The organism is Kineococcus aridisoli (assembly GCF_050871885.1).
Classification (GTDB): domain Bacteria; phylum Actinomycetota; class Actinomycetes; order Actinomycetales; family Kineococcaceae; genus Kineococcus.
Genome location: NZ_JBJLSF010000009.1, coordinates 1 through 84,184, shown reverse-complemented (window position 1 = coordinate 84,184; position 84,184 = coordinate 1). Strand labels below are relative to the sequence as shown.

At 75.9% G+C, this 84,184-nt stretch carries 85 protein-coding genes, 1 pseudogene and 1 riboswitch; of the genes and pseudogenes, 33 read left to right on the top strand and 53 right to left on the bottom strand.

All coding sequences use genetic code 11. From position 1 onward, the window contains the following. Window positions 1-35 precede the first annotated feature (35 nt). Window positions 36-1,058, bottom strand: coding sequence for a class II fructose-bisphosphate aldolase (gene fbaA, locus ACRYM2_RS04615; RefSeq protein ID WP_432520194.1), 1,023 nt, complete (start codon window positions 1,056-1,058; stop codon window positions 36-38). A gap of 116 nt (window positions 1,059-1,174) precedes the next feature. On the opposite strand from fbaA, the gene ACRYM2_RS04610 reads away from it, so the two are divergent. Both ACRYM2_RS04610 and ACRYM2_RS04605 read left to right on the top strand, forming a co-directional pair. Further along, window positions 1,175-1,753: a type 1 glutamine amidotransferase domain-containing protein gene (locus ACRYM2_RS04610; protein ID WP_432520192.1), complete on the top strand. Its 579-nt coding sequence runs from the start codon at window positions 1,175-1,177 to the stop codon at window positions 1,751-1,753. Between the two features lie 5 nt (window positions 1,754-1,758). After that, a complete protein-coding gene (locus ACRYM2_RS04605; RefSeq protein ID WP_432520209.1) occupies window positions 1,759-2,757 on the top strand; it encodes a TIGR03557 family F420-dependent LLM class oxidoreductase in 999 nt (332 codons plus the stop codon). A 33-nt stretch (window positions 2,758-2,790) separates the two neighbouring features. Here ACRYM2_RS04605 and ACRYM2_RS04600 read toward each other — a convergent pair whose 3' ends face one another. Beyond that, window positions 2,791-3,918 carry an FAD-dependent oxidoreductase gene (locus ACRYM2_RS04600; protein ID WP_432520191.1) on the bottom strand — a complete coding sequence of 376 codons (1,128 nt, stop codon included), beginning with the start codon at window positions 3,916-3,918 and terminating at the stop codon, window positions 2,791-2,793. A 110-nt stretch (window positions 3,919-4,028) separates the two neighbouring features. On the opposite strand from ACRYM2_RS04600, the gene ACRYM2_RS04595 reads away from it, so the two are divergent. After that, window positions 4,029-5,744 carry a diguanylate cyclase domain-containing protein gene (locus ACRYM2_RS04595; RefSeq protein ID WP_432520190.1) on the top strand — a complete coding sequence of 572 codons (1,716 nt, stop codon included), beginning with the start codon at window positions 4,029-4,031 and terminating at the stop codon, window positions 5,742-5,744. Window positions 5,745-5,929: 185 nt separating this feature from the next. Here the strand turns inward: ACRYM2_RS04595 and ACRYM2_RS04590 are convergent, their stop codons facing one another. The 4 genes from ACRYM2_RS04590 to ACRYM2_RS04575 form a co-directional block, all read right to left on the bottom strand. After that, window positions 5,930-8,815: an FAD-binding and (Fe-S)-binding domain-containing protein gene (locus ACRYM2_RS04590; protein WP_432520188.1), complete on the bottom strand. Its 2,886-nt coding sequence runs from the start codon at window positions 8,813-8,815 to the stop codon at window positions 5,930-5,932. Window positions 8,816-8,913: 98 nt separating this feature from the next. After that, window positions 8,914-9,546 carry a maleylpyruvate isomerase N-terminal domain-containing protein gene (locus ACRYM2_RS04585; protein ID WP_432520207.1) on the bottom strand — a complete coding sequence of 211 codons (633 nt, stop codon included), beginning with the start codon at window positions 9,544-9,546 and terminating at the stop codon, window positions 8,914-8,916. 35 nt (window positions 9,547-9,581) lie between these two features. Next, window positions 9,582-10,592, bottom strand: a complete 1,011-nt coding sequence (locus tag ACRYM2_RS04580) for an NAD(P)/FAD-dependent oxidoreductase (protein ID WP_432520187.1) — start codon at window positions 10,590-10,592, stop codon at window positions 9,582-9,584. Next, on the bottom strand, window positions 10,589-11,551 hold the full coding sequence (locus tag ACRYM2_RS04575; RefSeq protein WP_432520185.1) for a class I SAM-dependent methyltransferase: 963 nt from the start codon (window positions 11,549-11,551) through the stop codon (window positions 10,589-10,591). The genes ACRYM2_RS04580 and ACRYM2_RS04575 overlap by 4 nt, the downstream gene beginning before the upstream one ends. A 47-nt stretch (window positions 11,552-11,598) precedes the next feature. Here ACRYM2_RS04575 and ACRYM2_RS04570 point away from each other — a divergent pair, with 47 nt between their 5' ends. Continuing rightward, the gene (locus ACRYM2_RS04570) at window positions 11,599-12,183 is read left to right on the top strand and encodes a helix-turn-helix domain-containing protein (RefSeq protein ID WP_432520183.1); all 585 of its coding nucleotides are present in this window, start codon (window positions 11,599-11,601) and stop codon (window positions 12,181-12,183) included. 58 nt (window positions 12,184-12,241) lie between these two features. On the opposite strand, the gene ACRYM2_RS04565 is transcribed toward ACRYM2_RS04570, so the two are convergent. From ACRYM2_RS04565 to yczE, 4 genes are all read right to left on the bottom strand, one after another. Continuing rightward, entirely contained in the window at window positions 12,242-12,745 is a 504-nt protein-coding gene (locus ACRYM2_RS04565; protein WP_432520181.1) for a DUF4383 domain-containing protein, read from the bottom strand. Window positions 12,746-12,922: 177 nt separating this feature from the next. Further along, window positions 12,923-13,921, bottom strand: a complete 999-nt coding sequence (locus ACRYM2_RS04560) for a PfkB family carbohydrate kinase (protein ID WP_432520179.1) — start codon at window positions 13,919-13,921, stop codon at window positions 12,923-12,925. A 22-nt stretch (window positions 13,922-13,943) separates the two neighbouring features. Beyond that, window positions 13,944-14,168 (bottom strand): YciI family protein, encoded by a 225-nt coding sequence (locus tag ACRYM2_RS04555; RefSeq protein ID WP_432520177.1) that lies wholly within the window; start codon window positions 14,166-14,168, stop codon window positions 13,944-13,946. Beyond that, entirely contained in the window at window positions 14,120-14,845 is a 726-nt protein-coding gene (gene yczE / locus ACRYM2_RS04550) for a membrane protein YczE (protein WP_432520175.1), read from the bottom strand. The genes ACRYM2_RS04555 and yczE overlap by 49 nt, the downstream gene beginning before the upstream one ends. A gap of 61 nt (window positions 14,846-14,906) precedes the next feature. Here yczE and yczR point away from each other — a divergent pair, with 61 nt between their 5' ends. Beyond that, window positions 14,907-16,379 carry a MocR-like transcription factor YczR gene (gene yczR / locus ACRYM2_RS04545; RefSeq protein WP_432520173.1) on the top strand — a complete coding sequence of 491 codons (1,473 nt, stop codon included), beginning with the start codon at window positions 14,907-14,909 and terminating at the stop codon, window positions 16,377-16,379. 21 nt (window positions 16,380-16,400) lie between these two features. Here the strand turns inward: yczR and ACRYM2_RS04540 are convergent, their stop codons facing one another. The 6 genes from ACRYM2_RS04540 to ACRYM2_RS04515 all read right to left on the bottom strand — a co-directional run bounded on the left by ACRYM2_RS04540 (window position 16,401) and on the right by ACRYM2_RS04515 (window position 23,203). Continuing rightward, window positions 16,401-16,538 (bottom strand): MFS transporter small subunit, encoded by a 138-nt coding sequence (locus ACRYM2_RS04540; protein WP_432520172.1) that lies wholly within the window; start codon window positions 16,536-16,538, stop codon window positions 16,401-16,403. Beyond that, entirely contained in the window at window positions 16,535-17,923 is a 1,389-nt protein-coding gene (locus ACRYM2_RS04535) for an OFA family MFS transporter (RefSeq protein WP_432520170.1), read from the bottom strand. Before ACRYM2_RS04535 ends, ACRYM2_RS04540 begins: the two co-directional genes overlap by 4 nt. A gap of 106 nt (window positions 17,924-18,029) precedes the next feature. Beyond that, window positions 18,030-18,962 (bottom strand): carbohydrate ABC transporter permease, encoded by a 933-nt coding sequence (locus tag ACRYM2_RS04530; protein WP_432520169.1) that lies wholly within the window; start codon window positions 18,960-18,962, stop codon window positions 18,030-18,032. A 10-nt stretch (window positions 18,963-18,972) separates the two neighbouring features. Continuing rightward, on the bottom strand, window positions 18,973-19,929 hold the full coding sequence (locus ACRYM2_RS04525; RefSeq protein ID WP_432520167.1) for a carbohydrate ABC transporter permease: 957 nt from the start codon (window positions 19,927-19,929) through the stop codon (window positions 18,973-18,975). Further along, the gene (locus ACRYM2_RS04520; RefSeq protein WP_432520166.1) at window positions 19,926-21,239 is read right to left on the bottom strand and encodes an ABC transporter substrate-binding protein; all 1,314 of its coding nucleotides are present in this window, start codon (window positions 21,237-21,239) and stop codon (window positions 19,926-19,928) included. The genes ACRYM2_RS04525 and ACRYM2_RS04520 overlap by 4 nt, the downstream gene beginning before the upstream one ends. Window positions 21,240-21,271: 32 nt before the next feature. Further along, entirely contained in the window at window positions 21,272-23,203 is a 1,932-nt protein-coding gene (locus tag ACRYM2_RS04515) for a glycoside hydrolase family 127 protein (RefSeq protein ID WP_432520165.1), read from the bottom strand. A 133-nt stretch (window positions 23,204-23,336) separates the two neighbouring features. On the opposite strand from ACRYM2_RS04515, the gene ACRYM2_RS04510 reads away from it, so the two are divergent. After that, window positions 23,337-24,338, top strand: coding sequence for a LacI family DNA-binding transcriptional regulator (locus tag ACRYM2_RS04510; RefSeq protein ID WP_432520164.1), 1,002 nt, complete (start codon window positions 23,337-23,339; stop codon window positions 24,336-24,338). 26 nt (window positions 24,339-24,364) lie between these two features. On the opposite strand, the gene ACRYM2_RS04505 is transcribed toward ACRYM2_RS04510, so the two are convergent. Then, window positions 24,365-26,404 (bottom strand): substrate-binding and GGDEF domain-containing protein, encoded by a 2,040-nt coding sequence (locus ACRYM2_RS04505; RefSeq protein WP_432520163.1) that lies wholly within the window; start codon window positions 26,402-26,404, stop codon window positions 24,365-24,367. Between the two features lie 83 nt (window positions 26,405-26,487). Then, window positions 26,488-27,585 carry a LacI family DNA-binding transcriptional regulator gene (locus ACRYM2_RS04500; RefSeq protein WP_432520162.1) on the bottom strand — a complete coding sequence of 366 codons (1,098 nt, stop codon included), beginning with the start codon at window positions 27,583-27,585 and terminating at the stop codon, window positions 26,488-26,490. A gap of 181 nt (window positions 27,586-27,766) precedes the next feature. On the opposite strand from ACRYM2_RS04500, the gene ACRYM2_RS04495 reads away from it, so the two are divergent. Genes ACRYM2_RS04495 through ACRYM2_RS04480 form a run of 4 tightly spaced genes read left to right on the top strand, consistent with a single transcriptional unit; the run spans window position 27,767 to window position 31,804 of the window. Further along, entirely contained in the window at window positions 27,767-29,008 is a 1,242-nt protein-coding gene (locus ACRYM2_RS04495) for an ABC transporter substrate-binding protein (protein ID WP_432520161.1), read from the top strand. Then, window positions 29,008-30,012: a carbohydrate ABC transporter permease gene (locus ACRYM2_RS04490; RefSeq protein WP_432520159.1), complete on the top strand. Its 1,005-nt coding sequence runs from the start codon at window positions 29,008-29,010 to the stop codon at window positions 30,010-30,012. The genes ACRYM2_RS04495 and ACRYM2_RS04490 overlap by 1 nt, the downstream gene beginning before the upstream one ends. Continuing rightward, window positions 30,009-30,914 (top strand): carbohydrate ABC transporter permease, encoded by a 906-nt coding sequence (locus tag ACRYM2_RS04485; RefSeq protein ID WP_432520158.1) that lies wholly within the window; start codon window positions 30,009-30,011, stop codon window positions 30,912-30,914. Before ACRYM2_RS04490 ends, ACRYM2_RS04485 begins: the two co-directional genes overlap by 4 nt. Window positions 30,915-30,958: 44 nt before the next feature. Continuing rightward, entirely contained in the window at window positions 30,959-31,804 is an 846-nt protein-coding gene (locus ACRYM2_RS04480; RefSeq protein WP_432520157.1) for a PhzF family phenazine biosynthesis protein, read from the top strand. A gap of 4 nt (window positions 31,805-31,808) precedes the next feature. Here ACRYM2_RS04480 and ACRYM2_RS04475 read toward each other — a convergent pair whose 3' ends face one another. Then, window positions 31,809-33,404 (bottom strand): GGDEF domain-containing protein, encoded by a 1,596-nt coding sequence (locus ACRYM2_RS04475; protein WP_432520156.1) that lies wholly within the window; start codon window positions 33,402-33,404, stop codon window positions 31,809-31,811. Between the two features lie 67 nt (window positions 33,405-33,471). Next, window positions 33,472-34,872, bottom strand: coding sequence for a decaprenylphosphoryl-beta-D-ribose oxidase (dprE1, locus tag ACRYM2_RS04470; protein WP_432520205.1), 1,401 nt, complete (start codon window positions 34,870-34,872; stop codon window positions 33,472-33,474). A 97-nt stretch (window positions 34,873-34,969) separates the two neighbouring features. On the opposite strand from dprE1, the gene ACRYM2_RS04465 reads away from it, so the two are divergent. From ACRYM2_RS04465 to ACRYM2_RS04455, 3 genes are read left to right on the top strand one after another with little or no spacing between them, the layout of a single operon-like run. Beyond that, window positions 34,970-36,427, top strand: a complete 1,458-nt coding sequence (locus ACRYM2_RS04465; protein ID WP_432520154.1) for a GGDEF domain-containing protein — start codon at window positions 34,970-34,972, stop codon at window positions 36,425-36,427. Window positions 36,428-36,482: 55 nt separating this feature from the next. After that, on the top strand, window positions 36,483-37,730 hold the full coding sequence (locus ACRYM2_RS04460; RefSeq protein ID WP_432520153.1) for a saccharopine dehydrogenase family protein: 1,248 nt from the start codon (window positions 36,483-36,485) through the stop codon (window positions 37,728-37,730). Between the two features lie 41 nt (window positions 37,731-37,771). Next, window positions 37,772-38,113: a hypothetical protein gene (locus ACRYM2_RS04455; RefSeq protein ID WP_432520152.1), complete on the top strand. Its 342-nt coding sequence runs from the start codon at window positions 37,772-37,774 to the stop codon at window positions 38,111-38,113. Here ACRYM2_RS04455 and ACRYM2_RS04450 read toward each other — a convergent pair. Continuing rightward, window positions 38,110-38,526, bottom strand: coding sequence for an ATP-binding protein (locus ACRYM2_RS04450; protein WP_432520151.1), 417 nt, complete (start codon window positions 38,524-38,526; stop codon window positions 38,110-38,112). The genes ACRYM2_RS04455 and ACRYM2_RS04450 overlap by 4 nt on opposite strands. Before the next feature lie 93 nt (window positions 38,527-38,619). Between ACRYM2_RS04450 and deoC the strand changes: the two genes are divergently transcribed. Next, the gene (gene deoC / locus ACRYM2_RS04445; RefSeq protein ID WP_432520150.1) at window positions 38,620-39,297 is read left to right on the top strand and encodes a deoxyribose-phosphate aldolase; all 678 of its coding nucleotides are present in this window, start codon (window positions 38,620-38,622) and stop codon (window positions 39,295-39,297) included. A gap of 35 nt (window positions 39,298-39,332) precedes the next feature. Next, window positions 39,333-40,073: an HAD-IIA family hydrolase gene (locus ACRYM2_RS04440; RefSeq protein WP_432520203.1), complete on the top strand. Its 741-nt coding sequence runs from the start codon at window positions 39,333-39,335 to the stop codon at window positions 40,071-40,073. Between the two features lie 24 nt (window positions 40,074-40,097). On the opposite strand, the gene ACRYM2_RS04435 is transcribed toward ACRYM2_RS04440, so the two are convergent. From ACRYM2_RS04435 to ACRYM2_RS04415, 5 genes are all read right to left on the bottom strand, one after another. Then, entirely contained in the window at window positions 40,098-40,409 is a 312-nt protein-coding gene (locus ACRYM2_RS04435) for a tetratricopeptide repeat protein (RefSeq protein WP_432520149.1), read from the bottom strand. A gap of 87 nt (window positions 40,410-40,496) precedes the next feature. Then, window positions 40,497-40,844 (bottom strand): metallopeptidase family protein, encoded by a 348-nt coding sequence (locus ACRYM2_RS04430; RefSeq protein WP_432520201.1) that lies wholly within the window; start codon window positions 40,842-40,844, stop codon window positions 40,497-40,499. Then, window positions 40,841-41,122: a hypothetical protein gene (locus ACRYM2_RS04425; RefSeq protein ID WP_432520148.1), complete on the bottom strand. Its 282-nt coding sequence runs from the start codon at window positions 41,120-41,122 to the stop codon at window positions 40,841-40,843. Before ACRYM2_RS04425 ends, ACRYM2_RS04430 begins: the two co-directional genes overlap by 4 nt. Before the next feature lie 99 nt (window positions 41,123-41,221). Further along, the gene (locus ACRYM2_RS04420) at window positions 41,222-41,398 is read right to left on the bottom strand and encodes a CstA-like transporter-associated (seleno)protein (protein ID WP_432520147.1); all 177 of its coding nucleotides are present in this window, start codon (window positions 41,396-41,398) and stop codon (window positions 41,222-41,224) included. After that, window positions 41,395-43,539, bottom strand: a complete 2,145-nt coding sequence (locus tag ACRYM2_RS04415; protein ID WP_432520200.1) for a carbon starvation CstA family protein — start codon at window positions 43,537-43,539, stop codon at window positions 41,395-41,397. The genes ACRYM2_RS04420 and ACRYM2_RS04415 overlap by 4 nt, the downstream gene beginning before the upstream one ends. A gap of 155 nt (window positions 43,540-43,694) precedes the next feature. On the opposite strand from ACRYM2_RS04415, the gene ACRYM2_RS04410 reads away from it, so the two are divergent. The 3 genes from ACRYM2_RS04410 (at window position 43,695) to ACRYM2_RS04400 (ending at window position 47,787) form a co-directional block, all read left to right on the top strand. Next, entirely contained in the window at window positions 43,695-45,989 is a 2,295-nt protein-coding gene (locus ACRYM2_RS04410) for an SDR family oxidoreductase (RefSeq protein WP_432520146.1), read from the top strand. A 76-nt stretch (window positions 45,990-46,065) separates the two neighbouring features. Next, window positions 46,066-46,827, top strand: coding sequence for a lysophospholipid acyltransferase family protein (locus tag ACRYM2_RS04405; RefSeq protein WP_432520145.1), 762 nt, complete (start codon window positions 46,066-46,068; stop codon window positions 46,825-46,827). 109 nt (window positions 46,828-46,936) lie between these two features. Next, window positions 46,937-47,136: riboswitch (cyclic di-AMP (ydaO/yuaA leader) on the top strand. Continuing rightward, complete coding sequence (locus ACRYM2_RS04400) at window positions 47,134-47,787, top strand: transglycosylase family protein (RefSeq protein ID WP_432520144.1); 654 nt, start codon at window positions 47,134-47,136, stop codon at window positions 47,785-47,787. Its footprint overlaps the riboswitch before it by 3 nt. Before the next feature lie 12 nt (window positions 47,788-47,799). On the opposite strand, the gene ACRYM2_RS04395 is transcribed toward ACRYM2_RS04400, so the two are convergent. The 9 genes from ACRYM2_RS04395 to ACRYM2_RS04355 all read right to left on the bottom strand — a co-directional run bounded on the left by ACRYM2_RS04395 (window position 47,800) and on the right by ACRYM2_RS04355 (window position 55,482). After that, window positions 47,800-48,990, bottom strand: coding sequence for a Gfo/Idh/MocA family protein (locus ACRYM2_RS04395; RefSeq protein ID WP_432520143.1), 1,191 nt, complete (start codon window positions 48,988-48,990; stop codon window positions 47,800-47,802). Between the two features lie 67 nt (window positions 48,991-49,057). Next, window positions 49,058-49,684 (bottom strand): TrmH family RNA methyltransferase, encoded by a 627-nt coding sequence (locus tag ACRYM2_RS04390; RefSeq protein ID WP_432520142.1) that lies wholly within the window; start codon window positions 49,682-49,684, stop codon window positions 49,058-49,060. A 30-nt stretch (window positions 49,685-49,714) separates the two neighbouring features. Further along, on the bottom strand, window positions 49,715-50,950 hold the full coding sequence (locus ACRYM2_RS04385; protein WP_432520141.1) for an ABC transporter permease: 1,236 nt from the start codon (window positions 50,948-50,950) through the stop codon (window positions 49,715-49,717). Next, entirely contained in the window at window positions 50,947-51,843 is an 897-nt protein-coding gene (locus tag ACRYM2_RS04380; RefSeq protein ID WP_432520139.1) for an ABC transporter ATP-binding protein, read from the bottom strand. The genes ACRYM2_RS04385 and ACRYM2_RS04380 overlap by 4 nt, the downstream gene beginning before the upstream one ends. 27 nt (window positions 51,844-51,870) lie before the next feature. After that, window positions 51,871-53,004: a sulfate/molybdate ABC transporter ATP-binding protein gene (locus tag ACRYM2_RS04375; protein WP_432520138.1), complete on the bottom strand. Its 1,134-nt coding sequence runs from the start codon at window positions 53,002-53,004 to the stop codon at window positions 51,871-51,873. 7 nt (window positions 53,005-53,011) lie between these two features. Then, entirely contained in the window at window positions 53,012-53,806 is a 795-nt protein-coding gene (locus ACRYM2_RS04370) for an ABC transporter permease (RefSeq protein WP_432520137.1), read from the bottom strand. After that, window positions 53,803-54,600, bottom strand: a complete 798-nt coding sequence (modA, locus tag ACRYM2_RS04365) for a molybdate ABC transporter substrate-binding protein (RefSeq protein WP_432520136.1) — start codon at window positions 54,598-54,600, stop codon at window positions 53,803-53,805. Before modA ends, ACRYM2_RS04370 begins: the two co-directional genes overlap by 4 nt. Further along, window positions 54,597-55,004, bottom strand: coding sequence for a TOBE domain-containing protein (locus ACRYM2_RS04360; RefSeq protein WP_432520135.1), 408 nt, complete (start codon window positions 55,002-55,004; stop codon window positions 54,597-54,599). The genes modA and ACRYM2_RS04360 overlap by 4 nt, the downstream gene beginning before the upstream one ends. Window positions 55,005-55,074: 70 nt before the next feature. Beyond that, on the bottom strand, window positions 55,075-55,482 hold the full coding sequence (locus ACRYM2_RS04355; RefSeq protein WP_432520134.1) for an ankyrin repeat domain-containing protein: 408 nt from the start codon (window positions 55,480-55,482) through the stop codon (window positions 55,075-55,077). Window positions 55,483-55,637: 155 nt separating this feature from the next. Between ACRYM2_RS04355 and ACRYM2_RS04350 the strand changes: the two are divergent. The 6 genes and pseudogenes from ACRYM2_RS04350 to ACRYM2_RS04325 form a co-directional block, all read left to right on the top strand. Beyond that, window positions 55,638-56,228, top strand: a pseudogene (locus tag ACRYM2_RS04350) (sugar phosphate isomerase/epimerase family protein); the annotation flags it as partial. Window positions 56,229-56,523: 295 nt separating this feature from the next. Next, complete coding sequence (locus ACRYM2_RS04345) at window positions 56,524-57,636, top strand: Gfo/Idh/MocA family protein (protein WP_432520133.1); 1,113 nt, start codon at window positions 56,524-56,526, stop codon at window positions 57,634-57,636. 177 nt (window positions 57,637-57,813) lie between these two features. Beyond that, a complete protein-coding gene (locus ACRYM2_RS04340) occupies window positions 57,814-58,551 on the top strand; it encodes a DedA family protein (protein WP_432520198.1) in 738 nt (245 codons plus the stop codon). A gap of 24 nt (window positions 58,552-58,575) precedes the next feature. After that, a complete protein-coding gene (locus ACRYM2_RS04335; protein WP_432520131.1) occupies window positions 58,576-59,001 on the top strand; it encodes an acyl-CoA thioesterase in 426 nt (141 codons plus the stop codon). Between the two features lie 12 nt (window positions 59,002-59,013). Then, window positions 59,014-59,646, top strand: a complete 633-nt coding sequence (locus ACRYM2_RS04330; RefSeq protein WP_432520129.1) for a DedA family protein — start codon at window positions 59,014-59,016, stop codon at window positions 59,644-59,646. After that, the gene (locus tag ACRYM2_RS04325; RefSeq protein WP_432520128.1) at window positions 59,643-60,308 is read left to right on the top strand and encodes a YigZ family protein; all 666 of its coding nucleotides are present in this window, start codon (window positions 59,643-59,645) and stop codon (window positions 60,306-60,308) included. Before ACRYM2_RS04330 ends, ACRYM2_RS04325 begins: the two co-directional genes overlap by 4 nt. Here ACRYM2_RS04325 and ACRYM2_RS04320 read toward each other — a convergent pair. The 4 genes from ACRYM2_RS04320 to ACRYM2_RS04305 are packed head-to-tail and all read right to left on the bottom strand — an operon-like array spanning window position 60,286 to window position 63,078. Further along, on the bottom strand, window positions 60,286-61,062 hold the full coding sequence (locus ACRYM2_RS04320; RefSeq protein ID WP_432520127.1) for a methyltransferase domain-containing protein: 777 nt from the start codon (window positions 61,060-61,062) through the stop codon (window positions 60,286-60,288). The genes ACRYM2_RS04325 and ACRYM2_RS04320 overlap by 23 nt on opposite strands. A gap of 50 nt (window positions 61,063-61,112) precedes the next feature. Beyond that, entirely contained in the window at window positions 61,113-61,481 is a 369-nt protein-coding gene (locus tag ACRYM2_RS04315; protein WP_432520125.1) for a hypothetical protein, read from the bottom strand. Then, window positions 61,481-62,086, bottom strand: a complete 606-nt coding sequence (gene pyrE / locus ACRYM2_RS04310; protein WP_432520124.1) for an orotate phosphoribosyltransferase — start codon at window positions 62,084-62,086, stop codon at window positions 61,481-61,483. Before pyrE ends, ACRYM2_RS04315 begins: the two co-directional genes overlap by 1 nt. A gap of 11 nt (window positions 62,087-62,097) precedes the next feature. Next, window positions 62,098-63,078 carry an acetylxylan esterase gene (locus ACRYM2_RS04305; RefSeq protein WP_432520123.1) on the bottom strand — a complete coding sequence of 327 codons (981 nt, stop codon included), beginning with the start codon at window positions 63,076-63,078 and terminating at the stop codon, window positions 62,098-62,100. A gap of 150 nt (window positions 63,079-63,228) precedes the next feature. On the opposite strand from ACRYM2_RS04305, the gene ACRYM2_RS04300 reads away from it, so the two are divergent. Together ACRYM2_RS04300 and ACRYM2_RS04295 are read left to right on the top strand one after the other, a co-directional pair. Then, window positions 63,229-64,077, top strand: coding sequence for a fumarylacetoacetate hydrolase family protein (locus ACRYM2_RS04300; protein WP_432520121.1), 849 nt, complete (start codon window positions 63,229-63,231; stop codon window positions 64,075-64,077). Continuing rightward, the gene (locus ACRYM2_RS04295; protein ID WP_432520120.1) at window positions 64,074-65,081 is read left to right on the top strand and encodes an aldo/keto reductase; all 1,008 of its coding nucleotides are present in this window, start codon (window positions 64,074-64,076) and stop codon (window positions 65,079-65,081) included. Before ACRYM2_RS04300 ends, ACRYM2_RS04295 begins: the two co-directional genes overlap by 4 nt. A gap of 34 nt (window positions 65,082-65,115) precedes the next feature. On the opposite strand, the gene ACRYM2_RS04290 is transcribed toward ACRYM2_RS04295, so the two are convergent. Genes ACRYM2_RS04290 through ACRYM2_RS04280 form a run of 3 tightly spaced genes read right to left on the bottom strand, consistent with a single transcriptional unit; the run spans window position 65,116 to window position 66,637 of the window. Next, complete coding sequence (locus ACRYM2_RS04290) at window positions 65,116-65,517, bottom strand: ArsR/SmtB family transcription factor (protein WP_432520119.1); 402 nt, start codon at window positions 65,515-65,517, stop codon at window positions 65,116-65,118. Continuing rightward, on the bottom strand, window positions 65,514-65,849 hold the full coding sequence (locus ACRYM2_RS04285; protein ID WP_432520118.1) for an SRPBCC family protein: 336 nt from the start codon (window positions 65,847-65,849) through the stop codon (window positions 65,514-65,516). Before ACRYM2_RS04285 ends, ACRYM2_RS04290 begins: the two co-directional genes overlap by 4 nt. Before the next feature lie 50 nt (window positions 65,850-65,899). Then, on the bottom strand, window positions 65,900-66,637 hold the full coding sequence (locus tag ACRYM2_RS04280; RefSeq protein ID WP_432520117.1) for a FadR/GntR family transcriptional regulator: 738 nt from the start codon (window positions 66,635-66,637) through the stop codon (window positions 65,900-65,902). 89 nt (window positions 66,638-66,726) lie between these two features. Between ACRYM2_RS04280 and ACRYM2_RS04275 the strand changes: the two genes are divergently transcribed. Together ACRYM2_RS04275 and ACRYM2_RS04270 are read left to right on the top strand one after the other, a co-directional pair. Continuing rightward, a complete protein-coding gene (locus ACRYM2_RS04275) occupies window positions 66,727-67,527 on the top strand; it encodes an exodeoxyribonuclease III (protein ID WP_432520116.1) in 801 nt (266 codons plus the stop codon). A 62-nt stretch (window positions 67,528-67,589) separates the two neighbouring features. After that, the gene (locus ACRYM2_RS04270; RefSeq protein ID WP_432520114.1) at window positions 67,590-68,147 is read left to right on the top strand and encodes a tetratricopeptide repeat protein; all 558 of its coding nucleotides are present in this window, start codon (window positions 67,590-67,592) and stop codon (window positions 68,145-68,147) included. 25 nt (window positions 68,148-68,172) lie between these two features. On the opposite strand, the gene ACRYM2_RS04265 is transcribed toward ACRYM2_RS04270, so the two are convergent. From ACRYM2_RS04265 to ACRYM2_RS04255, 3 genes are read right to left on the bottom strand one after another with little or no spacing between them, the layout of a single operon-like run. Further along, entirely contained in the window at window positions 68,173-68,769 is a 597-nt protein-coding gene (locus ACRYM2_RS04265) for a DUF1684 domain-containing protein (protein ID WP_432520113.1), read from the bottom strand. Beyond that, window positions 68,766-69,149 (bottom strand): STAS domain-containing protein, encoded by a 384-nt coding sequence (locus tag ACRYM2_RS04260; protein ID WP_432520112.1) that lies wholly within the window; start codon window positions 69,147-69,149, stop codon window positions 68,766-68,768. The genes ACRYM2_RS04265 and ACRYM2_RS04260 overlap by 4 nt, the downstream gene beginning before the upstream one ends. A 21-nt stretch (window positions 69,150-69,170) precedes the next feature. Further along, window positions 69,171-69,644, bottom strand: a complete 474-nt coding sequence (locus tag ACRYM2_RS04255) for a DUF2000 family protein (protein ID WP_432520111.1) — start codon at window positions 69,642-69,644, stop codon at window positions 69,171-69,173. A 48-nt stretch (window positions 69,645-69,692) separates the two neighbouring features. Between ACRYM2_RS04255 and ACRYM2_RS04250 the strand changes: the two genes are divergently transcribed. Further along, a complete protein-coding gene (locus ACRYM2_RS04250; protein WP_432520110.1) occupies window positions 69,693-70,493 on the top strand; it encodes an AraC family transcriptional regulator in 801 nt (266 codons plus the stop codon). Window positions 70,494-70,566: 73 nt separating this feature from the next. After that, entirely contained in the window at window positions 70,567-71,202 is a 636-nt protein-coding gene (locus ACRYM2_RS04245; RefSeq protein ID WP_432520109.1) for an HD domain-containing protein, read from the top strand. Here the strand turns inward: ACRYM2_RS04245 and ACRYM2_RS04240 are convergent. The 4 genes from ACRYM2_RS04240 to ACRYM2_RS04225 form a co-directional block, all read right to left on the bottom strand. Continuing rightward, a complete protein-coding gene (locus tag ACRYM2_RS04240; RefSeq protein ID WP_432520108.1) occupies window positions 71,199-71,783 on the bottom strand; it encodes a hypothetical protein in 585 nt (194 codons plus the stop codon). The genes ACRYM2_RS04245 and ACRYM2_RS04240 overlap by 4 nt on opposite strands. Before the next feature lie 42 nt (window positions 71,784-71,825). Continuing rightward, window positions 71,826-73,205 (bottom strand): multicopper oxidase family protein, encoded by a 1,380-nt coding sequence (locus tag ACRYM2_RS04235; protein WP_432520107.1) that lies wholly within the window; start codon window positions 73,203-73,205, stop codon window positions 71,826-71,828. Then, window positions 73,198-74,094, bottom strand: a complete 897-nt coding sequence (locus tag ACRYM2_RS04230; RefSeq protein WP_432520106.1) for a cupredoxin domain-containing protein — start codon at window positions 74,092-74,094, stop codon at window positions 73,198-73,200. The genes ACRYM2_RS04235 and ACRYM2_RS04230 overlap by 8 nt, the downstream gene beginning before the upstream one ends. A gap of 108 nt (window positions 74,095-74,202) precedes the next feature. Next, window positions 74,203-75,303, bottom strand: coding sequence for a medium chain dehydrogenase/reductase family protein (locus tag ACRYM2_RS04225; RefSeq protein ID WP_432520104.1), 1,101 nt, complete (start codon window positions 75,301-75,303; stop codon window positions 74,203-74,205). 143 nt (window positions 75,304-75,446) lie between these two features. Here ACRYM2_RS04225 and ACRYM2_RS04220 point away from each other — a divergent pair, with 143 nt between their 5' ends. Further along, the gene (locus ACRYM2_RS04220) at window positions 75,447-75,899 is read left to right on the top strand and encodes an anthrone oxygenase family protein (protein ID WP_432520103.1); all 453 of its coding nucleotides are present in this window, start codon (window positions 75,447-75,449) and stop codon (window positions 75,897-75,899) included. A 16-nt stretch (window positions 75,900-75,915) separates the two neighbouring features. Here ACRYM2_RS04220 and ACRYM2_RS04215 read toward each other — a convergent pair whose 3' ends face one another. Continuing rightward, the gene (locus ACRYM2_RS04215) at window positions 75,916-77,550 is read right to left on the bottom strand and encodes a peptide chain release factor 3 (protein ID WP_432520102.1); all 1,635 of its coding nucleotides are present in this window, start codon (window positions 77,548-77,550) and stop codon (window positions 75,916-75,918) included. 45 nt (window positions 77,551-77,595) lie between these two features. Then, window positions 77,596-78,270, bottom strand: coding sequence for a DUF2848 domain-containing protein (locus ACRYM2_RS04210; RefSeq protein ID WP_432520196.1), 675 nt, complete (start codon window positions 78,268-78,270; stop codon window positions 77,596-77,598). A gap of 187 nt (window positions 78,271-78,457) precedes the next feature. Here ACRYM2_RS04210 and ACRYM2_RS04205 point away from each other — a divergent pair, with 187 nt between their 5' ends. Next, on the top strand, window positions 78,458-79,804 hold the full coding sequence (locus tag ACRYM2_RS04205) for an MFS transporter (protein WP_432520101.1): 1,347 nt from the start codon (window positions 78,458-78,460) through the stop codon (window positions 79,802-79,804). On the opposite strand, the gene ACRYM2_RS04200 is transcribed toward ACRYM2_RS04205, so the two are convergent. Further along, complete coding sequence (locus tag ACRYM2_RS04200) at window positions 79,776-80,432, bottom strand: GntR family transcriptional regulator (protein WP_432520100.1); 657 nt, start codon at window positions 80,430-80,432, stop codon at window positions 79,776-79,778. The genes ACRYM2_RS04205 and ACRYM2_RS04200 overlap by 29 nt on opposite strands. A gap of 49 nt (window positions 80,433-80,481) precedes the next feature. On the opposite strand from ACRYM2_RS04200, the gene ACRYM2_RS04195 reads away from it, so the two are divergent. Next, on the top strand, window positions 80,482-81,270 hold the full coding sequence (locus ACRYM2_RS04195) for a carbon-nitrogen hydrolase family protein (protein WP_432520099.1): 789 nt from the start codon (window positions 80,482-80,484) through the stop codon (window positions 81,268-81,270). A gap of 69 nt (window positions 81,271-81,339) precedes the next feature. Here the strand turns inward: ACRYM2_RS04195 and clpB are convergent, their stop codons facing one another. Continuing rightward, window positions 81,340-83,976 (bottom strand): ATP-dependent chaperone ClpB, encoded by a 2,637-nt coding sequence (gene clpB, locus ACRYM2_RS04190; RefSeq protein WP_432520098.1) that lies wholly within the window; start codon window positions 83,974-83,976, stop codon window positions 81,340-81,342. Window positions 83,977-84,184: the final 208 nt, after the last annotated feature.

The following is an 84,184-nucleotide window of genomic DNA, read 5'->3' as shown; positions in this document are numbered from 1 at the left end:
GCGCGTGGGCGCGGGCGCCTGCCCCCCCCGGGTCCTCAGCCCAGGCGGTGGCGGGCGCTGCGCAGCGCCTTCGCGGCCTCGACGACGCGGGCGGCCATGCCCGTCTCGGCGGCCTTGCCCCACACCCGCGGGTCGTAGGTCTTCTTGTTGCCGACCTCGCCGTCGACCTTGAGCACGCCGTCGTAGTTGCGGAAGACGTGGTCGGCGATCGGGCGGGTGAAGGCGTACTGGGTGTCGGTGTCGACGTTCATCTTCACCACGCCGTAGTCCACGGCGTCGCTGATCTCCTGGTCGGAGGAGCCGGAGCCGCCGTGGAAGACGAGGTCGAAGGGCTTGTCCTTGCCGACCCGCGCGCCGACCTGCTCCTGGATCTCCTTGAGGATCTCCGGGCGCAGCTTGACCCCGCCGGGCTTGTAGACGCCGTGGACGTTGCCGAAGGTCAGCGCGGTCAGGTAGCGGCCCTTCTCGCCGGTGCCGAGCGCGTCCACGGTGGCCAGCGCGTCGTCGACGGTCGTGTAGAGCTTGTCGTTGATCTCGTGGGCGACGCCGTCCTCCTCGCCGCCGACGACGCCGATCTCGACCTCGAGGACGACCTTGGCCGCCGCGGCCTGCGCGAGCAGCTCCTCGGCGATCTGCAGGTTCTCCTCCAGCGGCACCGCCGAGCCGTCCCACATGTGGGACTGGAACAGCGGCTCGCGGCCGGACTTCACGCGCTCGGCGGAGATGGCCAGCAGCGGGCGGACGAAGCCGTCGAGCTTGTCCTTGGGGCAGTGGTCGGTGTGCAGCGCGATGTTCACGCCGTAGCCCTTGGCGACGTGGTGGGCGTACTCGGCCAGCGCCTGCGAGCCCAGCACCATGTCCTTGACGGTGGTGCCGGACAGGAACTCGGCACCGCCGGTGGAGACCTGGACGATGCCGTCGCTCTCGGCCTCGGCGAAGCCGCGGATCGCGGCGTTGAGGGTGAGGCTGGAGGAGATGTTGATGGCGGGGTAGGCGAAGGACCCGGCCTTCGCGCGGTCCAGCATCTCGGCGTAGACGTCCGGGGTGGCGATGGGCATCGAGTGCTCCTCCGTGGTGGCGGCTCTGGCAGGGCGATCCTTCCACGGGGCCCGGTGCGGCGTCAGCGGCCCCGGTCCGGATGCCGAGGCGGCGGGGCGGTGCGAGCGTGGGGGCCATGACGGACAGCCAGACGGACATCCAGCTGACGGGCGAGAAGGTCGCGTTCCTCGTCGCCCTCGAGGGCGTCGAGCAGGTGGAGCTGACCGAGCCGTGGAAGGCCGTGCAGCAGGCCGGGGGCGAACCGGTGCTGCTGTCCACGAAGGAGGGCTCGGTGCAGGCGTTCAACCACCTCGAGGCGGCCGACACCTTCGAGGTGGACGTGGTCGTCGACCACGCCAGCCCCAGCGAGTACGCCGCCCTCGTGCTGCCCGGCGGGGTGGCCAACCCCGACGCGCTGCGCACCAGCCGCTCGGCGGTCTCCTTCGTCGGCCAGTTCGCCGCTTCGGTGCGCCCGGTCGCCGCCATCTGCCACGCGCCGTGGACGCTGGTGGAGGCCGACGCGGTGCGGGGCCGGCGGATGACCTCGTGGCCCTCGCTGCAGACGGACCTGCGCAACGCGGGCGCGGAGTGGGTGGACGAGGAGGTCGTCGTGGACCGCAGCGGTCCCGGCCCGCTCATCACCAGCCGCCAGCCCGACGACCTGCCGGCGTTCTCCCGGACCCTGCTCGAGGTCCTGGCGGAGGCGCGCTCGTGAGCGCCGTGCGGATCGGCTACACGTGCATGGGCGAGCAGTCGGACCCGCGCTGGCTGGTGCGCGACGCGCAGGCCGCCGAGGAGGCCGGCTTCGACAGCATCGCCTTCTCCGACCACATCTCCCCGTGGCTGACGACGCAGGGGCACTCCCCCTACGCGTGGTCGGTGCTGGGGGCGGTGGCGGCGACCACCTCGCGCGTGGAGCTCATGACGTACGTGACGTGCCCGACGCTGCGCTACCACCCGGCGGTCGTGGCGCAGAAGGCCGCGACGGTGCAGATCCTCTCCGAGGGGCGCTTCGTGCTGGGCCTGGGCTCGGGCGAGAACCTCAACGAGCACGTGGTGGGTCACGGCTGGCCGGCCGTGGAGGAGCGCCAGGACATGCTCGTGGAGGCGCTGGAGATCATCGGCACCCTCTTCGACGGTGAGCTGCTCACCTACTCCGGCGACCACTTCCGCGTGGACTCCCACCGGCTGTGGGACCTGCCCGAGCACCGCGTCCCGATGGCGGTCGGCGTCAGCGGGCCGAAGTCGGTCGCCCGGTTCGCACCGCTGGCCGAGCACCTGGTCGCCGTGGAACCGGACGCCGACCTCGTGACGGGCTGGGACGGCGCCCGCGAGGCGGGGCAGCAGCCCGCCCGCAAGATCGGGCAGATGCCGGTCAGCTGGGACCGCGACCGGGACGCGGCGCTCGCCCGCGCGCACGAGCAGTTCCGCTGGTTCGCCGGCGGCTGGAAGGTGAACGCCGACCTGCCGACCACGGCCGGCTTCGCGGGTGCCAGCCGGTTCGTGCGGCCCGAGGACGTCGCCGCGCAGATCCCCTGCGGCGACGACGTGGACGCGGTCGTCGAGGCCGCCCAGGCCTACTTCGAGGCGGGGTTCACCGACCTCGCGCTCGTGCAGGTCGGCGGCGAGCAGCAGCAGCAGTTCCTCGAGGCGGCGACCGCGGAGATCCTGCCCGCGCTGCGCGAGGCCGCCGCGGGCACCGACCCCTCCCCCAGCTGAACCCCCGTCCGCCGGTGGACCCCCGTCCGGGGTTCAGCGGCGGACGCGGAACGCGCTGGGGACCTCGCCGGTCCCCAGCGCGGCGTCCGCGGCCAGCTGCCCGAGCAGCGGCGCGAACTTCGCCCCGTGCCCCGAGCACGGTGACAGCACCGTCACCCCGTCCACCCCGTCGACGACGAAGTCCTCGGTCGGGGTGGACGTGAACAGGCACGTCGTCTCCGCGTACGGCTCGGGCACCAGCCCCGGCAGGTACCGGCGCACGTGCTCGACGACCCGCGCGCGGTTGGCCGGGTCGACGCGGCCGGTGCGGGCGGCCGCGGAGGGCAGGACGCGGCCACCGCCGAAGACGGCCACCTTCTGCCCGCGGAACCCCGCGTCCCGCCCGCCGGGCAGCGCGTACACGCTCGTCCCGGCGGGTTCGTGGATGATCGTCGGCCACCGCGCCGCCGGGGCGGCGTCCTCGCGGTAGGGGAAGTGGAACGCGTTCTCCTCGCGCACCTGCAGCGGCGGGAGCGCGTCGAGGAACGCCTGCGGCAGCCCCAGAGCGCCCAGCAGGTCCGGCAGCCACCCGCCGGCGGCGACGACGACGCGCTGGGCGGTGAGGGTGCGCCCGTCCTCGGCGTGCGCGGTGAACCCGGAGCGTGTGCGCTCCAGCCGCCGCAGCGGCCAGCCGGTGAGCACCTGCGCGCCGCGGGCGCGGGCGGCGGCGAGCATGGCGTGCACGGTGGTCTCCGCGTCGAGCACCCCGCCGGCGGGGTGGAAGAGCACGTCGGAGTCGACCGCGACGCCGGGCCAGCGATCGCGGGCGCGCGGGCGCGGGACGAGCTCGTGCTCGACCCCCGCCGCGGCCAGGACCGCGGCCAGGGCGTGCGGGTCGCGGCCGGCGCCGAGGTCGAGGGCCCCGGTGCGCCGCACGAGCGGAGCGCCGTGCAGCTCCTCCAGCTCGGCCCAGCCCGCCTCGGCGGCCAGCAGCAGGTCGACGTAGGTGCGCTCGGCGTAGGCGTAGCGCAGGATGCGCGCCGACCCGTGCGAGCTGCCCTCGGCGTTCGCCGGCTGGCTGCGCTCAACGAGCACGACCTCGTGCCCGCGCTGCGCCAGCCGCCAGGCCGCCGAGGCGCCCGCCAGGCCGGCACCCACGACGAGGAACTGCGACGAGCTCACCGGCTGCCTCCCTCCCGCGGCGCGGGTCGCCGCCGGGTCCTCCAGTCTCCCGCCCGGCCACCCTCACCCGGGTGGCCGGTCCACCCCGGCCGCCGGGACGCCGATCCCCCGTGCAGGAGCTGGACGGGCGGGAGGTGGGCGGGGTGCTCGACGTGGTGGGGCGGTGGAGCGGTGCGGCGCGCGCGGGCGGTGCGCGGCAGCGCCAGGACGGCGTGACGCGCACGCGGTCGCTGTTCTTCGCCCTCGCCCTCGTGGCGCTGCTCGTGGTGCTCGTGCCGTTCGCGGTGCTGGCCCCGCTCGCGCACGCGCTGGCGGCCCTGCCCGCCGCGGCGCTGCTGGCCGCCTCCTGGTGGTACGGCCACTCCCGGCGCCGGGTGCCGTGGGCCTGCGACGTGCTGGACCCCGCCTGCTTCGCGGCGCTCGTGGTGCTCTCGCCGGTCCCGACCTCGATCCTCAGCATCACCTTCTCCACCGTGTGGTTCCGCTCGATGTACGGCTCGACGCCGCGCGCCTTCGCGCGCCTGGCGCTGCTGCAGGTGGCCGTCGGCACGGGGCTGGCCCTGTGGCCGCTCGTGCACGGCGGGCACCCGGCCCCGCTGGTCGCGGCCGTCTACAGCGCCTTCGCGATGATGGTCGTCAACACCGGCGTCATCCGCGGCCTGGCCGCCGGTCTGCGCGGGCGCGACGAGGCCGCCGCGCGCGAGTCGGTCGTGGCCGCGCTCGGCGCGGACCTGCTCGCGGTCGAGGCCGCGAACCGCGTGGAGGGCATGACGTGGAGCGCGCTGCAGGCCCTGTGCGCGACGACGTCCGGGCTGTCGGTCGCGGTGGCGCACCCGGACGGCGACGAGTTCCGCGTCAGCCGCTCCTGCGGGCCGCACCCCCCGCCGGTCCCGGGCGGTCTCCTGCCCGCCGCGCCGCCCGGCGCCACGTCGCCGGAGCACGTGCAGCTGCCGGGCGGGGACGGCCGCGGCTGGAGCTGCCTGCGCTTCCCGAGCTCCTCGCAGGAGGTCTGGCTGCTCGTCGGCGGTCCGCGCCGCACGGTCGAGCAGGGCCTGCCGGCCGTGCAGGCGGTCGCCCACCACGCCGCGCTCGCGCTGCGCAACGCCGCCTCCCGCGACGCGCTGCGCACCCAGGCGCGCACCGACCCCCTCACCGGCCTGCCCAACCGCGCCGCCTTCCAGGACGCCGTCGACCGGGCGGTGCTGCGCGCGGACGGCGCCGGCAGCGCCCTGCTGTTCATCGACCTCGACGGGTTCAAGGCGGTCAACGACGACCTCGGCCACGCCGCCGGCGACGCGCTGCTGCGCACGGTGGCCGCGCGGTTGCGCGGCACCACCCGCGAGGGCGACCTGTGCGCCCGGCTCGGCGGGGACGAGTTCGCGGTGCTGCTGACGGCGGCCGACGAGCAGGAGGCCACCGCGGTCGGGCGGCGCGTCGTGGCGGTCCTCAGCGAGCCGGTGCGCTTCAGCGGGGTCACCGCGCGCGTCGGCGCGAGCGTGGGCGTGGCGCTGCACGAGCCGGGCGGGGACCACGGCGACGGCGAGGCGCTCGTGCGCGCCGCGGACGCGGCGATGTACGCGGCCAAGGCCGCGGGCAAGGGGTGCGTGCGCCTGCACGGGCGGGCCGGGGAGGCCGGGCAGGCCCCCGGCCCGCGGGCTCAGGGCTCCCGGAACTCCGGGTCGCGCGGGTCCTCGCCGGAGGCGTCCGCGCTCGCGGCGCCCCCGCCCGCGGGCAGCGGGGCGTCGTCGCGCGCGGCGAGCACCGCGGCCGTGGACTCCTCCACGGCCGCGGCCCCGCCCTCGTCGGCGGGGTCGGTGTCGGGGTAGTCCCCCGGGCCCTGCTCGCCCGGTTCCCCCTCGTCGTTGCCGGTCGCCATCGCGCTGTCCAGCTCGGTGTCCGCCGGGGTCCGCTCGCTCTCGTCCACGCTCCGCTCCTACCCGCGCGGGCGCTCCCCCACGCCTGACCGGCCTGCCGCGCCCGCTCCCGCGGGAGGGAGCGGGGCGGCGGGGCCTCAGTCCTCGGGCAGGGCGTCGGCGAGCAGCTCGGCCAGGTGCTTCGGGCGCACCCCGGCCAGGTTGTCCGACTGCGTGCGGCAGGAGTACCCGTCGGCGACGACGAGCGCGTCCCCGCGCTCGCGCAGCGCCGGCAGCAGGGCGTGCTCGGCGACCTTCACCGACACCTCGAAGTGCCCCGCCTCCGCGCCGAAGTTGCCGGCCAGGCCGCAGCAGCCGGAGAGCACCTGCGCGTCGACGCCGGCCTTCTCCAGCAGCCTGGCGTCGAGGCCGAACCCCATCGCGGCGTGCTGGTGGCAGTGCGGCTGCACGACGGCCTTCACCGGACCGTCCGAGTCCAGCCGCGGCGGGACCCACTCCGGGCGCTGCTCGGCGATGAGCTCGGCGAGCGTCTTCACCCGGCGCTCCAGGGCGTGCGCGCGGGGGTCGTCGGGCAGCAGCTCCGCGGCGTCGTCGCGCAGCAGCGCGGTGCACGAGGGTTCCAGCCCCACGACGGGGACCTCGGAGGTGCCGAGGGCGTCCAGCGACGCGCGCAGCTGCCGCTTGGCGCCGTCCAGCTGGCCGGTGGAGACCCAGGTGAGCCCGCAGCAGACCTGCCGCTCCGTCAGCCGCACGGAGAAGCCGAGGTGCTCCAGCAGCTTCACGGCCGCCCTGCCCACCTCGGGCGAGAAGTGCTCGGTGAAGGAGTCCACCCACAGCAGCACCGGCTGCCCGTCCTCGCGCACCGGGCGCTCGCGGAACCAGGCCCGGAAGGTCTGCTCGGCGAACGCGGGCAGCGGCCGGTTCTGGTCGACCCCGCCGACGGCGCGGGCCAGCCGGGCCAGCGCCGGCACGGCGGTGAGGGCGTTGACGAGCCTGGTCTCCAGCCGGTGCAGCGTGGCCAGCCGCGCCCAGCGCGGCAGCCAGCCGAGCAGGTAGTGGTTGGTCGGGCGCAACCGGCCGGCGTAGAACTTGTCGAGGAACTCCGCCTTGTAGGTCGGCATGTCGACACCGGCGGGGCAGTCGACCGTGCAGCCCTTGCAGGACAGGCACAGGTCGAGGACGTCCTTGACCTCCTGGGAGCGCCAGCCGTCGGTGACGAGGGTGCCGTTGGCCATCTCCTGCAGCAGCCGGGCGCGCCCGCGGGTGGAGTCCTTCTCGTCGCCGGTGGCCAGGTAGCTGGGGCACATGACGCCGCCGGAGTCCGCGCGGCACTTGCCGACGCCGACGCAGCGGTGCACGGCGCGCGTCAGGTCGCCCTCGTCCTTGGAGTAGGCGAACTTCAGCGGCATCCCGAGCGCGTGCGCGGGCCGGGCCGCGGGAACGCGCAGGTCGGCGTCGACGGCGGCGGGGCGCACGATGACACCGGGGTTGAGCAGGTCGGCGGGGTCGAAGGCGCGCTTGACGGCCTCGAACGCGGCGATGGCCTCGGCGTCGTACATCAGGGGCAGCAGGCCGCCGCGGGCGCGGCCGTCGCCGTGCTCGCCGGACAGCGACCCGCCGTGGCGGGCCACGAGGCGGGCGGCGTCCTCGAGGAAGGCGCGGGCGCGGGCACCGCCGCCGTCCTCGTAGAGCGGGAAGTCGATGCGCACGTGGATGCAGCCGTCGCCGAAGTGCCCGTAGGCCAGGCCGTCGACGCCGTGGGAGGCCATGAGCGCGTCGAACTCGCGCAGGTACTCCCCCAGCCGCTGCGGCGGCACGGCGGCGTCCTCCCAGCCGGGCCAGGCGGGCTGGCCCTCGGGGGAGCGCCCGGCCAGGCCGGCGCCGTCCTCGCGGATGCGCCACAGGGCGCGCGCCTCGGCGGCGGTGGGGATGACGACGGAGTCCAGCGCGCGGGAGTCGGCGACCATCGCGCGGGCGGCGGCCAGGGACTCCTCGGGGCTCTCCCCGCCCATCTCCACGAACAGCCAGCCGTTGCCGGTGGGCAGGCCCTCGACCGAGCCGCCGCGGCGCACGACGGCGTCGGCGAGGCGGCGGTCGATGCCCTCCACGGCCAGCGGGGCGTGCTCCAGCAGGGCGGGGGTGGCGTCGGCGGCCTCGTGCATGGAGGCGTAGCCCAGGACGACGAACGTCGTGGACGGCGACTGGCGCACCAGCCGCACGCGGGCGCGCAGGATCGTGGCGAGCGTGCCCTCGGAACCGGTGAGCAGCCGGGCCAGCGCGGTGCCGGTGGGCCCGCCGGTCTCGGGCAGCAGGTGCTCCAGGGCGTACCCGGAGACCTGGCGGCCGAAGGTGCCGAACGTCGTGCGGATCAGCCCCAGGTGCCGGGAGGCGACGGCCCGCAGCTCCTCCAGCAGCTCCGCGGGCGGGGCGTCGGTCCAGTACCGCCGGCCCTGCCCGTCGAGGACCTCCAGGGCGAGCACGTTGTGCGAGGTGCGCCCGTAGGCCAGGGCGTGCGAACCGCAGGCGTCGTTGCCGATCATGCCGCCGACGGTGCAGCGGGCGTGGGTGGAGGGGTCCGGGCCGAAGCGCAGCCCGTGCGGGGTGGCCTGCCGCTGCAGGTCGTCGAGGACCACCCCGGGCTCGACGAGCGCGCTCATGCCCTCGGGGTCGATCTCCAGCACCCGGTTCAGGTGGCGGGAGAAGTCCAGGACGACGCCGGAGCCGATGGCGTTGCCGGCCACCGAGGTGCCCGCGCCGCGGGAGGTGAAGGGCACCCCGAGCTCGCGGCAGACCGCCCAGACGGCCTCGACGTCCTCGAGGGTGCGGGGGAAGACGACGACCTGCGGCACGACGCGGTAGTTCGAGGCGTCGGTGGTGTACTCGGCGCGGCGGCGGCTGGAGGCGTCCACCACCCCGTCGGCGGGGCCGGTGCCGAGCGCGGCCTCCAGGCGGGCGATCAGGTCCGCGGGTCCCGCCGGGCCGGCCGCGGTGGCCTGCGCGCGGGTGTCGTCGATCAGGGTCACCCGTTCAGTGTGCCGCCGCCGGGAGGGTGCTCGGCGCGCGCCGGCTCGGCCGCCGGGGGTGAGCTGCCTCACCGCGGCGGGCACCGCCCGTGCCGGGCTCAGAGCACGGTCAGGCCCGGCAGCGTGCGCCCGGTCGCGGCGAGCAGCAGCCGCCCGGCGCGGCCGGTGTCCAGCGCGAGCGCCGCGACGAGCTCCAGGGCGGCGGCGGCCGCGGGCGCCGGTGGTTCGGCGGGCTCGCCCAGCGCGCTCGCGAGGTCGGCGGTGTGGACGACGAGCTCGAAGGTGCGCGTCGGCAGGTAGTCGCGCAGCCGCATCCCGCCCACCACCGTCGTCAGCAGCTCCTCGCCGCTGCGGGCGGCGACCAGCGGCACGACGCGCGCCGCGAGCTGCGCGACGGCCGCCGCCGGGTCCGCGCCCAGCGCCGCCCCGGCGTCGCGCCCGCGCTGGGCGACGCCGGGCCCGGCGGCCAGCGCGCTCGTGGCGCGGTAGTAGCCGGCGGTGGTGGCGACCTCCACGGCCCCGGCGGGAGCGGCCAGGTAGCTCTCGACGGTGCTCAGGCTGCGGCTGGTGTGCCCCACGAGGGCGCGCACGTCCCACTCCCCGAGCCCCGGCTCCTCCCAGCGCCCGCCCACCAGCGCGGTGGTGGCCACGAACCAGTCCGCGGCGGCGGCGAAGGCGCGCACGGCCCCCTCGTGCGCGGCGGTGTCCCCCGGAGCGTCCACGGTCGTGATCGTAGGGGCGGGCGCCGCCGCGCGGGGGGCTCTCGTCACAGCCCGTGGCGCCGGTCCCCCGGCACCAGCGCGCTCACCCGCGCCTCCACCGCCGCCGGGAACGGCGCGCGCCGCTCCCGCACGGCCCGCGCGAGGTCGGCGGCGGCGAGCTCGCCGTGCACCGCGGCGCCCACCTGCACCCCGGAGGCGGTGGAGGCGGCGACCATCGCCGTCAGCTCAGCGGCGTTGCCCGCGACCCGGACACCGGGCACCGCGGTGGCCCCGCGCTCGTCGGCCTCGATCCGCACGCCGAGCGGCGTCGGCGCCGGCCGGCCCCCCAGCGCCTCGTACACCCCGGTGCGCGCCGCGAACCGCGGCGCGACGACGACGGCGTCCACCGCGAAGGCCCGTCCGCCCTCCAGCTCGACCGCCCGCACCTGCGCGCCCTCCACCACCAGGCGCTCGACCCGCGGGGTGACCACGGAGACCCCCAGCGCCGCGAGCTGCTCCCACTGCTCCTCGTCCGGTTCGGGGGCCTCGTGCAGGAAGAGCGTGACGTCGTCGCTGAGCCGGCGGAACAGCAGCACCTGGTGCAGCGCCCGCTCGTCGCGGCCCAGGACGGCGATGCGCTGGCCGCGCACCTCCCAGCCGTGGCAGAACGGGCAGTGCAGGACGCTGCGGCCCCACGCCTCCCGCACGCCGGGCAGCTCGGGCAGCTCGTCCACGAGCCCGGTGGCGAGGACGACGCGGCGGGCGCGCACGTGCAGCGCCCCGCCGTCCACCTCGAGCGCGAAGTCGTCGAGGGTGCCGGAGGCGCCGGTGACGAGCCCGTCCACGACCCGCACGCCGTAGGCCCGCGCCTCGGCGCGACCGCGGGCGAGCAGCTCCAGGGGCGCGATCCCCTCCTGGCCGAGCAGGTTGTGCGCGCCGTCGGCCGGGGCGTTGCGCGGCTGCCCGGCGTCGACGACGACGACCTCGCGGCGCGAGCGGGCCAGCGCGACGGCGGCCGCCAGGCCGGCGGCACCGCCCCCGACCACGACGACCTCGGCCTGCAGCGCGGCGCTCACCGGCCGGCTCCGCGCTCGTCGGCCCCGCGCTCGTCGGGGCGCTCGTCGGCGGGTGGCCGGACGGCGGTCCAGACGGCGCGGACGGAGGTGAGGGTGAGCGGCGAGGTCCCCTCCCGCAGCGCCGCGACGGCGGCGTCGAGCGCGGCGAGGTCGTCGGCGGGCAGGTCCTCGGCCACCCGGGCCCGCTCCCGGGCCAGCTGCAGCGCGAGGTAGCGGGCGCCCTCGTCCGTGCGGGCCGAGGCGGTGAACGCGCTCTCGAGGCGCTGGACCGGGGCGAACCCGGCCGCGGTGAGCGCCGCCGTCCACTCGGCGGTGACGGGGTACCCGTGCGCGGCGAGCGCGCCGGTCAGGCGCGCTCCGAGACCGGCGCGGCCGGTGCCGAGGTCGCCGGGCTCGCGGGTGCCCGCTCCGGTCATCTCGACGACGACGAGCACGCCGCCGGGGCGCAGCGCGCCGAGCGCCTGGCGCAGCACCCGCCCGGGGTCGCTGACGTGGTGCAGGGAGAGCGCGGCCCACGCGAGGTCGGCGGCGCCCGGCAGGACGGCGGGCCAGTCGCCGTCGAGGTCGGCAGGGTGCGTGCGCACGCGGTCGGCGACCCCCGCCCGCGCCGCCGCGGCGCCCAGCCGTTCGAGCATGGCGGGCGAGGCGTCGAGGGCGTGCACCCGCGCGCCGGGGAAGCGGGTGGCCAGCGCGAGGGTGCCGGTGCCCGTGCCGGCGCCGAGGTCGACGGCGCTGCGGGGGTCGGTGCCGAGCGCGGCGGACGCGGCGTCGAGGGCCGCCGCGAGCACCGGGGCGCCGAGCGCGGCGTCGAGGTCGAGCAGCTCGGCGAGGCCGGTGTCGTGCTCGGGCGCGGGCCCGTGGCCGGGGCGGCCGTGCTGCGGGCCGTGCGGGTGCGCGTGCGGGTGCGCGTGCGGGTGCGGGTGGGGGTGGGGGTGCGGGTGGGGGTGGGTCGGCGTCATGCCTCCACGGTAGGCACCCGATTCGCCAGAGGCATACCATCTTGCGCATGACGCAAGAAGTGCTCGACGACGTCGTCCGCCAGCGCATCCGCGGCCTGCGCCTGGCGCGGGGCTGGACGCTCGACGCGCTCGCCGCCCGCTGCTACCTGTCGGCGTCGACGATCAGCCGGATCGAGACGGGGCACCGGCGCATCGCCCTCGACCAGCTGGTGCCGATCGCCGCGGCGCTGGGCACCACGCTCGACCAGCTCGTCCAGCCCGAGGGCGACGACGACGTCGTCATCCGCCCCGAGCCGCAGCGCAGCACCGGCCTGACCCTGTGGCTGCTCTCGCGCGAGCGCGACCGCCGCGGTGTGACGATCGCCAAGATGCGCATCACGCCCGAGCGCGTCGTGGAGGAGCCGCGGGTGCACCCGGGCTACGAGTGGTTCACGGTGCTCAGCGGGACCGTGCGGCTGCGGCTGGGCGAGCGCACGATCCTCGTGCGCGCGGGCCAGGCGGCCGAGTTCTCCACGATGACCCCGCACGCCGTCGAGGCGCACGAGGGGCCCGTGGAACTGCTGACGATCTTCGACCACGACGGCGAGCGGGCCCACCTGCCGGGTCACCGGCACGAGCGAGGCCCCCGGTGACGGCCGGAGCCGTCACCGGGGGCCTCGCCCGGGACTCGGCGGAACGCCGATGCGCGTCTCACTGCATGTCGCCGCCGGCGGTGGGGTTGTGGATGCCCTGCGCGGTGGCGTGCGTGGTCCGGCGCGGCATGACCAGGCCGAGCAGGATCATGCCCAGGCCCAGGACCAGGTGCAGCCAGTCGTCGGCGCTGTTGAGCGGGACGAAGTTGGCGGTGCTGGTGTCGGAGGTGACCAGCCCGTAGACCCACAGGACCAGGTAGGCGGCGCCGCCCACGAGCAGGTAGGTGCGGGCCGCGGCGGGACGGCGGGCCATGAGGACACCCAGCACGCCGAGACCCAGGTGCAGGACGTTGTGCAGGACGGAGACCTGGAAGATGCCCAGCAGCATGGCCATCGACTCGTGGCCGGCTCCGGCCATGGAGCCGTAGTCGGTGGTGATGCCCGGGATGAACCCCATGATGCCGACGAGGATGAAGGCCACGCCCACGACCATGGCCGTGAGGCTGACCGGGGAACGGCTGACGGACAGGCGGGACGAGGTGGACGTCCTGGTGTTGCTCATCGCGACTCCTCACGGACGGGCCGGACGCGGCGGCCCGGCGCTGGGTGGCCGTGATCTCGACCTGCTTCCCACGGTAGGCACTCCGCGCCGAACCGCAACGCGACCGGTTTCCCCCCGGGTCCCTCCGGTTCCCTCCGGTTCCCTCCGGTTCCCGGGGAAGCGGAGGGACCGCCGGGTTCACCCGCCGGCAGCGGGTTCGCGCACCTGCACGCGCCGCGCGACGGCCTCCACGGCCTCGGGGTGGCCGGTGCCGTAGCCCTGGCGGGTCACGTTGAGCGCACCGGCGGCCGCGGCGGTGCGCACCGCGGCCAGGACGTCGTCGCCGCGGGCCAGGCCGGCGGCGACGGCTCCGCTGACGGCGTCGCCGGCTCCGCGGAACTGCACGGCGGAGAAGCGCGGGGCGCTCAGCTCGCTGGTGCGCCCGTCGTCGGTCAGCAGCAGCGGCGGCAGGTCGGAGCGGGTGACGAGGACGTGGCGGGCGCCGCGCTCCTGCAGGGCGCGCGCCCGGCGCAGCACCTCGGGCACGTCCCCGGCCTCGACCTCGTCGGTCCCGTCCCCGCCGGAGCCACCCGCCCCGCCGGGCAGCTCGTCGTGGGCGACCTTGAGCAGGTCGACGCCGCCGGCCAGGGCCGCCTCCAGCTCGGCGCCGGACAGGTCGGCGACCACGAGCACGCCCTGGGCGCGGGCGTCGGCGGCCAGCCGGGTGAACGTCGAGGCGGGCAGCACGTCCTCGTGCTCGGGACCGGTCAGCACGAGGACGGCCGAGCCCAGGCAGTCGGCGATCGTCACGGTGAACAGGTCGTCCAGCTCGTGGCGGGTCAGGGTGGAGGTGGAGGCCGCCACCCGGTCGCCCTCCTCGGCGTCGGGGCTGTCGGCGGAGCCGCGGTGGTCCAGCACGACCGTCGCGGTGGGCCCGGCCGTCGTCACCGGGACGGGGACGATGCCCTCCTCGCGCAGCAGCGCCAGCACCGCGGTGCCGGCCTCGCCGCCGACCGGCAGGCACAGCGCCACCTCCACGCCGAGCCGGGCCGCCATGCGCGCCACCCAGGCGCCCTGACCGCCGGGGTGCAGGTGGATCTCCGGGTGGCCGGCCGTCGTCGGCTCGACGAGCACGCGCAAGACCGGCGAGGGCGCGAAGACCGTGACGCGGGCGGCGGGAGCAGCGCTGGTGGCCATGGCGGCATGCTCCCGGCTCAGCTCACAACGCGCTCGCCAGCCGTCCGAGCACGACGGTCCAGCCGACGACGGAGCGGGCGGCGACGACGCGGCCGTCGGTGACGAAGGGGTCGGCGTCCAGCAGCGCCTCCACGCTCGCGGCGTCGGCGGCCTCGAAGACCAGCACCGCACCGCCGGCGTCGGTCGGCCCGGACAGGATCAGCGTGTCGCCGAGCGAGGCGAGCCACTCGCGGTGGACGGGGCGCACCTCGTCCCGGGCAGCGGTGTCGGAGGTGTACTCGTAGCGGGCGACGAAGTGGGGCACGCCCCGGACGCTACCGCGCGCGCGGGCGCCAGCAGCGGCAGGAACAGGCCCACGAGCGGCCCGATCCCGAGCGCGAAGGCGACGGTGCCGGCGCCGACGTCCCCGCCGAGCGCCCAGCCGGCGGCCAGGACGCTCAGCTCGATGGCGCAGCGCACCACCCAGATCGGCCGGCCGGTGCGCGCGTGCAGGCCGGTCATGAGCCCGTCGCGGGGGCCGGGGCCCAGGCCCGCGCCGATGTAGGTGCCGCTGGCGACGGCGAGCAGCACCAGCCCGGCGGCGAACAGCGGGATCCGCAGCGCCAGGGCGTCCGGAGCGGGCAGCAGGTCGACCGTCGCCTCGATGACCGTCCCCACGAGGGCGACGTTGAGGACGGTGCCGAGGCCGGGGCGCTGGCGCAGCGGGATCCACAGCAGCAGCACGCCGAGCCCGACGAGGTTGGTCACCCAGCCGACGCCGGTCCCGGTGGCGAGGGCCAGCCCCTGGGCCAGCACGGTCCACGGCCCCACCCCGACGGCCGCGAGGACCATGAGCCCCTCGGCGACCCCGTAGAGGACGAGACCGGCGAGGAGGCGGAGGAGGCGGGCCGGGGTGGGCCGCAGCTGCACGACTGGACTGCTCACACCTCCGATTGGACTCCTCTCAGCGGCTGACGGGAAGTGCCAATCCGCCTAGGGTGGCCTGGTGCCGTCGATCAGCGCCGCCTCCCTCACCCAGTTGCTGGGGCAGTGGCGGGGCCAGCGCCCCGCCTTCCGGGCCCTCGCCGACCGCGTCCTGCTGCAGCTCGTCGACGGCCGGGTCGCCGCCGGCACCCGGCTGCCCGCCGAGCGCGAGCTGGCCGAGGCGCTCGGGGTGAGCCGCACGACCGTCGCCTCCGCGTACGCCCACCTGCGCACCGCGGGCTACCTGCGCAGCGTGCGCGGCTCCGGCAGCGTCCTGCGGCTGCCGGAGGGCCCGGACGCCGACACCGCCGGGGCGGCCGCTCCCTCGCAGCGGCGCGCGGGCGCACCGCTGCTGGTGGACCTCACGCGCGCGGCGCTGCCGGGGTCGGCGGAGCACGTCCTGGCCGCGGCCCGCGGCGCGCTGGAGGAGCTGCCGACCCACCTGGAGGGCCCCGGCTACGAGCTGCTGGGGGTGGGCGCGCTGCGCGCGGCCGTCGCCGAGCGCTACACCCGCCGCGGGCTGGCGACCCGTCCCGACCAGGTGCTCGTGACGCTGGGCGCCCAGCACGCCGTGGGGCTGCTGCTGCGCACGCTGACGACGCCGGGCGACCGGGTCCTCGTGGAGTCGCCGGGCTACCCGCACGCGCTGGAGGCCGTGCGCGGCGCCGGGGGGCGGCCCGTCGCCGTGCCCGTCGCCGCGACCACCGCCACCTCCCCGGGCGGCTGGGACGCCGAGGCGCTGGAGGAGGCCTTCGCCCGCACCCGCCCCGCGCTGGGCTACCTCATGCCCGGCTTCCACAACCCGACCGGTGCGGTGATGCCGGCCGCGCTGCGGGCCCGGGTGTGCGAGCTGGCCCGCCGGTGCGGGACGACGCTCGTGGTCGACGAGACGACCAACGACCTGCCCATCGAGGAGCTGCCCGCCGACCAGGGCGCCGGCGCCGTCGTCCCGGCGCCCTTCCCCGCGGACGTCGTGCACGTCGGCTCGGCGAGCAAGAGCCTGTGGGGCGGGCTGCGCATCGGCTGGGTGCGCGCCGACGCGGCCCTGGTGCGCCGGCTCGCCGCGCACCGGGCCCCGTGGGAGCTGGGCACGCCGGTCCTGGACCAGCTCGTCACCGCCGCCGCGCTGCCCCACCTGGACGAGGTGCTGGCGCGGCGGCGCGGGCAGCTGCGGGCCGGGCGGGACGCGCTGCTGGCGGCCCTGGCCGAGCAGCTGCCGGAGTGGGAGCTGCCGGTGGTGCCCGGCGGGCTGACCGCGTGGGTGAACCTGGGCCGGCCGGTCTCCAGCGCGATGGCGCTGGCCGCCCGCCGGCACGGGGTGCGGGTGACGGCCGGGCCCCGCTTCGGCGTCGACGGCGCCTTCGAGCGCTACCTGCGGCTGCCGTTCGGCGCCGGTCCCGACGCGCTGGAGCGCGCCGTGCCGCTGCTGGCGCGAGCGTGGGAGGACGTCCGCTCCACGGCGGCCGCCCTCCCGCTGCTCGACGAGCTGGTCTGAGGCGCTGCTCCCCGCGGGGCCTCAGCCGGTGAAGAGCCGGGAGGCCCGGACCAGGGTCTCCACGACCCCGTAGGCCAGCGGGACGCCGACCAGCGCCCACCCCAGGACCACGCGTCCGCGCGCGTTCGCCGCGGACCCCCCTCGCTCCTGCGCGTTCACCGCGGGCTCCGCTCGCTCGTCGTCACGGGTTCGTGGAAGCGCGAGGCCACCGGCCGCACCAGCAGGTTCGCGACGAACCCGACGGCGAGCACGGCGACCATCGTCAGCAGCGCCGGCCGGTAGGCCTCGGCGGTGAGGGTGCCCGGGTCCCCCTGGGCGTCGAGGAAGCCGTTGACGATGAGCGGGCCGGCGACCCCGGCCGCCGACCACGCGGTGAGCAGCCGGCCGTGGATCGCCCCGACCTGGAAGGTCCCGAACAGGTCGCGCAGGTAGGCCGGGACCGTGGCGAAGCCACCGCCGTAGAAGGAGAGGATCACGGCGGCGAACAGCACGAACAGGGCCGTGCCGACCTGGCCGAAGAGGGCCAGCAGCAGGTACGTCACCAGCCCGACGCCGAGGTAGACCATGTAGATCGGCTTGCGGCCGATGACGTCCGAGGTCGAGGACCACACGAAGCGCCCGGCCATGTTCGCCATCGACAGCAGGCCGACGAAGCCGCCGGCCGCGGCCACGGACACCGTCGAGACGCCGCCCCCGTCGCGGAAGAAGTCCTGGATCATCGGCGAGGCCTGCTCCAGGATCCCGATCCCCGCGGTCACGTTGCAGAACAGGACGATCCACAGCAGGTAGAACTGCGGGGTGCGGATCGCGTTGCGCGCCGAGACGCTCGCGGTCGTCACCAGCGCCTTCTGCTTGAGGGAGGCCGGGTCGAAGCCGTCCGGGCGCCAGCCGTCGGCGGGCACCCGGATCGTCGCCGCGCCGTACGCCATGAACAGGGCGTGCAGCACCGCGAAGGTGACGAACAGCAGCGCGACGGCGGACCCCGCGGGCGCGCTGCCGGTCACGGAGGAGTCGTAGCCGGGGTCGTAGGCGGACAGCAGCCGCGTCGAGAGCGGGCTCGCGATGAGCGCGCCGCCGCCGAAGCCCATGATGGCCATCCCGGTGGCCAGCCCCGGCCGGTCCGGGAACCACTTGATGAGGGTGGAGACGGGCGAGATGTACCCGATCCCCAGGCCGATGCCGCCGATGACGCCGTAACCGAGGTACAGCAGCCACAGCTGCCCGGTCGCGATGCCGAGCGCGCCGACGAGGAAACCGGTCACCCAGCACGCGGCGGAGGCCGCCATGGCCTTGCGCGGGCCGCTGCGGTCGACCCAGGTGCCGCAGACGGCGGCGGACAGGCCCAGCATGACGATCGCGATGGAGAACACGATGCCGATCGCGGTCTGGCTGACCTCGAAGTGCTGGACGAGGGCGGTCTTGTAGACGCTCGTGGCGTACACCTGCCCGATGCACAGGTGCACCGCGAGGGCGGCGGGCGGGACGAGCCACCGGTTGAAACCCGGCGGCGCGACGGTGCGCTGCCGGTCGAGGAGGGAAAGCACGGGACCACGAGCTCCTTCGCTGGGGGACGGCCGCACCACCGTAGACCGGTTCCCGGCGCGGCGCCCGCGCACGCGCCGGGGACCGCGCCGGTGCCCGGCCGCCCGCTCAGCCCTTCACCGCCCCCGAGGCGAGCCCCGCCACGTAGAAGCGCTGCAGCGCGACGTAGAGGATCACGCACGGGATCATCGCGACGACCGCGCCGGCGACGAGGTAGCCGAAGTTCACCGACCCGTAGGCGCCGGACTGCAGGTTCACCAGCGACAGCGGGAGGGTGTACTTGCGGTCGTCGGTGAGGAACGTCAGCGCCCCGAGGAACTCCGTCCAGGACGCCAGGAAGGCGTACAGCGCGCTGGTGGCGATGCCCGGCACGAGCATCGGGCGCAGCACCGAGGTGAGCGTGCGCATCGTCCCCGCGCCGTCCACGTGCGCGGAGTCCTCGATCTCCGCGGGGATCGACTCGAAGGCGTTGCGCATGACGAACACGCCGAACGGCAGGTTGACCGTGGAGTAGAAGAGCACCAGCCCGAGCCTGGAGTCGGTCAGGCCCATGGCGTTCATCTGCAGGTACAGCGGCGTGATGATCGCCTGGAAGGGGACCATCATCGTGACCACGACCAGGCCGAACAGGACGTTCCGGCCCCGGAACCCGAACCGGCCGAACCCGTAACCGGCCAGGGTGGCCAGGAAGGCCGTCAGCAGCGCCGTCGCGATCGAGACGACGAGGCTGTTGCCGACGGCCCGGGCGATCTGGGCGTCGCCGGTGAACAGCGCCGTGAAGTTCTCGAAGCTGAACTGCGTCAGCGCCGACCAGGTGGGCGTGGTGGACACGATGGCGTCGTTGGACTGGAAGGAGCGCAGGACCGACCAGAGCAGCGGGACGAGGAAGACCAGCGACGCCAGGACGCCGCCGACGACGTACATGGTGGTCTTGGTGCGGCTCTCGGCGCGGGCGCGGTCTGCGCCTCGCGGCGGGCGCGCGCGCCGCTGCGGCGCGCTGGCGGGGGCGGTGGCGAGCTCGGTGGGCACGGTGGTGGACACGGTGGGCTCCTCAGTCCTTCTCGCGCAGCAGGCGGAACTGGGCGGCGGTGACGAGGCCGATGACGACCACGAGCACGATCGACAGGGCGGACGCGGCACCGAGCTGCAGCTGCACGAACCCGCGCTGGTAGACGTACATGACGACGGTCTGGGTGTCGGTGCCCGGTCCGCCGCGGGTGAGCACGTAGAACTGCGTGAAGGCCAGCAGCGAGCCGATGACGGAGATGACCAGGCTCATCGCGATCGTGCGGCGGAGCAGGGGGACGGTGATGCTGCGCTCGCGCTGCCACCAGCCGGCGCCGTCCATCTCGGCCGACTCGTAGACGTCGCGGGGGATCCCCTGCATGCCGCCCATGAGCAGCACCATCGTCAGGCCGGAGACGGCCCAGACGATCATGACGATGATCAGTCCGGTGGCCAGCGGGCCGTCGACCAGCCACGCGGTCGTGCCGTCGGTGATGCCCAGCCAGCGCAGGACGATGTTCACCGCCCCCGAGCTGGGCTGCGCCTCCAGGACGAGCAGGAAGCTGAGCGTGGTCAGCCCGATGACGTAGGGCAGGAAGAAGATCGTCCGGAACAGCGTGGAGCCGCGCCGGTTGGAGCGCACCACGAGCGCGAGCACGTAGCCGACCACGAGGATCGGCAGGGTGATGATCGCGGTGTAGAGGACGGTGTACCCCACCGACTTCCAGAACACCGGGTCGCTGGCCACGGCGACGTAGTTGGCCACCCCGATGAAGTCGTAGGAGCCGATGAGCGGCCAGTTCGTCAGCGACATGTAGACCGCGAAGACCAGCGGTGCGAGGACGAAGACGACGACGAAGGCCAGCGCCGGCAGCACGAGCAGCACGCCGGTGCGGGTGGGGTGGGTCAGCGCGTTGCCGCCGGTACCGGACCTCGCGGCGGGGCGGCCGCTGCGGGACGGGCGGGTGCTGCGCGAGGCGGCGCGGTCCGCGAGCGCGCTCACAGCTGCGCCTGCTCGAGGATGCGGTCGAAGTCCCGCTGGCCCTGCTCCAGCGCCCCGTCGAGGTCACCGTCGAACACGGCTCTGCGGAAGGCGACGCCCCACGGGGAGTCCGCCTGGTTGAACAGCAGGTTGTAGGCCAGCGTCGTGGGCGCGTACGCACCCTCGATGCCCTCCAGCGGTGCCACCGCCAGGGGGAACCGCTCGCGGTACTCCTCGGTCGCCGCGTCCGAGCGCACGGGGATGTACCCGCCGGCCGGCAGGTTCGCCTGCTGGGGGAGGTCGAGGGCGAACTTGGCGAACTTCCACGCCCCGGAGGCGTTCGGTGCGCCGCGCGGGATGCAGAGGTTGTCCCCGCCGGCGAAGGTGGCCCGGCCGCCGTCGGGGCCGGGCAGCAGCACCACGCCGGTCCTGGCCTGCATCTCGGGGTCGGCGGAGAGCACCGCCACGGAGTAGTTCGCGGGGATCATGCCCACCCGGCCCTCCCTGAAGTCCGCGCCCCAGCGGGCGCCGTCACCGGAGAAGTTGCCCTGCGGCAGGAGCTCCTCCTCCCACATGGTCTGGTAGAACTCGAACGTCCGGCGCACCGCGTCGTTGCCGGCGACGTCCCCGCGCTGGGAGCCGACCTCGCCGACGATGTTGCGCTCGCCGGCGGCCCAGACGTGCGGCTGGACCACGAAGCCGAGGATGCCCGGGGAGTTCCCCTCGATCGTCCAGCCGTAGGTCTGCTCGTCGAGGCCGCCGATCGCCCGGGCCGCCTCCAGCATCCCCTCGACGTCCTGCGTGGCCTGGAGGGGGTCGATGCCGACCCGCTCGAACAGCTCGGTGTTGTAGAACAGCGCCGAGTTGTCGGCGATGTAGGGGACGCCGTAGTGGCGCCCGTCGCGCGTGGCCAGCCCGAGCTGACCGGGGTTGAGCCGGTCGGCGAAGCCGAGCTGCTGCACGAGCGGGGTGAGGTCGGTGAACGAGTCGCGGTAGATGAACAGCATCGAGTTGATGTCGTCGATGTCCACGATGTCCGGCACGTTGCCGCCGCGGATCGCCGTGGCCAGCTTGGTGACGTACTGCGCGTCCAGCACGGGGGTCACCTCGACGACGACGTCGGACTGCGAGGCGTTGAACGCGTCGACGACCTGGCGCACGCCGGTGACGGTGGCGGCGCGGCACCACAGCCGCACCGTGCCGCTCGCGTCCTCGCCGAAGCCGGCGGCGCTCACGTCGGCCTCGGGCAGGCTCGAGGCGCAGGCGGGCAGCAGCGCACCCAGCGCCGCCAGCCCGCCCACCCCGAGCGCGTTCCTGCGGGAAAGCTCCATCGCTCTTCTCCTCCAGGTTCGGCCGCGAGCGCTCAGGCGCGCGGCAACCAGACCCGCATGGCGCCCAGCTCGCGGTTGGCCCAGGCGTAGTAGGGGACGGCGGGCACGAGCAGGCCCTCCTCCTCGGCCTGCAGGGCGGGCTCGTCGCCGGCCGGGCGGTACAGCGGCACGGTGCCCGCCTGCAGCGCCCGGTGCACCGGCAGCTGCAGGACGGTGACGCCCGCGAGCAGGTCCGGCCGGTGCTCGGCCTGCGCGCCGCGGACCTCCGCCACGCGCACCCGCACGTCGTCGGCGACGAGGCCCTCGGGCAGGTCGGCCTGCTCGAGGGCGTAGACGAGCGGGCCGCGCTCGACGACGACGCAGCCGCGGACGGCGTCGACGCGGGGGTCGGCCTCCACGACGCGCACGGTCATCGGCAGCGTCAGCTCGACGACGTCACCGGCCGCCCAGGTGCGCCGCACCCGCAGGTACTCCCCGGCGGGGGCGTCGAGCCGCTCGCCGGCGACGTCGGCGACGGCGCCCTCGGCCCAGCCGGGCACGCGCAGGGCGAGCTCCCACTCGCCGGCGCCCGGGTCGGTGACCTCGATGCGCACCGCGCCGTCCCACGGGTAGTCGGTGGTCACCGACAGCGCGGCGCCGTCCGCCTCGACCGTCCCGGTGGCGTACTGGTGCAGCTGGATCCCCGCCTCCGAGCTCGTGGCGAGGTAGGCGTCGAGGCTGGAGAGCGTCCGCATGATGTTCGGCGGGCAGCAGGCGCAGTCGAACCAGGGGCGGCGGCCGTGGGCGACGCTGCGCTCCTCCTCGGCGTGCGCGCCGTGCCGCAGCTGCAGGGCGTTGACGTAGAAGTACTCGGTGCCGGCCAGCGAGACGCCGGGCAGGAAGGCGTTGTAGAGGGTGCGCTCGACGAGGTCGGCGTAGCGGGACTCCCCCGTCGCCAGCAGCAGGCGCCAGGTCCACTGCACGCTGCCGATGGCCGCGCACGTCTCGGCGTAGGCCCGGTCCGGGCTCAGCTCGTGGTGGTCGCCGAACTGCTCCCAGTCCCAGCGCGAGCCGATGCCGCCGGTGACGTAGGTCTTGGAGGCGAGCATGCCCTCCCACTGGCGCACCAGCGCCGCCAGCAGGTCCGCGTCGGAGGTCTCGGCGGCGACGTCGGCGGCGCCGGCCGTCAGGTACACCGCGCGCACGGCGTGGCCCTCGGGGCTGGTCTGCTCGCGCACCGGGACGCGGTCGGAGAAGTACGTGGGCTGCTTGCCGTGCAGGCGCTCGATGATCCCGTGGCCGCGGGCGTCGACGAACCAGCGGGCCAGGTCCAGGTAGGCCCGGGTGCCGGTCTCGCGGAACAGCTCCACCAGGCCCATCTCGACGACCGGGTGGCCGTCGACCTCCTCGACCTTCCCCGGCCCGAAGGTGGCCACGAGGTGGTCGGCGAGCCTGACCGCGACGTCGAGCAGCCCGGTCTCGCCGGTGCCGCGGTGCACGGCGACGGCGGCCTGGAACAGGTGGCCCGCGCAGTAGTGCTCGTGGCTCCAGGGCAGGTCGACGTAGCGCTCGCCCTTCCCGCGCACCTGCTGCACGGAGTCCAGGTAGCCGTCCTCGGCCTGGGCGGCGGCGACGACGGCGGTGACCTCGCGGATCCAGCCGAGCAGCTCCTCGTCGGGTTCGCGCCCGTGCTCCCAGCCGGCGGCCTCCAGCCACTTGTAGACGTCGGAGTCCATGAAGATCGGGCCGCGCACCTCGCCCTGCGCCTGCCCGGCGGCGATGCGCAGGTTCTGCAGGTTGCCCGCGCTCTCCAGCTTCTCGTGGCCGGCGCGCAGGGCCTGGCGCCGGTTGGCGCCCTGCCGCTCGGCCCAGAAGCCGCCGGTGATGCGGGCCGAGCGCAGCGGGACCGGGCGCAGGGCGACGGCGGCCGCCGCGGTGGGGGCGGCGGGCGCGCTGGGCGCGGTGGGGGCCGTCGTGGTCGTCATGAGCTCTCCATCGAGACGTCGGAAACGGCGGAACACGTTTTCTGCGCTCGACCGTAGGCCCGCCCGGTGACGTCGTCAAGGCTTGCGGTGAGGCCTGTATCGTGCTGCGGACCACCAGGTCAGGAGGTGCCCTGTGACGGAAAGCGTCGTTCCGGCGCGGATCGTGGACGTGGCCGCGCTCGCGGGCGTCGCCCCCGGCACGGCCTCCAAGGCGCTCAACGGGACCGGCCAGCTGCGCGCGGAGACGCGCGAGCGGGTGCGCCGGGCCGCCGAGCAGCTGGGCTTCACCCCGGACTCCCTGGGCCGCGGGCTGTCCTCCGGCCGCAGCTACACCGTGGGCCTGATCACCACCGACAGCTTCGGCCGCTTCTCCATCCCCGTCATGCTCGGCGCGGAGAACGCCCTGGGCGCCGGGGAGATGAGCGTGCTGCTGTGCGACAGCCGCGACGACCCGGTGCGCGAGCAGCACTACCTGCGCACGCTGCTGTCGCGGCGCGTGGACGGGATCATCGTCACCGGCCGGCGCACCGAACCGCGCCCGCCCGTGGGCGCACCGGCGCACGTGCCGGTCGTCTACGCCTTCACCCCCTCCCAGGACCCGGCCGACACCTCGCTGACCGTCGACCAGGCGGGCGGTGCCGCCGCCGCCGTGCGGCACGTGCTCGACCTCGGCCGGCGGCGGGTCGCGCACGTGACCGGCCCCGAGGACCACCACGCCGCCCAGGTGCGCCGGGCGGCCGCCGAGGCGCAGGCCGGGGACGCCCTCCTCGGGCCGGCCCTGCACGGGGAGTGGAGCGAGCGCTGGGGCCGGCTGGCCGCCGACCTGCTGCTGCGCCGCCACCCCGACGTCGACGCCGTCACGTGCGGCAGCGACCAGATCGCCCGCGGCGTCTGCGACGGGCTGCGCGACGCCGGCCGGCGCGTGCCCGAGGACGTCGCGGTCGTCGGCTTCGACGACTGGGACGTCATCGCGCTCGCCTCCCGCCCTCCGCTGACGACGGTCGCCCTGGGCCTGGAGGCGCTGGGCCGCCGCGCCGGGGAGCTGCTGCTGGCCGCGGTCGCCGGTCAGCCCTCGCCGGGGACCACGACCCTGCCCACCCGCCTCGTCGTGCGCGAGTCCACCGTCCGCGCCTGAGCGCGCCCCGTGGGCCCCGCGCGGCGTCAGCGGGCGGGCCGGGCGACCTCCACGGCATCCCCGACCCCGACCCCGACCGCCTCGGCGCCGACGGCGCGGTCGCGGCCGGTGAGCTTGGCCTCGTAGAGCGCGCGGTCGGCGGCGTCCACGAGGTCCTGCACCGTCCCGCCCCGCGCCGGGCGGGCCACCGCCCAGCCCGCGCTCACGGAGACGCTGGCGCGGGGGGACCCGGCGTGCTCGATGCCCAGGGCGCGCACGCCGGCCAGCAGCAGCCGCGCCACGTGCGCGGTGCCGCGCTCGTCGGTGGCCGGCAGCAGCACCGCGAACTCCTCGCCGCCGTGGCGGGCGCTGACGTCGCCGGGCCGCACGGCGACCGCGGCCAGGGCCGTCGCCACGGCGCGCAGGCACTCGTCACCGGCCGGGTGCCCGTAGCGGTCGTTGTAGCCCTTGAAGTGGTCCACGTCGCAGATCACCAGGCCCAGCGGGTCGTCGCCGCGCGCGGCCCGCTCCCAGCGCTCGGCGAGCGCGGCGTCCAGCGCGCGGCGGTTGGCCAGGCCGGTCAGCGGGTCGCGCATGGCGATGCGCTCCAGCTCGGCGTTGGCCCGCCGCAGCCGGGACTCCGCCTCGCGCCGCACCGCGACCTCCTGCTCGAGCTGGCGGGTGCGCAGCGCCACGACGCGCTCCAGCTCCACGGCGTGCTCCTGCAGGCGCCGCTCGCGGGCCAGCGCGTCCAGCGCACGGGTGAGGTCGACCTGCAGCAGGTCCAGCATCCGGCTGCGGTCGCCGGCGCCCGGTTCGAGCAGCAGGTAGCCGTGCTGGCGCGGGCCGGCCGCCAGGGTGCGGATCACGGCCCGGCGCCCGAGCAGCGCGAGCTGCTCGGGGGGCAGCAGCTCGTCGTTGCCGAAGACCGCGGAGCCCGTGCTCACCGCGCCCCGGGCGTAGGCCAGGGCGACCCGGGCCGCCGGCGCCGCGTCCTCGCGCTCCTCCAGCAGCACCAGGAAGCAGCTGCGCACCCCCAGCCGCGGCACGTGCGCCGCCAGCTCGTCGACGAGCTCCTCGAGCGAGGAGCACCCCGCGAAGGCCCGGGTGATCTCCAGCAGGTGGTCCTGGTCGAGCCGGGCCACCGCGCCGCGCTCGCCGCCCGCGGGCAGCGCGACGGGCGCCGCCCCGCGCCGGGTCGAACCGCGGCGCACCACGACGGCGGGCACCCGCACGTCCTCGGTGCCGCCGGTGCCGGTGGCCTGGGCGCGCAGCGCGCGCACCGCGGCGCGCCCCTGCTCGTGCAGGCCGGGGTCGACCGTCGTCAGCGACAGGCCGCCCTCGCGGGACTCGGGCAGGTCGTCGAACCCGGTCACGAGCACGTCGCCGGGCACCGACAGGCCCGCCATGCGCAGCGCGTCGAGGGCGCCGTGCGCCATGGCGTCGTTCGCCGCGACGACGGCGTCGAGGTCGCGGCGGCGCGCCAGCAGGGCGGTGACGGCGCGGTGGGCGGCCTCGCGGTGGTAGGAGCCGTCGAGGACGAGGTCCTCGTCGACCTCCATCCCGCGCTCGGCCAGGGCCGCGCGGAAGGCCTGCTCGCGCACCGCGGAGTCGGGGCTGTCGTGCACGCCGCGCAGCAGCGCGGGCCGGCGCGCGCCGCACTCGTCGATCAGGTGGGCCATGAGCTCGCGCACGGCGCCGGCGTTGTCCGCGTCGACGTTCGCCGTCCCCGGCGAGCGCCGCGAGATGGTGACGACCGGCACGCCCAGCGCGAGCGCGCGGCTGCACAGGACCTGGCCGAGCTGGTGGTACTGCACGGCGGTGACGACGAGGGCGGCGACGCGGCCCCGCTCCAGCAGCCGGACGAGGAAGTCCTCGTCCTGGCCGGTGCGGGGGTGGTTGACGGTCACCAGCACCGGAGTGCCGGTGTCGGCGAGCTCGTCCTCCACCCCGCGCAGGATGCCGCGCTGGTAGTCGGTGACCTCGTCGACGACCATGGCGACGAAGGGGCCCGCCGAGAACGGCGGTGCGGCGGGGGCCTGCGCGGCGAGGCCCCCACTCCCGCCGGACGGCACGGGTCCAGACATGCCTGGATCGTCGGCGCGTCCGGGCGCCACCTGTACGCCGCGGCGCCCCGGGGGCACCCGAACGGAGCACCGGGCGGGGACGGTCAGCTGGAGCCGCGGGCGAGGAAGTCGTGCCGCACGCGCCGGTGCCCGGGTCCGCCGCCGGCCGGGTCCAGCGCCTGCAGGGCGAGGTCCACGGCCGCCCGGGCCACCCCGGCCATGTCCACGGCCAGCGTGGACAGCTGCGGGGTGACGAAGGTGCCCAGGGTGAGGCCGTCGATGCCCAGCACCCGCACGCGCCCGGGCACCGCCACCCCCGCCTCGTGCAGCACCGACAGCGCCCCGACGGCCACGATGTCGTTCCAGCCGACGACGGCGTCCGGCAGGCCGTCGGCGACCAGGCGCGCGGTCGCCGTGCGCCCGGCGACCACGTCCTGCCCGCCGGCGGGCAGCACCTCCACCCGCAGCCCCGCCGCGGTGAGCACCTGCTCGATCAGCTGCGCCCGGTCCGTCGGGGCGCACCGGCTCCCGTCGAGGACGGCGACCGTGCGGGTGCCGGAGGCCAGCAGGTGCCGCGCGGCGTCGTGCAGGGCGGGCCCGGGGTCCAGCGCGACGGTCGCGGTGCCCGCCGGCGTGCCGCCGTCCGCGGGCGGGTCGACGCTGACGACGGGCATGCCGGCGAGGGCGTCCGCCCACACCTCGCGCCGGCCCACGTAGCCGACGACGGCGTCCACCTGGTGGGCCAGGTCGGCCAGGACCAGCCCGGGGTCGGGGGCGTGCACGGTGTCGACGAGGACGACGTTCCAGCCCAGGCGCCCCGCGTACCGCACCGTCGCGGCGGCGAACTCGGGGTAGTACGGGTTGGTCAGGTCGGAGACCACCAGGCCCAGCGTGTCGTGGGCGGCGCGCGCCAGGCCGCGGCCGAACCGGGACGGGCGGTAGTGCAGGTCCTTGGCGGCGCGCAGCACGCGCTCCTTGGTCACCGCGCTGATGCCGGGCATGTCGTTCATGGCCCGGGTCACCGTCTGCCGGGACACGCCCGCCGCCTGCGCGACGTCCTCGATGGTCGCCGCGCCGTGCGCGGGCCGCCGTGGCCGCCGGCCCGTGCCCGTCCCGTGCTGCTCGGCCGTCACCGCGCCCTCCACCCGCTCGTCCGTGCGGGGACTCTCCCAGACGGCGGCGGGGGCGGCGAGGGGGCGCACCGTCCTTGACAGCCTCCGACCCCGGTGGCACCGTCCCAGGAAGCCGTGAGCGCTCACGGCGCTCGCACCTGGATCTCGACGAAGAGAGTGGGTCGGCCGGATGTCACTGTCGCCATTCCCCGGTACGCGCAGCTCGCACGCCCCGCCCGGCACCCCCTCGCGCACGCCCTCGCGCCGGCGCGTGCTGCAGGCGGGAGCCGCCGCGGGCCTGCTCGCGGGCTGCGGTTCGGGCACCTCCATCTCCAGCGACCCGGACGAGCTGGTCCTGTGGTACTGGAACCGCTCGATCGCCCCCAGCCTGCTGGAGACCGCCGCGCAGCAGATCCCCGGCACGGGACGGCGCCTGCGCGCCGACGTCCTCGGCGGCGCGTTCGACACCAAGCTGCGGACGGGGTTCGCCGCGCAGGCGTACATCCCCGACATCACGGCCGTGAACTCCAACGCCGCGCTGTACTTCCCCAGCGAGGACCAGTTCCTCGACCTCGACGAGCTCGGCGCCCAGCAGCACCGCGGCGACTACTACGGGTGGAAGTGGGACCTGGGCCGCACCCCGTCCGGCCGCTTCCTCTTCTGGCCCATGGACACCGGGCCGACCGGGTTCTTCTACCGCGCGGACCTGCTGGCCGCGGCCGGGCTGCCGTCGGCGCCCGAGGAGGTGTCGGCGGCCGTCCGCGACTGGCCGGACTGGATCGAGCTGGGCCGCGAGCTGCGCCGGAGCAGCGACGTCGCCCTCATCGGCAACGCCGTCATGGTGTTCAACCAGTACCTCAACGCCTCCCCCGAGCGCTTCTTCGACGCCGAGGACCGGCCGCTGTTCCACGAGGACGGCTCGGCCGTCCGCGCGGCCTGGGACACCGCCGTCGCGGCGGTGCAGGCGGGCGCCAGCCTCAACCTGCAGGTCGAGAACGAGCAGAACGCCGCCTGGAACAGCGGCAAGCTCGCCGGCCACATCGAGGGCGCGTGGTGGATGAAGGTCCTCTCCGACACCGCGCCGCAGACGGCCGGGCAGTGGCGGCTGGCCCGCCAGCCCGGCGACCCCGGCAACAGCGGCGGCTCGTTCCTGGCGCTGCCCAAGGACTGCAAGGACCCCGAGGCCGCGTTCGCGTTCGCCCGCTGGCTGACCCTGCCGGAGAACCAGGCGCGCTCCTACACCGAGGTGCAGCTGTTCCCGTCGGCGCCGGCCGCCTTCACCTCCGGCATGGAGGACACCACCGGCTTCTTCGGCGAGCAGGACCCGCTGGCGTTCTTCAGCGACGCCGCGGCGAACGTCCCCACGACGTTCATCTCCACCTACGAGAACCAGATCGGCGCCTTCCGCGACCAGCTGCGGGTCGTGGAGTCCGCCGGCAAGGACCCCGACGCCGCCTGGCAGGACGCGGTCGACGTCATCGACAAGCTGCTGCGGAAGCGAGGCGTGATCTGATGGCCCTCACCCTGCGCACGACGACGACGGGGACGCCGCCGGGCCGGCGCACCCCGCAGGGCGTCGCCGCGGCACGCCGGGGGGTGCGGTCCTGGTGGCCGCAGTACCTCGCCGTCTCCCCCTTCTACGTGCTGTTCCTCGTCTTCGGCCTCTTCCCCATCGCCTTCTCCGTCTACCTGTCCTTCACCGACTGGGACGGCATCGGCGAGATGCGGTTCGTCGGCCTGCAGCAGTACGCCTACCTGCTGCAGGACTCCCGGTTCTGGAACGCCGTGGGCAACACGCTGGTCATCTGGGTGATCTCGACGGTGCCGATGCTCTTCACGGCGCTGGTCCTGGCCTTCCTGCTGCACCAGAACATCCGCTTCAAGGGCTTCTACCGGGTCGCCTTCTTCGTGCCCAACGTCACGAGCATGGTCGCGATGGCCATCGTCTTCGGCTCGATCTTCTCCGACAGCTTCGGCATCGTGAACTCCGCCCTCACCGCGATCGGACTGCCCACCTACGCGTGGCTGTCCACCGAGTGGGGCGTCAAGATCACGATCGCGGCCATGGTGGTCTGGCGCTGGACCGGCTACAACGCGATCCTCTACCTGGCGGCGCTGCAGTCGGTGCCCAGCGAGGTCTACGACGCGGCGAAGGTCGACGGCGCGGGCTTCTGGCGGACGTTCTTCTCGGTGACGATCCCCATGCTGCGCCCGGTCATCCTCTTCACCGTCATCACCTCCACCATCGGCGGCCTGGGGCTGTTCACCGAACCGCAGGTCCTCTTCGGCGCGGCCAACGGCAACGGCACCGTCGGCGGGGTCGACGAGGCCGGCATGACGATCGTCCTCTACCAGTACGACCAGTCCTTCACCCAGCTGGACTTCGGGTACGGCTCGGCCATCGCGTGGGCGCTCTTCGCCATCGCCGCGGTCTTCGCCGTCATCAACTGGCGGCTGCTGCGGGACCGCGACGCGCTCCCGGCCGCCTCCCGCCGCACCAGGAGGGCAGCGCGGTGAGCGCACCGGAACTCGTCCACACCCCCGCCGGCGCCCGGCAGCCGCGCCCGGCCCCCGTGCAGCGCCCGCGCCGCAGCGGCCGCTGGGTGCTGGGCCGCCTGGTCACCCACGGCTGCATCCTGCTCGGCGTCGCGCTTTCGCTGTTCCCGTTCTACTGGCTGCTGGTCATGTCGACGAGCACGACGGCGCAGATCTTCGACTACCCCCCGCGGCTGGTCCCCGGCACCCACCTGCTGGAGAACCTGCGCAACGTCGTGGCCGACGTCGACCTGCTGAGCGCGCTGCTCAACTCGTTCATCGTCTCCGCCTCGCTGGCGCTGGCCGTGGTGCTGCTGGACTCGCTGGCGGCCTTCGCCTTCGCCAAGTACCGCTTCCCCGGCCGCAACGTGCTCTTCGCGGTCCTGCTGGCCACCTTCCTCGTCCCGGGCAACCTGTCGCTGGTGCCGAGCTTCGTGCTCATGTCCGAGCTGGGCTGGATGGGCGAACTGCAGGCGCTCGTCGTGCCGGGCGCCGCCAACGCCTTCGGCATCTTCCTGCTGCGCCAGTTCGCCCAGGCGTCCATCCCGGACGAGCTGGTCGAGTCCGCCACGGTCGACGGTGCCGGGTTCTTCCGCACCTGGTGGTCGATCGCGATCCCGATGCTGCGCGGTGGGCTGGCGTTCCTGGGCATCTTCACCTTCGTCACCGCCTGGAACGACTACATCTGGCCGCTGGTCGTGCTCGTCGACCCCGGCGAGCAGACGCTGCAGACGGCGCTGGCCCAGCTGAACTCCGTCTACACCACCGACTACGGCATGATCATGGCCGGGGCCGTGGTGAGCGTCCTGCCGCTCATCGGCATCTTCCTCATCGGCGCCCGGCACTTCATCGCCAACATCGCCGCCGGTGCGCTCAAGGGCTGAAACCCCCGGCGCCGGGACGGGGCGTCCCGGTAGGGTCCGCGCTCGTGGACGTCCTGCGCTACGCCGCCTTCACCGACCACCCCGACGGCGGGAACCCCGCCGGTGTCGTCCTCGACGCCGGCGGGGCCGCTGACGAGCAGATGCTCGCCGTCGCGGCGGAGGTGGGCTTCGCCGAGACCGCCTTCGTCGTCGGCGGCGGGCGCGAGGACGAGCCCCGCCGGTTCGCGCTGCGCTACTTCTCCCCGCACGCCGAGGTGCCGTTCTGCGGGCACGCCACCGTCGCGACGGCCGTCGCGCTCGCCGAGCGGCGGGGTGCGGGCCCCTTCGCCTTCGACACCCCCGTCGGTCCGGTGGCGATCGACACCGCCCTCGCCGGCGGCCGGGCGACGGCCTCGTTCACCAGCGTCGAGCCGCGCGTGGACCCGCTGGCGCCCGAGGTCGTGGACGCCGTCCTGGACCTGCTGGGCCTGGCCCGCGACGACCTCGACGAGGCGCTGCCGCCGCGCACCGCCTCCGCGGGCAACCCGCACCCGCTGCTCTTCGTGCGCGAGGCGGCCGCCTTCGACGCCTTCACCTTCGACCCGGCCGCCGCCCGCCGCCTCATCGACGCCCAGGGCTGGCCCGCGACCATCGCGCTGGCGCACCGGCGGGGACCGGCCGAGTTCGAGACCCGCAACGTCTTCCCCGTGGGCCCGATCAGCGAGGACCCCGCGACCGGCTCGGCCGCCGCCGCCCTCGGCGGCTACCTGCGCGCGACCGGCGCCGTGGTCCCCCCGGCGCGGGTGCTGGTCCACCAGGGCCGCCACGTGGGGCGCCCGGGGCTGCTGGTGGTGGACGTCCCCGCCGAGGGCGGGATCGTCGTCACCGGCACCGCCGTCGCGATGCGCTGAGCGCTCAGGCGGTCGGGCGCGGCCCGGCGGCCTCGTCCGCCGCGCCCCCGCCCCCGCCCACCACCCGGTTGCGCCCGGCCGCCTTGGCCTCGTAGAGGCGGGCGTCGGCACGCGCCAGCAGCGAGGTCCTGGTGCTGTCCACCGAGGCCGCCGCGACGCCCGCGCTCAGGGTGACGCCCCGGCCGGGGGTGATCGCGGACCAGTCGTGCTCCTCGACCGCGCGGCGCAGGCCCTCCACCACCGCCAGCGCGGCGGGCAGGTCGCCGGTGCACAGCACGAGGAGGAACTCCTCGCCGCCGAGGCGGGCGGCGAAGGACTCCTCGCCCGGCACGAGCGCGAGCGCCTCCTCCAGCAGACCGGCCACCACGCGCAGCACCTCGTCGCCCACCTCGTGGGAGTAGGTGTCGTTGACGGCCTTGAAGTGGTCCAGGTCCACCAGCGCGGTGGCCAGGGTGCGGGGGCCGGAGCGGAAGCGCCCCAGGAGCGCGGGCAGCCGCTCGTCGACGAACAGCCGGTTGCGCAGGCCCGTCAGCGGGTCGCGCCGGGCCTGCTCGCGGTAGCGCGCCGCCTCCTCGCGGGCGACCTCGGTCTCGAACAGCGCCTGCCGGGCCCGGGCCTGGGCCTCGCGCTGGGCCGAGAGCGTCTCCTTGTCCGCGGCGTGGAACGCCTTGTGGGCCTCGAAGGCCCCCCGGTAGTCGCCCAGCGCGGCCAGCACCTCCGCCTCCTCGGCGAGGGTGCGCGCGCGGAAGCCGCCCCAGCCGTCGGTGCCGCAGGCGTCGCGGGCGCGCTGCAGCGTCCCGGCCGCGGTGAGCGGCTCGCCGAGGTGGCGCTGCGCCGCGGCCAGCGTCAGCAGGTACTCCGGCAGGTCGTCGTGCAGCTTGGCGTCCATGTGCGCCGCCGCGTCCACGGCCTCCTGCGCCACCCGCACCGCCCGCTCGGGGTCGCCGGCCAGCAGGTGGACGCGGGCCACGGTGTCCAGCGCGCTGGCGTTGAGGGGCCGCTGGTACTGCTCGCTGAGCTCCTGCATCAGGCGGCACTCGCGCTCGGCCGCCGCGGCGTCGCCGGCCTCCAGCGCGCTGTAGGCGCGGTTGTTGACCACGAGCAGGTGCAGCTGGGCGTCGCCGGCGGCCAGGTCCTCCGCACGGGCGTACCAGCTGCGGGCGTCGTCGGCCGCGCCGAGCTCGTCGAGCAGGTCCGCGACCTTGATGAGCACGCGGGTGCGCAGGCGGCGGGGCACGCGCTCGTCGGAGGCGGCGACGGCGTCCAGGCCGTGCTCGAGCGCCGTGGGGCGGTCCCCGAGGTCGGTGAAGACCCGCGAGAGCACCCAGCAGGCGCGCACGAGGGCCTCGCCGGTCAGCTGACCGCTCTCGCGGGCGCGGGTGACCAGCGCCGCGGCGCCGGCGGCGTCGCCCCGGCGCTGCTCGGCGTCCGCCCGCCACACGAGGGCGGCGGCGGCCGCGCGGGCGCTGCCGAGCTCCTCGGCGCGCCGCTGCAGCAGCCGGGTGCGCTCGACCGCCGCGGCCGGGTCGGAGCCGACGAGGTCGTCCAGGCCGTCCAGCAGGTCGGCGAGGGAGGCGCCGGCGACCACGGTCGCGCTCACCGCCCCACCCCCGTCCCGGTTCCCGGTCCGGGACAGGCATCGGCACGGCGCCGGGGCGCCTGGAGGGTCAGCCGGCGACGAGCTCGAGGCGCCGGGACTGGTCGGAGGCGAACTTGCGCTCGGGGTCGACGGCGTCGCGCACCTTCCGCCAGGCCGGCAGCTGCGGGTACATGCGCGCGAAGCGGTCGGCCGTCGTGCGCGAGTCCTTGGCCAGGTACAGCCGTCCCCCGGCGTCCAGGACCATCTCGTCGAGCAGGTCGCACAGCTGGCCCAGGCCCTTCTTGACCGGCAGGTCCACCGCGAGCGTCCAGCCGCGCGTGGGGAAGGACAGCGGGGCGTCGTTGGCGTCGCCGAAGCGCTTGAGGACGTTCAGCGCCGAGATGTGCCCGGAGTCCACGATGGCCTCCATGCTCGACCTCAGCAGGTCCGTGCGCTCGAACGGCACGACGAACTGGTACTGCAGGAAGCCGTCGGGACCGTAGGCCCGGTTCCAGTCCGCGAACAGGTCGAGCAGGTGGTAGAACTGCGTGATGTTCTGCACCATACCGGACTTGGTCTTCGACTTGCGGTAGTAGAACTCGTTGAGCGCCTTGGCCGACAGCCGGTTCAGCATCCCCGAGGGGAACAGGTCGGGGAAGCGCGCCAGCTGCGGGGCGTCGAACTTCAGCGGGTCCTTGCGCAGCTCCGGCGGCAGGTCCTCCAGCTTCGCCGAGGACCCGCGCAGCAGGAAGCCGCGCCCCATGTGCTCGCCCTTGGTCACCGAGTCGAACCACGTCTTGGAGTACGTGTAGTTCTCGTCGTTCTTCTGCAGCCGCTCGAGCATGTCGTCGAAGTCGGGCGTCTGCTCGACGTCGGCGATGAAGTAGGAGGTCTCCACCCGGTCCAGGCGGATCTTCGCGCGCAGCACGATGCCGGTCAGGCCCATGCCGCCGGTCGTCGCCAGGAACAGCTCGCGGTCCGGGCCGTCGGGGGTGAGCGTGCGGACCTGCCCGTCGGCGGTCAGCAGGTCCATCGACAGCACGTGCCGGGTGAAGGTGCCCTGGGTGTGGTGGTTGCCGCCGTGGATGTCGGCGCCGATGGCGCCGCCGACGGTCACCTGCCGGGTGCCCGGCAGCACCGGCACCCACAGCCCGTGCGGGACGACGGCGCGCAGCAGCTTGTCCAGCGAGCACCCGGCGTCCACGTCGGCGACCGCGGCGTCGACGTCGACGTCGTGGATGCGGTCCAGCGCCGTCATGTCCACCACGAGGCCGCCGGCGTTCTGCGCCGGGTCGCCGTAGGAGCGCCCCAGGCCGCGCGCGATGACCCCGCGCGGGCCGGCGGTGCGCACGGCCTCGGCGATGACGTCGAGGTCCGCGGTCCGCAGGACGGTGGCCGCCGTCGGCGCCGTGCGCCCCCAGCCGGTGAGGCGCCGGGTCGTGCGGCTCGCGCCGTCGGCGTCGGCTGCCGGGGTCGTCCGGGGCTTCAGGACAGGGATGCTCACCACGCGCAGAGCCTAACCGCCGGCCCCGACATCGCCCGGACGGCGGCTGCGCCCACGGCCCGTCGCCGCCGATGGACTCCCCGTGACCACCACCCGCGAGCCGATCCGCCCGACGACGTGGACAGCCGTCGTCGTCGTGCTGACCGTCGTCGCGGCGAGCGTGCCCGAGCCGTCGTCCACCGTCGGCACGCTGAGCTACCCCGTGGCGGTGCTGGTGCTCACGGCCGCGATGGCGCTGGCCGTCGCGCGGGTGCCGCGCGGGCACCGCCAGCCGTGGCTGTGGCTGCTGGCGGGCAACACGACCTTCCTCGTCGGGGAGACGCTGTTCGCGGTCCAGGCCGTGCGCGGCACCGACGCCTTCCCCACCGCCGCGGACCTCTGCTACTGCCTCGCCTACGTGCCGCTCGCCGTCGGGCTGCTGGAGCTCAACCGCCGGCGCGCCACCCACCGCTACCGCGGCAGCCTGCTCGACGCGGGCATCGTCTCGCTGAGCGCGGCCACGCTCTTCGGCGTCTTCGTCGTGCTGCCGATGGCCTCGGACGCCTCGCAGTCGCCGTTCGCGCGCGCCGTCAGCTCGGCCTACCCCGTCTGCGACCTGCTGCTCGTCTTCCTCGTCGCCCGCCTGGTCACCGGGCCCGGCAGCCGTCCCCCGGCCTTCTGGCTGCTCGTCACCGGCTGCCTGTGCACGATCACCGCGGACCTGTTCACCAACGTGCAGCAGCTGACGCTCGGCGAGGCCACCTACCCGCGCTGGGTGAACGCCCTCTGGCTGGTCTGCTACGGCTCGTACTCCGTCGCCGCCGCCGCCTCGGTGCGCCCGTGGGGCCGGGTGGACACCCCCGAGGCGGCCGGGGGCCTGACCGCCTGGCGGCTGCTGCTGCTCGGCGTCGCGGCGGTGCTGCCCTCCGGCGTGCTCGTGGGCGCGTCGCTGGCGGGGCACCAGGTCCCCGTGGCGCTGCTCGCGGCCGGGTCGATCGCCCTCGTCGGGATGGTCGTCGCCCGCATCTGGGACCTGCTGCAGCGGCTGCGCGCGCAGTCGGCCCGGCTGGAGGCGCTGGCGCGCACCGACCCGCTGACGGGCCTGGCCAACCGCCGCACCCTCGACCACGAGCTGGTCCGCACCTGCCGCGCGCTGGGCGAGGCCGACCTGTACGCCGCGCTGGTGGACCTGGACCGCTTTAAGGCCTACAACGACGGCCGCGGGCACCAGGCCGGCGACGAGCTGCTCAAGGCCGCCGCGGCGGCGTGGGCGCAGGCCCTCGGGCCCGGCGGCTTCCTGGCCCGCTGGGGCGGGGAGGAGTTCGTCGCCCTGCTCGTCGAGGACGACCCGGCGCGCGCCGTGCGGCGGCTGGACGCGCTGCGCGCCGCCGTGCCCGACGGGCAGTCCTGCTCGATCGGGGTGGCCCGCTGGGACCGCGCCGAGGACGGCGCGAGCCTGCTGCGCCGCGCCGACGCCGCGCTGTACGCGGCCAAGGAGGGCGGCCGGGACCGGCTCGTGGCGCCCGGCCTGCCCCCGGTGGGCGCGGTCGCCCGCCCCTGAGGCCCGGCGCGGGCGCGCCCGGGCGGCCCCGCGCTCGCGCGCCTAGGCTCCACGCGTGAGCAGGGACGCCCGCAGGGACCTCGACGTCGTCGTGTTCGGCGCCAGCGGCTTCGTCGGGCGCCTGGTCGCCGCGCACCTGGCCGCGCACGCCCCCGCCGGCTTCCGCGCGGCGCTCGCGGGACGCTCCCGCGAGCGGCTGGCCCGGGTCCGCGACGGCCTGGGCCCCGCCGCCGCCGGCTGGCCGCTGCTCGTGGCCGACGCGGCCGACCCGGCAGCGCTGCGCGAGCTCGCCGCCTCCACCCGGGTCGTCGTCTCCACCGTCGGCCCCTACCTGCGCCACGGGCTGCCGCTGGTGCGGGCGTGCGCGCAGGAGGGCACCCACTGCGCCGACCTCACCGGCGAGGTCCTCTTCGTGCGCCGCAGCATCGACACCTGCCACGAGCTCGCCGGCGCCACGGGCGCGCGCATCGTGCACTCCTGCGGCTTCGACTCGGTGCCCTCGGACCTGGCGGTGCTGCTGACCGCCGAGCGCGCCGGCCCGCTCGCCGAGGCGGTCCTGGAGGTCTCCTCGCTGCGCGGCGGGGTCAGCGGCGGCACGCTGGACTCGCTGCGGCTGCAGCACGACACCGCGCACGGCGACCCGGCCGCCCGCGCGCTGCTGGCCGACCCCTACTCGCTCAGCCCCGACCGCGCCGCCGAACCCGACCTCGGCCCCCAGCCGGACCTGCCGCCACCGGCCCGGCTGCCCGACGGGCGCTGGAGCGCGCCCTTCGTCATGGCGCCGTTCAACACGCGCGTCGTGCGGCGCAGCAACGCGCTGCGCGGGCACGCCCACGGGCCGCTGCGCTACCGCGAGGTGCTCACCTTCTCGGGGCCCGCCGCCGCCGCGGAGGCGCACGCGGTCACCGGAGCCCTGGCCGGGCTGTCCCGGGCGCTGGGCGTGCCGGCCGTGCGGCCGCTGCTGGACCGCCTGCTGCCCGGCCCCGGCTCCGGGCCCTCGGAGCGCACCCGCCGCACGGGCCGGTTCGCGACCGTGCTGCGGGCGCGGGCGCTGGACGGCTCGGGCTGGCGCACCGTGGTCTCGGCCGCCGGCGACCCCGGGTACGCCGCGACGTCGGTCATGCTCGGGCAGAGCGCGCTGGCGCTGGCCCTCGACGAGGACCGGCTGCCCGCCGCGGCGGGCGTGCTGACGCCGGCCACCGGCATCGGCCCGCTGCTGGGCGCGCGCCTGCGGGCCGCCGGCTTCACCGTCACCACCGACCGCGTCGCGGCGCACCCCCCGTCCGGGCCCCCGATCGGGTGATCGGTGGGCGCGGCGCTCCGCGATGCCGGACAGTTCGCCCCATGGACCTCTCCGCAGCACAGCCGCCCACCCCCGCAGCGCGGGAGGCGGCCGCCGTGCGGGAGTGGTGGTGGGCCGCCCCGGCGGCGCTGCGCGCGCAGCTGTCGCGCTCGGGCCCGCAGGCCCCGCTCTCCCGCACGGTGTCCTCGCAGCTCTCGCGCCTCGGGGTGACCTGCAGCCTGGTCCTCGTCGCCGAGCACGACCGCCTCGTGCGGCGCGCGCTGCCGCCGGCGGCCCTGCGCCAGCTCATGGCCGAGCACACCGCCGAGCACACGCCCGAGCACACGCCCGCACCCGCCGAGCGCACCGGCGCACCCACCGGCCAGGGCCGGGCGGAGGGCTAGGCGGAGGGCCGGGCGGAGGGCTGCGCCAGGGGCACGCGCGACCAGACGGTCTTGGTCCCGCGCCCGTCGTGCGGGCGCACCCCCCACTCGGAGCTGAGCAGCTGCACCAGGTGCACCCCCCGGCCGCCGACCGCGTCCGGCAGGGCGGCGACCTGCTCGGGCAGGCGCCGGCCGCCGTCGCTGACCGCGAGCACCACGCCGTCGCCGGCGTCGCAGTCGAGCGCCAGCGCGATCGGCGGTCCGCCGTGGCGCACGGCGTTCGTCACGAGCTCGCTGACGACGACCTGCGCGGCGGCCAGCGCCGTGCCGGCGTGGTCGTGGCACCAGTGCTCGTCGAGGAAGCGCCGGGCCAGGCGCGCCGAGGAGGGGTGGACGGGGAGGGGGGTCTGCGCCCGCGGGCTGGAGCTGCACACGCGCACATCCTCGCCGCCGCCGGGCCTCCCGGCCCGCCGGGACGCCGCCACCGAGGGGCGCGCCCGCCCGCCCGCACTGGCACACTCGCCGACGTGACCGCTCCCCTCGCCCCGCGCACCCGTCCAGCCGTGGCCCGGCTCGTCGACCACACCCTGCTCAAGCCGGAGGCCAGCGCGGCCGACGTCGCCGCCCTGTGCGACGAGGCGCGCTCGCTGGGCGTCCTGGCCGTCTGCGTCTCCCCCTCGATGCTCCCCGTCGCCGGCGAGGGCCTGGTGGTGGCGACCGTCTGCGGGTTCCCCTCCGGCAAGCACACCAGCGCCGTCAAGGCCGCCGAGGCCGCCGCCGCCGTGCAGGCCGGCGCCGACGAGGTCGACATGGTCATCGACGTGGGCGCGGCGCTGGCCGGCGAGGTCGACGCGGTGCGCGAGGACATCGCCGCCGTGCGCGCCGCGGTCCCCGCGCCCACCGTGCTGAAGGTCATCGTCGAGTCCGCCGCCCTGCCCGACGACGTCCTGGTCGCGGTGTGCCGGGCGGCGGAGGAGGCGGGCGCGGACTTCGTGAAGACGTCCACGGGCTTCCACCCCGCGGGCGGGGCCACCGTCCACGCCGTGCAGGTCATGGCCGCCACCGTCGGCGGCCGGCTGGGGATCAAGGCGAGCGGCGGGATCCGCACCACCGAGGCCGCGCTGGCGATGCTCGACGCCGGCGCGACGCGGCTGGGGCTCTCCGGCAGCGCAGCCGTCCTGGCCGGGCTGGAGGACGCGCGGTGAGCGCGGAGAACGGCATCGAGTGCTGGCTGACCGACATGGACGGGGTGCTCGTCCACGAGGAGCACGCCCTGCCCGGGGCCGCGGAGTTCCTGCAGCGCCTGGCCGACTCCAGCCGCCGGTTCCTGGTGCTGACGAACAACTCGATCTTCACCCCGCGCGACCTGGCCGCCCGCCTCTCGCGCAGCGGCATCGAGGTGCCCGAGGAGAACATCTGGACCTCGGCGCTGGCGACGGCCGACTTCCTGGCCCGGCAGATGCCGGGCGGGTCCGCGTACGTCATCGGCGAGTCGGGCCTGACCACCGCGCTGTACGAGGCGGGGTACACCACGACCGACACCGACCCGGACTACGTGGTGCTCGGCGAGACGCGCACGTACTCCTTCGAGGCCATCACCAAGGCGATCCGCCTGGTGGAGGCCGGTGCCCGGTTCATCGCCACGAACCCCGACGCCACCGGACCCTCCAAGGAGGGTTCGCTGCCGGCGACGGGGTCCGTGGCCGCGCTCATCACCCGGGCCACGGGGGCCGAGCCGTACTTCGTCGGCAAGCCGAACCCGATGATGTTCCGCTCGGCGATGAACCGCATCGAGGCCCACTCGGAGACGACCGCGATGATCGGCGACCGCATGGACACCGACGTCGTGGCCGGCATCGAGGCGGGCCTGCGCACGTTCCTCGTCCTCACCGGCTCGACGAGGGCGGAACAGGTCGAGCGCTTCCCGTTCCGCCCCCACCGCGTCGTCGAGGGCATCCGCGACCTGGTCGACCTGATCTAGCCGCCGGCCGGCGGCCGGCGGGTCTCAGACGTCCGCGCCGAGCACGTGCGCCATCACCCGGTGCCCGCGCGCCTCGGAGTGCCGGCTCTGGCGCTCCAGCGCGCGCGCGAGCAGCAGGTGCGCGTATGCGTCGGAAGGGCTGCGCCGCACCAGGTCCCGCGCCTGCTCCTCGGCCTTGACGAGCATGGCGGCGGAGAAGTAGGAGCGCGCCAGCAGCTCGCGCAGCGAGCGGTCGTCGGGGTGGCGCTCCACGAGGGGTTCCAGCGAGCGGACGGCGTCGGTGTAGCGGCGGTCGTCGAAGGCGCTCCGGGCGATCTCGAAGGTCAGCAGGTCCATGTCCACGGGAGCTGGAACGCCGCCGCGCGCACGCCGATTCCGCACGCCGATTCCGCACGCCGCCCCCGCACGCCCGCCGGGACGGGTTCAGGCCCAGCCGAGCTCGTGCAGCCGCTCGTCGTCGATGCCGAAGTGGTGGGCGATCTCGTGCACGACGGTGATCCGCACCTCCGCGACCACCTCCTCGCGGGTCGCGCAGACCGCGAGCGTGGGCCGCCTGAAGACGGTGATGCGGTCCGGCAGCGAACCGGCGGCCCACCAGGAGCCGCGCTCGGTCAGCGGGGTCCCCTCGTACAGGCCCAGCAGGTCCGGCGGCATCCCCTCGGGCGGGACGTCCTCCACGAGGACGACCACGTTGTCCATCGCCCGCGCCAGCTGCTCGGGCACGGAGTCGAGGGCGTCGGCGACGGCCTCCTCGAACTCCTCCTCGCTCAGGAGCGCCACGCCGGTTCCGGCCGGCGCCGGGAGTCGATCTCGCGCACGGGCCGGCGCAGCCGCCGCAGCCGCTCCACGACGACGGCGTCGACGCCGACGGGCGCCTCGCTGAGCAGCGCCGACCCGGTGTGCACGTGCAGCAGGACCAGGTCCCGGGCGAACGCGGCGTCCTGGGCGCGCACGGTCTCCAGGTGGACGATCCCCGAGCCGCCGGCCCACGGCCGCGTGCCGGCGGGGCAGCGGCGGTGCGCGATGACGGTCACCCGGTAGCGCTGCATCCACGCATCGTGTCGCGGTGGTCGGCACCTGTCGAGCACCCCGTCTCAGCTGCGTCTCAGCTCCGCTCCCGGCGGTGGCACCGCACCCGGCCCACCGCCTCAGCAGCAGCGCGAGGAGACCGTCGCGGCCCGGGCGTCGGCCCGCCGGCGCTCGAAGTCGCGGCGGCTCAGCGGCGGGTGCCCGTGCTCGGCGCACCCGGCCAGGTAGGCCTCCCAGCGCGCCCGGCCGCCGATCTCGCGCAGGTACCAGCGCACCCCCGCCACCAGCCGCCTCACGGGCGCACCCCGCTGCCCGCCCGCTCCAGCTCCGCCCGCAGCTCGCGCAGGCGGGTGCGCTCGGCCGCGTCCACGACCAGCCCCGCGGGCTCCACGAGCCGCGACGGCGTCGCCGGCACCTCCCGGGTCGGCAGCGAGCCCGCCCGCAGCGCGCGCACCACGACGACCGCGGCGTTGACGGCGACGACGAGCACGAGCACCGCGAACAGCGCCTGCAGGACGCCGTTGACGGTGGAGTTGGTGACGACCTGCTGCATCTGCGCGGCGTCCCTGGCCGGCGCCAGGACCTCCCCGGCCGCGAGCGCGTCGGCGTAGCGGGCGCGCTGGGCGAAGAAGCCGATGGTCGGCTCGTCGGAGAAGACCTTCTGCCAGCTGGCGGTCATCGTGGTCACCAGGTCCCAGGCCAGCGGCACCCCCGTCACCCACGCGTAGCGGGCGCGGCCGTGCTTGACGAGCAGCGTCGTGGCCAGGGTGAGGGCGATCGCGGCGAGCAGCTGGTTGGCGATCCCGAAGAGCGGGAAGAGCTGGTTGATGCCGCCCAGGGGGTCGGTGACGCCCGCGTAGAGGAAGTAGCCCCAGGCCGCGACGACGACGGCGCTGGCGATCACGTTGCCGGGCCGCCACGACAGGTCGCCGAACCTCTTCCACACGTTGCCGACGGTGTCCTGGAGCATGAAGCGGCCCACCCGGGTGCCCGCGTCCACGGCGGTGAGGATGAACAGCGCCTCGAACATGATCGCGAAGTGGTACCAGAAGGCCTGCAGCCCGCCGCCGAAGGCGGTGTGGAAGACCTGGGAGATGCCCAGCGCCAGCGCCGGCGCCCCGCCCGTGCGCGAGACGACGCTCTCCTCGCCGATCGCGCGGGCCGCCGCCTCCAGGGCCTCGGGCGTCGTCGCGAAGCCCAGGCCGCTGACGAACTCGGCCGCGGTGGCGGGGGTGCCGCCGGTGGCGCCGGCCGGGGAGTTGACCGCGTAGTAGAGGCTCTGGTCGATCACTGACGCCGCGATGAGCGCGCTGATCGCGACGAAGCTCTCCATGAGCATCCCGCCGTAGCCGATGAGGCGGACCTGGCGCTCCTTGGCGACCATCTTCGGCGTCGTGCCGCTGGCGATGAGGGCGTGGAAGCCCGAGAGCGCGCCGCAGGCGATGGTGATGAAGACGAACGGGAACAGCGAGCCCGCGAAGACCGGGCCGTCCCCCTCGCGGGCGAAGCTCGTGACCGCGTCGTTGGCCAGCACCGGCCGCGCCACCAGCAGGCTCACCGCCAGCAGCGCGATGACGCCGATCTTCATGAAGGTCGACAGGTAGTCGCGCGGGGTCAGCAGCAGCCAGACCGGCAGCACGGAGGCCACGAAGCCGTAGGCGACGAGCGCCACGACGAGGGTCTCCGGGCTCAGGGTGAGCGTCTCGGCCAGCCCCCAGCGCTCCACGTAGCCGCCGCCGACGATGGCGGCCAGCAGCAGCACGACGCCGATCCCGGTGGTCTCCAGCACCCTGCCGGGGCGCAGGTAGCGCAGGTAGACGCCCATGAACAGGGCGATGGGGATGGTCAGCGCGATGGAGAAGACGCCCCACGGGGAGTCCGCGAGGGCGTTGACGACGATGAGCGCGAGCACCGCCAGGATGATGATCATGATGGCGAACACGGCCACCAGCGCCGCCGCCCCGCCCACGGGGCCGATCTCCTCGCGGACCATCTGCCCCAGGCTCTTGCCGTCGCGGCGCATCGAGAAGAAGAGCACGGTGAGGTCCTGCACCGCCCCGGCGAAGACCACGCCGACGACGATCCAGATCGTGCCGGGCAGGTAGCCCATCTGCGCGGCCAGGACCGGGCCGACGAGCGGGCCGGCGCCGGCGATGGCCGCGAAGTGGTGGCCGAAGAGGACCCGCCGGTCGGTGACCTCGAAGTCGACGCCGTTGCCCAGGCGCTCGGCCGGGGTGGCCCGCCGGTCGTCGGCGCGCAGCACCCGGTAGGTGATGAAGCGGGCGTAGAAGCGGTAGGCGATGGCGTAGGAGGCGAGCGCGGCGAAGAGGACCCACAGCGCGTTGACCGACTCCCCCCGCGCCAGCGCCAGGACCGTCCACGCGATCGCGCCGACGACCGCGACGGCGCTCCAGACCAGGGTCGAGCGGATGTCCAGCCTTCTCACGACCGCCTCCTCGCGGGTTGGGACTCCCCGCAGGATGCCGGAGGGTCACCGCCGGGGCACGCCGCGACACGGCACGGCGCCGCGCGGGAGCGGCGGGCGGGCGGCGGCGTGACGAGGCGGGCCCGCGGTCGTGGCAGGATTCCCCGGTGCGATTGGCTGAGCAGCTCGACGGCAAGCGGTTCCTGCTGACCGGGGTCACCGGCTTCATCGGCGAGGCGCTGATGCAGCGGCTGCTCGTCGACCTGCCCGGCACCTCGGTGGTCGCCCTGGTGCGCCCCAAGCCCGGTCAGAGCGGCGAGGACCGGCTGCGCTCGGTGCTGCGCAAGCAGGTCTTCCAGGCGGCCGGCGAGGCCGACGACCTGCTGAAGACGCGCGTCGAGGCGCTGGAGGGCGACCTGGCCGCCGTCCCGGAGCTGCCGGAGGGCATCGACGTCGTCGTGCACTGCGCCGGCGACGTCTCCTTCGACCCGCTGATCCAGGACGCCTTCACGACCAACGTGATCGGCACCCGCCAGCTGGTGGAGCGCACGCTGGCCGTCAGCGAGGCCCAGGGGCGGCCCGTGCACTACGTGCACATCTCGACCGCCTACGTCGGCGGCCGCCGGCGCGGCGCGGTGCCCGAGCGGGCCGTGGACCACACCGTCGACTGGCGCGCCGAGACCGCGGCGGGCATGCGGCTGGCGGAGCGGATCGAGGAGGACTCCCGCCTGGACGCGCAGCTGCGCCGCTTCCTGCGCGCCGCCGAGCGCGACCACGGCCGCGCCGGGCCGCTGACGGTGGCGGCCGCGGCCGAGGAGCGCCGCCGCCAGTGGGTCGCCGAGCAGCAGAAGGCGGCCGGCAAGGAGCGGGGCCGCACGCTGGGCTGGACGGACTGCTACACGTTCACCAAGTCGATGGGCGAGCGCTGCGTCGAGGAGCTGGCCGCGCCGGTGGTCCCCACGACGATCCTGCGCCCGAGCATCGTGGAGTCGGCCCTCAAGCACCCCTACCCGGGGTGGATCGAGGGCTTCAAGATGGCCGAGCCGATCATCCTGGCCTACGGCCGCGGGGAGCTGACGGAGTTCCCGGCGGCCCCCGACTCCGTGGTCGACATCGTGCCGATCGACCACGTCGTCAACGCGATCCTCAAGGCGTCGGCCACCCCGCCGCCGCTGTCCCGGCCGGCCTACTACCACGTGTCCTCGGGCAACCGGAACCCCACGACCTTCCGCGACCTGTACGAGCACGTGCGGGCGTACTTCACCGAGCACCCCTTCGACTCCTCCCCCGAGGTGCTGCCGACGTGGGACTTCCCCGGCGTCGACAAGGTCGAGCGGCAGGTGCGCACCGGTGAGCGCCTGGCCCGCCTGGGCGACCGGGCGCTGGCGCTGGCCCCGCGCTCGGAGCGGGCGCGCGCGGCCTCGCGCAAGCTGGACAAGGCCCGCGGCCAGGTGGACTTCGCCCGGCGCTACATGGACCTGTACAAGGCGTACACCGAGGCCGAGCTGCGCCTGGTGGACGACAACACCCTCGCGCTGCACCGCTCCCTGGACCCGGCCGACGTCGAGCTGTTCGGCTTCGACACCGCCGTGGTGGACTGGACGCAGTACTTCGAGAAGACGCACTGCCCGTCGGTGACCTCGCAGATGCGCAAGTACGAGGAGATCCGCCGCCGCCGCAAGCAGGCCGAGGTCACCGGGCTGCGCCCGCCCAGGCCGGTCGAGCCGGGCGCCGCCCCGGTCCTGGCCGTCTTCGACCTCGCGGGCACGCTGCTGCCGGGCACGGTCGTGGACACCTACCTGAGCCTGCGCCTGTCGCAGCTGGACGCCCCCGCCCGCATCGCCGAGTTCGGGCGCGTCATGCGGCACCTGCCGGGCTGGATCGCCGCCGAGCGCCGCGACCGCGGCAGCTTCCTGCGCTCGCTCTTCCGCGGCTACGCGGGGGTGGACCTCGACGCCCTGGAGACCCACGTCGACGACGTCTTCGCCCCGCGCTTCCTGGAGCAGGTCTCCTCCGACGCGCTGCGGCGCATCCAGGCGCACCGCGACGCCGGCCACCGCACCGTCCTCATGACCGGGGACGTGCGCCAGGTCACCCGCCCGCTGGCCGGGCTCTTCGACGAGGTGGTGTGCACCGAGCTGGACGAGGAGCGCGACGCCGCCGGGCACCGGCGGGCCAGCGGCTTCCTCACCTCCCCGCCGCTGGTCGGCGAGGCGCGGGCGGCGTGGCTGCGCCGCTACGCGGAGGTCGAGGGCGCGGACCTGGCGGCCAGCTACGCCTACGCCGACTCCCACTCCGACGTGCCGCTGCTGCGGACGGTGGGCAACCCGACGGCCGTCTCCCCCGACGTGCCGCTCTTCCGGGCGGCGCGCGCCTCGCGCTGGCCGGTGGCCGACTGGGCGGCGTCCTCGCCGGCGCGCCGGCTGCGGGTGCCGCAGCAGGTCCTGGCCGGCACGGACTGACCCCGTCCGTGGCAGGATGCGCCTCGTGCGCTCTTCACCGTCACTGACCGCCGGTGTCGAGGACCGAAGGATGGCGATGTTGATGGGGCTCCCCCGGCCGAACCGGATCGTGCGGGCACTGCCGTTGCGGCGCAGGCGTTCCGGGACGGCTCCCGATCCGGGCGACGACAAGGGCGGGCGCCGGGTGCACCGCAACGACTGGGTGCGCTCGGCCCCGGCGACGGCCGTGCGCTCGGTGCTGCAGCGGGCGCTGCTGTCGCCGGTGCTGCGCGCGGAGCTGTCCATCTCGGTGCACGGCGCGGAGGTGCTGGACCGCCTGGGCGGGCCGGCCGTGCTGGTGGCCAACCACTCCTCGCACCTGGACGCCCCGGTGATCCTGCAGGCGCTCGGGCCGCGGCGGCGCCGCCGCGTGGCCGTCGCCGCCGCCGCGGACTACTTCTTCGACGTCTGGTGGCGCTCTGCGCCCTCGGGCCTGGTCATCGGCACCTTCCCGCTGGACCGGCGCGGCGGGCCGGGCGCGAGCGCGCCCTCGCGCCTGCTGGCCGACGGCTGGAGCCTGGTGATCTTCGCCGAGGGCGGTCGCAGCTACACCGGCGAGATGCGCCCCTTCAAGAAGGGCGCGGCCTACCTGGCCCTGGAGGCGGGCGTGCCGGTCGTGCCGATCGCGCTGCGCGGCACCTTCGACGCGATGCCGCCGCGCAGGAACTGGCCCGCCAAGGGCCGTCCGCCCATCACCGTGACGTTCGGCGAGCCCCTGCACGGCCAGCCGGGCGAGCGGGCGGGCGACTTCACCCCCCGCATCGAGGAAGCCGTCGCCAAGCTGCTCGCCAACAGCTGACGCACCGGTGCGCCCGACGTGACGTGCACCACGTCCGGGCGTCCGGGTGGTGTACGGGAGGCCTCCGTCTTGTTACCGTCGATCCGTCCCCGACTCCGTCAGGGACACGGCAGCGGAGACGCCGAGTCCTGCCCACCGCGCCGGTAGCAGATCAAGGGGGCAGGAGCGGGGGACCCATGGTTCCTCGGACGAACGGCGCACCGACGGTGCACCGGGAGTCCTCGGGGTGAAGCCGCGTCCGCGCGGCCGGGTCAACAACCTTCGACCCGAACCCGACAGCTCACCTCGCAGGCGTTGGAGGTCTCGATGTCTGCGATCCGTCGCACCCTTCTGTCCGCACGCCCCGTCCGCCGCGCCCTGCTGGCCACCGCCGCGGCGGCCGCCACCGGTGCCGCCGTCATCGGCACCGCCGGCGGTGCGTCCGCCGCCCCGGTCTCCGAGTGGGACCGCCTCGCCCAGTGCGAGTCGGGCGGCAACTGGCGCATCAACACCGGCAACGGCTACTACGGCGGGCTGCAGTTCAGCTCCCGCACCTGGACCGGCTTCGGCGGCGGCCAGTTCGCCCCCCGCGCCGACCTGGCCACCCGCGAGCAGCAGATCGTCACCGCCGAGCGCGTGCTCGCCAAGCAGGGCTGGCGCGCCTGGCCGTCGTGCTCGCGCAAGCTCGGCCTGCGCGGTGCGGCCGACCCGGTCGGCATGGAGCAGGCGCTGCTGCACCCCGCCCCCGCCCCGGCCCCGGCTCCCGCGCCCGCCCCGGCGCCGGTCCCCGTCGTCTTCTCCGCCCCGGCGCCGGCTCCCGCCGGGCGCACCCACGTGGTGGCACCCGGCGAGACCCTCTACCGCATCGCGGTCAACGAGCGCGTGGCCGGCGGCTACGTGGCGCTGTGGAACGCCAACCGCGCCCTCATCGGCGACAACCCCGCGCAGATCCGCGTCGGGATGGTGCTCGTCCTGCCCTGAGGCGGGACCGGCTCACGCCGGCGCGTCGCCGTGGTCGGGGATCGGCAACCGCTCCCCGCCACGGCGCATCGACTCGTGGGCCACGACACCGGGCAGCGTGAAGCGCGCGGCCACCCAGGCGTTGACCGGCGGCTGCGTCCGCGTCTGCACGGCGCGCACGAAGTCGTCGACGAGGAAGTGGTGGGCGCCCTCGTGCCCGTTCGGCGCGCCGGTGAAGCTCTCCGGCAGCCGGCTGCGGTCGTGCACGGGGGCGGTGCCGGAGACGAACGCGGCCCGCAGCGCGGGTGAGACCCCCGCCAGCGAGGGGTCGTCCTCGGACAGGCTGGGCCGCGCCTCGAGCAGCTCGGTGACGTCGGTGAACCCCTGCTTGTCCTGCCACACGCTCTGGTTCACCGTCTGCTCGAAGCTCGCCTCGGTGCCGAAGAAGCGGAAGCGCGACTCCTTCAGGTGCGAGGGGTAGCCCACCCGGCGGAACTCGTTCGTGCGCATCGACCCGCCGTCGGCCAGCTCGAAGAGCGCGGTGGCGTTGGAGACGTCGTTGTCGAACATGCTCACCGCGCGGTCGAACACCCCGTCCCCGCGGCGGTCGGGGGTGCCGATGCAGCTGACGCTGACGGCGTGCGTGGGCAGCGCGCCGAGCACCCCGCCGATCGCGTGCGTGGGGTAGAGCATCGGCGGGTAGCTGGCGGTGGCCTTCCACCCCTCGCCGCCGGAGTAGCGGTAGGCGTCGTAGAAGCCGAGGTCCATGTCGTGGACGTAGTCGCCCTCGGCGTAGAAGACCTGGCCCAGCTCGGCCAGGCGCTGGCGCACGTAGACGGCCGCCGGGTTGTAGTAGCTCGTCTCGCCCATCATGTACGTCAGCCCGGTGCGGCGGACCCGGTCGACGATCGCGGCGATCTCCTCGGCCGTGATGGCCATCGGCACGGCCGAGTAGACGTGCTTGCCGGCGTCGAGGGCCGCCGCGACGAGCGGGCCGTGCGTCCAGCGCTGGGTGAACACGGCGACCGCGTCGACGTCGGAGGAGAGCACGTCCTCGACCGAGTCGAAGGTGCCGGCCAGGCCCTGCGCGTCGACGAGGGCCTTGGCCCGTTCGGGCAGCAGGTCGGTGACGTGGATGTCACCGACCCCGGGGTGCAGCGAGAAGAGCTTGGAGAAGGAGCCGGCGAACTGTCCCGCGCCGACGATGCCGAGGGTGAATGTCACCCTGCATGAGTACCGACGCCGCTCGCGCCGGGTCAATGCGGCTGTGCCCGCCAACCCTCCAGGATGCTCAGGGGCGCTGGCCGAAGACGTGCCGGCGGACCCAGGCGTGCATGGCGACCGCGGCCGCGGCACCCACGTTGATCGAGCGGGTGGAGCCGAACTGGGCGATGGCCAGCACGTCGACGCAGGCCGCGACGGCCTGCTCGGTCAGCCCCGGCCCCTCCTGGCCGAACAGCAGCACGCACTCGCGCGGCAGGTCGTAGGTCTCCAGCGGCACCGAGCCGTCGACGTTGTCGATGCCGACCAGCGGCAGGCCCCGCCCGGCGGCCCACGCCGCGAGCGCGGCGACGTCGGCGTGGTGGTGGACCGACAGGTACCGGTCGGTGACCATCGCCCCGCGGCGGTTCCAGCGCCGGTGCCCGACGACGTGCGCGCCGGCGGCGTTCACGGCGTTGGCGGTGCGGACCACCGAGCCGATGTTGGCGTCGTGCTGCCAGTTCTCCACGGCGACGTGCAGCGGGTGGCGGCGGGTGTCCAGGTCGGCGACGATCGCGGCGTTCGACCAGTAGCGGTAGCGGTCGACGACGTTGCGGCGGTCGCCCTCGCGCAGCAGTTCGGGGTCGAACCGCGGGTCCTCGGGCCAGGGGCCCTGCCACGGTCCGACCCCGACGACGCGTTCCGGCTCGCTGTCCACGCGCTCATGGTCGCAGCCGGGCCGCGCGGTTCAGGCGGCGCGCCGCCAGGCCGAGCGGAACCCCAGCGAGCGGCCGGTCTGCAGCAGGCTGTTCTCGTACAGCCGGCGGGCGATCGTCACGAACACCATGGCGGTGAGCGCGATGACCGCCAGCGAGAGCAGCGGCTCCCACAGCGCGACGTCGCCCTGCACGATGCGCTTGGGCATGACCATCGGCGACGACAGCGGCACGTAGCTCAGGACGGTCTGCAGCGTTCCCGGTTCGTTGGTGAAGAACGTCGCGATGAACGGCAGCATGACGAACATCTGCACCGGGGTCGCCGTCGACTGCAGGTCCTCCAGCCGGCTGGCCATCGCACCGGCCGCCGCCCACAGGCACGACAGCATCGCGAACCCCAGGACGAAGAACACCACGAACCACACCGCGGCCGCGGGGATGCCGGGCAGCGAGCGGAGCAGTTCGCGCTGGCCGACCGCCAGCGAGCCGACCCCCGCCACGACGAGCAGCACGATCTGCCCGAAGGCCAGCAGGCCGTTGCCGAGGATCTTGCCGATGAGCAGCTGGCGGACGGGGACCGTCGTCACGAGCAGCTCGATGACGCGGGTCTGCTTCTCCTGCACCACGCTCTGCGCGATGGAGTACCCGAAGATGACGACGATCTGCATGAAGAGGACGGCGAACGCCAGGCCGAGGAAGTAGACGACGAGGGGGTCGACGGCGTCGGGGGCCAGCAGCCGCTGCTCGGGCGGCGGCAGCGCCAGCACGCGCGAGGTGTCCTGCGCGCTCACCCCCAGCTGCTCGAAGCCGGCGACGGTCTGGGCGGCGGTGATGCGCTGGAGCAGGACCGCGCTCAGCCGGTCGGGCACCGAGCGGTCGCCGACGACGGCGGCGCGCCCGTCGGTGACGACGACGGCGGCCTCGACGTCGCCGGAGCGCACGGCCGCCTCGGCCGCGGCGGTGTCCGCGACCTCGCGCAGGTGCACGCGCGTGTCGGGGTCCTCCGCCGGCAGCGCCGCGACGACCCCCCGCGCCTCGGGCGCGACGGCGACGTCGTAGTCGTGGGTGCCGCCGGCGAAGACGCCGGGCAGCACGGCCGCGGCGGCCACGACGACGAACAGGAAGATGGTGGAGAAGACGAACCCCTTGTCGCGCAGCCGCTCCAGCATCTCCCGCTGGGCCACGATCCACCACTGCCGCTGCACCCGGCCCTGCCCCGGCGCCCGGACCCGCTCCTCCGCCTGCGCCTGCACCTGCTGACCGCTCACCGGGACACCTCCTGGAACAGCTCGGACAGGGACGGCAGGACGGGCGCGAAGGAGCGCACCGGCCCGCGCCGGACGGCCTCGGCGAGCAGCCGCTGGTCCAGGTCGGCGTCGGGGCCGGCCTCCGGCAGCTGCAGGACGACACCGCGCGGGCCGCGTTCGAGCACCTGCACGCCGGGCACGTCGCGCACCCAGTCCAGGTCGGCGTCGCTGACCAGGGAGTAGCGCGAGCCGGCGCGCTCGCGGCGCAGCGCCTCCGGCTCCCCGGCGGCGACGACGCGGCCGGCGTGCAGGATGACGAGCTCGTCGCACAGCCGGTCGACGAGGTCGAGCTGGTGGCTGGAGAAGAGGACGCCGACCCCGGCCCGCACGCGTTCGCGCATCAGCTCGGCCATGGCGTCGACGGCCAGCGGGTCCAGCCCGGAGAACGGCTCGTCGAGCACGAGCAGCTCGGGGTCGTGCACGAGCGAGGCGGCGACCTGCACGCGCTGCTGGTTGCCCAGCGACAGCGACTCGAGCCTGTCGTCGGCGCGGTCGCCCAGACCGAGCCGGTCCAGCAGGTCCCGCCCGCGGCGGGCCGCGGCGGCGCGGTCGACGCCGTGCAGGCGGGCCAGGAAGACCAGCTGCTCCAGCAGCCGGCCCTTGGGGTAGAGGCCGCGCTCCTCGGGCATGTAGCCGAAGCGGCGGCGGACGGCCAGGTCGGGTTCGCGCCCGCGGAAGGTGACGGTGCCGCTGTCGGCGGCCAGCACGCCCAGCGCGATGCGCATGGTCGTGGTCTTGCCGGCGCCGTTGGCGCCCACGAAGCCGACCATGCGCCCGTCGGGGACGCTGAGGCTGACGTCGTCGAGGGCGAGGCGGTCTCCGAACCGGCGGGTGATGGAGTCCAGGACGAGCATGGCGGGAACCCTAGGGGCGCCCGTGCGTCACGGACGTCCACCGAAGGGTGGCCGTTCCTCGGCCGCGGGGTGGATCCGCACGGCGGTCGCCTTGACGGCGAGGTGGACCACGGCGCCGGGGACCAGGTCGAGCTCGGCCGCCGCGGCGAGGGTGAGGTCGGCCAGCAGCTCGAGGTCCCCGGCGCGGGCGCGCAGCCGCACGACCTCACCGCGCGGCTGGACGTCGACGACGGTGGCCGGCCAGCGGTTGCGGGGGCTGCCCCCGGGGTCGGCGGCGTGCACGGCGACCGCGGACGGGCTGAAGACCGCGACCGCCGCCTCGCCCGGCCGGCAGGCGGGGTCCACCACCCCGGCGACCTCGTGGCCGCCGGCCGTGCGCAGGCCGCCGCCCCCGGCGCGGCCGGGCAGCAGCACGAGCCCGGCCACGCGGGCGCCGAAGGCGCTGCGCGGGGCGGACAGCACCTGGCGCACCGGCCCGCGCTCGCTGATGCGCCCGGACTCCACGACGACGACGGTGTCGGCGAGGGCGAGCGCGTCGAGCGGGTCGTGGGTGACGAGCACGGCGCACCGGTCCCCCTCCCCGCCGCCGCCGTCCCCGCCGCCGCGCAGCACGCCGCGCAGGACCCGGCGCACCTCCGGCGCCGCCGCGGCGTCCAGCGCGGCCATCGGCTCGTCGAGCAGCAGCAGGCGCGGGTCGGCGGCGAGCGCGCGGGCGAGCGCGACGCGCTGGGCCTGGCCGCCGGACAGCTGCCGGGGACGTCGGTCGGCGAGGTCGGCCGCCCCCACCGCCTCCAGCCAGCGCAGCGCCTCGCGGCGCGCGCGGGCCCGGGAGGCACCACCGCTGCGGGGGCCGAAGGCGACGTTGGCCGCGACGCCCAGGTGCGGGAAGAGCAGCGGTTCCTGGGCGAGCAGCCCCACCCCGCGCCGGTGCGGGGGGACGAAGGCGCCCCGGGCCTCGGAGAGCACCCGCCCGTCGAGCACGACGCGCCCGCCGGTGGGCCGCAGCAGCCCGGCCAGCAGGGCGAGCAGCGTGGACTTGCCGGCCCCGTTGGGGCCCAGCACCGCGAGCACCTCCCCGGGGGCGACCTCCAGCTCGAACGCGGCGCCGCGCGGGGCGTGCCGGACGGCGGCCAGCAGCCCCTGCCCCGCCTGCCGCTGCACGCCCGGCTCACGCACCGGTGGCGGTGCGCCCGCGCACGAGCACCACGACGAGCACCGAGACCGCGACGAGCAGCAGCGAGAGCGCGACGGCGGCGTCGGGGTCGCTCTCGCGCTGCAGGTAGATCTCCAGCGGCAGCGTGCGGGTGACGCCCTGCAGGCTGCCCGCGAAGGTGACGGTGGCGCCGAACTCGCCGAGGGCCCGCGCGAAGGCGAGCACCGCGCCGGAGACCAGGCCCGGGCCCACGAGCGGGAGGGTGACGCGGAACAGGACCCGGCCGGGGCGCGCGCCCAGCGTGGCCGCGACGGTCTCGTAGCGGCGGCCGGCGGTGCGCAGCGCCCCCTCCAGGCTGACGACGAGGAAGGGCAGCGCGACGAACGTCTGCGCCAGGACGACCGCGGCGGTGCTGAAGGCGATGCTCACCCCGAAGCCGTCGAGCACCCCGCCGAGCAGGCCGCGCCGCCCGAGCGCGTACAGCAGCGCCAGCCCGCCCACGACCGGCGGCAGGACCAGCGGCAGCAGGACGATCGAGCGCAGCACCCGCAGGCCGGGGAGGTCGCCGCGCGCCAGCACCAGCGCCATCGGGACGCCGAGGACCAGGCAGCAGCAGGTGCTGGCCGTCGCGGTCTGCACGCTCAGGCGCAGCGCGGCCGTGGAGGAGGGGGAGGTGACGAGGTCGCCGAAGCGGGCCCAGTCCACGCGCGCGATGATCGCGGCGAGCGGGAGGAGGACGAGCAGCAGCCCGGCCGCGGCCGGGACGTGGACCCAGCGGGGCAGGCCCACCACGCGCTCGTCCCGGCTCACGCCGCGGGGACCCCGAACCCCGCCGCGCGCAGCGCGGAGCGGCCCTGCTCGCCCGCGACGAACTCGACGAAGCGCCGGGCGAGGTCGGCGTCGGCGGCCTCGCGCAGCGCGGCGACCGGGTAGGTGTTCACCGCGCCGGCCGCCTCGGGGAAGGGCACGCCGGTCACGGCGTCGCCGGCGGCGGCCACGTCGGTGACGTAGACCAGCCCGGCGTCGGCCTCGCCGGAGACGACCTTGCCCAGCACGTCGGTCACCGAGGACTCCTCGCTGACGGGGGCCAGGTCGACGCCCGTGCGCTCCTGCAGGGTCCGCGCCGCGGACCCGCAGGGCACCTGCGGCGCGCAGAGCACGACCCGCGCACCGGGCCGGGCGAGGTCGGCGAAGGAGGTGATGCCGGCCGGGTTGCCGGGCGGGGTGGCGATCTGCAGCACGTTCGTGGCGACGTCGACCGGCTCGCCCGCGGTCAGGGAGGCGTCCACCACCTGCGCCATGGTCCTCTCGTCGGCCGAGGCGAGGACGTCGGCGGGGGCGCCCTCGACGACCTGGCTGACGAGGTCGGAGGAGCCCGCGAAGCTGGAGGTGACGCGCACGCCCGGGTGCGCCTGCTCGAAGCGCTCGCCGATCGCGGTGAACGGCTCCCGCAGCGAGGCGGCCGCGAAGACGGTGAGGGTCCGCTCGTCCTGCGCACCCGCGGAGGCGCCGCCGGAGGGGGCGCACGCGCCGAGCAGCAGCCCGGCCGCGAGGACCGCGGCGGCGGGGCGGGAGGCCGCGCGGCGGGCGGGGCGGGCCCTCACGAGCGGCCGGCCGCGGTCTCGACGACGACCGTGGTGGCCTTCACGACGGCGGTGGCGCGGCTGCCGGGTTCCAGGTGCAGCTCCTCGGCGGCCTCGCGGCTCATGAGCGAGACGACGCGGTGCGGTCCGCACTGCATCTCCACCTGCGCCATGACGCCGTCGGCCACCACGCGGGTGACCAGGCCGGTGAAGCGGTTGCGCGCCGAGCGCCGCACGGCGGCCGGGTCGCTGGCCGCCGCGGCGGCGTGCTCGACGGCGAAGGCGGCCAGGGCGGCGCCGTCCACGACGGTGCGCCCGCCGGCGTCCAGGGTGCTCGGCAGCGCGCCGGCGTCCGCCCAGCGGCGGGCGGTGTCGTCGGAGACGCCGAGCAGGTCGGCGACCTCGCGGATGCGGTACAGCGGCACGAGGGCACTCTAGCCGCAGGTGCGGCCGGAACGGCCCGCAGCGCCCGCGCCTGCGGGCGCCCAGCGGAGGTCAGGCGGGGCGGGACCCGTGCGAGCGCAGCAGCTCGGCCATCTCCGGCAGGTCGAAGACCTCGGCGACGGCGAGGCCGGACTGGCGGCCCAGCGCCGGGTCGGCACCGGCTTCCAGCAGCGCGGTGACGACGTCCGCGGCCCGGCGGAAGACCGCCGCCCCCAGCGCCGTCTGCCCCTTGTCGTTGACGCGCGCGTGGTCGGCCCCGCGCTCCAGCAGCGCGCGGACGGTGTCCGGGTGCACGTGGTAGGCCGCCAGCAGCAGCAGCGTGTCGCCGCCGGAGTTCGTGAGGTCCACCGGCACGCCGGCGTCGACGCGCTCGGCGAGCTCGGCCGTGCGGCCGGCGCGGGCCAGGTCGAAGGTCTCCTGCAGGAAGCGCAGCTCGTCCTCGGTCAGTGCGTCGCTCACCGGCCGATCGTAAGCCGCGCGCCGCAGGCACTGGCGCCGGACGGGGCCCTGCCCGTACCGTGACTGAACCGGTTCGGCACCGTCCGCGCCGGGACGAGGGCGTCCAGAGAGGGTCGCCCTGCGAGGTGGACCCGAGAGGACGAGAACTCCCCCCCATGGCCGATCAGACACTGACCATCGACAAGGTCTCCGTGCAGCTGTACACCGTCCGCGAGGCGCTGGCTGCGGACCTGGACGGCACGCTGGCGCGGCTGGCGGGCTTCGGGTTCCGCAAGGTCGAGCCCTTCGGGCTGGCCGACTCCGCCGAGGCCCTCGCGCCCGCGCTCGCCCGCCACGGGCTGAGCGCCCCCAGCGCGCACGCCAAGGTCGTCGGCGGCGACGTCGACGCCGTCCTGGCGGCCGCCGCCACGACCGGCACCACCTTCGTGGTCGAGCCGCACGTGGACCCCGCGCGCTGGACCACCGCCGAGGACGTCGCGGCGATCGCCGCCGAGCTCAACGCCGCCGCCGCGAAGGCCGCCGACGCCGGCGTGACCATCGGCTACCACAACCACCAGTTCGAGCTGGAGAACCGCATCGGCGGCCGGCCCGCGCTGGAGGTCCTGGCCGACTCCCTCGACGACTCCGTCGCCCTGGAGGTCGACACCTACTGGGCGGTCGTCGGCGGTGTCGACGTGCCCGAGCTGCTCGGCCGGCTGGGCTCGCGCGTCAAGGCCGTCCACCTCAAGGACGGCGACGGCACGATGGACACCAAGAAGCAGGTCGCCTTCGGCGCCGGCCAGCTCGACGTGGCCGCCATCCTCGCCGCCGCGGGCGGGGTCGACCTCGGTGGGGGGGGGGGGGGGGGGGGCCGGGGGGCCGTCGGCGAGGCCGTCGCCGCCCCCAACCCCCACCCCACCCACCCCCTCCCAACACCCAGCCGCGCACCCCACCCCCCCCCCCCCCCCCCCCCCCCCCCCCCCCCCCCCCCCCCCCCCCCCCCACCGGCGACGTCTTCGACGCCGTCGCCGCCAGCTACGAGCACCTCACGAAGGCCCTGGCATGAGCGAGCAGCGCACCGGACCCGTCGGCATCGGCATCATCGGCGCCGGCGTCATCAGCGGCACCTACCTCGAGAACCTCACGAGCTTCCCCGACGTGCGGGTGCACGCCATCGGCGACCTCTTCCCCGAGGCCGCCAAGGCGCGCGCCGAGGAGCACGGCGTCCCCCGCCACGGCGGCATCGACGCCGTGCTGGAGGACCCCGAGGTCGAGATCGTCGTCAACCTGACGATCCCCGCCGCCCACGTCGAGGTCTCCCTGCAGGCCCTGGCGGCCGGCAAGCACGTGTGGAGCGAGAAGCCCGTCGCCCTCGACCTCGAGGGCGGCCAGCGGCTGCTCGGCGCGGCGGACGCGGCGGGCCTGCGCCTGGGCTGCGCCCCGGACACCTTCCTCGGCACCGGCTTGCAGACCGCGCTCAAGGCCCTCGCCCGCGGCGACATCGGCACGCCGCTGACGGCCCTGACGCTCATGCAGTCGCCGGGGCCGGAGTCCTGGCACCCCAACCCGGCCTTCCTCTTCCAGACCGGCGCGGGCCCGCTGTTCGACATCGGCCCCTACTACGTGACGACGCTCGTGCAGGCCTTCGGGGCGGTCGAGTCCGTCGCCGCGATCGGGTCCAAGTCGCGCGAGTCGCGCGTCATCGGCTCCGGCCCCAAGGCGGGCGAGAGCTTCGAGGTGACCGTCCCCACCCACGTCAGCGCCCTCGCCCGCTTCAGCAGCGGCCAGAGCTCGCAGAGCACCTTCAGCTTCGACTCCCAGCTGCAGCGGCACGGCTTCGTGGAGATCAGCGGCACCGAGGCGACGCTGGCGCTGCCGGACCCGAACAACTTCGACGGCGACGTCCGGATCATGCGCAAGGGCGGCGAGGACTGGGAGGTCCTGGCCTCCACGAAGGCGCAGTCCACCCGCGGCACCGGGGTGCTGGAGATGGCGCGCGCGCTGCGCGCCGGGCGCCCGCACCGCGTGCAGGGCTCGCTGGCCCACCACGTCCTCGACGTCATGGTCGCCATCGACGAGTCGGTGCGCACCCGGCAGTTCGTCGACGTCACGAGCACGGTCGAGAAGGCCGCCCCGCTGCCGGACGACTGGGACCCCTTCGCCCGCACGGTCTGATCGGGCACGCCGCACGACGGTCCACGACCGCCGTCCGGCTGAGCATCACCCGGACGGGGTCCGCCGCACGGTGGACCCCGTCCGCGTGTCCGCGCAGCTCACGTCATCCTCTGGGCTGATCATCGGCCGCGGCCGTTCCCGGCGCTGCGGGCCGGACTTACCCTGGAGCACGTGCCCCTGCTCGCCGACGTCTCGGCCGTCGTCTCCGCCGCAGCCCCCGCCGCGGCCCCCGCGCTGCTGCCGGACTGGCTGGAGCCGACCGGACTGCTGAACTCGCTCGGAGGGTGGGCCCTGTGGGGCGCGGCCCTCATCGTCTTCGCCGAGTGCGGTCTGCTCGTCGGCTTCTTCCTGCCCGGCGACTCGCTGCTGTTCACCGTCGGGCTCTTCCAGCACGAGGGCTTCGTGCCGCACCCGCTGTGGTTCGTCTGCCTCGTGCTGTCGGTGGCGGCCTTCGTCGGCAACGTGACCGGCTACGAGATCGGCCGCAAGGCCGGCCCGGCGGTCTTCGACCGGCCGGGCTCGCGGATCTTCAAGCGCAAGCACGTGGAGCAGACGCAGGAGTTCTTCGCCAAGTACGGCGCCCGGGCGATCATCCTGGCCCGCTTCGTGCCGATCGTGCGCACCTTCATCACCGTCGCGGCCGGTGCGGGGCGCATGCACCGGCGCACCTTCTTCCTCTTCTCCGGCATCGGCGCCGTCCTGTGGGGCACGGGCGTGACGGTCCTCGGCTACGGCCTGGGCAGCATCACCCTGGTCCGCGAGAACATCGAGATCGGCCTGCTGGCCCTCGTGGTCGTCTCGCTGGTGCCCATCGGCATCGAGGTGCTGCGCGCCCGCGCCAAGGAGCGCAGGGCCGCCCGCATCCCCGCGCAGGCCGCGGCCGTGGACGACAAGGCCCCCGAGACCCAGCGCTGAGCACCCACCGGGCAGGATGACGGGATGGCCCGTCAGCGTCTCCTGCTGTCCCTGCGGTGGGGGGACATGGACGCCTACCGCCACGTCAACAACGTCGAGGTGCTGCGCCTGCTCGAGGAGGCGCGCGTGCGGGCCTTCGGCATGGCCCACCGGGACGGCGGGGTGCCCATGCTCGCCACCGGGATGGTGGTGGCCCGGCACACCGTGGACTACCTCAGGCCCCTGGACTACCGGCTGGAGCCGGTGGCCGTGGACCTGTGGGTCAGCCGCACCGGCGGGGCGAGCTTCGAGGTCTCCTACGAGGTCCTCGAGGCCGACGAGGCGGCCGTCGGGGAGCTGCGCACCTACGTGCGCGCCACGACGACCTGCGTGGCCTACGACTTCGCGGCCGGGCGGCCGCGGCGGCTGGGCGAGGACGAGCGCTCCCAGCTGGCCCTGCTGGCCGGCTGAGCGGGCGTCCCCGTGTCCGAGTGGCTGTCCCAGCTCGCCGACCCGAACCTCGAGGAGCTCGGGGCCTACGGCGTGTACGCCCTCGTCTTCGGCATCGTCTTCGCCGAGACGGGCACCCTCGTCGGCTTCTGGCTGCCCGGCAGCACCGTGCTGTTCACCGCCGGCCTGCTCGCCGCCCGCGACGGCTCCCCGCTGTCGCTGCCGGTGCTCGTCGTCGGCGTCACGCTGGCCGCCGTGATCGGCGACACGGTGGGCTACTGGTCGGGGCGCCGGCTGGGCCGGCCGTGGCTGCTGCGCCGCGCCGGCAAGGCCGCGCAGCACCTGCCGCGGGCCGAGGCCTTCTACGAGCGCTACGGCTGGTTCGCCGTCGTGGGCTGCCGCTACATCCCGTGGCTGCGGGCCTTCACCCCGATCATCGCCGGCACCGCCGCGATGCCCTACGCCAAGTTCGCCTCCGCCAACGTCGTCGGCGCCATCACGTGGGGGGCGCTGCTGGTGCTGGCCGGCTACGCGGCCGACTCGCTGCCGTGGGTGCGCTCCCTGGCGTACTCGATCGCCGGCGTGGCCGTCCTCTTCTCGGTCCTCGCCCCGCTCGTCGGCTGGCTGCGGCGGCGCCGGCGCAGCCGCCCGCCGGCGCAGCCGTGAGGCAGCCGCTGCCGGTCCCCGCCCGGGCCGTGCGCACCGAGTCGCTCGTGGAGCGCTCGCGCTTCACGTGCACGCTGGAGCCCGTCGAGGACACGGCGGCCGCGGAGGCCGTCGTGGCGCGGGTGCGCCGGGAGTTCCCCGACGCCCGCCACCACTGCACGGCGAGCGTGCTCGGCGAGGACGGCGCGCTGGTGCGCTCCAGCGACGTCCCCCGCGAGCGGGAGGTGCCCCCAGGCGAGCCCGCCGGCACGGCCGGCGCCCCGGTGCTGGCGGCGCTGCGCGGCGCGGGGGTCACCGGTGTCGTCGCGGTCGTCAGCCGCTGGTTCGGCGGGGTGCTGCTGGGCACCGGGGGCCTCGTGCGCGCCTACGGCGGGGCGGTCTCCGGCGCGCTGGCCGCGGCCGGGACGGTGCACCGGGCCTGGGCCGACCTCGTGGAGGTGCGGGCCGGGCACGCCGACGCGGGCCGCCTGGAGGCCGAGCTGCGCCGCGCGCACGCGCCGGAGGAGGTGCGCTGGAGCGCGGACGGCTGGCGGGCGGTCGTCGCCGTCGCCCCCGGCGGCCGGGACGCGCTGGGCTCCACCCTCGCCGCCGCCGGCTTCGACGTCCCGCTCACCGTCCTCGACCGCGTCCTCCGCCCGGTCAGGGGCGGCGGACCACGGTGAGGCGCACGGCGACGGTGACCTCGGCCGGGTCGGCGACGGCGGCCAGGCGGGCGTCGAGGTCGGCGGTCTCGACGTGGTGGGCGCTGGGTCCCATGAGCACGAGCGCGCGCAGGTCCTCGCGCCCGAAGGAGCGCCGCACCCGCAGCTCGCGCTCGGTGACGGCCTCGAAGGCCGCGAGGTCGGCGTGCAGCCGGTCCGCCTTGCGCTCCTCGACGCCGACCATGCCCAGCGGCCCGCGGACCTGCTCCAGGTGCTCGGGCAGCGGGGTGACCACGATCCAGCGCCCGCCCGGGCGCAGCACCCGGGCGACCTCGGCGACCCCGCGCGGGGCGAAGACCGTCGTGACCAGGTCCGCGCAGGCGTCCGCGAACGGCAGGCCGCGCCACACGTCCGCCCCCACGGCCGCGGCGCGCGGGTGGCAGCGGGCGGCGCGCTTGAGGGCCGCGGTGGAGGCGTCGACGACGACGCCGTGCGCGCCGGTGGCCTCCAGGACGGCCGCCAGGTAGTGCCCGGTGCCCCCGCCCACGTCCACGACGAACCGCGCGGGGGCGGCCAGCGCGGCCACGGCGGCGGCGACGGCGTCGTAGTGCCCGGCGCCCAGGAAGCGCTCGCGGGCGGCGACCATCGCCGGGGTGTCACCGGGCGCCTTGGCGCCCGCGGCGAGGGTCAGGTGGCCCTGGCGCGCCAGGTCGAAGCGGTGCCCGGCCGCGCAGCCGACCCCGGGGCCGAGCGCCCGCAGGCCCTGCGCGCACACCGGGCAGCGCAGCGCGGGCAGCGCGGCCCGCAGCCCCTCCGGCAGCGCGTTCAGCGCTCGTGGTCCGCGGCCGCGCCCAGCGGGTGCAGACCGGTCAGCGCCCCCACCCAGGAGGCGGGCACGGCGGCCAGCCGGCTGTCGTAGGCGCGCACGGCGGCCGCGTGGAAGGCGAGGTCGCCGGCGAGGCGGTGCTCGGCGTCGGCCATCGCCCGGTGCAGCTGCGGGTCCGCTCCCTGCTCACCGCCGGCGTGCAGGGTGAGGTCGGCCAGCCGGCTGCGGCGCTGCTCGGCCAGCGCCCCCGCCTCCACGGCCAGGTCGCGCATGCGCACCAGCGCGGCCCGGGTGCTCACCGCCCACAGCAGGGCGAGCAGGACCAGCAGCAGCACGACGACGAGGACGACGGTGCCCGCGGTGCCCATCAGGAGCCCTCGCCGGCGAGGCCGATGTCGGCCAGCCCGAAGGCGGCCCGGTACTCCAGGCCGGCGGCCTCGACGCGCTCCTTGGCGCCGGTGTCGCGGTCGACGATGACGGCGACCCCGACGACCTGCGCACCGGCCTCGCGCAGCGCCTCGACGGCGGTGAGCACGGAGCCGCCGGTGGTGGAGGTGTCCTCCACGGCGAGCACCCGGCGGCCCGCGACGTCGGGGCCCTCGATGCGCCGCTGCAGGCCGTGGGCCTTCTCCGCCTTGCGCACCACGAAGGCGTCCAGGGCCCGGCCGCCGTGGGCGGCCGCCCAGCCGCGGGCGTTGGCGGCGTGGACCATCGCCAGCGCGACCGGGTCCGCGCCCATGGTCAGCCCGCCGACGGCCTCGAAGTCCCAGTCGGCGACGAGGTCGAGCAGCACCGGGCCGATGAGCGCGGAGGCCTCGCCGTCCAGGCTGGTGCGGCGCAGGTCGACGTAGTAGTCGGCCTGCTCGCCGCTGGACAGCGTCACCCGCCCGCGCACGACGGCCTTGTCCGCGACGAGCGCGGCGAGGCGGGTGCGGGCGGTGCTGGTGGCCGGCTCGGGGGCTGGGGTGCTCACGGCACGGCAGCTTAGGCGAGCTGACCCGCCAGCCACTCCAGCTGGCGGCGCCAGTGGTGCGACTGGCCGCCCTCGTGGCCGTTGAAGGGGTAGACCGCCAGCTCGCAGCGGCCGCCGCCGCGCAGCCCGTAGCGGCGGTGGGCCGCCCACACCGTCGACGGCGGGCAGGTGCGGTCCATGAGGGCCACCGAGACCAGCGCGGGGGCGCCGGCGCGCGCGACGAGGTGCGCGACGTCGAAGTGGTCGAGGGTGGTGAGCACCTGCTCGACGCGGTCGCGGTGGACGGCCAGGTAGCGGGTGATCTCGGCGTAGGGCTCGGTGTCGGCCACGAGCACGGCGCGGCGGAACCACGACAGGAACGGCACGTCGGCCATGACGGCGCGCACCCCGGGCGCCAGCGAGCCCGCGGCCAGCGCGATCCCGCCGCCCTGGCTGGTCCCCGTGACGCTCACGGCGTCCGCCAGCACGTCCGGCTGGCTGCGCGCGGCCTCGACGGCGCGGACCGCGTCGGTGAAGACCCGCCGGTAGTAGTAGGTGTCGCGGTCGAGGATCCCGCGCGTGGTGAAGCCCGGTGCGGACACCTCGGAACCGGCCGGGTCGCCGGTCGCGCCCCCGCCGCCCCACACGGCCCCCTGCCCGCGGGTGTCGACGACGAGGTGGGCGTAGCCCGCGCTCGCCCAGGTGAGCCGGTCCTCGGCCAGCCCGCGCCCGCCGCCGTAGCCGATGAACTCCACGACGGCCGGCAGCGGCCCCGGCACGCCCGCGGGGCGCACGAGCCAGGCGTTGACGCGGTCCCCGCCCCAGCCGGCGAAGGAGAACTCCTCGTGCACCAGGGTCGTCAGGCGGGTCGCCACCGGTGCGCGGCGCACGTCGAGGGGGTGGGCGGCGGCCTGCTCCAGGGTGGTCCGCCAGAACTCGTCGAGGTCGGCGGGTTCGTCGAGGACGACCTCCAGGCGCTCCAGCTCCTCCAGGGACATGTCCGACAGCGCCACACCGACTCCTCGTCGACCGGAACGGTTCCCCCGCCACCGCGCGGCCGGGATTCATCAGACGACATCTTGACACTGCGCCCGGGGCGGCGTCAGGGTCTCGTCGAGGCGATCGGGCCGAGGGCGGCCCGACGCGATCCAGGGAGGACCTCCGTGAAGCTCCTGCGCACCGGCCCGCTGGGCCGGGAGACCCCGGCGGCCCTGCTCCCCGACGGGCGCACGCTCGACCTCACGGGGGTCCTCGACGCGCAGCGGCCCTGGTCGGCCGAGGACCTGGCGGCCGCGGACGCCGCCGTGCGGGCGGGGACGGCGCCGGAGGTGGACCTGAGCGGCCGCCGCGTCGGCGCACCCGTGCCGCGCCCGGGGGCGGTGGTCTGCATCGGGCTGAACTACCGCGACCACGCCGCGGAGACGGGAGCCGCGATCCCGGCCGAACCGATCCTGTTCCTGAAGCTGCCCTCCACCGTCGTCGGCCCGCACGACACCGTCCTCGTCCCGCGCGGCAGCACCAGGACCGACTACGAGGTGGAGCTCGGCGTCGTCCTGGGTGCGACGGCGCGCTACCTGGACAGCGCGGAGGAGGGGCTGGCCGCGGTCGCCGGCTACGTCGTCTCCCACGACGTGTCCGAGCGGGAGTTCCAGCTCGAGCGCGGCGGGCAGTGGGACAAGGGCAAGAACTGCGAGACGTTCAACCCGATGGGGCCGTGGTTCGTCACCGCCGACGAGGTGCCCGACCCGGGCGACCTCGGCCTGCGCCTGTGGGTGAACGGGGAGCTGCGCCAGGAGGGGACGACGCGGGACATGGTCTTCGGGGTCGGCGAGCTCGTGCGCTACCTCAGCCGGTTCATGGTCCTGCAGCCCGGCGACGTCATCAACACGGGAACCCCCGCCGGGGTGGCGATGGGCCGCCCGGAACCGAAGCCGTACCTGCGCGCCGGCGACGTCGTCGAGTGCGAGGTCGACGGCCTGGGCCGCACCCGCAACGAGCTGGCGGCCGCGTGAGCCTGCGCGGCGGGACGCGCCGGCTGGGGCGTTCGGACGTGGAGGTCCCCCGCCTGGGTTTCGGCGGGGCGCCGGTGGGGAACCTGTTCACGGCCGTCGACGAGGACGTCGCGCTGGAGGCGGTGCGCACCGCCCTGGCCGAGGGGATCACCTACGTCGACACCGCCCCGCACTACGGGACCGGGTTGTCCGAGGAGCGCATCGGCCGCGCGCTGCGCGGCGTGCCGCGCGGGCGGTTCGTGCTGGGGACCAAGGTGGGCCGGCTGGTGGAACCCGTCGAGGAGGGCGCGCCGGCCACCCGCGACGGCGGTTTCGACGTGCCCGCCACCCGCCGGTGGGTGTGGGACTTCTCCGCCGCGGGCGTGCGCCGCAGCCTGGAGGAGAGCCTGGAGCGGCTGGGGCTGGACCGCGTCGACGTGCTGCTCGTCCACGACCCCGACGAGCACCTGGACGCCGCGCGCGCCGGCGCCCTGCCGGAACTGCTGCGCATGCGCGAGGAGGGCCTGGTGCGCGCGGTGGGCGCCGGGATGAACTCCTCGGCGCACCTGACCTCGCTCGTCGAGGAGTTCGACCTCGACGTCGTCCTGTGCGCGGGGCAGTACGACCTGCTGGAGCAGCCGGCGCTCGACGACCTGCTGCCGGCGGCGCTGCGCCGCGGGACGTCCGTCGTGCTCGGCGGGGTGCTCGGTTCCGGGTTGCTGGCCGTCGACGAACCCCGCGAGGACGCGACGTACCGCTACGCGCCCGTCCCCGCCGCCGTGCTCGCGCGGGCCCGCACCGCCGCCCGGACCGCGCGCGAGCACGGCGTCCCGCTGCCGGCGCTCGCGGTGCAGGCCGTGCTCGCCCACCCCGCGGTCGCGTCCGCGCTCCTGGGGGTGCGCAGCCCGCAGGAGGTGCGCGCGGCCGCCGCGCTGCTCGACGTCGAGGTCCCCGCCGGGGCGTGGCGGGCGCTGCGCGAGGCCGGGACCGTGCGCGAGGACGTGCCGCTGCCGGCACCGGGCTGACCGCCCGCCCGGGCCGCGGCGTCGTCGGCGGCCGCTACCCGGCGTCCTGCGCGCGGTCCTGCCCCGCGTCACCCCGCCCCGCGGACGGCGTCCCGGTGCGGCGGGCGCGGCGGCCGCGGGCGACCTCGGTGGCCAGGGCGTCGAGCGGTCCGGCGAACGCCTGCAGCGGGTCGGCGAGCCCGGCGAGCCACTGGCGCGCGGGTTCCAGGCCGCGCGGGTCCAGGGCGTAGAACCGGCGGGTGCCCTCGGCGCGGACGCTGACCAGTCCCGCCGCCAGCAGCACCTTGAGGTGCTGCGAGACGGCCGGCTGGGAGATCGGGTGGTGCGCCTGCAGCGCCGCGGTGATGGCGCTCACCGGTTCCTCCACGCCGGCCAGCAGTTCCAGCACCCGCCGGCGGGTGGGGTCGGCGAGCGCCGCGAAGACGTCCTCGTTCACGCGCCGGCAGCGCCCTCGGGGACGACCGTGCAGAACTCCACCGTGCGCTCGGCGGCCCGGTGCACGAACGCGGTGCCCTCCGGGGTCGTGGGCCAGCCGACGCCCACGGCGCCGGGGCCGAACCGCTCCCACGTCCCCGGGTCGACGGGTGCCTCGTGCACGAGTTCCAGCAGGGTTCCGGCGGCGCGCAGGTCGCCGCTGACCGGCAGGAACCAGCGGGGCAGCCGCTCGGTGCTGGTGAGGGCCTCCCACAGGTCGGCCTGGTCGGTGGCGTACGTGCGGCGGGCGGTGGCGGTCTTCGTCGGCACCCCGTCGCGGGTGCCGCTGCGCACCCCGCAAGACCCCGCGGGACCCGCAGGGCGCCGTGCGGCGCCGCCGGGGTTCAGGACGGACCGGCGTCCGGGTCCTCCCCCGCGCCCGCGAGGGGGTCCTCCACCGCCGGCAGGTGCGCGCCCATCCGCCGCCGCGCCCGGTCGGGGTCGCCCGCGCGCACCGCCTCCAGGACCGCGCGGTGCTCCTGGACCGTCCGCGCGAGGGCGCCCTCGTCGCCCACCGCCGCCCGCGAGCGCGCCCGCACCGCCGGCCCGGCGAACGCCTGCACCAGCGCGGCCAGCACGGGGTTCCCGCTGGCCTGCGCGAGCGCCCGGTGGAAGCGGACGTCGGCCTCGACGAACACCTGCGGGTCCACCGCGCCCGGGCCGGCCACCGCGTCCAGCGCCTCCTGCACGGCCGCCAGCGCCTGCGGGCCGGCGTGCCGGGCGGCCAGGGCGGCCGCCTCGGTCTCCAGCAGCCGGCGCACCTCGTGCAGCGCGGGCGAGGCGGGCTGCTGCAGCTCGGCGAGGAAGGACACCGGCGCCAGCAGCAGCGCGGGGTCGAGGGCGGTGACGTAGGTCCCCGCGCCCTGCCGCGTCTCCAGCACCCCCAGGTGGGACAGCGCCCGCACGCCCTCGCGCAGCGGACCGCGCGAGACGCCGAGCGCGCGCGCCAGGTCGGCCTCCACCGGCAGGCGCTGCCCGGGCCCCAGCGTCCCGTCGAGGAGCATCCCCTTGATGCCGCCGACGACCACGTCCACCTGGGAGGGGGACGGCACCCCCCGGCCGTCGGGCTGCTCGCTGGGCACGTCGCCTCCAGTCCGGGTGCAGGTCCGGGGCCCGTCAGCCTAGTCGTCCGACGACTCGGCGCGGGCCCGCGCGGGGTAACGTCCCGACCGTGCGACTCGCCACCTGGAACGTGAACTCGATCCGCGCCCGACTCGACCGCGTCCTGGCCTGGATCGACCGCAGCGACGTCGACGTCGTCGCCCTGCAGGAGACCAAGTGCAAGGACGAGCAGTTCCCCGAGCAGGCGTTCACCGACCTCGGCTACGAGGTGGCCCACCACGGGCTGTCGCAGTGGAACGGCGTCGCGCTGGTGTCGCGGGTGGGCCTGGAGGACGTCAGCACCTCCTTCTCCCCCGACGTCCCCCGCTTCGGCGACCCCGCGGTCGTCGAGGCCCGGGCGATCGGCGCGACGTGCGGCGGGGTGCGCGTGTGGAGCCTGTACGTGCCCAACGGCCGCGGCCTCGACGACCCGCACTACGCCTACAAGCTGCTGTGGCTGGAGCAGCTGCGCGAGGCGGGCCGGCGCTGGCTGGCCGAGGACCCGGGCACCCCCGTCGCCCTCGTCGGCGACTTCAACATCGCCCCCGAGGACGACGACGTGTGGGACGTGGACTTCTTCGCCGGCGCCACGCACGTCTCCGAGCCCGAGCGGGCGGCGTTCCGCTCCCTGGTCGAGACCGGCTTCACCGACGTGGTGCGCCCCCACGCGCCCGGCCCGGGCACCTACACGTACTGGGACTACACCCAGCTGCGCTTCCCCAAGCGCCAGGGCATGCGCATCGACTTCGTGCTCGGCTCACCGGCGTTCGCGGCGCGCGTCACGGGCGCGACGATCGACCGCCAGGAGCGCAAGGGCAAGGGCGCCTCCGACCACGCGCCGGTGGTCGTGGAGCTTGCGCCGAACGGCTGACAACGGGCCGGTGGGCGCTCGCGGGCGAGACGCCCGCAGCCCCCGTCGGTAGGTTCCGGAGGGTGAGATCACCCGTCACCTGCGACGACCTCGAGATGGTCGAGCTGAACGCGGCCAACGACGCGCGGGGGCAGCGCGCCGTCGCCGACCTGCTGCAGTCGTGGGCCCTGGGCGCCGTCCCCGGCGACTCCGTCTCCCGCGGCCGCCTGCTCGTCGCGGCCAGCGAGCACGCCGCCTACGCCGGCGACGCCTCCCGGGCGCTGCGGCTGGCGCGGCAGGCGCTGGCCACCGGCGACCACGTCTCCCCCGACACCCGCTGCTACGTCGTCTCCGCCCTGCTGGTCTGCGGGCACCTGCGCGAGGCCGTGGTCCTGGCCGACGAGGTGCTCACCGACCGCCCCGCGGACGTGGAGGCCTACCTGCACCTGGGCGAGGAGTTCGCCTGGCACCGGCAGTCGGAGGAGGCCTCCCGCATCTACACGCTGGGGCTGTTCCGCTGCGCCGGGGACGAGGAGGCCACCGAGGCGCTGCTGGGCGCCTGGCGGCGCGGGCGCTCGCACCCCCGCAGCGTCGACCTGCGCGAGCGCGTCGCCGTCCCGGCCCAGGGGCCGACCGGCTGAACCACCGGCCGGGCGGGCCCGCGGCTCAGCCCGCGGCCAGCTCGCCGGCGTGCACGGGGACGTCGACGGCGTTCCCCGGCGGCGGCAGCGGGCACGCCCACGCCGGGTCGTGCGCGCAGCTGGGCGCGTAGGCGAAGTTGAGGTCGACGACCAGGGCCTCGCGCGGGTCCCGCGCACCGCCCAGGTCGGCGCCCTTGACGGTGTCCAGGACGTAGCGCCCACCGCCGTAGCCGGGACCGGGGTCCTTCAGCGGCAGGAACAGCCCGCCGCCGTACTGCTCCAGCCACCACACGTCCAGGTCCCCGACCCCCGGCAGCGCCACGCGCCCGACGCGCTCGAAGCGGACGGTCCCGTCGGTGCCGGTGACGGCCTCGCGCACCGCCGGCTCCGCCTCCAGCACGGGCACCTCGAAGCGCAGGGCGGGGTCGTACGGCGCGACCGGCAGGCCGCGGAAGCCCGCGCGCGCCGCGGGCGGCAGCGGGCTGGCCGGGTGGGTGGCGAACAGCTCGTCGCGCACCGCCGTCCACAGGGCGTGCCCGTCGGCCGGGTCGGTGCTGGCGCGGACCGCTGCGTAGAGGTCGCCGACGCGGCGGCGCCAGTCGAGGACGTCGAGGCGGCTCACGAGGACCCCTGCGCCGGGCCGGCGTCCCCCGGCCCGTCGGGGAGGTCCACGAGCTCGACCATCCCCTCCAGCCGCGCCCGGTGCACGAGGTGGCGCACGACGTCGGGCGCGCCGGTGACGGTGATGCGGCGCTCGGCGCTGCGGGAGGCGAGCCGGGCCAGGAAGCCCAGGCCGGTGGAGTCCATGAAGGTCACCTCGCGCGCCTGCACGAGGATCGGCAGCCGGGTGGCCAGCGCCGCCTCGACACCGCGCCCGAGCTCGGGGCCGAGGCAGGCGTCGACCTCACCGCCCAGGCGGACCACCACGTGGCCCCCGGCGCGCTCCACCCGCACCCTCCCCGCGGGTCCGGCGAACCCGGAGAACACCTCGCTCGACGTCACACCGAGGACGGTACCGGCGCCTCACGGGTGCGCGCGGGCACCCTTGAGCGTCTTGTCCACCGCGTTCCTCGGCCCGTGGACGGCGAGGCCGACGAGGTCGAGGTCGGCGCCCGCGACGGCCGCGACGACGGCCCGGTTCGCCGCGTCGTGGCCGGTGGCGAACATCCCGGCCGTGAACACCGCCGTCTGCAGCCCGCGGCCGACCGCGCGCGAGTGCGCGGCGCGCAGGACGTCCGCGCCGGCCTCGAAGACGAGGACGGGCCGGCCCAGCAGCGGCAGGTACGGCGTGCCGTCGGCGTCGGCGTAGGGCTCGCCGACCAGCTGCGGGTTGGCGGCGGTGATCCCGCTGGCGAGGAAGGCCGTGACGTTCAGCCGCTGCCAGGGCAGCAGGTCGTCGCGGACGACGACGGCGATCTTGGTCTCGAACCGGACGGGCGCGGCGGGCGCGGCGGGCGCGGCGGGCGCGGTCGCGGGGTGGTCGGTCTGCGTGCTCACGGGGTCAGCGTGCGCCCCCGCGCGGGGGCGGTCTTGTACGTTCCTGACGTGGTCGCGCGTCCCGGCGAGCAGGTGCGCAGCTGGCGGCCCGGCCTGCCGGGCGTCGCCGAGGTCCTGCACGCCCGCTTCGTCGAGCACGCCTACCCGCTGCACGTGCACGACACCTGGACCGTGCTGCTCGTGGACAGCGGCGCCGTGCGCTACGACCTCGCCTCCCGCCCGCACGGCACGGGGTCGCTGGTGACGCTGCTGCCGCCGCACGTGCCGCACGACGGTCGCGCCGCGACCCGCGAGGGGTTCCGCAAGCGCGTGCTCTACCTGGAGCAGGACGCGCTGCCGGCCCGGTTCGCGGGCCGGGCCGCCGACGCCCCGGAGCTGCCCGACCCCCGGCTGGCCCGCGCGGTGCGCGCCCTGCACGCCGCGCTCGCCGGCCCCGACGCCGCGCACGAGCAGCTGCAGGCCTCCTCGCGCGCGGCGCTGCTGCTCGACGCGATCGACGGGCACCTGCGCCGGGTGCCGCCGGCGGCGGTGCGCGACGTCCCGCTGGCCCGCGCGCTGCGCCGGCTGCTCGACGAGCACGTCGTCGAGGGGGTCTCCCTGGCGCAGGCCGCCGCGGCGCTCGGCGCCTCCCCGGCCCACCTGGTGCGCACGTTCACCCGCGAGGTGGGGATGCCGCCGCACGCCTACCTGACCGCCCGCCGGGTGGACGGCGCGCGGCGGCTGCTGCTGCGCGGGCACCGCCCCGCCGAGGTGGCGGTGCTGGCGGGCTTCCACGACCAGTCCCACCTGACGCGGCACTTCCGGCGGGTGCTCGGCACGACCCCGGGGCGCTTCGCCGCCGGCCGCTGAGGCGGCCCGGCGTCCCCCGACCGCCCCGCGGTGCCCTCCCCCGTACGCTGGCGCCCGTGCGGGGGAGGGCGGCGTGACGGGTCTGGCGGCGCGGGCGCAGCAGCTGGCCGGGAGCCTGCTCGTGGACGACCCCCAGCGCTGGGCGCACACCCGCGCCGTGGCGGCCCGGGCCGCCGAGGCCGCGGGCAGCCTGCCCCCGGCCCAGCGCCCGGTGCTGCTGGCGGCCGCCTGGCTGCACGACATCGGCTACGCGCCCGCGCTGCGCGACACCGGCTTCCACCCCCTCGACGGCGCCCGCCACCTGCGCGCCCACGGCTGGCCGCACGCGGTCGTGTGCCTGGTGGCGCACCACTCCGGCGCCGACCACGTCGCCCGCGCACGGGGCCTGGCGGCGCAGCTGGCCGAGCTGCGCTGCGCCGAGCCCGCCCCGGGCTCGGACGCCGAGGCGCTCTCGGACGCCCTGGCCTGGGCCGACCAGACCGTCGGCCCGCGCGGGGAACCGCTCAGCCTGTCCGAGCGCCTGGCCGACATGCTGGACCGGCACGGCCCGGACAGCCCCAACGCCCGCAGCCACGCCACCCGCGAGCCCTACCTGCGCGCCGCGGTCGCGCGCACCGAGCAGCGGCGGCGGGCGACGCTGCTCAGCGTCGTGCCCGCACCCGCTCCCGGAGCGCCTCGCCCTGCAGGCGCTGGAACGCGCGGAGGCTAGGCAGTCCCGGCGGCGCGGGCTGCCGCGCGCTGTCGAGGAAGTACCCGGCGAAACCGGCGAGGACGGTCGTCAGGACGTCCGGGCCGACCGCGCGCGTCGGGGGGTGCGTGGCCAGGACCTGCTCCGCGAGGGACCGGCCGCCGCTGCGCTCGACCTCCACCAGCAGCAGCAGCACGTCCAGCCAGGCCGGCCAGCGCGTCGAGCACGAGCCGCAGCTCGGCCGCGCACCAGGGCAGCGCGGGGTGGCGGCCGTCGACGTCCTCGAGGACGAGGACCTCCCACTCCCCCGCCGTGGTCGCCCCGAGGAACCCCGGCACCGGCAGGCCGGGCGGCAGGGCCGCGGTGATCCGCGCCTCCCGGGCCTGCAGGCGGGGGCTCACCCCGTTCTGCGCCGGCGAGACGGCCTTGACGAACGCGCGCTGCCCCGCGGCGGTGACGACGCGGTCGGCGGAGCCCGGCGAGAACCCGCCGGGCTGCGAGAGCGCCCGCACGACGGGGGAACCCAGCAGCGCGGCGACGGCCTCGTGCACCCGGCGCGGCAGCCGATCCCACGTCAGTCGGTTCCCCCCGGAGCCCAGCACCCGGCCAGCGTCGCAGCAGGGGCCGCCCGCGCGCACCGGGTTTCACGTGCCGGCGGGCAGGACGTCGACGAGGCCCATCATCCCCATGTCCTCGTGCGAGGCGACGTGGCAGTGGAACACCGTGCGCCCGGCCGGCCCGGACAGGTCGACGGCCAGCTCGACGGCGGAACCCGCCGGGACCGGCACGGTGTCGCGCCAGACGCCGGGGCCGAGCACCGGGTCGTCGAGGGCGGCGACGGGGTGGGTGTGCAGGTGGAAGGGGTGGTCGGTGCTGTGCTCGTTGACGACCAGCCAGCGCTCCACGGTGCCGGCGCGGCCGGTGACGTCGGCCGGGCCGCTGGCGTCGGCCATCTCGAAGGAGCGGCCGCCGACGGTGAAACCCCCGCCGGGGTCACCGCCCAGCACGATGCGCCGCACGGGTGCGCCGGTGACGTCGGGCGGTGGGGCGGCCGGCAGCGCCGCGGGCAGCGGGAGCGGTTCCTGCGCGGACGCGACGACGAGGGTGGCCAGCAGGGTGTCGGCGCTCGGGGAACCGCCGTCGGCGTACGGCGAGTGCGGCAGCGCCCGCAGTTCCCGCCGCCCGGGGGCCGAGGTGTCGACGAGCAGTTCCGCGCGACCGCCCGGTGGCAGCAGCAGTTCCGCCAGTTCCCGCGGTGCGGCCAGCGGGTGCCCGTCGAGGGCGGCGAGGTGGAACCGGGTGCCGGCGCCGTCCAGGCGCACGCCCAGGCGCAGGGAGTCGTCGGAGGTCGCGTTGACCAGCCGCAGCCGGGTCCGCCCCCGCGCCGGGTGCAGCACCGGCCGCTCGGCGCCGTTGACCAGCAGCGCGCCGCCGGTGGTCGTGCCGCCGGTGACGAGCAGGACGTGCTCCTCGCACGCGGCCAGGGCGGGGACCTCGTCGACCGCCCCCTCGACGAGCAGGGCCCCCGCCAGCCCGGCGCTGATCTGCCGGGAGACGTCGCCGTGCGGGTGCGGGTGGTACCAGTGCAGCCCCGCCGAACCCGCCGGGAGGGAGAACTCCTGCACGCTGACGTCCCCGTCCGCCACGTGCTCCAGCGGCCGGTCGACCTCGGGCGCCAGGGGCAGGCCGTGCAGGTGCAGGCTGCTGGGCGCGCCGGTGGCGTTGCGGAACGCCAGCCGCACCGAGTCCCCCTCCCGCACCCGCAGCAGCGGGCCGGGGGTGCTGCCGTCGTAGGCGAGCCCGGCGCCGGCGGGCGCGGCCACGAGTTCCCCGGTGAGGGTCCCGGCCTCGGACCGCCAGGCGAGCTCGGGCAGGACGGGCAGGTCCGGGCCGTCGGCCGCCGCCTCGCCCCCGCGCCGGCGCAGCAGCGGGTAGGCGGCGGCGGAACCGCCTCCCAGCAGCGCCGCCGCGCCGACGGCGAGCAGGGTGCGCCGGGAGGTCCCGCGCGCGGGGGTCTCAGCCATGGTGGTGCCCGGCCGGCTGCGCGCTCGTGGCCACCGCACCGCCGGCGCCGGGAGCCACGACGGTCAGCCGTCCCTGCATCCCGTCCTCGAGGTGGCTGCCCTCGGTGCAGGTGATCCGGTGGGTCCCGGCGGGGACGTCCTCGAGGACGACGACGCGCTCGCGGCCGCTGGGGACCAGGACGTCGACGCCCAGGTCCGCCACGGCGAAGCGGTGCGGGTCGTCGGAGTCGTTCACCAGCCGCAGCGCGACGTCGTCGCCGGTGGCGAACCGCAGCTGCGAGGGGCCGAAGCGGTAGTTCGTCGTCTCCACCGTGGGCAGGGCGCGCACCTGCTCGGCGCTGAGGTCCCCGGTGTGCCGGTCCTGCGGGCTGGCGACCAGGAGCAGCGCGCCGATCGCGGCCGCCGCCCCCAGCCCCGCGGCGGGCCCCGCCCAGCGCGAGCGCGTCCCGCCACCGCCGGCGAGCAGGGCCACCGCTGCGGCCAGGGCCCCGCCGAGCGCGAGGAGTTCCAGCACGGCCACCGCGAACGGCAGCACCGTCCCGGGACGCACGAGGTCGAAGGACAGGGCGCTGCCGCGCAGCGCCGCCGCGGCGGCGACGGCGAGCAGGGCGGGCACGAGCGCCCAGCGCCGCCGCGAGCGCAGCGCGGCCAGGGCGGCGAGCGGGAGGACGGCCAGCGCGGCCATCCCCGGGTTCGGGGTCCCGGCCAGGACGGTGGCGTCGGCGACGAGGGTGGCGGCGAGCAGGGCGAGCGAACCGGCGGCGAGGTGGCGCAGCGAGGTGCTCGACGCGGCGGACTCGGCGGTGGGGTCGGCGGTGGGGTCGGCGGTGGGGTCGGCGGTGGGGTCGGCGGTGGGGCCGGGAGCGGGGTGCGTGGCGGGGGTGGACACGGTTCCTCCTGGGTCTCTCGGGTTCTCGGGTCTCTCGGGTTCTCGGGTTCCTCGGGTTCCCGGGCTTCTCGCGTTCCCGGGTCGTCCGGGCCGGCGCTCGCCGGTCCGTCAGGCGGTGGGGTCCAGGACGACCTTCCCGGCGACCGTGCGGGACTCGGCCAGGCGCACGGCCTCGGCGACGCGGGTCAGCGGGAGGACGGCGGCGACGTCGGCGGGCAGGGCGCCCTCGGCGTGCAGCCGCAGGACGGCACCGAGGTCCTCGCGCACGCGGGCGCGGAAGGCGCTGCGCCGGCGGCGGCCGGCCCAGACGTCGAAGAAGGTGGCGCGGCGCCCGTCGGGCAGCGCGTTCCACCAGGCCAGGCGGGCCACGAGCAGCAGCACGGGCAGCCGCGGGTTCCCGCTCTCGTCGCGGGTCGCGGCGGTGCCGTAGGAGACGAGGGTGCCGCCGCGGCGCAGCAGCGCGTGCGAGGTGGTGATCCCGGGACCGCCGACGTGGTCGAACACCGCGTCGACACCGCCGGGCGACAGCTCCCGCACCTGGGTCAGCAGGTCGCCGTGGTGGTCGACCGGTTCGACCCCCCGCGCGCGCAGCAGCTCGTGGTGGCGCGGGGAGGCGGAGCCGAGGACGCGCGCTCCGGCCAGGAGGGCGAGCCGGCTGAGGACGCTGCCGACGCCGCCGTTCGCCCCGAGCACCAGGACCGTCTGGCCGGCGCGGACGCGGGCGGTGCGGTGGAGCATCGTCCAGGCGGTGAGGCCGTTGACGACGAGCGTGGCGGCGGCGGCCGCCTCCACGCCGTCCGGCACCTCGACGAGGTCGGCGGCCGGGAGCAGGACGGCGCTGGACCAGCCGCCGGTCTTCGTCAGCGCGGCGACCCGGCGGCCGAGCAGGGCGGGTTCGACGCCGTCGCCGACGGCGCGCACCGTGCCGACGAGGTCGTAGCCGGGGACGAAGGGGAACGGCGGCTGGTCGTAGTACTTCCCGCGCCGCATCTGCTGCTCGGCGAAGGAGACGCCGCTGGCCTCGACGGCCACGAGCGCCTGGCCCGGTCCGGGGGCCGGCAGGGTGCGCCGGCGCAGCTGCAGGCCCTCGGGCTCGACGACACCGGGCAGCACGACCTCGGTGACCGCGGTCGTGCCGGTGCCGACGGCGGTGGTGGTGCCGGTGGTGGTGCCGGTGGTGGTGCCGGTGGTGGTGCCGGTGGTGGTCATCGGTCCTCCATTGAGTGTCCGGTCAATCACATCAGTGGTCACGAGACGGGTGAGCCGTTCCCGTGATGTGTGTGAGTGAACACTCACAAGCGGGGCGACGTCAAGGGGGTGCCCGCACCGGTGGAGGGCGCCAGGATGATCGCGTGACCTCCCGGACCACCGCCCTGCGCCGCGCGCACGACGTCGCCACCGCCGTCCTCGCGCTGGCGATCGTCCCCGAGCCCTTCGGCCGCCGCCGCCGCGCCATGGGCTTCGACGACTACGTCCACCACCAGCAGCGCGCCGACGCCGTCATGCGGCGCCTGGCCCCGGCCCTGTCGGTGGCCGCGATGGCCACCGGGGCCGCCACCGCGGCCGCCGAGGCCCGCCGGGCGCCGCGGGCGGCCGCCCTGCGCGCCGCCTCGGTGGCGGCCGTCGCCGGCGCGATCACCCTGACGGTGCGGGTCCACGTGCCCATCAACGTGCGGCTGCGCTCCTGGCGGCCGGGTCAGGAGGCCGCGGGCTGGCGCGAGGCGCGCGCCCGCTGGGAGCGCGCGCACGTGCTGCGCCGCGGTCTCGTCGTCGTCGCGGCCGCCGCCACCGCGCTCGCCCGCTGAGGGCGGCGCGCGGACCTCAGGAGCTGGTCGCGACCAGCTCCTCCAGGCGCACCTCGGGGTGGTCGCGGGCGAAGCTGCGCACCCGCCACTCGTCGGTGAACAGCGCGAAGGTGCGCCCGTCGGCGTGCTGGACGACCTCGGCGCCGCGGTGGGCGCGCAGCAGCGGCGCCGCGTCGGCGTCGATGATCCGGGCGGTGGTGTAAGGCAGTTCGGTGAACAGCACCGGCGAGCGGAACTCGTGGGTCATGCGGTGCTGGACGACGTCGAACTGCAGCGCCCCCACCGCGCTGAGGACGGGTTCGCCGTCCCCGCGCGAGTCGGAGGTCAGCACGCGCACGACGCCCTCGGCGTCCAGCTCCCGCAGGCCCTGCCGGAACTGCTTGCCCACCCGCAGGTCCGCGGGCCGGACGGTGCGGAAGTGCTCGGGCGCGAACACCGGCAGCGGCGGGTAGGAGACCCGCCCGTTCTCGGAGAGGGTGTCGCCGACGACGACGTGCCGGGCGTTGACGAGCCCGATGACGTCACCGGGCCAGGCGACGTCGACGGTCGAGCGGTCGGCGCCGAACACCGTCTGCACGTGCTTGAGGACCATCGGCCGGCCGCTGCGGTCGTCCCGCACCGTCATCCCGCGGTGGAAGACGCCGGAGTGGATGCGCGCGAACGCGAGCCGGTCGCGGTGGGCGGGGTTCATGCCGGTCTGCGTCTTGAACACCTGGGCGCTGAAGCCACCGGCCACGGCGTGGGGCCGGCCCTCGACGTCGCGCTGGTCGTGCGGGGCGGGGGCGACGTCGACGAGGGCGTCGAGCACCTGCCCGACGCCGGTGTTCGCCACGGCGGCGGTGAAGTACACCGGCGTGGTGCGGAAGGCGAGGAACTCCTCCTCGTCGTGGTCGGCGCCCGTGGCGGAGAGCAGCTCGTGCTCGTCGAGGGCCTGCTGCCAGGACGGGCCCTCCAGCGCCGCGGCCTCCTCGGCGCCCATCCGCTGCTCCAGCGCCCGCGTCGCCCCGCCCGGGGCCTTGGTGTACTTCACGTACTCGCCGCTGCCGCGCTCCAGCAGCCCGCGGAAGTCGCCGGCGATCCCGACCGGCCAGGTCACCGGCGTGGGCCGCAGCCCCGTCACCGACTCGACCTCGTCGAGCAGCTCGAGGGCCTCGCGCCCGGGCCGGTCCCACTTGTTGACCACGGTGATCACGGGCAGCCCGCGCTGCTTGCAGACGCCGAACAGCTTGCGCGTCTGCACCTCCATGCCGCGGGCCGCGTCCACGAGCATGATCACCGCGTCGACGGCGGTGAGGGCGCGGTAGGTGTCCTCGGAGAAGTCCGCGTGACCGGGGGTGTCGACGACGTTGACGACCATCCCGCGGTGGTCCAGCTGCAGCACCGCGGAGCTGATGGAGATGCCGCGCTGCTTCTCCATGTCCTGCCAGTCGGTGGCCACCCCCGCCCGGCCCGCCTTGCCGTGCACGTGCCCGGCCTCGCGGATGGCGTTGGCGTGCAGGGCCAGCGCCTCGGTGAGCGTGGACTTGCCGGCGTCGGGGTGGCTGATGACGGCGATGGTGCGGCGGCGGGCGGCCTCGGCCACGACCTGCGCGGCGGTCGCCCCGTGGACCTCGGCGGTCGTCTCCAGCGTCTCGGGCTCGGCGGTGCTCACCGCTCCATCATCCCTGCTGGCGGCGGCGGTCGAGGACGCCCGACCTCAGCCCACGGCCGCGGGGAGCACCTCGACGCGGTAGCCGAGCTCGAGGGCGTCCTCGCGCACCGGGTCCTCCAGCCGCACGCGCCAGCGCCCGGCGAACTGGTCCACCCCGGGGACCATGGCGACCGTCCCGCTGAGCAGCACCGTGCCCGGGGTCGCCAGACCGCGTGCGCGCAGCACGTCCAGCCAGTAGGACGGCGGCAGCAGGGCGGCGAGGGGAGCGTCCTGGACGAGGACCTCGGAGCCGTCGCCGGTCTCGACCCAGGCCCTGAGCAGCAGCTGGTCCAGGTGGTCCTCCACGTCGACGAGCCGCCAGGCCCGTCGCCCGAGCACGTCCAGGCTGGCGTTCTTGCTCCAGGCGACCCCGTGGACCTCCAACGCGCGGTCGGTGTGGTCGCACGCGACGGTCAGCAGCACGTCCTCGGGGTCGGGGCCGGAGACGACGAGCGCCCACTCGGCCTCGCCGGAGGTGCGCCCGTGCTGCACGGGGACGACGTCGGTCTGCGCGGCGAGGTAGGGGGAGACGGGGTAGAGGGCGGGAGTCGTGGCAGGGGCGGGGACGCCCAGCTCGGCGAGCTCGGCGACGTGGCGGGCGACCTCGTCCTGGTCCCGGCCGGTGTACCCGGCGTTCAGCAGCCGCGTGACGGTGACGGAGCGGACCTGCCCGTCCGGCAGCTCGAGGTCGAGGGAACCGAGGTGGGCGGGGACGGCGGCGGAGGCGGTCGCGGGGACGGGCGTGGCGGTGGGGACGGGCACGGGCGCTCCTGGGGTTCGTCGGGGGCACCGACGTTACACCTGTTGCATACAACGCGCATGCACTACCGTCGGGGCGTCCCGCACGGTCCCGCACGAGAGGAACACCATGGACGCTGCAGCACCCGCGGCGGGCGTGTCCCGCGCCTCGGTCCGCAAGGCCTACGCCGCCAGCCTCACCGGCACCTCCCTGGAGTGGTACGACTTCGCCGTCTACTCCAGCGCCTCGGCCCTCGTCCTCCCGCAGCTCTTCTTCCCCTCCTCGGACCCGCTGACCGGAACCCTGCTGGCCTTCTCCACCTACGCCGTCGGCTACGTCGCCCGCCCCCTGGGCGGGATCCTCTTCGGGCGGCTGGGCGACGTGATCGGGCGCAAGAAGGTCCTGGTCGCGACGCTGCTGCTCATCGGGATCGCGACCTTCGTCATCGGCCTGCTGCCCACCTACGCCACCATCGGCGTCGCCGCACCGGTCCTGCTGGTGCTCATGCGCTTCGCCCAGGGCGTGGGCGTCGGCGGCGAGTGGGGCGGTGCGGTCCTCCTCTCCGCCGAGTTCGGCGACCCGCGCCGCCGCGGGTTCTACTCCTCCGCCGCACAGGTGGGGCCGCCGGCCGGGAACCTGCTGGCCAACGGCGTCCTGGGCCTGCTCACCGTGACGATGAGCGAGGCGACCTTCGAGGGAGGCGGCTGGCGCATCGCGTTCCTGCTCTCCGCCCTCCTCGTCGCCTTCGGGCTGTGGATCCGGCTCAAGCTGGAGGACACCCCCGTCTTCCAGGCCATCGCCGAACGCGGTGACGCCCCTTCGGCCCCGGTGCGCGAGGTGTTCCGCACCTCGCCGCGCGGGCTGGTCGCCGCGATCTGCTCCCGCGTCGGCCCGGACGTCCTCTACGCCATGTTCACGGTGTTCGTCCTGACCTACGGCACCACCGTGGTCGGGTTCTCCCGCGGGCAGGTCCTGGCCGCCGTCCTCGTCGGCTCGGCGTGCCAGCTGTTCCTCATGCCGCTGGCGGGTGCGCTGTCGGACCGGGTCAACCGCCGGCTGCTGTACGCGGTCGGTGCGGTGTGCGCGATGGTCTGGCCGTTCGTCTTCTTCGCCCTCGTCGACGGTGGTTCGCAGGTGGCCCTGACGGTCGGCGTCGTCGTGGGCCTCGCGATCCACGCCTTCATGTACGGGCCGCAGGCCGCGTTCGTGACCGAGCAGTTCTCGCCCCGGTTGCGCTACACGGGTTCTTCGCTGGCCTACACGATCGCCGGCATCTTCGGCGGGGCGCTCGCTCCGCTGGCGTTCACCGCCCTGCTCGACGCCACCGGCGGCGGCACCGCCATCGCCGTCTACATCGCCGTGGCGGCGGCCGTGACGCTCGTCGGGCTCGCGCTCGGACGCGATCCCGACCCCGCCGAGGACGACGCGCTGCTGGCGGAGAACGCCGCTAGGCGGCCAGCAGCACGCGCAGCGTGACCTGCAGGTGCTCGTCGATCGCCGCGTGCGCCTCGGTCACGTCCCCGGCGGCCAGCGCGTCGACGATGCGCCGGTGCTCCTCGCACACCGTCTCCTGGCGCCCGGCGGCCGAGTACAGCGCCTGGACCCCGATGCGCACCTGCCGCACCCGCAGGTTCGCGTAGGTGGAGGACAGCAACCCGTTGCCGACGGCGTCGACCAGCACCGAGTGGAACACCCGGTCCCACTCGATGAACCGGCGGGCCGCGTCGCGTCCGTCACCGGGGACGTGGTCGGACAGGAGGAGGCGCTGCTGGTCCAGCGCCTCCTCCAGCGCTCCGAGCGGAACGGTCCCCGCGGCCATCGTCCGGCTGGCGGCGTGCCGTTCGAGGGCACCGCGCAGGTCCATGAGCTCGCTGATCTGGCGCCCGGTGAGCACCGGCACGTAGGCACCCCGCTGGGGCACCAGTTCCACCAGGCCCTCGGCGACCAGCAGCAGCAGCGCCTCCCGGACCGGGGTGCGGGAGACTCCGACGCGGACCGCGAGATCGGCCTCGTTGAGGAAGGTGCCCTGGACGGCCGGGTCCACGAGCACCTCGTCGCGGAGGAACTGGTAGGCCCGTTCCCGACCGGTCGAACGTCCTGGCACACGACATGTGTACACCACCGAACCACCCCTCCAGCACGAAGGAGCAGCCGTGCGCACCGCCCTGGCACAGATCAGCAGCAGCGACGACCCCGCCGCCAACCTTGACCTCGTCGCGGCGGAGGTCGAGCACGCCGCCCGGGCGGGCGCCCGGCTGCTGGTGCTGCCCGAGGCCACGATGTGCCGGTTCGGGGTGCCGCTGGGCCCGGTCGCCGAACCCGTCGACGGGCCGTGGGCCGCGCGGCTGACCTCCCTGGCCGACGCGGCCGGGATCACCGTGGTGGCCGGGGCCTTCTCCCCCGGGGCCGGCGGCCGGGTGCGCAACACCCTCCTCGTGCGCGGGGCCGGGGTGCACGCCGACTACGACAAGATCCACCTCTACGACGCCTTCTCCTTCGTCGAGTCCGACGGCGTCGAACCCGGCGCGGCACCGGTCGTCGTCGACGTCGACGGCGTCGGGGTGGGTTTCGCGACCTGCTACGACCTGCGGTTCCCAGGGCTGTTCACAGCGCTCGCCGACCGGGGCGCGCAGGTCGTCGTGGTGGCGGCCTCGTGGGGCGCGGGCCCGGGCAAGGTGGAGCAGTGGGACCTGCTGTCGCGGGCGCGCGCCCTGGACTGCACCTCGTTCGTCGTGGCCTGCGGGCAGGCCGACCCCGGGCCCCTGCCCGAGGGGTCGACCGCGCCGCTGGGGGTGGGCCACAGCCGGGTCGTGGGCCCCTTGGGCGAGGTCGTCGCCGAGCTGGGCGCGGAACCCGGCCGGCTGGTCGTCGACCTGGACCCGGCCCGGGTGGAGGGCGCCCGCTCGACGCTCCCCGTCCTGGCCAACCGCCGCCCGCTCTGAACGCCGCGGCGCCGGCGGTCCCGCGGGTGCGGGACCGCCGGCACCGGGCGGCTCCTGGACGCTCGGACCTCAGACCGTCAGCGCGGTCTCCGCGCGCCGCACGACGAGCCCGGTGGAGCCGGCCGCGGCCGGGTCGTCCAGGTCGAAGGAGCGGTTCTCCACGTCGACCTCGACGGTGTCGCCGTCGCGGACCTCGCCGGACAGGATCGCCCGGGCGAGGCGGTCGCCGATCTCGCGCTGGACGAGCCGGCGCAGCGGCCGGGCCCCGTAGGCGGGGTCGTAGCCGGTGATGGCCAGCCAGTCCTTGGCGGTGTCGGAGACCTCCAGCACGAGCCGGCGGTCGGCCAGGCGGTCGGCCAGGCGCTGCACCTGCAGCTCGACGATCCGGCTCAGCTCCTGCGTCGAGAGCGGGTCGAAGACCACGACGTCGTCGAGGCGGTTGAGGAACTCCGGCTTGAAGTTCGCCCGCACCGCGCTCATCACGGCGTCGTGCTTGGTGGCCTGCGACAGCTCCGGGTCGACGAGGTACTGCGAGCCGAGGTTGGAGGTGAGCACCAGGATGACGTTGCGGAAGTCCACCGTCCGGCCCTGGCCGTCGGTCAGGCGACCGTCGTCGAGGACCTGCAGGAGGATGTCGAACACCTCCGGGTGCGCCTTCTCGACCTCGTCGAGCAGCACCACCGAGTACGGCCGGCGGCGGACGGCCTCGGTGAGCTGACCGCCCTCCTCGTAGCCGACGTAGCCCGGGGGGGCACCGACGAGGCGGGCCACCGCGTGCTTCTCGGAGTACTCGCTCATGTCGATGCGGACCATGGCCCGCTCGTCGTCGAAGAGGAAGTCCGCGAGCGCCTTGGCCAGTTCCGTCTTGCCGACGCCGGTCGGCCCGAGGAAGAGGAAGGAGCCCGTGGGGCGGTCGGGGTCGTTGACCCCGGCCCGGCTGCGGCGCACCGCGTCCGAGACCGCCTGCACGGCGGCGGACTGGCCGATGAGCCGGGCGCCGAGGAACTCCTCCATGCGCAGCAGCTTCTCGGTCTCCCCCTCCAGGATCCGGCCGGCCGGGATGCCCGTCCAGCCCGCGATGACCTCGGCGATGTCGTCGGGCCCGACCTCGTCGGCGACCATCGGGGTGCTCGCCGGGCCGCTCTCCTCGGCGGCCTGCGCGGAGGCGAGCTCGCGCTCCAGGGCCGGGATGCGCCCGTAGAGGATCTCGCTGGCACCGCCCAGGTCGCCCTCGCGCTGCAGCCGCTCGGCCTGCGAGCGCAGCTCGTCGACCTGGTGCTTGAGGTCGCCGACCCGGTTCAGGCCGGCCTTCTCCTGCTCCCAGCGCGCGGTGAGCGCGGTGAGCTGCTCCTGCTTGTCGGCCAGCTGGGCGCGCAGCGCCTCCAGGCGCTCGCGGGAGGCGGCGTCGTCCTCCTTGGACAGGGCGAGCTCCTCCATGCGCATCCGGTCCACCGCGCGGCGCAGCTCGTCGATCTCGATGGGCGAGGAGTCGATCTCCATGCGCAGCCGGGAGGCGGCCTCGTCGACGAGGTCGATGGCCTTGTCGGGCAGCTGGCGGCCGCTGATGTAGCGGTCGGACAGCGTGGCCGCGGCCACCAGCGCGGCGTCGGAGATCGCCACCTTGTGGTGGGCCTCGTAGCGCTCGCGCAGGCCCCGCAGGATGCCGATGGTGTCGGGCACCGAGGGCTCGCCGACGAAGACCTGCTGGAAGCGGCGCTCCAGCGCGGGGTCCTTCTCGATGCGCTCGCGGTACTCGTCGAGGGTCGTCGCGCCGACCAGGCGCAGCTGGCCGCGCGCCAGCATCGGCTTGAGCATGTTCCCGGCGTCCATCGCACCCTCGCCGGCACCCGCGCCGACGACGGTGTGCAGCTCGTCGATGAAGGTGACGATCTGCCCCTCGGAGCGCTGGATCTCCGACAGCACGGCCTTCAGCCGCTCCTCGAACTCACCCCGGTACTTCGCACCGGCGACCATGCTGGCGAGGTCGAGGGAGATCAGCCGCTTGCCGCGCAGCGACTCCGGCACGTCGCCGGCGACGATGCGCTGCGCGAGGCCCTCGACGACGGCGGTCTTGCCGACGCCGGGCTCGCCGATGAGGACGGGGTTGTTCTTGGTGCGCCGGGAGAGGACCTGCACGACGCGGCGGATCTCGGCGTCGCGGCCGATGACCGGGTCGAGCCTGCCCTCGCGCGCCTGCGCGGTGAGGTCGACGCCGTACTTCTCCAGGGACTTGTAGGTGCCCTCGGGGTCCGGCGAGGTGACCTTCGCGCCGCCGCGCACGTCCGGCAGGGAGCCCAGCAGCGCGTCGCGGGTGGCGCCGACGGCGCGCAGCGCCTCACCGGCCGCGGACTGGCCGCTGGAGGCGCCGATCAGCAGGTGCTCGGTGGAGACGTAGGCGTCGTCCAGGGCGCGCGCCTCGTCCCCGGCGGCCTGCATGAGGGCCAGCGCGGGGCGCGAGAGCGACGGCTGGCTCACCGAGGAGCCGGACGCGCTGGGCAGCGAGGCGAGGGCGCCGTCGACGCGGCGCGTCAGCAGGGCGCGGTCGGCGCCGACGGCGTCGAGCAGCGCACCGGCCACGCCGTTCTCCTGGGCGACGAGCGCGGCGAGGACGTGCAGGGGTTCGACCTGGGCGTGACCCGCGGACGTGGCGCGGCCGACCGCGTCGGCCAGCGCCTCCTGGGCGCGGGTGGTGAGCTTGAGGTCCACGGGCTACCTCCGGGTGGTTGGGCGGGGCTGTCACCGTGTCCAACCATGCCAGACTTGAGCTTGTTCCGCTCAACTCTGCCGCCGCCCCGCTCACCACCGGGGGGGGGGGGGGGGGGGGGGGGGGGGGGGGGGGGGGGGGGGGGGGGGGGGGGGGGGGGGGGGGGGGGGGGGGGGGGGGGGGGGGGGGGGGGGGGGGGGGGGGGGGCGG

Excerpts from the sequence above, each read along its gene's own strand:
- fbaA (WP_432520194.1), bottom strand. The coding sequence starts at position 1,058 with ATGCCCATCGCCACCCCGGACGTCTACGCCGAGATGCTGGACCGCGCG.
- ACRYM2_RS04610 (WP_432520192.1), top strand. The coding sequence starts at position 1,175 with ATGACGGACAGCCAGACGGACATCCAGCTGACGGGCGAGAAGGTCGCG.
- ACRYM2_RS04575 (WP_432520185.1), bottom strand. The coding sequence starts at position 11,551 with ATGACGCCGACCCACCCCCACCCGCACCCCCACCCCCACCCGCACCCG.
- ACRYM2_RS04570 (WP_432520183.1), top strand. The coding sequence starts at position 11,599 with ATGACGCAAGAAGTGCTCGACGACGTCGTCCGCCAGCGCATCCGCGGC.
- ACRYM2_RS04565 (WP_432520181.1), bottom strand. The coding sequence starts at position 12,745 with ATGAGCAACACCAGGACGTCCACCTCGTCCCGCCTGTCCGTCAGCCGT.
- ACRYM2_RS04560 (WP_432520179.1), bottom strand. The coding sequence starts at position 13,921 with ATGGCCACCAGCGCTGCTCCCGCCGCCCGCGTCACGGTCTTCGCGCCC.
- ACRYM2_RS04520 (WP_432520166.1), bottom strand. The coding sequence starts at position 21,239 with ATGGAGCTTTCCCGCAGGAACGCGCTCGGGGTGGGCGGGCTGGCGGCG.
- ACRYM2_RS04515 (WP_432520165.1), bottom strand. The coding sequence starts at position 23,203 with ATGACGACCACGACGGCCCCCACCGCGCCCAGCGCGCCCGCCGCCCCC.
- ACRYM2_RS04505 (WP_432520163.1), bottom strand. The coding sequence starts at position 26,404 with ATGTCTGGACCCGTGCCGTCCGGCGGGAGTGGGGGCCTCGCCGCGCAG.
- ACRYM2_RS04490 (WP_432520159.1), top strand. The coding sequence starts at position 29,008 with ATGGCCCTCACCCTGCGCACGACGACGACGGGGACGCCGCCGGGCCGG.
- ACRYM2_RS04455 (WP_432520152.1), top strand. The coding sequence starts at position 37,772 with ATGGACCTCTCCGCAGCACAGCCGCCCACCCCCGCAGCGCGGGAGGCG.
- ACRYM2_RS04440 (WP_432520203.1), top strand. The coding sequence starts at position 39,333 with ATGGACGGGGTGCTCGTCCACGAGGAGCACGCCCTGCCCGGGGCCGCG.
- ACRYM2_RS04435 (WP_432520149.1), bottom strand. The coding sequence starts at position 40,409 with ATGGACCTGCTGACCTTCGAGATCGCCCGGAGCGCCTTCGACGACCGC.
- ACRYM2_RS04425 (WP_432520148.1), bottom strand. The coding sequence starts at position 41,122 with ATGCAGCGCTACCGGGTGACCGTCATCGCGCACCGCCGCTGCCCCGCC.
- ACRYM2_RS04405 (WP_432520145.1), top strand. The coding sequence starts at position 46,066 with ATGTTGATGGGGCTCCCCCGGCCGAACCGGATCGTGCGGGCACTGCCG.
- ACRYM2_RS04400 (WP_432520144.1), top strand. The coding sequence starts at position 47,134 with ATGTCTGCGATCCGTCGCACCCTTCTGTCCGCACGCCCCGTCCGCCGC.
- ACRYM2_RS04380 (WP_432520139.1), bottom strand. The coding sequence starts at position 51,843 with ATGCTCGTCCTGGACTCCATCACCCGCCGGTTCGGAGACCGCCTCGCC.
- ACRYM2_RS04345 (WP_432520133.1), top strand. The coding sequence starts at position 56,524 with ATGAGCGAGCAGCGCACCGGACCCGTCGGCATCGGCATCATCGGCGCC.
- ACRYM2_RS04335 (WP_432520131.1), top strand. The coding sequence starts at position 58,576 with ATGGCCCGTCAGCGTCTCCTGCTGTCCCTGCGGTGGGGGGACATGGAC.
- ACRYM2_RS04315 (WP_432520125.1), bottom strand. The coding sequence starts at position 61,481 with ATGGGCACCGCGGGCACCGTCGTCCTCGTCGTCGTGCTGCTGCTGGTC.
- ACRYM2_RS04235 (WP_432520107.1), bottom strand. The coding sequence starts at position 73,205 with ATGGCTGAGACCCCCGCGCGCGGGACCTCCCGGCGCACCCTGCTCGCC.
- ACRYM2_RS04225 (WP_432520104.1), bottom strand. The coding sequence starts at position 75,303 with ATGACCACCACCGGCACCACCACCGGCACCACCACCGGCACCACCACC.
- ACRYM2_RS04205 (WP_432520101.1), top strand. The coding sequence starts at position 78,458 with ATGGACGCTGCAGCACCCGCGGCGGGCGTGTCCCGCGCCTCGGTCCGC.